The organism is Pseudonocardia broussonetiae, assembly GCF_013155125.1.
Taxonomy (GTDB): domain Bacteria; phylum Actinomycetota; class Actinomycetes; order Mycobacteriales; family Pseudonocardiaceae; genus Pseudonocardia; species Pseudonocardia broussonetiae.
Genome location: NZ_CP053564.1, coordinates 508,532 through 623,874, shown reverse-complemented (window position 1 = coordinate 623,874; position 115,343 = coordinate 508,532). Strand labels below are relative to the sequence as shown.

Below are 115,343 nucleotides of genomic sequence, written 5' to 3'. Positions count from 1 at the left end.
CGACGTGGGCGACGCCTACCACCACATCCTCATGAGCATCCTCATGGCGGCCCGCGCGCACGACAAGCAGGCCATCGACGGCCCGTTCCTGCAGATCCGCGACGTCGACGCGTTCAGCCGCGTGGCCGGCCGCTCCGCCGCGCTGGGCTTCGACGGCAAGTGGGTGCTGCACCCCGGCCAGATCGACGCCGCCAACGAGACCTTCAGCCCGCTGCAGGAGGACTACGACCACGCCGAGAACATCCTCGACGCCTACGAGTACTTCACCTCCGAGGCCGGCGGCAAGAAGGGCTCGGCCATGATCGGCGACGAGATGATCGACGAGGCCAGCCGCAAGATGGCGCTCGTGATCGCGGGCAAGGGCCGCGCCGCCGGCATGGAGCGCACCGACCGCTGGACCGCGCCGGAGTCCTGAGCGTCCGAGTCCTGACCGCCGGGAGTGGTGGGAAGGTTCACAGGCGTCGGCGCGCCGTCCGCGGCGACCGCACGGGATACTTACCAACCAGTACCCAGCGCCGGGACCTTCCCCTCCCGGCGGCCGTGACGTCAGCCAGGAGGCACCCCATGGCCCGGCTCGCCCAGACCGCCGGTCTCACCGAGATCCAGCAGGAGATCCTGTCCACGGTCAAGACGTTCGTGGACAAGGAGATCATCCCGCACGCCACCGCCCTGGAGCACGCCGACGCGTACCCGCAGGACATCGTCGACGGGATGAAGGAGATGGGCCTGTTCGGGCTCACCATCCCCGAGGAGTTCGGCGGTCTCGGCGAGTCGCTGCTGACCTACGCGCTGGTCGTCGAGCAGATCGCGCGCGGCTGGATGAGCGTCTCCGGCGTGATCAACACCCACTTCATCGTGGCGCACATGATCACCCACCACGGCACGCCGGAGCAGAAGGCGAAGTACCTGCCGCAGATGGCGCTGGGGGAGACCCGCGGCTCGTTCTCGATGTCGGAGCCCGACCTGGGCTCGGACGTCGCGGCGATCAAGACGAAGGCCGTGCAGGACGGTGACGACTTCGTCATCGACGGCGCGAAGATGTGGCTGACCAACGGCGGCACCTCGACGCTGACCGCGGTGCTGGTCAAGACCGACGAGGGGCAGCCCAAGCCCTACCAGAACCTCACCTGCTTCCTGGTGGAGAAGCCGGTCGGCTACGGCGAGGTCGCCCCCGGGCTGATCATCCCGGGCAAGATCGACAAGATGGGCTACAAGGGCGTCGACACCACCGAGATGGTGTTCAAGGGCCACCGGGTGCCCGGCGACCGCATCCTCGGCGGCAAGCGCGGCGGCGGCTTCGCGCAGATGATGGACGGCGTCGAGGTCGGCCGCGTCAACGTCGCCGCCCGCGCGTGCGGCATCTCGATCCGCGCGTTCGAGCTCGCCGTCGAGTACGCCCAGCAGCGCTCCACGTTCGGCAAGCCGATCGCCGAGCACCAGGCCATCGCGTTCAAGCTCGCGGAGATGGCCACCAAGGTCGAGGCCGCGCACCTGATGATGGTCAACGCCGCGCGCCTGAAGGACTCCGGCGAGCGGTTCGACGTCGAGTCGGGCATGGCCAAGCTGATCGCCAGCGAGTACTGCGCCGAGGTCACCCAGGAGTCGTTCCGCATCCACGGCGGCTACGGCTACTCCAAGGAGTACGAGATCGAGCGCCTCATGCGCGAGGCCCCGTTCCTGCTCATCGGCGAGGGCACGTCGGAGATCCAGAAGACGATCATCAGCCGGGGTCTGCTCAAGGAGTACAAGCTGCGCTGAGCGCCTCCTCCACGTCGCGGTTGCGCGGGAACGGGCGGGCCGCCACGCGGACCCGCCTCCCGCGCCCCACGCCGTGGCGGCAGACGTCGAACGTCCTGGCGAAGAGGTAGCCGTGCGTCCTCGGGCTGCCCTTGCAGTGCCGGGCACGGCGCGAACGGGTTGGTGTCCCTCGGTTCTCCTCACGCACCGCGACGTTCCACGGCAGGAAGATGTCGTAAGGGGTACACCGCCGTTCGGCCGAGCCGTAGGAACCCGGACAGGGCAGAGGGATGTGAGACTCACCGCCCGCCGGCACTACGGTGCAGGTCGACGCGTTGGCATGATGTGGACATTTCCCCGTCCGCACTGAGGAGGCCCCCGTGAGCACACCGTTCGGCGGGCCCGCGCGCAACGCGCCCGGCCTGCCCAACCTGCCGACCCCGCCCACCGGCTGGCCGGTCGGCTCCTACGCCACCTACGAGGAGGCGCAGCGCGCTGTCGACCACCTGGCCGACTCCGACTTCCCGGTCCGCGACGTCACGATCGTCGGGGTCGACCTGATGCTCGTCGAGCGCGTGATCGGGCGGCTGACGTGGGGCCGCGTCCTCATGTCGGGTGCCGCGTCCGGTGCCTGGTTCGGTCTGTTCGTCGGCCTGCTGCTGAGCCTGTTCAGCGGCGACGAGGGCGGCGGGTTCGGCCCGATCCTGGTCGGCCTGGCCAGCGGCATCGTGTTCGGCCTGGTCTTCGCCGCGGTCGGCTACGGCGCCACGCGCGGCCGTCGCGACTTCACCTCGGCGAGCCAGATGGTCGCCGGGCGCTACGACGTGCTGTGCCAGCCGCGCAACGCGGAGAAGGCGCGCGAGCTGCTGGCCAAGCTCGCGATGGGTCCCGCCCAGACGACGTGAACGCACTCCGACGGAGGCGCGGGGGCGGGCATCCCCACCGGGTGCCCGCCCGCCGCGTGCGGGAGGATCCGGACTCGTGAGTCCCCAGCAGCACGGCCGCATCGACGCCGGCAACGTCTCGCGGTCGTTCGACGTGCACGCGCGCACCTACGACAAGCTCGTCGGCGCCAACCCCGGCTACCACGAGCACCTGCGCCTGTCCGCCAAGCGGATGGGGCTGCCCGGCGGCGGCGCCGGGCTGCGGCTGCTCGACCTCGGCTGCGGCACCGGCGCGTCCACCGCCGCGCTGCTCGAGGTCGCCCCGCAGGCCGAGATCACGGCCGTCGACGCCTCGGTGGAGATGCTGGCGCAGGCCCGGCGCAAGAGCTGGCCGTCGACCGTGCGGTTCGTGCACGGCAACGCCGAGGAGCTCGACCCGGTCAAGTTCGCCGGCCCCTACGACGGCATCCTCGCCGCCTACCTGCTGCGCAACCTCACCGACCGCAACGCCGCCCTGCGCCGCTACCGGGAGATGCTCAAGCCCGGCGCGCCGCTCGCGGTGCACGAGTACTCGGTGGCCGACTCGCCCCGCAGCCGCGCCGTGTGGACCGCGGTGTGCTGGAGCGTGATCATCCCGATGGGCCGGATCCGCACCGGCTCCGCCGACCTGTACCGCTACCTGTGGCGCAGCGTCCTCGACTTCGACGGCGTCGAGGCCTTCACCGGCCGCATGACGGCCGTGGGCTTCGAGGACGTGCGCGTCCAGACCGTGCCGGGCTGGCAGCAGCACATCGTGCACACGTTCCTGGGCCGCAGCCCCGGCGTGCCGCTGGGCGCCGACCCCGACGCCCCCACCCCGCCCGAGGGCCTGGACCTGACGAAGTAGCCCGCCCGCCCGCCCGCCCGCCCACGCCGGCCCCCCACCCCCGCGCGCCGCCCCCCGCGCCCCGCGCCCGCCCGCCCCAGTGACAGTGGAGTGGCTTTACTAGCGCCCAGTGGCAGTAAAGCCACTCCACTGTCACGTGAAGGGGGTGGCGCGGGGGGCGGGCGCTGGGAGGCGGGCGCTGGGAGGCGGGCGCTGGGGGTGGAGCGGTGCGCTGAGAGGCGGGCGCTGGCAGCGCGGCTGGGGAGTGCGGGCGCAGGTCAGCGGGTGCGCAGGGCGTAGCGGCGCTCGGCGTAGTCGAGGTCGTCGCGCCACAGCCGCTTGGCCGCCACCGCGATCATGGGCCGCAGCGCCGCCGCGACCTTGCGGGAGTGCTCGAAGCCGGGGCGGTCGGAGTGAGCGACGACGGCCTCGATCACCGCGGTGCGGGGGAGGCCGTCCGGGCCGGGGCGCAGGGGGGTCGCGTGGGTCTCCACGACGCTGCCCGTGCCCTCGCCGTCGACGATCTCCATCGTGATCGTGCGGGGGTCGGGGCAGGTGAACGCGGCCTTGACCGGCACCCCGATGCGGCGCCCGAGCGTGAAGGTGACCTCGACGAGGAACCGGTCCTCGGCCTCGGTGCACTCCATCGGCGGCGCCGACAGCACGCGCAGGTTGGCGAACGAGTACGGGTGGAACCACGCGCCGTGCCAGGGGTCGAGCCGGTTGGCCAGCACGTCCTCGGGCTCGCAGCGCCCCACGACCGTGGCGACGGCGGGCAGGCTGCGCTCCGGGTCGGGCCGCGGGCCCAGGACCGGGGCGTCGGTGACGGCCTCGCCCGCGGCCTCCAGCCGCACCCAGGCGAGCACGCCGTCGTCGTGCGCGGGGAACGTGCGCCAGCCCGGCCGGCCCTCCGGCCCGAGCGCGAGCCCGTGCCAGCGGCAGACGACCCGGCCCTCGTGCACGGGGGTGTCGCACAGCGGGGCGCCCAGGTGCGGGCAGGCGCCCGGCCCGGCGTGCAGGATGCCGGCGTCGTCGCGCCAGAGCACCACCTCGCGCCCGTTGACGACCCGCCCGTAGGTCGTCCCGGGAGTGACCTCGCGGCTCGCGGCGACGACGAACCAGCCGCCCGAGGGCCGCGCCTGCGCCCGGGCGAGCGCGGCGCGGATGATCCCCGGCTTGGCGTCGGCCCAGGTGGGGACCTGTTCGGCCCAGGCCGGGCGGCTCAGCAGCCGCAGCGGGTTCATCTGCCGGTCGTTCACCCTGCACAGGCTAGGACGGTCGCCGCGCGGCGGCGCGGCGACCCGTCCCGCGTCACACCGGCGGTGACGCGGGGCGACGGCGCGCTACAGCCAGTGGTTGCGCCGGAACTGCCGGAACAGGTACGCGCAGATCGCGACGATCGTCAGCAGCACCGCCGGGTAGCCGATCGGCGACTGCAGCTCGGGCATGTACTCGAAGTTCATCCCGTAGATGCCGGCGATCATCGTCGGGACGGTGATGAGCGCGGCGTACGCGGTGATCTTCCGCATGTCGTTGTTCTGCTGCATCGTGATCTTCGCCAGCGAGGCGTCGACGAGGGTGGTCAGGAGCTCGTTGAAGCCCGCGACGCGCTCCACGACGGTGACGAGGTGGTCGTCGACGTCGCGGAAGTAGGAGCGCACGTCGTGCGGGATCAGCGCGCTGTAGCCCTCGGTGAGCTTGCGCAGCGGCGTGGCCAGCGGCACGACGGCGCGCCGCAGCTCCAGCACCTCGCGCTTCATGACGTAGATCTGCTCGGCGTCCATGGTCGACCGGGGCGTGAAGACCTCGGCCTCCATCTCGTCGATGTCGTTCTCGATGGCCGCGGTGACGTCGAGGTAGGAGTCGACGACGTGGTCGGCGATGGCGTGCAGGACCGCGGAGGGCCCGAGGCAGAGCTGCTCGGGGTCGGCCTCCAGCTTGCGGCGGACGTCGCGCAGGCCGGAGTGGTTGCCGTGCCGGACCGTGACGATGAAGTCGTGGCCCAGGAACGCCATGACCTCGCCGGTCTCGACGATCTCGTTGGCCGTGGTCGGCTCGGCGTGCCCGACGTAGCAGACGGTCTTGAGGACCATGAACAGCATGTCGTCGTAGCGCTCGACCTTGGGGCGCTGGTGCGCGTGCACCGCGTCCTCGACGGCGAGCTCGTGCAGGCCGAACACGTCGGCGATGCCGGTGATCTGGTCCTCGTCGGGCTCGTGCAGCCCGATCCAGACGAAGCCCTCCTCACGGCGGCGCACCTCGGCGAGGGCGCCGTCGTGGGTCCAGCGCCCGGGCAGGCGCTCGCCGTCGACGTAGACGGCGCAGTCGACGACGTAGGCGGAGACCGGGACGCGCAGCTTGGGCAGCAGCGGCTCGGAGACTCGGGTGGTGATGCGCGAGGCCGCACGGATGGCGGGGCGGATCGAGGAGAGCGGCGGCACGGGGTACCTCCTGCGGGTGTCGGAACGCACGGGAATCGCGCCCCGAACCGGGAGGGGGCCCTAGCGGGCCGGTCGGTCGGGAGCGCGGCGACTACTGCATCCGGGTGCCGTCGGCACCGCGCTCACCTCCTGACGTGTGTCGATCACGACCCGCACGGCTGCGGGCCGTTGACTAGATTACTCCTCCACGCAGTTCATCGGCTGAGGAGGCGTTGACGTTGCAGTTCGGGCGGTACTACGAGGAGTTCGAGGTCGGGGCGGTCTACAAGCACTGGCCCGGGAAGACGGTCACCGAGTACGACGACCACCTGTTCTGCCTCATCACGATGAACCACCACCCGCTGCACCTCGACGCGCACTTCGCCGAGGAGACCACCGAGTTCGGCAAGAACGTCGTGGTGGGCAACTACATCTACTCGCTGCTCCTGGGCATGAGCGTCCCGGACGTGTCGGGCAAGGCGATCGCCAACCTCGAGGTGGAGTCGCTCAAGCACACGAAGCCGACGTTCCACGGCGACACCATCTACGGCGAGACCGAGGTCCTGGACAAGACCGAGTCGAAGTCGAAGGACGACCGCGGCGTCGTGTACGTCGAGACCCGCGGCTACAAGCAGGACGGCACCGTCGTGTGCACGTTCCGGCGCAAGGTGATGATCCCCAAGAAGTCCTACGGCGACGCCCGCGGCGGCGAGCAGGCGGGCCGGCCGGTCCCGGAGGTCTGAGTCAGGCGGGCAGCGCCCCCCACGTCGCGAGCGTCTCCACGAGCCCGTCGACGAGGGGGAGCGCGGCGAGGTCGGCGGCGGCGCACCACCGGGCGTCCAGGGCGTCGTCGCCGGCGCGCAGCGTCCCGCCGACCACGGCGCAGGCGTAGTCGGCGATCGTGTACGGACCCCGCACCACTCGCCCGATCAGGCGACCCGGCTCTACGGCCAATCCGGTCTCCTCGCGCATCTCCCTGATCACGGCGGCGGTGTCGTCCTCACCGGCCTCGACGCGGCCCCCGGGGACCGACCACCGCCCCCGACCTGGATCGTTGGCCCGCAGGACGAGCAGCAGGCGCCCCGCGGCGTCGTAGGCGAGGCCGCCGACACACGGAGTCAATTCGTTACGTTCGGTCACAGATGGCCACCGTATCGGCCCGCGTGCCGGATACCCTGTGCCCCGTGGGTGCTGTAAGAATCAGGACGGAAGCGGTTTCCATCCTCGTCTCGGAACGGTGGTACGGGTGAACGTCAGGAAGATCGTCGGGCTGCTCGCGATCGCGTTGCTGATCTTCTTCGTGATCACCCAGCCGGGCAGTGCCGCGAACTCCGTGCAGAACATCGGCGGCATCCTGTCCGACGCGGCCAACTCGATCGTCACGTTCTTCACCGAGCTCGTGTAGGCGATGCTCGCCCCCCGGGAGATCGACGAGTACCTGCTCCCGACGGAGCGGCGGGTCATCCGCGTGCGCCAGCACTGGGCGGTGATGATCAGGCACCTCGCCGAGACGGCGCTGTTCCTGCTGCTGCTGGTGATCGTCCAGCTGTGGATCGAGCCCAACACCGCCGACCTGTCGCCGTCGTTCGGCTCGGTGATCGCCGACAACGTCACGTTCTACCTGGGGCTCGTCGCCGTCCTGCGGTTCACGGTGCTGACGATCCTGTGGTGGATCGAGCGCATCGTGATCACCGACAAGCGGGTGATGCTCGCCGAGGGCATCATCGTGCACAACGTCAAGATGATGCCGCTGAGCAAGGTCACGGACCTGACGTTCCAGCGCACGCTGGGCGGCCGCATGTTCGGCTACGGCACGATGATCGTCGAGTCGGCGGGCCAGATCCAGGCGCTCAACCGCATCGACTACATGCCGCGCCCCGAGGAGATCTACGAGGCGCTCTCCGAGCTCGTGTTCGGCGAGAAGGGCAAGACGCGCGCCACGGGCATGCTCGCGCGGCCGCGCTGGCGCAAGTGACCTCGGGATAGCCTCGCTGCGTGGCCCGCTCCCCCCTGATCGACCTGCACGCCCACTCCACCGCCTCGGACGGCACCGACGCACCCGCGGAGCTGGTGGCCGCGGCCGCCGCCGCAGGCGTCGACGTCCTCGCGATCACCGACCACGACACGACGGGCGGCTGGGCCGAGGCCGTCGCCGCGCTCCCGTCCGGGATGCGGCTCGTGCGCGGCGCCGAGTTCTCCTGCGTCAGCCCGACCGGGCGCCCGGACACGCCCGAGGACCCGGCCGAGGTGGCGGTCCACCTGCTCGGCTACCTGTTCGATCCCGAGCACCCGGCGATCGCGGAGGAGCAGGAGCGCCTGCGCGAGGCGCGCCACCACCGGCTCGTCGGCATGATCGGGAAGATGGTGGAGGCCGGCTACCCCGTCGACGTCGAGACGGTCTTCGCCTACCTGCCCGACGGCGCCAGCGCCGGCCGCCCGCACCTCGCCCGCGTGCTGGTGGCCGCGGGCGTGGTCGAGAGCGTGGACGAGGCCTTCGCGAAGCTGCTCTACACCGGCAGCCCGTTCTACGTCCCGAAGCAGGACACCCCGGTGGAGACGGCGGTCGAGATGATCCGGGCCGCCGGGGGAGCAGCGGTGTTCGCGCACCCGCTGGCGCGCAGGCGCGGGCGCGTCATCGAGCCGTCGGTGCTGGTGGACCTGGCAGGGAAGGGGCTCGCCGGCGTCGAGGTCGACCACCCCGACCACAGCCCCGACGACCGCGCCCTGCTGCGCGACCTGGCGGGCCACCACGGGCTGCTCACCACGGGGTCGAGCGACTACCACGGCACCAACAAGACCACCCCGATCGCGGCCGAGACCACGGCCGCCGACGCCCTCGACGCGCTCGTCGAACGGGCCGCGGGCGGGATCGAGGTCGTCGCCGGCTGACCACTACCGTGGGTCGGGTGACCGGTCAGCTGGGCTTCGACTTCGTCGCGCCCCGGCTCGTGAAGGTGACGCCGTCGCGGCTGGGCACCTGGCGCGACTGCCCGCGCCGCTACCGCCTGGGCTACCTCGACCGCACCTCCCGCGGCGGGGCGCGGGCCACGGCCACCCTCGGCGCCGTGGTGCACCTGGCGCTGCGCGCCTACTACGCGCTCCCGCCCGGGCGCCGCACCCCCGACGCCGCGGCGGCGCTCGTCGACCGCAACTGGAACGGCGAGGGCTTCCGCGACGCCGCGCAGCAGCGCGAGCACCGCGAGCGCGCCCGCGGCTGGGTCGCGGCGTACGTCGCCGAGCGGGCCGGTGACGAGCCGCTGGGCGTCGAGCAGTGGGTGTCGGTGTCGACCGACCGGATCGTGGCGGAGGGCCGGGTCGACCGCATCGACGCGCGCGGGCGCGAGGCCGTCGTCGTCGACTACAAGACGGGCCGGCGCCCCCTCACCGACGACGACGCGCGCACGTCCGAGGCCCTCGCGCTCTACGCCGTCGCCACCGCGCGCACGCTGCGCCGCCCGTGCACCCGCGTCGAGCTGCACCACCTGCCCACCGGCGGGGTGCACGCCCACGAGCACGACGAGGCGTCGCTGGCCGCGGCCGTGCGGCGGGCCGAGGAGACGGCGGCGGAGCTGGCCGCCGCCACCGACGCGCTGGCCGACGGCGGCGACCCCGAGGTGCTGTTCCCGCCCGTCGTCTCGCCCAGCTGCGGCACCTGCGAGGTGCGCCGGCACTGCCCCGAGGGACGCGCCGCGGTGCCCGAGCCCGCGCCGTGGGACGGGCTGGCGCCGTGAGGGCGGCATCGGTGCTGCGGGGGCTCTCGGGCGTCCTCGCGGGCGGGCTCGTCGTGCTGGCGGTGGCGCTGGGCGTCGCCTGGGTGGTGGCGACGCGCACCGGCTCGCCCGGCCCGGCGCCGGCGTTCCTCGCCTGGCACGCCGTGGCCGCGGTGGTGGCCGTCGTGGCCCAGGTGCGGGCCGACCGCGCCGCCGACGGCGGTCACGGGGCGGGCGCGGCGCTCGCCGTGGTCGGCGTCAGCGTGGCGGTCCTGGCTGCCCTGTGGCTCGCCTGACGCCGAGGAACGCGGCCCGCAGCGCGCCCAGCGACGCGGTGGTGACCAGCCCGGAGCCGGGCGGGCGCGGCACGCCGTAGAGCTGCTTGGCCCACGGCGGCAGCAGGCCGATCGCGACGGCGGCGACCGCGCTCCAGGCCGGGCGGGCCAGGGCGACCGACGCGGCCATCTCGCCGAGCGACCCCACCGGCACCGGCAGCGGCAGCCGCCGCGGGATCGGTGCGAACGCCAGCCGGCGGGCGGCGCGCCGCGCCACCGGGCTCGCGACGAGCTCCGGGCGGACCGCGGCGAAGTACGCGTCGACCTCGGCGCGGGAGGCGGGCAGGTCGACGGCGCCCAGCAGCGCGCCCGCGCGCACCTGCTCGGCGAGGAAGCGGTCCTCCTCCGCGGCGTCGATGAGGCCCAGGCGGCGCACGGCCGCGGAGAACGAGCTGACCTCGGTGACGTGCACCCAGCGCAGCAGGTCGGGGTCGTCGGCGGAGTAGGGGCGGCCGGTGACCGGGTCGGTGCCGCGGACGTGGCGGTGGATGCCGCGGACGCGCGCGGCGGCGCGGTCGGCCGTCGCGGTGTCGGCGAACGCGAGCGTCGTGACGTACTCGGCGGTGCGCTGCAGGCGCGGCCAGAAGTCGTCGGGGAACGACGAGTGCTGGTCGATGCCCGCCATCGCGCGCGGGTGCAGGGCCTGCAGGAACAGTGCGCTGAACCCGCCGACGAGGGCGGCCGGGTCGCCGATCACGCGGCGCGTCGCGCTGCCGGGCGGGAAGTAGCCGACATCGGTCGCGGTGCTCACCCGTCCGAGGGTAGGAGCAGTCGATCGATCCCGCGCGGCGTCCGGACGCTCCCGCTACGGCGCGGGGACCAGCGCGGTGACGGTGGCGCCGCGCTGCTCCAGCAGCACGTCCCCGTCGACGGCGAGGGTGAGGGGGGCGGCCGGGTCGGGACGGTCGACGGGCAGCAGGCGGCCGGGGCGGCCGCGCTCGGCGTCGACGACCCGCAGACCGCCGGGGACCGGCACCAGCAGCTCGACGCCGTAGCGGACCGGCGGGCCGAGCGCGTCGGGCAGCGTCCAGAGCAGGGCGAGCTGCGCGACGTCGAGCGCCACCACCGACGTGCCGGTGAACCAGTAGCGGTGGGCGTCGTCGGCGGAGGTGGGGGCGACGCCGCCGGGCGGGTCGGTGACGACCGCGTCGACCTCGCTCACCGACACCTGCGCGCCCGCCGCGTCGAACACGGCGAGGCGCGACGGGTCGGGCAGCGCGACCGCCACCTGCTCCTCCGAGACGGCGACGACCACGGCCCCGGAGCCCGGCAGGGGCACCGAGAACCGCTCCTCGGGCTTCTCGGCGCCGTCCTCGCCGTCGGAGGCGAGCACGGTGAGGCGGTCGGCGGACTCGCCGGGGCAGCGCTCGACGACGGCCACCCGGCGCCCGCCCAGCGCGGCCGAGCCGTAGGTGCAGCCGGGCCGGGGCTGGCGGCCCACCTGCTCCTGCGCGGGGACCTCGCCGTACTCGAGCGTGCGGACGAGGTCGGAGCGCCAGACCTCGAGGTGGTCGGTGCCGGTGGCCAGCACGTAGGTGTCGTCGGCGAGCAGCCGCGTGCCGGGCCGGGCGTCGGGGTTGCGGGCGCCGACCCGCTCGCCGGTGTCGCCGCGCAGCATCGTGACCTCGGAGCAGTAGGCGCCGTCGCCGCCGGCGGCGGCCGCCGGGTCCTCGTTGGCGTAGACGGCCAGCGCGCGGCCCTGCTCGATGCCGGGGAACCCGGCGCCGACGGTGCACAGCGGCAGGTCGCGGGAGTAGCTCCAGCGCTCCTCGCCTGTGCGGGCGTCGCGGCCGGTGACCGTCGACCCCTCGGCGGTGACGACGGCCGGTCCCGCCACGACGGGCCCGGCAGTGCCGGGGCTCGGCGCCTCCCAGGCCGGCACGAAGCCGACCGGGGCGCCGGACGCCGGCGGTGGTGCCTCGATCGGCGCGGTGGCCGTGGTCGAGGTGGTGCCCGCGACGTCGCTGGTGGCGGCGACCGTGACGGTCAGCGCCACCAGCAGCGCCACGACGAGGCCCGCGGCGACGAGGTCGCCGCGGCGGCGCCGCTCGGGTGGCTGCGTGCGCAGCATCGAGCGGCGCCCCTCTCCTGCGGTGCCGTGGGTCAGCTCGCGGCCGCGTCCTCGGACCCGCCGTCGACGGAGCCGCCGTCGGCGGAGCCCTCGGCCCCGCCGCTGCGGCCCCGGCCGCCGCGACGGCGACGGCGGCGCGGACGCCCGTCGGCCGACTCGGAGCGCGGGCCGGACTCGGGTCCGGACTGCGGGGCAGCGGCCTGGGGTGCGTCGGCCCGATCCGGCGCCTCGACGGGCGCGGTGGCCGTGGCGGGCGCGGTGGTGGCCGCCGCGGACGGCGCCTCGCCCCCCTCGAGCGTCACGCCGGCGCGGCTGCGGGTGCGCGACCGCGAGCGGCGCGGCTTGCGCTCGGGCAGCACCGTCTCCTCGGCGGCGCGGGGGCCGACCTTGTCGCGGCCGCGGTCGCGACGGCGGCCGCCGCCCTGGTCGCCCTCGGTGTCGACGTACTCGGCCTCCAGCCCGGCCCGGGTGCGCTGCGAGTGCGGCAGGCGGCCCTTGGCGGTGGTGGGGATCGAGAGGTCGGTGAACAGGTGCGGCGAGGTGGAGTACGTCTCCGGCGCCTCGGGCTTGTCGAGGCCCAGGTCGTCGCTGATCGTCTTCCACTTGTGCAGCTCGTCCCAGTCGACGAGCGTGACCGCGACGCCGGTCTTGCCGGCGCGGCCGGTGCGGCCGATCCGGTGGACGTAGGTCTTGGAGTCCTCGGGGCACTGGTAGTTGATGACGTGGGTGACGTCGGAGACGTCGATGCCGCGGGCGGCGACGTCGGTGGCGACCAGGACGTCGACCTTGCCGGAGCGGAACGCGCGCAGCGCCTGCTCGCGGGCGCCCTGGCCCAGGTCGCCGTGCACGGCGGCGGCGGCGAACCCGCGGTCGGCGAGGTCGTCGGCCACGCGCTGCACGGTGCGCTTGGTGCGCGCGAAGATCATCGTGAGGCCGCGGCCCTCGGCCTGCAGCACGCGCGTGAGCAGCTCGACCTTGTCCATCGCGTGCGCGCGGTAGACGTGCTGGGTGGTGTTCTCGTGCGTCGAGCCCGAGTCGGGCTCCTCCGCGCGGATGTGCGTGGGCCGGTGCAGGAACTGGCGGCTCAGCGCGATGATCGGGCCGGGCATCGTGGCCGAGAACAGCATCGTGTGGCGCTGCTCGGGGAGCATGCGCAGGATGCGCTCGACGTCGGGCAGGAAGCCCAGGTCGAGCATCTCGTCGGCCTCGTCGAGGACGAGGGCCTTGACGCGGCCGAGCACCAGGTGGCGCTGCTCGGCGAGGTCGAGCAGGCGACCGGGGGTGCCCACGACGACGTCGACGCCCTTGCGCAGCGCGGCGAGCTGGGGCTCGTAGGCGCGCCCGCCGTAGATGGCGGTGACGCGTATGCCGAGGTGCTTGCCGGCGTCGGCGAGGTCCTGCGCCACCTGCACGCACAGCTCGCGGGTGGGGACGACGACGAGCGCCTGCGGGACGTCGCGGGTGCGGTCGGCGGCCTCGCCCTCGAGCGTGGCGGCGGGCTGCTCGGACGGGGGCGTGACGCGCTGCAGCAGCGGGACGCCGAAGCCGAGCGTCTTGCCCATGCCGGTGCGGGCCTGGCCGATGACGTCCTCGCCGGCCAGGGCCAGCGGGAGCGTCAGCTCCTGGATCGCGAACGTGTGGACGATGCCGGCCTCGGAGAGGGCCTGCACGATCTCGGGGCGGACGCCGAGGGCGGCGAACGTGGGGGAATCGGGCTTCACGGGGGCGTCGCCGGTGAGCGGGTGCGCCTTCGCGGCGTCCTCGGGGGCGGCGCCGATGGGGGTGGTAGCGGTCTCGACGGACAGGGTGATCGCCTCTCTCCGCGCACAGGAGCCGGGGCCGGCTCGTCGACCACCGGCGCGCGCGCCTCGTGGGAGAGCCGACGAGGCGCTGCACGCACCAGGTCGTTGCGGCCTGACCGTCGTCGGATGCGGGCCGCGGGTAGGCGCGCACCCCGTACGGGTGCTGCGCTGGGTCGCATCCTACCCGCCGGGGAGGTGGTGGGGGAGTCCGGCGTGCCGCGACGTGTCGTGACGTGCGCCGCCCCGGACGGGTGGCGCGGCATCTAGGCTCCCGGTCACGGGCGTTCCGGCCGGGTCGACCGGGGGTGCGGACCGGCGGCGGGACGAGCGGGACGGCGAGGGCGCGACGGCGATGAGCGAGGCAGTGCGAATGGGTGGGACGGCGCTGATGGGTGGGACGGCGCGATGAGCGGGACCGTGAGCGGCACGGACGCCGGGACCGCCTCCGGGCGGGCCACGATCGATCTGCTCGGCGTGCTGGCGTACGGCGAGCTGTCCGCGTTCGACCGGCTCGCCGAGGACGCCCGCCACGCCCCGACGCTGAGCGGGCGCGCGGCGCTGTCGTCGATGGCGGCCGCGGAGATCGGCCACTTCCGCATGCTGGAGGAGCACCTGCACGGCATCGGCGTGCCGATCGAGGAGGCGATGGCGCCCTTCGTCGGCATGTGGAACGCCTACCACGCGTCGACCGCGCCCCGGAGCTGGCTGGAGTCGCTGGTCAAGGCCTACCTCGGCGACGGGCTGGGCGCCGACTTCTACCGCGAGGTCGCCGCCTGGGTGTCCGGCCCCACCGGCGAGCTGGTGCGCCACGTCCTGGCCGACACCGGGCACAGCGCGTTCGCCGAGCGGGAGGTCCGCGCCGCGTGCGAGGCCGACCGCCAGGTGCACGACCGGCTCGCCCTGTGGGGGCGGCGGCTGCTCGGGGAGGCCGTCACGCAGGCCCAGCACATCGTGGCCGAGCGCGACGAGCTGGCCGAGTTCATCGTCACGGGCTCGGGCGACCTCGCCGGCATCGGCGCCCTGCTCCGGCGCCTGCAGCTCAACCACGGCAAGCGGATGACCCGGCTCGGCCTGTCCTGAGGCCGGTCGGGCCGTTTCGCTCACGGCGGACGCCCGTCCGGGCCGCGGCGCCCCGGCTCGACTAGCCTGGACCTCGTCAGTTCCCGTTCGTCACGACCAGGAGGTCCCCCGGTGGAGGTCAAGATCGGCATCGCGGAGAGCCAGCGCGAGCTCGTGGTGTCCAGCGACCAGACCCCGGACGAGGTCGCCAAGCTCGTCGACGAGGCGCTCGCCGGCGGCGAGGGCGGCCTGCTGCGGCTGGTCGACGAGAAGGGCCGGAAGTACATCGTCCGCTCGGCCCAGATCTCCTACGTGGAGATCGCGCCCGAGGACGGCCGCCGCGTCGGCTTCGCCATCGGCTGAGCGCGCCAGGAGCACGTCGAGGGGGTTCCGGTCCGCCGGAGCCCCCTCGACGCGTTCCCGGGTGCGTTCCGCACCCGTGAGTGGATACGAGTGCGGGAGCACTCGTATCCACTCACGGGTCAGTCGTCGTCGAGCGCCGGCTCCTCGATCACGTAGGGCGGGCGGCCCACGCCGGTGACCCGGAAGCGGCCCCAGGGGTCGCGGTCGCCGATCCGGGCCTCCGAGCGCCCGCCGTCGGTGCGCAGCTCCAGGCGGCTCGACGAGGCCGTCAGGGCGCCGAGCAGGGCCGGTTCGGCGTCGCGCTCCAGGGACAGGCGGCCGAACCAGTGCAGGCGCCCGTCCTGGGGCTCGTGCCGGGCGTCCAGGACGACGCGCACGGGCACGTCCTCCCCGTCGACGGTGAGCACGGCGGGGCCGCGGTAGCCGTCCTCGTGGTCGTCGTCGTGCGTCTCGGCGTCGCTCATGTCTGCTCTCCCGTTCCGGTGGGGGGCAGCAGGCGCAGCGGCGCGTGCGGTGCGGTGCCCGCACCGTCGAGGACGCCGGCGACGCCACCCCAGATCAGCGTGGTCAGGTAGTCGGTGACGCCCGCGCGGCTCATCGTCTGCCGCTCGAGCCACCAGTCGCCCGCGCTCTGCACCATGCCGACGAGGCCGATGGCCCAGACCTCCGCGCCGCCCGGGTCGAGCCCGGCGTCCTTGAGGCGCTCGCCGATGAGCGAGGAGAGCAGGCTCGCGATGGTCTGCCGGACGTCGTCGACGACCTCCGCGCCGGGCGTGTGCTCGCCCGGGTTGTGCACGACGAACCGCCACAGCTGCGGCTCGTCCTCGACGCCGGACAGGAAGCCGTCCACGACGCCGCGGATGTGCTCCTTGGGCTCCCGGTTCTTCATCAGCTCCGGGGCGATGCGGGCCATGAGCAGCGCCGCGGCCTCGTGGCCGACGGCGCGGTGGAGGTCGGCGCGGTCGTCGAAGTGCCGGTAGAGCACGGGTTTGGTGATGCCCGCCTCGGCCGCGATGTCGGCGACCGAGACGCCGGGGCCGTGCCGGCGGACGGCGTCCATGGCGGCCTGGACCATCTCGGCCCGGCGCTGCGCGCGGCGGGCCTGGCGGTCGCCGGGCTTGACAGGAGGCTGCACTGGAGGCACGGTACCAGAGGTAACAGTTACCGCTGGTAACAGCTTCTGACACGACTGCGCCGGGAGGACCACGATGACCGCAGGGATCGCCGCCAGGGTCGGGGACCGTGAGGCCACGGCCGCACGGCTGCTCAAGTCCTCGCTCGACCACTCCTACGAGCCGAGCATCGACATCGACTGGGACGCGCCGCTCGTCGACGGCCTGTGGGGCGTCCCGGAGCACCGGGTCTCGCTCTACGGCACCGACCTGTGGGACACCCTGTCCGACGAGCAGAAGCGCACGCTCTCGATCCACGAGCTGTGCAGCATCGCCCGCATCGGGCTGTGGTTCGAGATGATCCTCATGCAGATGCTGCTGCGGTACTCCTACGACCGCGACCCGCGCAGCCAGCACATCCAGTACGCGCTGGTGGAGATCGCCGACGAGTGCCGGCACTCGATCATGTTCGCGAAGATGAACGCGCACTGCGGGGTGCCCGACTACCGCCCGCGCCGCCTGGTCCACGAGCTCGGCCGCGGCTTCAAGGCGCTCGCCTCGGGGCCGGCGATGTTCGCGGGCACGCTGTTCGTCGAGGAGATCCTCGACCAGCTCCAGCGCGAGGCGATGCGCGACGAGACCGTGCAGCCGCTCACCCGGATGGTCAACAAGATCCACGTGACGGAGGAGGCGCGGCACGTCCGCTACGCCCGCGAGGAGCTCGTGCGGATCATGCCGAAGATCAACCCGGCGCAGCGGGCGCTGGCCAACTACCTCACGGCGCGGATCGCCTACGTCGTCGCCAAGAACCTCATCCACCGCGACGTCTACGCCTCGGTCGGCATCGACCCCGCCGTCGGGTACCGGGCCGCGCAGGCCAACCCGCACCACCAGGAGATGATGCGGTGGTCGGCGCGCAAGCTGGTGCCGTTCCTGCGCGAGCAGAAGCTCATCGGCGGCCCGACGGAGGTCCTCTGGCGGAAGGCGCACCTGGTCTGATGCGCGCCTCCGACGGGGTCCCCCTGCACATCGAGGTGGAGGGACCCGAGACCGCACCCGTGACGGTCGTGCTCGCGCACGGCTGGACGCTGGACTCCACGACCTGGGCGCCGGTGTCGTCCGCGCTGGCCGGGCCGGGCGCCCGGGTCGTGCGCTACGACCACCGCGGGCACGGGCGCTCCGGCACCGCCGACCCGGCGTCGATGACGCTCGACCAGCTCGCCGACGACCTCGCCGCGGTCGTCGCCGCGACCGCCCCCACCGGCCCGCTCGTGCTCGCCGGGCACTCCATGGGCGGGATGACGCTGATGGCGCTGGCCGAGCGGCACCCCGACGTGGTGGCCCGCGCGGCCGGCATCGGGCTCGTCGCGACGGCGTCGGGCGGCCTGGCGAACACCTCGTTCGGCCTGCCGCAGCGCACCGTCCCGGTCGTGCGCGCGGTGGAGGAGCGGCTCTTCGGGTCGAAGCGGTGGGCCGCGGGCTCGCGGCTGGGCAGCCCCCGGGCGCTCACCCCCGCGGCGAAGTGGCTGCTGCTGGGGCCCGACGCCGACCGGGAGGCCCTGCGGACCACCGCACGGTCGCTGGCCGCGTGCCGCCCGTCGACGCTGTCGGGGTTCCGGCCGACGCTCGCCGCGCACGAGCGCGACGCCGCGCTGGCCGCCTTCGCCGAGATCCCGACCGTCGTGCTCGCCGGCTCCCGCGACCGGCTCACCCCGCTGCCCGCGGCCCGGCGGATCCGCGCCGCGCTGCCCTCGGCGTCGCTGACGATCTTCCCGGAGGCCGGGCACATGCTGCCGCTGGAGCGGGTGGCCGGGGTGTCCGGGCGGCTCGGCGCCCTCGTGCGGGGAGCGCTCGGCCGCCAGGCGGCCTGACCACCTGCTGCTACCGCGGGTCGGTGACGAACACGTCCGCCAGGTCCGGGTTGTAGGCGTGCACCAGGATCGCGAAGATGATCACGTCGAACGTCAGGTGCACGGTGACCACGTACGGCAGGGAGCGGGTGCGCTGGAAGATGTAGCCCTGCAGCAGGGCGAACGGGATCGTGAGCAGCGGGCCCCAGGCCCGGTACCCGAGCTCCCACAGGAACGACACGAACACGACGGCCTGCAGCAGGTTGGCCTGCCAGAACGGGAAGTGCCGCCGGAGCAGGGCGAAGACCGTGCACACGAAGAACAGCTCGTCCCACAGCCCGACGCCGTTGACGCCGACGAAGAGCCGCGCGATCTCGTTCGCCCCGGAGATCTCGGGCCAGTTCAGGTACGCCCCGGAGCCCAGGAAGTACACCGGGAGGATCAGGTACCCGCCGACGACGACCAGCGCGAGGTAGCCGAACTCGAACCGGCTCCACCTGTTCCCGGTGCCGATGGGGAAGGTGATGACGTCCTCCCGGTACACCCACCGGGAGATCGCGTAGGGCACCGCGACCGCCGCCGTCAGGGTGACGGTGAACCGCAGCATCCCGGCGTCGCTGAGGTCGGCCTCGAGCGACATCGAGCTGATGATCACCAGGCCGGCCCCGATGAGGAGCAGGTGCCGCAGCAGCGCCCGGTCGACCAGCGCGGCGACGACGAGCCCGACGACCAGCACCGCGTAGCCGGCCGGGCGCTCCTGCAGGCCGAACAGGGGGATCGCCGACGCCGACACCAGTGCCGCCGACAGCGGGCGGGCCACGTCGCGCCGCGCCGTCAGCCGGCTCCCGCCGGCGGTGTCGTCACTCACCCCGTGCCGGGGGGGTTGATCAGGGGAAAGCCGGCCAGCCCGCGCCAGGCGAGGCCCGTGGCCAGCTCGACGGCCTCGTCGCGCGGCACGACCTTGCCCGAGTCGAGCCAGTACTGCGCCGTGACCTGGCTGAGCCCGACGACGCCGACGGCGAGCAGTCGCGCCCGTGCCGCGTCGAGACCCGCGTCGGTGGTGACGGCCTCGGCGATGAGGTCGATGCAGCGGCTCGACGCCCCCTCGACGACCGCGGCCGCCTCGGGCTCGCCGCGCAGGTCGGACTCGAAGATCAGCCGGAACGAGCTGCCCTCGTCGGCGACGAAGTCGAAGTAGGCCGCCACGGACGCGCGGGCCCGGGCGTGGTTGTCGGTGTGGTGGCTCAGTGCGGTGCGGACGCGCTCGACGAGCTCGTCGGCGTAGGTCGTCAGCAGCGCCCGGTAGAGCTCCATCTTGCCGGGGAAGTGCTGGTAGAGCACCGGCTTGCTGACGCCGGCCTTCTCGGCGATGTCGTCCATCGCGGCGGAGTGGTAGCCCTGCGCGGCGAACACGTCGCGCGCGGCGACGAGGAGCTGGGCGCGGCGGGCACTGCGGGAGAGGCGTGCCCCGCGGTGCGGGGGCGCGCTGGCCTCGGTCATCGGCCCGGGAGGTCGGTCATGGGCGGAGCCTTCCGATCGCGTGCGTGCCCCGGTCGGGGGCGGAAGCACACCCTACCGGCTGGTAGCCCCGATCGGGTGCCGGTGGCGGTCCCCGTCGGGCAGCGGCAGCAGGCGCACCGCCGCGACCAGCAGCGCGACGCCGGCGGGCAGCGCTCCGGCGTTCGCGGGCGGCAGCGCCCCGGCCACCGCCGCGCCCGCCCCGAGCGCCGCCGCCCCGAGCGCGACGGCGGCGGCGAGCCCGTGCCGCCGGGTGCCGGGCGGCGGGGCCGTCGCGAGCTCCAGCCAGCCGCGCGCGACGCCGTCCCAGGCCACGCACCACACCGTCGCGCCCTGCCCGTGCGCCTGCACCGCGCCCGCGGTGGGCTCGACGCCGTGCGCGCGCAGCCAGTCCGGCGGGCCGGCGAGCGCGGCGTGGGCGACGACGACGTCGGGCGCCGCGAACTCCGAGAGCACCCCGCGCAGGCCGGTGGCGGGGTCGCCGTCGGCGTCGGAGACGCCGGGCAGCGTGCGGTGCCGGCGGCCCGCCGCGTCGGCGACGGCCCGCCCGACCGGCCCGTCGCCGCCCACGGCGGTGTGCAGGGCGCCCGCGGTGCGCAGCACGCCGGGCCCGTGGGCGGCGGCGACGACCACCCGCGGCGACGGGTCGGGGACGCGGGGGAGCACCAGCAGCGCGGCCGGGGCCCCGGCGACCAGCACCGCGGCGGCCGTCGAGAACGCCCCCACCGGGTCGCCCGCCCCGAGCCGGAACCCCAGCGCCGCCACCGCCGCGGCGGCGACGAGCGCGGCGACGGCCGCGACCGGGCGCGCGAGTCGACCGTCCGCGCCGGTGTCGCGCACCAGCAGCAGCACCGCCAGCACCGCCGCGGCGTCCAGCGCCAGCACCGGCGCCCCGGCGGGCTGGACGAGCCCGGGCGCGCCCGCGCCGCCGTCCACCAGCACCCACGCCGACCACGCCAGCGCACCCGCGGCGCCCGCGGCCGTCAGGAGCTCCGCGGTGCCGGGCCGGGCCCGGACCGACCGCAGCCCGGCCAGCACGACGGGCACGGCGAGGGCGAGCGCGATCCACTGCCAGTTGCGGAACTGCCACGGCGGCACGGCCGAGAGCACGACGACCGCCGCCGCCGCGGCCGGGCCGGGGACGCGGTGCACGTCAGCCGACGTCCACGGTGAACTCGGCGGTGCGGACGACACCGCCGTGGCGGAACTCCAGGAACAGCCGGTACCCGCCGGCCGACGGCACCTCGGCGGCGAACGCGATCCCCGGCCCGGCGCGGTCGCCCGCGGCGGGCGCCGGCGCGCCGGGGTGGGCGTGCGCGTAGGCGAGGTCGGCGCGGCGCAGCGCGACGAGGTGGCCGAACGCGCCGAGGTAGGGCTGCAGGTCGGTGACCGGGGCGCCGTCGAGGCTGACCGTCGCGAACACGGGGGACGCCTCGCCGGGCACGAGCCCGCCGTCGAGGCGCACCTGGTAGCCGTCGACCTGCGCCACCCGCGACGGGCCGAACGGGATGGGCGTGAAGTCGCCGGGCGCGAACAGGTCGGTGCCGAGGACGAGCGCGGGGCCGCCGGTCGGCGCGAGGTCGGCGTAGACGCGGTAGATCCCGCCCGCGGGCAGCGTCAGCGGGGTCCGCCAGACGCCGTCGGGGCCGACCTCGGGGTGCAGGTGCTGGAAGCCCGCGGCGTCGCGGCGCACCACGACCAGGTGCACCGGCTCCTCGTGCACGACCTCCACGTCGGTGACCGGCTCCCCGTCGGGCCCGGTCACCGTGAACGCGTACTCGCCCCGCTCACCGGGAACCAGCGTGTCGACGGCGGGCACGAGCGTGTAGCCCGCGGCGGTGGCGGAGAGGCCGTCGGCGGGGTCGGGGAGGACGGGCACGTGCTCGTCGGCCCGGTCGTCGGCCTGCTGCGCCGCCGGCACCGGCACCACCGGCGGCTCGCCCACCGCCGCCCCGACGCCGAACGCGGCGCCGAACACGAGCGCCAGCGCGGCGGCGCAGCCCGCGAGCCGGGCGACGGTGTCCATGCCCGGTACAACGCGCGACCCGCCCCGCGGTGGCGGCCCGTCGCCCTCCCGGCTGTCAACGACCCCTAGCCGAAGCGGCGCCGTTCGTGGAAGAAGTCGTCGACGACGTGCAGGGCGCCGGACCGGGAAACCTCGTCGTAGACGAACTTGCCGACCGCGAGGTCGAGCACCCCGAGCCCGAAGGGCGAGAACACCGTCGGGCGGTCCGCCGGGACCGTCGTGCGCCCGCTGATCACGTCGTCCAGCGTGCCCGCCAGGAAGTCCCGGTTGCCGGTGAGCTGCTCGACGAGGTGCGGTGAGGTGTCGGCCTTGAGGCAGTGCTCGACGTCGTCGACGATGTTGGTCGAGGCGAGCAGTACCTCCGGTGCGAGGTCGCGCAGCGACACGTGCAGCACCAGTGGACGGTGGTCGAACCACGCGGGCTCGCTGACGTGCGGCGTCCCGGCGATCGTGGCGAACACCACCAGGTCGCTGGACCGGATCAGCTGCTCCGCGCTCTCGTGCACGGTCACCCGGCCCCCGGCCCCCGCCTGCTCCAGCCGGCCGCAGAACCCCGCAGCGCTCTCGGCGGACAGGTCGTGCACGCCGATCTCGTCGAACGACCACCCGGTGGCGGCCAGGAAGGTGTGGATGTAGCGGGCGATCAGGCCGGTCCCGAAGAACCCGACGCGGGTCGGGCGCGGCCGGCCGCGGCTGAGGTGGTCGGCCGCCAGGGCGGCCGAGGCGGCCGTCCTGGTGGCGCTGATGATCGAGCTCTCCAGGCACGCGAACGGGTAGCCGGTGTCGTGGTCGTTGAGGATCAGCACGGCCGAGGCCCTCGGGATGCCCGACGCCGTGTTGCCCGGGAAGCTCGAGATCCACTTCAGGCCGTCGACCCGCACCTGCCCGCCGATCGAGGCCGGCAGCGCGATGATCCGGGACGACGGCCGGTCGGGGAACCGCAGGAAGTACGACGGCGGGTTCACCGAGTCGCCCGCGCCGTGGATCCGGTAGGTGGTCTCGACCAGCTGGACGATCTGCTCCTCGCGCCCCTGCAGCGCCTGCTGGACCTGGGCGCCCGAGATCACCGCGAACGGTGGCACGGTGAGCGGCCCGGAGGTGGTGGGCCCGGACGTGGTGGACTCGGTGGCGGTGGGATCGGTGGTGGTCATCTCCGGTCCCGGCGATCAGGCGCCGGCGCGCATCGGGTCGGCCATCGCGACCAGCACCTCGCGCGGTCCGGAGTAGGCCTCCCTGCTGTGCGCGGCGCGGATGTTGTCGACGAGCATCAGGTCACCGGCCTGCCACGGCTCGCGCACGGTGTGCGCGTCGTAGACGCCGGCGAGCAGGTCGACGACGTCGGCGCCGATCGGCTCGCCGTTGCCGAAGCGGGTGTTGAACGGGAGCCCGTCGGGGCCGTAGACGTCCACCAGGTACTCCCGCACCTCGGGCGCCATCGTCCACTCGTTGAGGAAGGCGACCTGGTTGAACCAGCAGCGCTGCCCGGTGAGCGGGTGGCGCACCACCGCGGCACGCCGCTGGCGGGTGCGCAGCCCGCCGTCGGGCTGCCACTGGAACTCGATCGCGTTCGCGCGGCAGTAGCCCTCCACGGCGGCCCGGTCCTCGGTGCCGAACGCCTCGGCGACGGTCGCGCCGATCTCGTCGTTGTAGCTGCGGGTCAGCAGCCAGCCCTCCCGTTCGAACCGGTCGACCAGCCCACGGGGCAGTGCGGCGAGGACGGTCGGTGAGTCGGCCACGGCGGTCGCCCCGCCGTCGGTCGGCGCGCCCAGGCAGGCGAACATCATCAGGCTGGGGAACTCGACGGCGTAGCTCAGCTCGTGGTGCATGCACATCGGCTGGTTCGCGGGCCACGTCGACGACGAGTACACGCCCTCGGAGTAGCTCTGGCGGGAGGCGAACGCCTCCCTCTCCGTCATCAGGGTGGTGGCCAGCCCCCGGAAGACGTCGGCGACGTCCTCCGCGTCGCGCAGCCCGAGGCCGCGGACCAGGACCGCCCCGTGCCGGACGACGGCGGCGCGCAGCGCGTCCCGGTACTCGTCCCAGCCCATGCCGCCGACGGAGTCGGCCTGCAGCACCGGCGGCCTGCCGGGTCGCAGATCCAGGTCGAGCAGGGCGGGGGACGATGCCGGGAACGAGGAGGACATGGGAGGTTCCTTTCCGTAGCCGCTCACGAGGACAACAGTTCGGTGGCGCGGAGCACGGCCTGCGCCGCCTCCTCAGGCCGGGTGCGCAGGAAGTAGTGGCCGCCGTCCGCCAGCTCGTGCAGCTCGACGCGCTCGGCCACCAGCTGCCAGTCCCGCGCGCGGTGCGGTGACTGCGCGGTGCTCGGGTCGTCGGCCGCGACGACGACGGTGACCGGGGCGGACAGCTTCACCGCCGGTGGGGCGTCGAGGAGGTCGGCGAGGTGGCGGTTGGCCGACACGTAGTCGTGCCGGTAGGCCGCGCCGACGTGCGCGGCGCGCTCGGTGTCGAGCTCACCGAGCTCGGTGTAGCCGCCGTCCCCGCTCAGCCCGGCGGCGATCTCGGCGTCGCTGCGTCCGGCCAGCTCGGTGATCCCGGCGCGACGGTCGGCGGCCGTGCCGAGCAGCTGCGCGCACAGGAACACGCCCGCGACGTCGACCCCGCGCTCCTGCAGCCGGTGGGCCGTCGCCCACGCGAACGCGGCGCCGGCGGAGTGGCCCCACAGCATGACCCCGGTCAGGCCGAGCCCGGTGATCTCGGCGACGACCTGGTCGACCACCTGCGCCAGCGGGGCGAACGGCTCGCTCCGCCCGGCGACGTCGTGACCGGGCAGCTCGACGGCGTGGACGGCGATCCCGCTGCCCCGCAGGGCCCCCGCCAACGGCCGGAAGTTCACCGCGTTGCCCCCGGCGTAGGGGAAGCACACCAGAGCGCCGGTCGGCGCGCCGTCGGTCTGCGACAGCGGCTGCAGCAGCGCGGGCTGCGACTCCGGCCGACCCTCCGACCTGCTGTCGACCAGCCCGGCCAGATCGGCGAGGACCGGGTGCCGGGTGACGTCCTTGAGCGACACCACGCGCTTCAGCGCGATCGCCAGCTTGACCGCCGAGAGCGACGTGCCGCCCCGGTCGAAGAAGTGGTCCCCGCGCCCGATCTGCTCGGCGGGCACGCCGAACAGCGCGGCCCAGGAGGCCGCCAGCCACTGCTCGGTCGGCGTGATCGGCGCGTCGTAGGGCTGCCCGACGACGTCGAGCTCCCCGGCGAGCGCCGAGAGCGCCTTCCTGTCGATCTTGCCGTTCGCGGTCAGCGGCAGCGACTCGCGGTGGTGGAAGGCCGACGGGACCATGTACGAGGGCAACGACCCGGCCAGCCGGTCGCGCAGCAGGTCGGGCTCGGCCGCCACGCCGGAGTAGAAGGCCACCAGGTGGCTGCTGCCGCCGGCGAGCTCGGCGACCACCACGGCGCCGTCGCGGACCCCGGGCACCCTCAGCAGGGTGTTCTCGATCTCGCCCATCTCGATCCGGAAGCCCCGGATCTTGATCTGGGTGTCCCGGCGCCCGAGGAACTCCAGCTTGCCGTCGGGCAGCCAGCGTCCGTGGTCGCCACTGCGGTAGAGCCGGTCGCCGTCGCGGTGCGGGTCGGCCGTGAACACCGCCCGGGTGCGCTCGGGGTCGTTGACGTAGCCGCGCCCGACGCAGACCCCGGAGAAGACGATCTCGCCCGGGGCGCCGAGCGGCACCGGCTCCAGGTGCTCGTCGACGACGTAGACGCGGACGTTGCGGACGGCGGCGCCGAGCGGGACCCGTGGCCCGTCCGGCGCCCGGTGCATGACCTCGTGGTTGGTGTCGTCCGAGGTCTCGGTCAGGCCGTAGGCGTTGGCCAGGGCGATCCCCGGCTGGGCGGCGAACCAGCGCTGCGCCAGTTCCTTCTTCAGCGCCTCGCCCGTGGTCGAGACGCAGTGCAGGTCCGGCAGGACGCGCGGGTGCTGCTCCAGGTAGGCGACCACGACGTCGAGGTAGGACGGCACGATCTGGAGCACGCCGACCCGCGCGTCGACGACCGTGTCGACGAACCGCGCGACGTCCAGGATCACCTCCTGCTCGACGAGCAGGGTCCGCCCGCCGACCAGCAGCGCGGCCACCAGCTGCCACAGCGAGATGTCGAAGCACTGGGGCGCGGTCTGGGCCAGCACCTCGCCCTCGGCCACCTCGAGGTCCTCGATCTTCGCGAGGAGGTGGTTGAGCATGCCGGCCTGCTCGCACATCACACCCTTGGGCTCGCCGGTGGAGCCGGAGGTGAAGTAGATGTACGCGAGCTGGTCGGCCGTGACGGCGATCCCGAGGTCGCCGTCGGGGTGGTCCTCCCGGTAGGCGTCCTCGACGAGCAGCGACCGGACGCCGGGCAGCGAGCCGAGTGCCTGGTCGAGCGTGGTGGTGGACCCGGGTTCGGTGAGCACCAGCGCGCACCCCGCGCGGGAGAGGGTGGTCGCGATGCGGTCGGCCGGGAAGTGCGGCTCGACGGGGAGGTAGGCGCCCCCGGCCTTGAACACCGCGAGCACGGCGGCCATCCAGTCCAGGTTGCGCTCGGTCACCACCGCGACCACGTCCTCGCGGCCCAGGCCCCGCGCCAGCAGGGCCCGGCCCAGCCGGTTGGCGCGGGTGTTGAGCTCCCGGTAGGTCCAGCTCCGGTCGCCGTGCACGGCCGCCACGGCGTCCGGATGGAGCGCCACGCGCTGTTCGAACAGCTCGTGGAAGCGGCGGTCCGGGAGATCCCGCTGCGGGCCGGCGAGGCCGTCGAGCTGGAACCGCCGCTCCTCGGCGCCCACGAGGCCGTGCCGTCGGTGATCGGCGTCCGGCTCGGCGGCGAGCCGCCCGAGCGCGGTGAGGTGGTAGCCGGCGATCCGGGCGGCGCAGTCCGCGTCGAGCACGTCGGTCCGGTGGAGCAGGCGCAGCGCGTCCCCCGTGAACCCCACGCGCAGCACGACGCCGTCGGACAGCTCGCCGTCGCCGCCGGTCGGGTCGAGCACGGTCTCGAACGACGGCCCGGCCACGCCCAGCTCGTACAGCAGCTCGTCGACGGGGAACCCCGCGTGGGCGACCAGCTCCGCCGTGGCCCGGTGGGCCTCCGCCGACAGCGCGCGCCACGACCGGGGCTCGGTCGTCAGCCGCAGGGGCAGCGGCCGCCCGCCCGCCGCGGGCACGTACCCGGTCACGACCCCCCGCTCGCCGGACAGCGCGGCGAGCACCGCGGCGTGCGCGGCCGTCACCAGGGAGGCCGGCGGCGTCCCCTGCTCATCGGCGAGCCGGCGCAGCGCCGTCAGCACCCCGTCGGGGATCCTCGCCACGTGCTCGGCGACGCCTGCGACGGGCTCCGGGGCCCACCGGGGCACGGCGGTGGACCCGCCCGCGACGAGCACCTCGCGCCAGAAGTCCCGGCCGGCCTCTGCTGGAGCTGCCATCGGCTCCTCCTCCCACTCACCGTGCCCGTGGTGTTCTCGTCGTGCGCTAGGCCGCGGCATGCGGGACCCGCCGGCCGTCGACCGTGCTGCTCGCCCGGCGGTCGTCGCGGATCGCGCCCGCCGGGTTGCCGCCCCAGCGCTCGTGCGCGGGGACCTCCTCGCCCTTCATGAGGAACGAGTCGGCGGCCAGCGCCGCGCCGTCGCCCATCGTCACGCCGTAGTGCACGAACGCGCCGACACCGAGGGTGACGCCTGCGCCGATCACCGTGAGGTCGGACTTGAAGGCGCCGTCCTCCTGCGAGTGGCACTGGACGACCGCCCCGGCGTTCAGCGTGGCGCCGTCCCCGATCGTCACGAACGTCTTCTCCGCGATGAAGACCCCGTCGTCGAAGACCCTGCGGCCGATCCGCACGCCCAGCAGGCGCCAGAGCCCGCCCTTGAAGGGAGTGCCGTTGAAGACCTGCAGATACGCCACGGCGGGCACCTTCCAGAACCGCTCGTGCCGCCAGAAGGCGCGGTCGTAGATCGAGCAGCCGTTCGGCGCCCAGGCCTGCAACCGGGACACGGCGCGCCCGACCAGCACGAACCACCCGGTGGTGAACAGCAGGGTCAGCACGGTGAACAGTGCGATCGCGGCGACCCCGAGCGACGGGTAGAGGTCCAGGGCGGCCAGGGCGATCAGGGTGATCCCGAGGACGTGGACCCAGCGCACCAGCAGGAACAGCCCCATGGTGACGAGGTTGTGCCGGTTCTTGGCCGCGAGCCGCCTGCGGAGCTCGTCGCCCTGGGCCAGGGGGTCGAACCGCGTGTCGCGCTCGACCGACCGGGGGATCTCGAAGCACGGCGACCCCAGCAGGCCGACGCCGGTCCGGACCTCCCCGTCGACCGGCACCATCACCTTCGTCCCGAGCAGGCAGTCGTCGCCCGTCCGGCCCTGCGAGGGGTAGAAGATGTTGTTGCCGAGGAAGTTGTGCGCGCCGATCGAGACCCGGGACACCCGGAACGAGGAGTTCGAGAAGTCGGCGTTGACGAAGGACAGCCCGTCGGCGATGACCGTGCCGGTGCCGACCGCGCACAGGGCCGGGACGTCATGCTTGACGGCGGAGCCGAAGTTCGAGCCGGTCTGCTGGACCCGGGAGAGGTCGTACCCGAGGAGGCGCACGAAGCCGACGACGAACGAGCTGTCGCCGAGGAGCTGCGTCAGGAACGGGCTGTTGGTGGTGCGGGCGATCACGCGCTGGATCCAGTAGTGGACGCCGTACAGGGGGTAGAGGCGGTCGGGCTCGAGCACCGGGCCCAGCACCCGGGCGACCGTGACCGCGAGGAGCAGACCGGCGAGCGCGGAACCGAGGAAGACCACGAGCGAGACGACCACGGCGTCGAGGTAGAGCGCCCAGCCGGAGGGTTCCGCCTCCGTCACCGCCGCGAGCTGCGGGAACCGCTCGAGCAGCACGACGGGGACGCTGATCACCGCCGGCAGGAGCAGCAGCATGTTGAGCAGTTGCAGGACCGAGTAGCCGACCCGGCGGACGGCGCCGCCCTCGACGGACCCGACCACGCGGTAGTCCGCGGTGGTCGGCTGGGCGGGGGACCCGTGCCAGGCCTCGCCCGCCGGCACGGCCTGACCGGGGTGCAGCGACGAGGTGTGGCCGAGCTGGGACCCGTCGCCCATCGCGGTCCCGATGTCGAGGACGGTCGCGTCGCCGACGAACACGTCCCGGCCGAGGGTGACGGCGCCGGTGTGGATCACGCCGTCGACGGCGGCGTAGCCGGTGAACGACGAGGCCCTGCTGACGACCGTGTCCGCGCCGATGGTGAGCAGATCGGTGCACACGGGCACCGTCGGGGAGAAGACCACGGCCCCGCGCCCGATCCTGGCGCCCAGTGCCCGCAGGTAGTGCACGTAGAGCGGCGAGCCGACGAACATCACCATCGGGTTCGACCGGATGAGCGCCTTGACGACCCAGAAGCGGACGTAGGCGAGGCTCCACACCCGTATCCGCTGGGGCTTCCAGCGGCCGACGACCACCCACTTCGCCGCGATCGGCAGCAGGCTCAGGCCGACGAAGGTGCCGGCGGTGACCAGGACCGACCTCAGGTACACCTCGGCCGGGCCGGGGGCGGCCGAGATCCACTCGAAGCCGCGGACCCCGATCAGCGCGGTGAGGAAGGCGTACCCGAGGATGAACAGCGCCTGCAGGGCGCCGCAGAGGACGTACCGCGGCGTGCCGACCGGTGGCGTCGTCTCCGGGGGCTCCGGGTGCGGCGACCCGGGGGCCCGGCCGGGGTCGGCCTGCGCGAGCGCCGTGGCCAGGCCCCGCATCGTCGGGTGCGCGTAGACGTCCTTGATCGACACCGGCGGCAGGTCGACCCGCTTGCGGACCCGTGCGCAGAACTGGGCCATCACCAGCGAGTCGGCTCCCAGGTCGTCGAAGAAGTGGCTCCCGACCGTGACCTCGCACCCCATGAGGCCGGCCAGCACCTCCGCGAGGCTCCGCTCCGTGGGGGTCGACCCGGTGTCGGCGAGCGCCGCCGCGAGGCTCCTGACCGTCGGGTACCGGTACACGTCCTTGATCGACACCGGCGGCAGGTCGGCGCGCTTGCGGACCCGTGCGCAGAACTGGGCCATCACCAGCGAGTCGGCGCCCAGGTCGTCGAAGAAGTTGCTCCCGACCGGCACCTCGCGCCCCACGAGCGCGGCCAGCGCCTCGGCGAGCGCGCCCTCGGTGTCGTTCGCCGGGCCGGCGGGGCCCGCGGCGACCGGCGCCGGGGGCACCGCGGGGACGGGGGGCCGCGACCCGACCCCGGTCGGCTGGATCCGGAGCTCGCGGGTCACGGCCTCCCGGTCGACCCGCCCGTGGTACTCGATCTCCCGGTCGGCGGTGACCCGGCCCAGGTCGCCGGTGCGGTAGATGCGCCCGGACGGGTTCGCCGGGATCCCCAGGAAGTCCTGGACGAACACCTCGTCGGTCAGGTCGTCGTGGTTCAGGTACCCGCAGGCGAGCCCGATCCCGGCGATGCCGATCTCGCCGACCTCGCCGTGCGGCAGCGCCCGGTACGGGTCCTCGGCGTCCAGGATGACGGTGCTGTAGGTGGGGAGCGGGACCCCGATGGTCGGAGGCCGGTCCGGGTGCAGCTCGGTCCACGCGGCCGACACCGTGGCCTCGGTGGGGCCGTAGACGCTGAGGAACCGGCGGCCGGGGCGGTGCCAGCGCGCGATCAGGTCCCGCGGGCAGTCCTTCCCGCACACCAGCAGGAACCGCAGGTCGGGCAGGTCGCCGGGGAGGGTCTCCAGCACGCCCGGGACGCAGCACAGGGCGGTGACGCGCCGGTCGCGGAGGAACTCGTGCAGGTCGGGGCCCAGCAGGTTCGGGCCGGGCGGCCGGGGCACCAGCGTCGCTCCGCAGACCCACGGCACCCAGATCTCCTCGACCGAGAAGTCGAGCGCGATCGGCAGCCCCTGGTAGACGCGGTCGCCGGACCGGATGCCGTACACCTCGGCGGCCACCTTGACGAAGTTGCAGATGCTGGCGTGGTCGATGGCCACCCCTTCCGGCCTGCCGGAGGCGGACGAGTAGCTGATGTAGGCGAGCTGGTCGTCCAGGGCGCCCCGCTCGGCGTCGATGAGCCGGCGCGGGTCCATCTCCTCGATCAGCGGCGCGGCGCGGTCGACGTACACCAGTTCGGCGCCGTTCGCGGTCAGCAGGTCGATCTGCTCCACCCGGTCGGCCACGTGCGACATCGACAGCACCGTGCGCGCCCGTGCGTCCTCGACGATGTAGGCCAGGCGGCCCGTCGGCGTGGCGACGTCCAGCGGGACGTAGGCCGCCCCGATCTTGAGCGTGGCGAGCACCGCGACGTAGGACTGGGCCGGGCGGTCGAACAGCAGGGCGATCCGGTCGCCTGCGCGGGCCCCGCGCAGGCGCAGGTACCGGGCCAGGCGGTTGGCCCGCGCGTCGAGCTCGGCGTAGGTCAGCGACATCTCGTCGGAGTCGACAGCGAGCCGGCCGGCCCGGCCGTAGCGCCGGTTCCAGTCGCAGCGCTCCTCGAAGAGGTGGTCCAGGCGCTCGTCCCGGCGGACCCGGCGGCCCTGGGCCTCGTGCTGGTCGACCAGCACCAGCTCGGACAAGGGCGCCGGCGGTCCGGTGGGGGGCTGCTCGGAGTGCTGCGTCGCCGGCACGCCGCCTCCTCGGTCCGAGCACTGCACCGTGCGTCGAATGAGATTTGCACCAGTACCGTCGGCGGTCAATGGTGCGCGGTCGATGCCGGCCCGTCGGGCGGACATCCGCCCGCGGAAATCGTTCGAGCAGTCGTGAGAATCGATCTTCTGCATGATCGCGACCCCTCCGCCGTCCGATCAAGGATGCGCCGGGGAATGCGTGCGAACCACCGTGCGGTCCCCACGGCGCGGGGGGCGGACCCGCTGATCGAGGTAGGGACAGCCCCCTCGCCGCGCCCGTCGTCGGGTCGGCTCGTGCGCGATCGGCGAAACGGTCCCGGCCGCCGCCATTCCGCCGTTCCGGGAGCGGAATGAGGCGATTCCGTGGCGGTTGCACCCGCATCCCGGGAGTTCGACGGGGATGCGCTGTTTCCTCCGGTGCGAAAGGCGCCGACCCCGCCGGTCCGGTCGCGGACCTCCACGGCCGGGGATCAGCCCGGCCCGGCCTCCGCGAGCAGGCGCTCGCAGGTCCGGACCACCACCTGCGCGGCGTCGCGCACACCCCCGGTCGAGGCCGGGTGCGCCGCCCACCACTGCCACCGGGCGAGCTCCGCCGTGGCCGCCACGCGCACCTCGTGCGCGTCGGCCCCCTCGGCGAGGCCGAGCCGGGCGCGCGGCGCGGCACCGCCCGCACCGAGCAGGCGCTCGGCCGAGCGCCGCACCTCCTCGGGCAGCGAGAGGTCGCCCGCGCGGATGGTCGCGGCGAGATCGACCTCGGCGAGCTCGTGCGCCCCCGACCGCAGGCGGTCCAGCTCGTAGCGCAGGCGGTGCGTCCGGTCCCCCTCCAGCGGTGCCGACCGGACGAGGTCCTCCAGAGCGGCCAGCGCCCGACGCACCTCGGCCACGTCCGACCGCCCCGCCCCGTCGGTGCGCCCCCCGGCGTCGAGGCGCGCGGCGAGCCCGTGGAGCGCGCCGACGCGGTCGGTGCCGCGGTAGACCTCGATGGCGTAGCGCAGGAGGTCGCGCATCCGGGCCGCCAGCGGCGTCCCGTCGCCGGTACCGGGCCGGGGCAGCCGCGTCCGGGGCAGTGGTTCCCGAGGCAGTGGTTCCCGGGGCACTGGCGCCTCTTCCTGCGGCAGCGGCAGCGACCACTCCACCGTGGTGCCCTCGCCCGGCGCCGAGCGGATCGCGATCGTCCCCCCGACCGCGGCGACGCGCGCGGTGACGTTGCGCAGGCCGCGCCCCGCCCGCACGGCGGAGCCCGGGACGGCGCCGGGGTCGAACCCGGGGCCCGAGTCGCGCACGGCCATCCGCAGGCTCCCGCCGACCTCGGACACCCGGACGGTCACCGGTACGCCCGGAGCGTGCTTGCGCGCGTTGTTCACCGCCTCGAGGCAGCAGTAGTAGGCGGTGTCACCGATCTCGGCGGGGAGCCGCGCCGCCGGGGCGCCGGTGCAGTCGAGGGTGACGGGTGGGTGCGCTCCGGCCAGAGCGGCCGACAGCGCCGCCGCGAGGCCCTGCTCGGACAGCACGACCGACGAGACCCCGGTGGCGGTCTCGGCCAGCACCGTCTCGGCGTCGTCGACCTGCACCAGGAGCCTGACCAGCCGCTCCCGTGCCTCGTCGAGCTGCCCCGTCGCGACCTGGTGGTCGACCAGCCCGAGCGTGAGACCCAGGGTCACGAGGTGGTGCTGCGCGCCGTCGTGCAGGTCGCGCTCGATGCGGCGCCGCTCGCTGTCCATCTCGGCGACCGCCTCGCGCCGGGCCACCGCGATCGCCTCGCCGTGCGCCAGCGCGGCCCGGAGCTGGCGCTCCAGCTCGATGCCCGACCGGCTCGCCTGCAGCACCACCCGCAGGCTGTCGGCGACGTCGTCGAGGAGGTGCCGGCGCTGCGTGTGCAGGCCCGCGACGGCGGCGCGGTCGACCGCGATCTCCCCGAGCTGCTCCTCGCCCTGCGAGATGGGCACCGCCACGAGGTCGCCGGGGTCGGTCTGCTCGGCCCCGGCGGGCCACGCGTACGTCCGGTCGCGCAACCCGGGCCGCCGCACCGTCAGCCGGCAGACGCCGGCGCCGAGCGCACGGGCGACGCCCTCGGCGACGCGGGCGAGGTCCGGGGCGTCGCCCGCCGTGGTGTGCGACAGCGCCGCCACCTCGGCCAGCACGCTGTAGGGCGTCGGCCGGGTCCCGTAGAGCAGCCGGTCGACCAGGTTCTCGACGGACAGGTACAGCGGCAGGAACACCAGCGCGACCGGTACCGCCGCGAGCGCGGCCTGCCCCAGCGCCGCCGCCCCGGTCGGCGACGGGTCGCCCCCGGCCGCGCGCACCACCGTGAACGCACCTCCGGCCACCGCGGCCACGAGCGTCGCGGCCAGTCCCCGGCTGAACAGCTGCTCCGCCGTGCCCAGCCGGGCGCCGACGGTCGCGAGCAGGACCGCGGTCGCGATGGCCGCCGATGCGAGCCGGGAGAACCAGAACAGCAGCGCGGTGGGCAGGCCCTGGCCCTGGTCCACGTGCGCCGTCGGGTCGTACAGCGTCAGGCCGGGCTCGCCGAGCCCGGCGAGGACCAGGGTGACGACCGCCAGCACCGCCGCGGTCGCGAACGCGGCCGCCAGCACGCTCAGCAGCAGCCGCGCCTGGGTGCGCTGCTCGCTCGTGGCGCCCCGCCGGACGCGCGCGGGCAGCACGACGAGACCCGCGACCGGGACGAGGAAGCCGAAGAAGAGGATGCAGCTGTAGGTGTGGGGGAGCAGGGCCGTCCCGAACCCCACGACGAGCAGGCTCGCGACCCCGACGGCGACCAGCAGGTTCCCGGCGGGTCCGCGCCACAGCCTCGCCGACCACGACACGGTCGGGAAGACCAGCAGCGCGAGGACGTAGGCGGTGCTCGCGACACCGTGCAGCACGATCTGGTGCAGCTGGCCGACCGACCACCCCGTGGCGATCTGCACGGCCACCGCGGCGGCGTGGGCCTGCAGGTTGAACGCCCCGGCCGAGCCGACCATCGCGATCACGAGCAGCCGCAGCGACCACGAGCGCCTCGCGTGGCGCAGCAGCACCGCCGCGATGACCAGGTTCAGGGCGCTGAACGCGTAGTCGAGCACGGCCTGGTCGAGCGGCTCGCTGCGCGGGGCGGCCTCCGAGACGCCCCGGGCCCACCCGCTGCCCCCGGCCGCCGCCGTCCGGGCGGCGTCGAGCGCCCCCGGCCAGTACCGCGCCACGGCGACGACCAGGCCGACGGCGAGCCAACCGACGGCGACCGCCGTGCAGACGGTCAGCAGCGCGACGTAGCCGCCCACGGCGAACCGCCTGCGCGCGGCCGCGGATCCGCTGCTCACCGCACCCCCTCGCCACGCGGGGCCGACAGGTCGACCAGCGGTTCGAGCCGGTCCGGGAGCCACGCGTGCAGGACCGTCCCCGCTTCGCCGCGCACGAGCTCGAGCTCCCCGCCCAGTGCGGCCAGCCGCTCGGTGTCGATCGTCAGCGCCGCCCGCAGGTCGTCGGGCTCCGCGCCGGGCGCCGGGTCCTCGATGCGGATCGACAGCCGCCCGCCGCCGTGCACCAGCTGCACGCGCAGCTCCGGGGCGTCCGACCGGAGCGCCAGGTGCTGCAGCGCCGACGCGGTGACGTAGTAGATGCCCGACTCGATCTCCCAGCCCAGGCGCGGGCTCAGGTCGGCCTCCAGCCGCACGGACCGGGGCAGGTCGGCCACCAGCTCCTCCAGCGCCGCCACCGGCCCCTGGTCGCGCAGCACCGCCGGGTACACGCCCCGGGCGATCGACCGGAACCGCTCCAGCAGCGCGTCGAGCCCGGAACGGGCCCGGCCCAGCGCCTGCCGCACCGGGTCGGTCGGGGCGCCGGGTGCGGCGAGCCCCTCCGCGGCGCGCTCGAGCTCCGCGCGCAGTGCCGCCAGGGGTTCGGTGGTGGCGTGGGAGAGCTCGGCGACCAGGCGCCGCCGTTCGACGTCGCGAGCCCGCCCCAGTCGCTGCCGCGACCGCTGGAGCTCGACGGCCAGGTCGGCCGCCCGGCGCACCCGCTCCTCGAGCTCCGCGCCCTGCTGCACCTCGCGGAGCAACGACCCCGCCCCGTTCGCGACGTCCCGCATGAGCTGCTGGTCGCCGGGGGTGATCGGGGCACCGGGTTTCCCGATCGCCAGCACCGCGCGCAGGACCACCCCGTCGAGCACGGGTACGACGTGATCGGTGTCCGGGCGCGCGAGCAGGACCGCGAGGTTCGGCGCGGTGGCCGGGGCGCCCTCCTCGGGCGGGTGGGTCGCGGCGCTCACCAGCCTGTCCTCGACCACGAGCCACAGGGCCGCCCGCTGCGCGCCGGTGCCGTCGGCGAGGACCTGGGCGAGCCCCGGCAGCGCGGCCTGCAGCGAGCCCGCGCGGATCCGGTCGGCCGCCGCCGCGAGCGTCGAGTAGGGCGTGCTCGTGCGGTGGTGGGTCAGGCTCCGCACCCAGTGGTCGAGGCGCGGCAGCACCGCCCCCAGACCCGCCGTCGCCGCCGCGGCGGCCAGGAACGGCAGGAGCACCGCGGCCCGATCGGGTCCCAGCACGGGGGTGAGGCCGCCGACCAGCGCGGCGAACACCGCGGTCGCGCCGGACGCGACGACGAGCAGGCGCAGCAACCGTGCCGCGACCGTCCGGTCCATCCGCACCACCCGCTTCCGGGTCAGGGCAGGTGAACGCTAAACGGCGAGGCCGCCGTCGCCAAGCCTCCGCTCATCCACCGTTGTCCTGGGAGCGCAGGTAGGTCAGCACCGCGAGCACCCGCCGGTGGTGCTCGGAGGTGTCGGTGTGCAGCCCGAGCTTGCCGAAGATGTTGGCGATGTGCTTCTCCACCGCCTTCGCGCTGACGTAGAGCTGGCCCGCGATCCCGTTGTTCGAGCGGCCCTCCGCCATGAGCCGCAGCACGTCGAGCTCGCGCTCGGACAGTGCGGCGACGGCGTCCTTCTTCTCCCCGCGGGGCCGCTCCACGAGCCGCTTCGCCAGCACCGGCTCGATGACGATCTCGCCGTCGCGGATCCGGGTCAGGGTGTCGGTCAGCACGTCGACGCTGCCCACCTTCTCCTTGAGCCGGTAGCCGATCGCGTCGGTCCCGATCTGCAGGATGCGCATCAGGTAGTGGGTCTCGGCGTAGTGCGACAGGAACAGGAGCCCCATCTCGGGATGCGCCGCGCGCAGCCGTTCGGCCGTCACGAGGCCGCCGTCGGGCTCGGGTGGCATCCGGATGTCCAGGATGGCCACGTCGGGGGCGTCGTGCGCGAGCATGGCCACCAGCTCGTCACCGCCCGCCGCCCACCCGACCACGTCGTGCCCCGCCGCCTTCAGCAGCATGATGAGGCCCTCACGGAACAGGGCACCGTCCTCGGCCAGCGCTACTCGCACGGGAACCTCGCAATGATCGTGGCGGTGCCGGGGCGGTCCCCCGCCACGACCTCGGTGGTGCCGCCCAGCGGCCGGACGCCGTCGCGGAGGTGCCGGGCGCCCCTGCCGTCCACCCCGGCGAGGTGCACCACCAGGGCGTCGTCGGCGCGCGTCACCGACACCTCGACCGTGCTCCCGCCGGGCGGCAGGCCCGTGAGGGCCGCCACCACCGCGAAGTACGCCGCGCCCTCCAGGGCCGGGCCGAACCGCTCGTCCGACGCCGTGACCACGACGTTCGCGTCCAGCCGGCCGGCCTGCTCGCGCAGCGCCGGGCCGAGGCCGGCCTCGTCGAGCAGCGGCGGGTAGAGCTCGCTCGCCACCTCGCGCAGCTCCTGGAGGACGGCCTGCAGCTCGTGCTCGAAGCCGTCGATCGACTCGTGCAGGTCCCGGTCGACGGCGGGGACCCGGTGCCGCAGCAGCCCGAGCTGGAGGGTGAGTGCCGAGATCCGCAGGGCGGCGCCGTCGTGCAGCCGGCGTTCGAGGCGCCTGCGCCGCGTCCACCGCTGCCGTTCCACGCGGCGGGTCTCGGCCCTGCCGCCGGACGACCCCGCGCCACCGTCGGCGCACTGCGCGGACCCGGACACCATCCTCGAACCCTGGCCCCCGGCGCCGCCGACGGGAAGGGGGGCGTCCCTCCGGCCGGGTAGGGTTCTCTCCCCCCCGCGCGCCCGGCCGCACCGCTCCGGCAGGCCGTGGCGCCTCCGCGTCAGGCGGCGATGGCGGCGAAGGCGCCGGTGTCGTCGGTGTCGGCGGTGAGGTCGCCGTAGAGGTCCTCGACCCAGTGGGACTGGTAGATGGTGTCCATGTAGCGCTCGCCCAGGTCGGGGGCGATGGCGACGGCGGTCGTGCCGGGGGTGGCGTGCTCGGCCAGCCAGGCTTCGGCGGCCGTGACGACGGTGCCGGTGGAGCCGCCGAAGAGGAACCCGGTGCGGGCGAGGCGGTGGCAGGTGCGGATGGTGTCGGCCTCCTCGACGTGGACGACCTCGTCGATGACGGTCTGGTCGAGTAGCGGCGGCCGCACCGCCATGCCCAGGCCGGGGATCATGCGGCGGGCGGCGGGGGTGCCGAAGCTGACCGAGCCGACGCTGTCCACGGCGACGATGCGCACGTGCGGGTGGTGGTCGGCGAAGTAGCGGGCGGTGCCCATCAGAGTGCCGGTGGTGCCGGCGCCGATGAAGATCACGTCGACGTCGGGGAACTGGGCGGCGATCTGGGGGCCGGTGGTGTCGTAGTGGGCCTTCCAGCTGTTGGGGTTGGTGTACTGGTTGAGCCACACGTGGCGGTCGTCGGAGGCGAGCAGGTCGCGGACGTGGTCGAGACGGGCGCCGAGCAGGCCGTGCTCGGGGTCCGGCTCGGTGATGACGTGGACCTCCGCGCCCAGGGACTCCATGAGGCGGCGGGTGGCGAGGTTGCAGCGGGAGTCGGTGACGCAGACGAACCCGTAGCCCTTGGCAGCGGCGATCATGCTCAGTGCGATGCCGAGGTTGCCCGAGGACGACTCGACGAGGATCGCGCCCGGCCGCAGGGTGCCGTCGGCCTCGGCGGCCTCGACCATGGCCGAGGCGGCCTTGAGCTTCACCGAGCCGGCGAAGTTGAGGCCCTCGACCTTGAGGAACAGGGTGTTGCCGACGACGGGCTCCAGGTCGACGTACAGGTCGTCGGTGTTGAAGTCCTGGGGGCTGGTGATGATGGTCATGTCGTCCGCCTCGGGTCGCTGTCTGCGTTGAGGTAGACGGTCGTCCTCCCGCGCCGTCGAACACATGGTGCGGCCACCCGGACGGGCCGAGCCGACCCCCCGGTTCGAGTAGGGACAACCCCAGTTCGCCGAGTCCGGGCGAAGACGTTTCCGGTCAAAGACGTCGCCGAGGAATCACACCGCCGGGTGTGATCCTCGTTACCATGGGAGCCCGATCGGAGGGGGTGCGCCGTGCCCTACAGCCTGGGTGTCGACCTCGGGACGACGTTCGTCGCCGCGGCGGTCGCTCGTGCCTCGCAGGTGGAGATGTTCACCCTCGGCGACCGCAGCGTCGTCTCGCCCGCCGTGGTCTACGCCCGCGACGACGGCAGCCTGGTCTGCGGCGACGCGGCCGGGCGGCGCGCGGTCAGCCGCCCCGACCGCATCGGCCGGGAGTTCAAGCGCCGGCTGGGGGACCCCACGCCGATCATGCTCGGCGGTGCGGCCTACGCCGTCACCGCCCTGCTCGCGACGCTGCTGCGCGACGTCGTCGAGCGGGTGGTCGAGACCGAGGGCGGGCCTCCCGAACGCGTCGTGCTGACCCACCCCGCCAACTGGGGCCCGTTCCGCCGTGAGCTGTTCGACGAGGTGCCCCCGCTCGCCGGGCTCGCCGCGCACCCGGTCGCCCCGCGCATGGTCACGGAGCCCGAGGCCGCCGCCGCGCACTACGCGGCCTCCCACCAGCTCGTGGACGGCGACGTCGTGGCCGTCTACGACCTCGGCGGAGGCACCTTCGACGCCACGGTCCTGCGCAAGCTGCGCGACGGGATCGAGATACTGGGCACCCCGGAGGGCGTCGAGCGCCTCGGCGGTGTCGACTTCGACGAGGCCATCCTGTCCTACGTCAACTACGCCTCCGGCGGGGCGCTCACCGACCTCGACATGAGCGACCAGCAGACGTCCGTGGCGATGGCCCGGCTGCGGCAGGACTGCATCCTGGCCAAGGAGGCCCTGTCCATCGACACCGAGACCGTCATCCCGGTGTTCCTGCCCCACCGCCACTTCGACATCCACCTCACCAGCACCGACTTCGAGGACATGATCAGGGCCCAGGTCGAGTCGACGATCGGGGCGTTCACCCGCACCCTGCGCTCCGCACAGGTCGAGCCCGACGAGCTCACCGCGGTGCTCCTGGTCGGCGGCTCCTCGCGCATACCCCTGGTCGCCCGCATGATCTCCGCCGAGCTCGACCGCCCCATCGTCGTCGACACCCACCCCAAGTACGCCGTCGCGCTCGGAGCCGCCGAGCTGGCCCGGGTCGGTTCCGGCGAGGTCACGGTGGCCGCCGGGGCGCCGGCGGTCTCGTACTCGCTCCCGGCCCCCGCCCCCACCGAGCGCAACGGGTCCGACGGCCACGGCGCCCTCCGCAAGGCCGCCGCGCCGGACGGCTCGCCGCACGCGGGGGCGGCCACGACGCTGGTCCAGAGCGCCGCCCCCGTGGTCGCCGCCCCGTTGCGACCGGGACGGCCCCCGCTCGACGCACCGCGCCCTGTGGTGGAGGGGCCGCCGGCCGATGCCGGCGCGCAGATCCCCGCTCCGCGCCCGGCCGGGGCGGTCGGGGCCGCGCTGCGGCCCGGGCGGCCGCCCGGCCCGGGCGGGGCCGGTCCCGGCTCGAGCTCCCACCCGCCGGGCGCAGCGGCGTCGCCGGCCGCCTCCGGTCCGGCGGCCGCCGAGCCGCCGCTCCCGCCTCCGCCCCTGCGTCCGCCGTCGGGCGGCGGGCACCGCCGACGCCCGCTGATCGCCGTCGCCGCGGTGGTGGCGGTGCTCGTACTGGCGGGTCTCGTGTACGCCGTGACGGGCGGCGCTCTCGGGCCCGCGGCCGGCGGCGCCACCGCGCAGCCGGCGCCGGTCCCGCCCGCCGGCGGGCCGGTCGTGCCGGGCCCGCAGGCCCCGTCGGAGGTCCAGAGCGTCCCGATCCCGACCCTCGGCACGTCGATCCCGGCCGGGCCGACGTCGGGCTTCGTCGCGGTGTCCCCGAACGGCAGGCTCGCCTACGTGGCCAACCGCGCGGCCGGCGTCGTCACCGTCATCGACACCGCGATCAACCGGACGACCGCCACGATCGCCATCCCGGCAGGGCCGCCGCAGTACCTGGCGTTCTCGCCCGACGGGCGCCGGGTCTACGTGAGCGTCTTCAACGAGGAGCGCACGATCGCCGCGGTCGCCGTGCTGGACACCACGACCAACGCGGTCGTCGCGACCACGCCCGTCCGCACCCGCCCCTACGCGCTGGCCGTCACGCCGGACGGGAGCCGGGTCTACGTGCCCAACCACGACTCGGGCACCGTCTCCGTGATCGACACGGCGTCGAACGCCGTGTCCGCGGAGATCGACGTGGCGCCCAACCCGCACTGGATCGCCTTCTCGGCCGACGGGACCCGGGCCTACGCCGCCAACCACGAGTCGAACCTGATCACCGTGCTGGACCCGGCGACCGACTCCGTCCTCGCGGAGGTGCCGGTCGGCACGAGCCCGCACAGCGTCGCGGTGAACCCCGCCCGGCCGCTGGTGGCCAACGTGAACTACGACGGCGGCACGGTCTCGATGACCGACACCGACACGCGGGAGGTGGTCGCGACGGTGGTCGTCGGCAAGAACCCCCAGGCCATCGCCTGGTCGGCGGACGGGCGCTACGCCTACGTGGTCAACGTCAGCGACGACACGCTGTCCGTGATCAGTGCCGAGACCTTCGCGGTGACCGCCACGATCCCGACCGAGGACGGCCCCACCAGCGTCGCGGTGCTGCCGAACGGGCGGCAGGCCTACGTCACCAACCTCAACAGCGGGACGCTGACGGTCCTCGACCTGGCCGGCTGATCTCCGGCCGGCCGTCGAGGAGGGCGACCGGCGCCACCCGGACTGGCCGGGCGGCCGGTCGCCGGGTGATGCTCGGGGGGTGAGCACACAGGTATCGGCCGAGCGCGGCCACCAGGGGCCGTGGCCCGGCCGGGAGGTCACCTCGGGCGGCGTCACGCTGCACGTCCGCGAGACGCCCGGGCCCGACGGCATCCCCGCCGTCTACGTCCACGGCCTGTCCGGCTCGGCGACGAACTGGACCGACCTCGCCGGGCTGCTGTCCGACCGGGCCGCGGGCACGGCCGTCGACCTGCCGGGGTTCGGGCACTCCCGCCCGCTCGCGACGCCGGACTGGTCGCCCGACGCCCACGCCGACGCCGTCCTGTGCTTCCTCGCCGGGCGCGGCGAGCGCGTGCACCTGCTCGGCAACTCCCTCGGCGGCGCCATCGCGATCAGCGTCGCCGCCCGGCGCCCGGAGCTCGTGGAGACGCTCACGCTCGTCTCGCCCGCGATGCCCGACCGCCGGCCCGACCCGCGCCGCATCGCCGACCCGCGGCTGCTGCTCTCGCTCGTCCCCGTCATCGGGGCGCGGGCGAAGGCGCAGATGGCCGCGCTGACGCCGGTCGAGCGCGCGCAGCAGACCATCGACCTGTGCTTCGGCGACCCCGGCCGCGCCCCGCCCGAGCGGCTGGCCGAGGCCGCGGAGGAGATCGCGCGCCGCGGCCGGGTGGCGTGGGCGCGCGAGGCCGTCCTCGGCACGGCGGGCGCGATGATCTCCAGCTGGGCCCTGGGCGGGCTGTGGCGCCAGGCCGCGCGCGTGCAGGCGCCCACGCTGGTGGTGTGGGGCGACCGCGACCGGCTCGTCTCGCCCCGCCACGCGGCCCGCACCGCCGCGACGATCCCGGGCGCGCGGCTGCTGATGCTGCCGGGCGTGGGGCACGTCGCCCAGATGGAGGTGCCGGAGCGGGTGGCGCAGGCCGTCGGCGAGCTCTGGGAAGATCCCGCGCGGGGCTGACGTTGCCGCAAGCAGACCGAACTACGTGACACCGAGGAGCATGTCCCATGGCGCTACCGCCGCTCGTGGAGCCGGCCGCCGAGCTGACGAAGGACGAGGTGGCGCGCTACAGCCGCCACCTGATCATCCCGGACGTGGGGATGGCGGGCCAGAAGCGCCTCAAGAACGCGAAGGTGCTCGTCGTGGGCGCCGGCGGTCTGGGCAGCCCGGCACTGCTCTACCTGGCCGCCGCCGGGGTGGGCACGCTCGGGATCGTCGAGTTCGACGAGGTCGACGAGTCCAACCTGCACCGCCAGGTCATCCACGGGCAGTCCGACATCGGGCGGCCCAAGGGCGAGTCGGCGCGCGACTCCATCAAGGAGATCAACCCGTTCGTCGAGGTGAAGCTGTACCCCGTGCGGCTGGACTCGTCGAACGTCATGGACATCTTCCGCGACTACGACCTGATCCTCGACGGCACCGACAACTTCGCCACGCGCTACCTGGTGAACGACGCCGCCGTGCTGTCGGGCAAGCCGTACGTGTGGGGCTCGATCTTCCGGTTCGAGGGCCAGGCGTCGGTGTTCTGGGAGGACGCGCCCAACGGCAAGGGCCTCAACTACCGCGACCTCTACCCCGAGCCGCCGCCGCCCGGGATGGTCCCCTCCTGCGCCGAGGGCGGCGTGCTGGGCGTGCTCTGCGCGTCCATCGGCTCGATCATGGTGAACGAGGCGATCAAGCTGATCACCGGCATCGGCGAGCCGCTGCTGGGCCGGCTGATGGTCTACGACGCGCTGGAGATGAGCTACCGCACGATCAACATCCGCAAGGACCCGGACACGAAGCCGATCACCGAGCTGATCGACTACGACGCGTTCTGCGGTGTGGTGTCCGACGACGCGCAGGCCGCGGCCGCCGGCCACACGATCACGGCCACCGAGCTCAAGGAGATGATCGACGCGGGCAAGGACTTCGCGCTGATCGACGTCCGCGAGCCGCACGAGTACGAGATCGTCAGCATCCCCGGGGCGGTGCTGATCCCCAAGGACCGCATCCTCTCCGGCGAGGCGCTCGCGGAGATCCCGCAGGACAAGCCGGTCGTGCTGCACTGCAAGTCCGGTGCGCGCTCGGCCGACGCGCTCGCCGCGCTGCACCAGGCGGGCTTCCGCGACGCCGTGCACGTCGGCGGCGGGGTGCTCGCGTGGGCCAAGCAGGTCGACCCGAGCCTGCCGACGTACTGACGCTCCACGCACCACGCACTTCCCCTTCTCGCGCGAACGGCACGTTCACCCAGTCTCATCGGGTGAACGTGCCGTTCGCGTTTCCGGGCCGGCGCGCGACGGAGTGTGAAGATCGCACCGCCCTGTACGCAGCGTCACTCTGACCTGCGGTTACGTCCCAGTTGGAGCAGTGACAAGTTCGGCACTGCGGGGTACCTTCGCCACTCGGAAGATCAAGTTGTGGCACGGCGACGGGCGGTGGGGCGCCCGCCTCCGGCAGGGGGGCGTGGGCGATGAGCGAGAGCGTGCGGCGGTGCGCCCTGCCGGGCTGCGGCGAGAGCATCGAGGACCTCCCCGGCCGCCCGCCGCGGCGCTACTGCACCGCCGCCCACCGCTCCGCCGCCCGGCAGGCCCGCCGCGCCGCGGTGCAGGCGGGGGGCGACGCGCAGCTCGCCGCGACGCTGCCGTGGTTGGCGGAGCCCGCACCCCCCGAGCCGACGCCGGCCGCGGCAGCCCCGGCCCCGGCAGCTCCGGCCGCGGCGGCTCCGGCCGCGGCCGCTCCGACCCCGCCGGACGTGGCGCCGCAGGTGCCGCCCCACCGCGCCCAGCGCCGCCGCAGCGCCGCGCTCGCCCGCCGCGCCGAGCCCCCGCCCGGGCGCCGGACCCGCGGGCTCGGCGCCCCCGTCCCGCGCCGGCGGCGGGCTCTGGCCGTGCTCGGCGCCGCCGGGATCCTCGCGGGCGGCTACGCCGTCACCGCGTCGGAGCCGCAGGCCGCCCCGGCGGTCGCCGCCGCGTCGGAGGAGGAGTGGGCCCGCGACGCGCGGGTCGTGCTGGCCTCGGTCAACCGCCAGCTCGACACCATCGCGCAGGTCGAGGCCGAGTGGATGCGGCTGCCCGAGGAGCGGCGCGCCGCGAGCCCGGCCGAGCCCGTCGAGGCGCTGGAGGAGCGGCGCGAGCTGCTGGAGAACCGGCGCGCCACCCTGCTCTCGCAGCTCGACTCGTTCGAGGCGCTCGACGACGCCCGCGCCGAGCTCGCCGAGGCCGAGCGGAGCCTGGCCGAGCTGGAGGCCGCGCTCGCCGCGGCGCCCCCGCCGTCCCGGCGCACGCCCGAGCAGGCCGCGGCGCTCTCCGCGCTCGACGAGCAGCGCGACCTGCGGCTGCGGCAGCGCGACGCCCGCCGCGACGAGCTCCTGGCGCTGGAGGGCGGCGTCGAGGACGCGGCGGCCCGGCCGCTGCCCGACGACGTGCAGGAGACGGTGCTGGTCGGCGAGGAGGTCCGCCAGGTCATCCGCGGGGAGGACGTGCCCGCCCCGACGCCGACCAGCCCGGTCCCGCCCCGGCCCGACGTCGTCGGGGGGCGGGACGAGCCGGACGGCGCACCCCGCCAGGACGTCGACACCAGTGGGCCGCCGGACCCGCGCGGGCCCGGTGACGACACGCCCTCTCCGTCCACGCCCCCGGATGCTGCGCTCGCCGCGCCCGCTGCCCCTGCCGAGGGTCCGGTCGACCAGGTGGCCGAGGGCGTCGACGGGGCGGTCGGTGGCACGGTCGACGCGGTCGGGGACGCCGCCGGTGGGGGAGCGCGCGACCGTGACCGGGACCGGTCGGCGGGGCGGCCGGATCCCTCGTCTGCACCGGCCGAGTCGGCACCCGCTCCGGCTGCTCCCGCTGCTCCCGCTGCTCCCGCTGCTCCCGCTGCTCCCGCTGCTCCCGCTGCTCCCGCTGCTCCCGCTGCTCCCGCTGCTCCCGCTGCTCCCGCTGCTCCCGCTGCTCCCGCTGCTCCGGATGCGGAGTCGGGGCCGGTGGGGGCCGTGGTGGACACGGTGGAGGAGGTGGCGGACGGGCCCGCTCCCGCTCCCGAGGCTCCTGCTCCCGAGGCTCCGGCTCCTGCCTCCGAGGCTCCGGCCGACGGGGCTCCTGCCTCCGAGGCTCCGGCCGACGGGGAGGGTCCGGTCGAGGAGGTCGTCGACACGGTCGGCGACGTCGTGGAGGGCCCCGAGCAGCCCGCGCAGCAGCCCGCCGACCAGCCGGCCGACGAGGTCCGGGAGCGCGACCGCCGTGCCGACGCCGACGCGGAGCGCTCGGAGGAGCGGGCCGAACCGCCGCCCGCCTCCGGGTCCGCGTCCGCGGAGTCCGCCGGGCCCGCGGCCCTCGACGGGGCGCCGGCCGCGGTGGTGTCGCCGGTGTCCGACGCGGTGGGCGGCGGTGCGGGCGCGCCGCCCGTCGTCGACGACCGCTACCCCGACACCGCCGCCCCGGCCGCCGAGCAGAAGTCCGCGCCGGTGCGGGAGGCCGACGCGGGCCGGTCCGCCCCGCCGCCCGTCGACGCAGCACCGGCCGACGGACCGCCGGTCGAGACCCTGCCCGCCCCCGTCGACGGGGTGGGCCGGCCGGAGGACGCGGCGCTCGCGGTCGACGTCGTCCGCAGCACCCCGGGCGCGGCCTGGACCGCGCCGCTGGTGGAGGCGGCGATGGAGGAGGAGGCGGCGCGGCAGGAGACGCCGCCGACCACCTCTGCCGCCCCGTCCGCCGCCCCGTCCACGGGCTCGTCCGCGACGAGCAGCGAGGAGGCCGTCGCGGCCGCCGCGCTGGCGGCGTGGGGCCTGGACGACGAGCAGGTCGACGCGCTCAACGAGATGGCCGCCTCGTCGGAGGAGCCGGCGTCGCAGGAGGTGCCGCAGCCGGTGTCCCAGCCGGCGTCGCAGCAGGTGTCGCAGCAGGAGGCCTACGAGCAGGCGGTGTACGAGGCGTACGGCGTGTCGCCGGACGGCGGCGGTGACTCGGACGGCGACTCCGCGACCACGGACTCCGCGACCACGGACTCCGCGACCACGGACCCCGCGACCACCGACGCCGCGACCACCGAGCCCGCCACCACCTACTCCGGCAGCAGCGGCACGGACAGCGGCACCGACGACGTCGAGGACGGTGGCAGCACGGACGGCGGCTCCGACAGCAGTGACCCGAGCAGCAGTGGCGTGAGCAGCAGTGGCTCGGGTAGCAGCGACTCGACCAGCGGCGACCCGAGCAGCGACGACCCGAGCAGCGACGACCCCGGCGACGACCAGGACGTCAGCGACCCGAGCAGCGACGAGCCGGCCGGGGACGACACGTCGGGCAGTGACTCCCTCGGCGCCGAGGCCGACCTCGTCGACAGCTACTCCGGGGAAGGGGCGGAGGAGCCGGCAGACGACTCCGCGGACGACTCCGGGGACGGGGCCGAGGACGCCGACGAGGGCGGGTCCGAGGCCGGGGAGAGCGGCTCGGACGAGGGCGAGCCCGAGGACTGACCACCCCGCGGGGGACCGACCTGCAGGATCCCGGGCACCCCACCCGCGTGGCGACGTTGATCGCGGACCCTCCGCAGGTAGCGTGCCCGTTCGTGACCGCAGCTCCCGTCCTCCCGAGCGGACCCACGGGGATCACCCTGCCGCCGCACGTCCGCACCGCGTTCGGCGTCCAGGACACCGAGCCGCGCCCCGTCGTGTGGGCGGGCCGGCGCGCCTGGCACTGCGGCGACGTCCTCGTCCGTCCTGTGCCCGACAACGCCGTGGCCGCGTGGTCCGCGGGCGTCCTCGACGGCCTGCAGGTCGAGGGCCTGCGCCTGGCGCACCCGGTGCGCTCGTCGGACGGCCGCTGGGTCGTCGCCGGCTGGGCCGCGAGCCGCTACGTCCCGGGCACGCTCGAACCCCGCTACGACGCGGTGATCGAGGCGGCCAACCGCCTGCACGCCGCCACCGCCGAGCTCACCCGCCCGCGCGTCCTCGACGGCCGCGACGACCTGCTCGCCCGCTCCGCCGCCGTGGCGTGGGGCGAGCGGCGGATCAGCCTCGACCCGGCCACCGGCGGGACCCTCTACGCCGAGCTGGCCGCGTACCGCACGCCCGTGCAGGTCACGCCGCAGGTGGTGCACGCCGAGCTGTTCGGCGCCGTCCTGTTCGACGACGACGTGCCCGCGCTGGTCGACCTCGTGCCCGCGTGGCGGCCGCCGGAGTGGGCGGCCGCGGTCGTCGTCGTCGACGCCCTGGCCTGGGGCGGGGCCGACGACGGGCTGCCGCACCGCTGGTCGCACCTCGACGAGTGGCCGCAGATGCTCCTGCGGGCCGCGCTGTACCGCCTGGCCCTGCACGCCCAGCACCCCGAGGCTTCGGCGCGCACCCTGCCGGGGCTGGAGCGGGCCGCCGGCATCGTCACGGCCCTGCTCTGACCTCACACCTGCCGGTCGGCGAGGTGAGAACCGGTTATCGCGGGTGACACGTGAACCGGACGAGCCCGTAACGGGACGTGCCTAATTTCTGCGTCGACCCACCCGACGACGGAGAAGAGGCCCCGGCGTGACGACGACGGACCAGGAACAGCCCCCGGCACGGTCAGCGCTGGCCGGACGCTGGATCGACCACTGGGAGCCCGAGGACCCGTCGTTCTGGGAGCGCACGGGCGCCCGGGTCGCCAACCGGAACCTGTGGTTCTCGATCCTGTCCGAGCACATCGGGTTCTCGATCTGGACCATGTGGTCGGTCCTGGTGCTGTTCATGGGCCCCGAGTACGGCATCGACGCGGCGGGCAAGTTCTTCCTGGTCGCGGTGCCCACGCTGGTCGGGGCGATCCTGCGACTGCCCTACACGTTCGCGGTGGCGCGCTTCGGCGGGCGCAACTGGACGATCGTGTCCGCGCTGCTGCTGCTGGTCCCGACGATCCTGGCCGCGATCGTCATCCAGCCGGGCACGCCGTACTGGGTGTTCATCGCGGTCGCGGCCGTCGGCGGGCTCGGCGGCGGCAACTTCGCGTCGTCGATGACGAACATCAACGCCTTCTTCCCGGAGCGCAAGAAGGGCTGGGCGCTCGGGCTGAACGCGGGCGGCGGCAACATCGGCGTCCCGGTGATCCAGCTGATCGGCCTGCTCGTCATCGCCACCGCCGGCACCGGCGCACCGCGGATCCTGCTCGGCGTCTACATCCCGCTGATCGTGGTCGCGGCCGTGTTCGCCGCCGTCAAGATGGACAACCTGACGTCGGTGAAGAACGACACCGGCGCCTTCCGCGAGTCGCTCCAGGAGAGCCAGACCTGGGTCATGTCGTTCCTCTACATCGGCACCTTCGGCTCGTTCATCGGCTACAGCTTCGCGTTCGGCCTCGTCCTGCAGAACCAGTTCGGGCGCACGCCGCTGGAGGCCGCGGCCGTCACGTTCATCGGCCCGCTGCTCGGGTCGCTGATCCGCCCGGTCGGCGGCACGCTCGCCGACCGCCTCGGCGGCGCCCGCGTCACGTTCTGGAACTTCCTGGCCATGGTCGCGGCCACCGCGGTGATCATCGCCGCCTCGGCGAGCGACTCGCTGGGCCTGTTCACCGCCGGGTTCGTCCTGCTGTTCGTGCTGACGGGACTGGGCAACGGCTCGACCTACAAGATGATCCCGGCGATCTTCCGCGGCCAGGCGCGGGTCGCCATCGCGGGCGGCGCCGAGGAGGCCGCCGCGTACCTGCGGGCCCGCCGCATCTCCGGCGCCGTCATCGGCATCGCGGGGGCGGTCGGGGCGCTGGGCGGGCTGTTCATCAACCTCGCTTTCCGCCAGTCGTTCCTGACGACCCAGTCCGGCGACACCGCCTACTGGTCCTTCCTCGTCTTCTACGTGGTGTGCGCGGTGGTCAGCTACGTCGTCTACCTGCGGCCCGCCCCGGCGGACGCGACCGCCCCGCGCGCGGCGTACGCGGGCGTGTGACCAGCGTCCCCAGCCACTGCCCGTACTGCGCGCTGCAGTGCGGGCAGTGGATCGACGGCGACGGCGGCGTCGACGCGCGGGAGTTCCCGACGAACCGCGGGGGCCTGTGCCAGAAGGGCTGGACGTCCGGCGCGCTGCTCGACCACCCCGGCCGCCTCACGACCCCGCTGCTGCGCACCTCGCGGGACACCCCGCTGGAGCCGGTGAGCTGGGACCACGCGCTGTCGTACGTGGCCGCGAGGCTGCGTGCGCTGCGGGCCGAGCACGGCGCCGACGCCGTCGCCGTGTTCGGCGCCGGTGGGCTGACGAACGAGAAGTCGTACCTGCTCGGCAAGTTCGCGCGGGTCGCGCTCGGGACGTCGCAGATCGACTACAACGGCCGGTTCTGCATGTCGTCGGCGGCCGCGGCGGGCAACCGCGCGTTCGGCGTCGACCGGGGCCTGCCGTTCCCGGTCACCGACCTGGACGACGCCGAGGTGGTCGTCCTGGCCGGCGCCAACGTCGCGGAGACGATGCCCCCGCTGATGGGTCACCTCACCGGCCGGCTCGTCGTGATCGACCCCCGCCGGACGCCCACCGCGGAGCGCGCGATCGCCTCGGGCGGGCTGCACCTCGCGCCCGTGCCGGGCACCGACCTGGTGCTGGCGCTGGGAATGCTGCACGCCGCGGTCGTCGACGGCCACGTCGACGCCGACTACCTGGCCGAGCGCACCACCGGCTTCGACGACGCCTGGGCGCTCGCCGCGCAGTGGTGGCCCGAGCGCGCCGAGCGCGTGTGCGGGGTGGCGGCGGCCGACATGCGCACGGTCGTCGGCTGGCTGGCGCGGGCGCAGCGGCGCTACGTCCTCACCGCCCGCGGGGCCGAGCAGCACGCGCACGGCGTCGACACGGTGTCGGCGTGGATCAACCTGTCCCTCGCGCTCGGGCTCCCCGGGCGCGAGGGGTCGGGCTTCGGGACGATCACCGGCCAGGGCAACGGGCAGGGCGGCCGCGAGCACGGTCAGAAGGCCGACCAGCTGCCCGGCTACCGGATGATCACCGACCCCGCGGCCCGTGCGCACGTCGCCGGGGTGTGGGGCGTCGACCCGGACGACCTGCCCGGCCCCGGCCGCTCGGCCACGGAGCTCCTCGCCGCGCTCGGCCGTGACGACGGGCCGCGCGCGATGCTGGTGTTCGGGTCGAACGTGCTGGTCTCGGCGCCGGACGCCCGGTCGGTCGCGGAACGGCTCGCCGCGCTCGACCTGCTCGTCGTCGCCGACTTCCTGCCCGGCGAGACCGCGATGGCCGCCGACGTCGTCCTGCCCGTCGCCCAGTGGGCCGAGGAGGAGGGCACGATGACGAACCTCGAGGGCCGGGTGCTGCGGCGGCGCCGCGCGATGACGCCACCGTCAGGGGTGCGCACGGACCTGGAGGTCATCTCCGGGCTCGCCGATCTCCTCGACGTCAAGGGCTTCCCGAGCGACGCCGAGGAGGTCTTCGAGGAGCTGCGCCTGGCCTCGGCGGGCGGCCCGGCCGACTACTCCGGCGTCACCTACGCCCGGATCGACGCGGGCGAGGCGCTGCACTGGCCGGTGCCCGGCGAGGGCCACCCCGGCACGCCGCGCCTGTTCACCGACCGCTTCGCCCACGCCGACGGGCGGGCGCGGCTCATCGCGGTCGACCACACCGAGGCCGCGGAGCTCCCCGATGCCGGCTTTCCCCTGCGCGCGACGACCGGGCGCGTGCTCGTGCACTACCAGTCCGGGGCGCAGACGCGGCGGGTCGCGGAACTGGCCGGGATCTCGCCGGAGGCGTTCGTGGAGGTGCACCCCGACACGGCCGTGCGGGCCGGCCTGGTCGACGGCGACCGCGCCCGGGTCGTCTCCCGCCGGGGCTCCACACTCGCGCGGGTCCGGTGCGTGGGGTCGCTGCGGCCGGACACGGTGTTCCTGCCGTTCCACTTCGGTGGGGAGGAGGCGGCCAACAACCTGACGATCGCCGCGCTCGACCCGATCAGCCGGATGCCGGAGTTCAAGGTGTGCGCGGTGCGGTTGGAGCGGGTCTGACGTTCACTACTGCACACGATTTTCGGGGTTTGCTCTGCGTAGTTTTCTGACGCTGAGTGATCGGGACTTCTGGAGCTTTTCGGGCTTTCCGGACCTGGTCCAGTTGGTCGCGGCGCGGCTTTCCGGTGGCGGTCGCCGGCGGTTCGGTTGTCACCGCGGGCGGTTCGTTTCCAGCGGGCGGTTCCGGTGAGCTGTCGCGGGCGGTGGTGCCGGGCTCCCGGTCCGACCGCTCGCCATGCGGCCCAGTGCCGCTCACCCCGCGCTCTCTGCCCTTGATCGGCGGGAGTGTGACGTGGCGGTCGTCGGGAGGGCGGTGGTGGTGCGGTTTCGACGATCACTCGGGCTCGGGAGGCGATGATCGTCAGGAGTGCGACGCCAGGGTCGTCGGGAGGGCCGTGGGGGTGCTGTCTTGGTGATCACTGGAGGGGTGGCCGCCGGGCCGGGCCTCCTCCGGTCTGGCGAAGCTCCGGACTCCCGGCCCTGCACCTTCCCGGCCTCGCGACTCCTCGGGCCGCTGACTCCCCGGGCCGCTGACTTCTCGGGCCGCCGACTTCTCGGGCCGCCGGCTTCTCGGGCCGCCGGCTTCTCGGGCCGCCGGCTTCTCGGGCCGCCGGCTTCTCGGGCCGCCGGCTTCTCGGGCCGCCGGCTTCTCGGGCCGCCGGCTTCTCGGGCCGCCGGCTTCTCGGGCCGCCGGCTTCTCGGGCCGCCGGCTTCTCGGGCCGACTCCTCGGGCCGCCGACTCCTCAGGCCCTCCGCCTCCTCGCCCGGGGCCCGCCGCCTCCCTCCGGCCCGCCGCCTATCCGAAGCCCCGACGGTCAACCCGGCATTGCCACCACCGCAGCCGCCGCCATCTGCCCTTGATCGCCGGAACCGTGACGTGGGGGTCGTTGGGAGGGTTGTGATGGCGCGGTTTCGGCGATCATGCGGGCTGCGCCGGCCTTGATCGCCGGGACCGTGCCGTCAGGGTCGTCGGGCGGGCAGTGGTGGTGCGGTTTCCGCGATCATGGGGCCGGCAGTGCCGGTGATCGTCGGAAGTGTGACGTGGCGGTCGTTCGGAGGGCCGTGGCGGCGCGGTCCCGGTGATCACCGCGCGACGGCCGCCCGGCCGCCCACCAGCTCGGCTCATCGCCCGGCCCGGCCGCCGCCGGCTCAGCTCCCTCGCCCGGCCAGTCCGCCGCCGGCTCGGCTCCTCGCCCGGCCAGTCCGCCGCCGGCTCGGCTCCTCGCCCGGCCAGTCCGCCGCCGGCTCGGCTCCTCGCCCGGCCAGTCCGCCGCCGGCTCGGCTCCTCGCCCGGCCAGTCCGCCGCCGGCTCGGCTCCTCGCCCGACCAGTCCGCCGCCGGCTCGGCCCGTCGCCCCGGCCCGACCGTCACCGGCTCAGCCGCCGCCCGGCCCCGACCCCCGGCTCGGTCCGTCCGACCGTCGGCCTCGGCCCGGGCGCCGGAGCAACCGGCGCCCGACGCCGAACACGGGGCCGCAGGCCCTGATCGCGGGGGTGCGCCGCGGCGGCCCCCCACGACCACCACGCCGCACCCGAAAGGAACAGCTAGTTCAGCGGCTGCGTCCCCTCCGGCAGCGCCCCGCCGGCGAGGAGGTCGCGGGTGAGGCCGGCGAGGTGGGTCAGCACCGACCGCTGGCTCCACGGCCCGAACGACACCCGCGCGACCCCCAGCTCGGCCATCCGCGCCTGCGGCACCGACCCGGGCACGTGGATGAGGCTGACCTTCCGCTCCCCGATGCCCTCGACGAGCGCCGTGATCGTGGCCTCGTCGAACTTGCCGGGCACGAACACGCAGGTCGCGCCGGCGTCGAGGAACGCGCGGCCGCGCTCGACGGCGTCGGTCAGGACCTCGGCGCGGTCGCGGTCGCCCGCCTTGAGGAACGCGTCGGTGCGGGCGTTGAGGACGAAGTCGACGCCCTCGGCCTCGCCCGCCTTCACCGCAGCGGTGACGGCGGCGACGGAGTCGGCGAGGGGCTGCATCCTGTCCTCGAGGTTGGCCCCGACGATCCCGACGCCGATCGCGCGGCGGACGGTCTCGCCGGCGTCGCCGTAGCCGCTCTCGAGGTCGGCGCTCACGGGGAGGTCCACGGCGGCGGCGATGCGCCCCACCATGTCGATCATCAGGTCGCGCGGGATCTGCTCCCCGTCGGGGTAGCCCAGGGTCGCGGCGATGGAGTGGCTGGCGGTGGCGAGGGCTGTGCTGCCCTGGTCGGCCACCACCTTCGCGCTGATGGCGTCCCAGACGTTGACGACGACGAGCAGTTCGGGAGCGGAGTGCAGGCGCCGGAGTCCGGCGGCCTTCTCGGAGAGGGTCACGGGGGCAGGCTAGGGGCTCACCGCCCCCACCCGCCGATGTGCGAGCCGTGTAACCCCTGTGTCACCGGGAGCCGCACGTCCGTAACGGCCGCTCCTTACCGTCGCCCGCATGAGTCGCCGGGTGGTCGTGGTCGGGAACGGGATGGTGGGTGCCCGTCTGTGCGACGAGGTGCGCCGCCGCGACCCCGACGGGCGCCGCGTCCGCCTCACCGTCCTCGGCGCCGAGCCGCGCCCGGCCTACAACCGCGTGCTGCTCTCGACCGTCCTCGCGGGCGGGCTCACGCCGCGCGCGGTCGAGCTGTACCCGGGCGGCTGGGCCGCGCGGCGGCGGATCGACCTCCGCCTCGGCGTCGCCGCCGTCAAGATCGACCGCAGTCGCCGGGTCGTTCTCGCCGATGACGGCACCGAGGAGCCCTACGACGAGCTCGTGCTGGCCACGGGCAGCCGCGCGCACGTCCCCGCGGGGCCGGGGTTCGAGCACGCCACCGCATTCCGGGACCTCGACGACTGCGCGGCGATCCTGGACCGCGCCCGCCCCGGCACGCGGTTCGCGGTGCTCGGCGGGGGCCTGCTGGGCTGCGAGGCCGCGCGCGGGCTCGCCGGCCGCGGCACGCGCGTCACGCTGCTGCACCGCGGGCCGCACCTCATGGAGCGCCAGGTCGACGCCGGCGCGGGCCACGTGCTCGCGGCGACGCTGGAGCGGCTCGGCGTGGAGGTCCGCACCGGGGTGCGCGCGCTCGGGTGGGAGCCCGGGGCCGGGCTGCGCCTGGACGGCGGTGAGCTGCTCGACGCCGACGCGCTCGTCGTCGCCACCGGGGTGCGGGCCGAGACCGGCCTGGCCCACGACGCCGGGATCGCGACCGACGCCGGTGTGCTCGTCGACGACCGCCTCGCCACCTCCGACGACCGCGTGCACGCCGTCGGCGACTGCGCCCAGCACGCGGGGGCCGTCGCCGGGGTGGTGCAGCCCGGCTGGGAGCAGGCCGCGGTGCTCGCCGACCTGCTCACCGGCACCGACCCCGCCGCCCGCTACCGCGGCACCCGCACCGTCACCCGGCTCAAGGCGCGCGACGTCGACCTGGCCACGGTCGGCGACCCGGCGCTCCTCGACGCCTCGTCGCTGCGCTTCTCCGACCCCGCCTCGGGCCGCTACGCCGCGCTGGCGTTCCGCGACGAGCGGGTCGTCGCGGGCGCGGTGCTGGGCCTGCCCGACGCCGCGGCGACCGTCGTCCAGTTCTTCGACGGCGCGCTGCCGGTGGCCGAGGGCGACCGGCTCGCGCTGCTGCTGGGCCGCGCGCTGCCCGGCGCGGCCGAGACCGCCGACCCCGGCCGCCTGCCGTCGTCGGCGGTGGTGTGCCGCTGCAACACCGTCACCAAGGGCGCGCTGATCACGGCCTGGCGCGCCGGCGCGACCGACCCGCCCGCGCTCGCGCGGGCCACGCGCGCCACCACCGGCTGCGGGAGCTGCGGCGACACCGTCCGCGGCATCTGCTCGTGGCTGGCCCAGAGCGATCCGATCGAGTCCGATCCACCGGTGCTCAGCGCCGTGCGGGAGGGAGCGGCATGAGGGAACTCGTCGTCATCGGCAACGGGATGGTCGGGCACCGCCTGGTCCAGGCCCTGTGCGACCGCGACCGGTCCGGGGAGTGGCGCATCACCGTCCTCGGGGAGGAGGCGCGGCCGGCCTACGACCGGGTCGCGCTGTCGTCCTACGTCGACGGGGCCAGCGCCGAGGACCTGACGCTGGCCGAGCTCACCGACGCCGTCGACCTGCACCTGGGCGACCCGGTCGTCACGATCGACCGCGACGACCGCCGCGTCACCACGGCGTCCGGCCGGGTCCTGCCCTACGACGCGCTCGTGCTGGCCACCGGCTCGGTGCCGTTCGTGCCGCCGGTGCCGGGCCGCGACCTGCCCGGCTGCTTCGTCTACCGCACCCTCGACGACCTCGACGCGATCAAGGCCGCCGCGGCCGCCGCCGTCGCCCGGCCCGGACCGGGTCGGCGCTCGGCCGTCGTGGTCGGGGGCGGGCTGCTCGGTCTGGAGGCGGCGCGGGCGCTGCGCTCGCTGGGGCTCTCGCCGCAGGTCGTGGAGATCGCGCCGCGGCTGATGCCGGTGCAGGTCGACGAGGGCGGTGGGGCGCTGCTGCGGCGCATCATCGAGTCCGAGGACCTCGCGGTGCGCTGCGGCGTCTCCGTCAACGGGATCGCCGAGGACCGGGGCCGGCTGGTCGCCACCCTGTCCGACGGTGTGGAGCTCGACGCCGACCTCGTCGTCTTCTCCGCCGGCATCCGCCCCGCCGACGCCCTGGCCCGCGCGGCCGGGCTGCGGCTGGGGGAGCGCGGCGGCGTGTTCGTCGACGACCGCTGCCGCACCTCCGACGAGCACGTGTGGGCGATCGGCGAGGTCGCGGCGCTGGAGGGGCGCACCTACGGGCTCGTGGCGCCGGGGTACGCGATGGCCGAGGTCGTCGCCGACCGCCTGCTCGGCGGGCCCGCCACGATGACGCCCGCGGAGCTCGACATGTCGACGCAGCTGAAGATGCTCGGCGTCGACGTCGCCAGCTTCGGCGACGCGCAGGGGAGCACGCCGGGCGCGCTGGAGGTCGTCGTCAACGACCCGGTGGCGGGCACGTACGCGAAGCTCGTGGTGTCCGACGACGCCCGCACGCTGCTGGGCGGCGTGCTCGTCGGCGACGCGTCGAAGTACGCGACGCTGCGCCCGCTCGTCGGGTCGCCGCTGCCGGCCGACCCGGTCGCGATGATCGCGCCCGGCGGGGTCGAGCTGGGGGCCGACGCGCTGCCCGACTCCGCGCAGATCTGCTCGTGCAACGCCGTCACCAAGGGCGCGATCGTGCACGCGATCCACGACGGCGCCGCCACCGTGCCGGAGCTGAAGAGCTGCACGCGGGCCGGCACGAGCTGCGGGTCGTGCGTGCCGCTGCTCAAGAAGCTGCTCGTGGACTCCGGCGTCGAGGTGTCCAAGGCGCTGTGCGAGCACTTCGCGCAGTCGCGGGCCGAGCTGTTCGAGATCGTCAGGGGGTCCGGGATCCGGACCTTCTCCGAGCTGGTCGCGCGCCACGGCACCGGCCGCGGCTGCGACATCTGCAAGCCCGCCGTCGCGTCGATCCTGGCGTCGACCGGGCCCGGTCACGTCCACGACGGCGAGCGCGCCACCCTGCAGGACACCAACGACCACTTCCTGGCGAACCTGCAGCGCAACGGCACGTACTCGGTGGTGCCGCGGCTCGCGGGCGGGGAGGTCACGCCCGAGGGGCTGATCGTCATCGGCGAGGTGGCGCGCGACTTCGGGCTCTACACGAAGATCACCGGCGGACAGCGGATCGACATGTTCGGCGCCCGCGTCGAGCAGCTGCCCGCGATCTGGCGCCGGCTCGTCGACGCCGGGTTCGAGTCCGGGCACGCGTACGGGAAGTCGCTGCGCACGGTGAAGTCGTGCGTCGGGACGACGTGGTGCCGCTACGGCGTGCAGGACTCCGTCGGGCTCGCCGTCGCCCTCGAGCTGCGCTACCGCGGGCTGCGCAGCCCGCACAAGCTCAAGTCCGGGGTGTCGGGCTGCGCGCGCGAGTGCGCGGAGGCCCGCAGCAAGGACTTCGGGATCATCGCGACGGAGGAGGGCTGGAACCTCTACGTCGGCGGCAACGGCGGGTTCACCCCGCGCCACGCCGAGCTGCTCGCCTCCGACCTCGACACGGAGACGCTGGTGAAGCTCATCGACCGCTACCTCATGTTCTACATCCGCACCGCCGACCGGCTGCAGCGCACCGCCCCGTGGATCGAGTCGCTCGAGGGCGGGCTGGAGCACCTGCGCGCGGTCGTCGTCGACGACTCCCTGGGGATCTGCGCCGACCTGGAGGCCGCCATGGACGAGCACGTGGGCAACTACGCCGACGAGTGGCGCGGCGTGCTGGAGGACGAGGAGAAGCTCGCGCGCTTCGTGTCCTTCGTCAACGCGCCGGACACGCCCGACCCGCTGGTGCAGGTCCGCGAGGAGCGCGGGCAGCCGGTGCCGGTCGCGCTGGGGATGCCGGTGGTGGGCGCGTGACCGCCGTGGAGAACCCCTCGTGCGCGGAAACCGTGGCCGGGGCGACGGACGCCGCTCACGGGCGGTGGGAGCGCGTCTGCCCGCTGGAGCGGCTGATGCCGGAGCGGGGGGTGGCGGCGCTGTTCGGCGACGTCCAGGTCGCGCTGTTCCGCACCCACGACGGCGCGGTGCACGCGGTCGGCAACGTCGACCCGTTCTCCGGCGCCGCGGTCGTGTCGCGCGGGATCGTCGGCGACCGCGCCGGTGTGCCGACCGTTGCGTCGCCGGTCTACAAGCAGGCGTTCAGCCTCCTCGACGGGCGCTGCCTCGACGACCCGGACGTGTCCTTGCCCTCTTATCCGGTGCGGGTCGAGGACGGGCACGTGCACGTCGGGCTACCGTGGTAGCCGCCGTGACCACCACCACCGCACCCTCGCCGCTGACCGACGTCCCGCCTCTGGCCGGGTTCACCGTCGGCGTCACCGCCGCGCGCCGGGCCGAGGAGCTGGGCACGATGCTGGCGCGGCGCGGGGCGTGCGTCGTGCACGGCCCGGCGCTGCGGATCGTCCCCGTCGCCGACGACACCGAGCTGCTCGCCGCCACCCGCGACCTCATCGCCGACCCGCCCGACATCACCGTCGCCACCACCGGCATCGGCTACCGCGGCTGGGTCGAGGCGGCCGACGGCTGGGGCCTGGGCGAGGACCTGCTCCGCGCGCTGGGCTCCGGCACGCTGCTCGCCCGTGGCCCCAAGGCCCGCGGCGCGATCCGGGCGTCCGGCCTGGTCGACGCGTGGTCGCCGCCGTCGGAGTCCTCGGCCGAGGTGCTGGAGTACCTGCTCGCCGGCCCGCCGCTCGACGGGAAGCGCATCGCGGTGCAGCTGCACGGCGAGCCGCTGCCCGACGTCGTCGAGGCGCTGGAGATCGCGGGCGCGTCCGTCGTCCAGATCCCGGTGTACCGCTGGCTGCCGCCCGCCGACCTCGGCCCGCTCGACCGCCTGCTCGACGCCGTCCTCTCCGGCGGCATCGACGCCCTCGCCTTCACCAGCGCGCCCGCCGCCGCCGGCCTGCTCGCCCGCGCCGCCGAGCGCGGGGTGCGCGAGCAGTTGGTCGACGCCCTGCGCGGGCCGGTGCTGTCGCTGTGCGTCGGGCCGGTCACCGCGGCGCCGCTGGAGGCGCTCGACGTCTGCACGGTGCAGCCGCAGCGCTCGCGCCTGGGCGCGATGGTGCGCTGCCTGGAGGCCGAGATGCCCGACCGCGCCCGGCGGCTGCCGGTGGCCGGGCACCGGGTGGAGCTGCGGGGGCAGGCCGTGCTGGTCGACGGGGCGCTGCGCGCCGTGCCGCCCGCCGGGATGGCGCTGCTCCGCGCGCTGGCCCGGCGTCCCGGACGGGTCGTCGGCCGCGCCGACCTGCTGCGCGCCCTGCCCGGCGGGGGCGACGACGAGCACGCCGTCGAGACCGCGATGGCCCGGCTGCGCAGCGCGCTCGGCGAGCCGAAGCTCGTGCAGACCGTCGTCAAGCGCGGCTACCGCCTCGCGCTCGACCCCGCGAGCGGCACCGACCTGGGCGGGCACTGCGTGCACGGGGACGCCCCGTGAGCCTGCTGCTCGTCGCCCACGGCACCCGCCACCCCGGCGGCGCGGTCGTCACCGAGGAGGTGGCCGAGCGCGCCCGCCACGCGCTGGGCGTGCCGGTGGAGGCCTGCTACGTCGACGTCCGGCGGCCCACTCCCGCCGACGCGCTCGCGCTGCTGCCCGGTCCCTGCGTCGCCGTCCCGATGTTCCTGGCCGCGGGCTACCACGTGCGCGTCGACGTGCCGGAGCAGATCCGCGCCACCGGCCGCACCGACGTCCTCGTCGGCGACACGTTCGGCCCCGACCCCGCGCTCGTCGGGGTGGCCGCCGACCGCCTGCACGCCGCCGGGCTGCGTCCCGGTGACGCCGTGGTGCTCGCCGTCGCCGGGTCGTCGGACCCGTACGCCCAGGCCGACGGCGCACTGGCCGCCCGCCGCCTCGGCCACCGCCTCGGCCGCCCGGTCAGCCTGGCCACGATCGCGACCGGGGGGCCGCGGGTGCCCGAGACGGTCGCCGCCCTGCGCGCCGAGGGGGCCGAGCGGGTGGCGGTGGCGTCCTGGCTGCTGGCCCCGGGCCTGTTCCAGCAGGGCCTCGACGACGCGGGCGCCGACGTGGTGGCCGCGCCGCTGGCGGCCCACGACGCGGTGATCGGGCTGGTGGTGGCGCGGTACGAGGCGGCCCTGGCCGCCGGGGTGGTGCAGACGGCCTGAGGCCGCCGCCCGCCTAGCCCGCTGCCCAGCTCGCCCGCCCAGCCCGTCGCCCGCCAGCCCGCCGCCCGCCAGCCCGCGCAGCCCGCCGCCCGCGCAGCCCGCCGCCCGCGCAGCCCGCCGCCCGCGCAGCCCGCCGCTCCCAGTGCGCCCGCCGCCCCGCCCCTCTAGTGACAGTGGAGTGGCTTTACTGGCGCCCAGTGGCAGTAAAGCCACTTCACTGTCACTTGGGGCGGGAGCGGGGGCGGGGAGGGGCGCGGGGCGCGGGGCTGGGGCGGGGCTGGGCGCGTCAGCCCTTGCGCCGGGGGAGCCGGCCGTCCACCAGCAGCACCCCCTCCACCCGCAACCGCGCCGCCTGCTCCCGGGCGATCTGCGGCGCGCAGGTGCCGTCGGCCCGCAGGACGCGGTGCCAGGGCAGGTCGTGGCCGTCCTCGGCGAGGATCCGGCCGACCAGGCGGGCGCGGCCGGGCAGGCCCGCGCGGGCGGCGACCTCGCCGTAGCTCGACGTCGTGCCCGGCGGGATCGCGCGGACGACCTCCCGCACGCGCTCGAGCGTCTCCTCGTCCATCTAACCGCCCAGGAACGCGGACACGTGCGCGGCGACCTCGGCCGTGCGCTCCAGGAACACCATGTGCCTGGCGTCGACGGGGGCGACGGTGAGGTCGTCGCCCAGCGCGGTGCGGCAGGCGTCGACCCAGGACGGTGCGACGAAGTCGGCCCGCGTGGCGGGTACCAGCAGCGTCGGCACCGCCGGGACGACGGCCGGGCGGGCCATCTCGCCCCACGCCGCGACGACGGCGGCGCGGGAGTAGCGGTAGCGCAGCCGGTCCCCGTCGGGGACGAGGTGGGCGGCGAGCTCGGCGTCGACGAGTGCCGCGTCGATGCCCTCCCAGCGCTGCGCGCGGTCGGCGCGGGCGGTGGCGAGGTCGGGGTAGGACTCGTCGGCGCGGGTGTCCTCGGCGGCCGCGAGCATGTCGTCGGCGTCGAGCCCGATGGCCGGGTCGAGCAGCACGACCCGCTCCACCCGCTCGGGCGCCGTGCGGGACAGGTGCACCGCGATCGCGCCGCCGAAGGAGTGCCCGATCACCGGGACGCGGTCGAGGCCCCCGGCATCGAGGACGGCGAGGACGTCGGCGACGTGCTGCTCGAGGCCCCACGGCGGGGTCCAGGGGGAGCGGCCGTGCCCGCGGAGGTCGACGCCGAGCACCTCGTGCCCGGGCAGCGCGTCGGCGAGGACCTGCCAGCGCTCCCCGTGACCGGTGACGCCGTGCAGGGCGAGGACGGGGGTGCCGACGCCGAGCCGGTGGAGGTGCAGGGGCACGGCGAGATCGTCGCACGGCGGTGCGGGTGGGGGTCGGACGTGCCGCTCCGAGGGTCAGGAAAGCCACGTTCCCGCCATCTGGTTGCGGGAACGTGGCTTTCCTGCAACTCGGGACGGGGGGACGCGCACCCCCACCGCCCGGGCGGGCCGCGGGACTGTCGGGGCCCCGTGGTTGCATCGTTCCCGTGACTCGGACCCTCGCTCCCGCACGGGTGGCGCCCGGCCTGGTGCGCGCCCCGCGCCCCGGCCTGGTCGCGCCCGAGTGGGACGCCGCGGGGCAGCGGGTGCTCGCGCACACCGCGGGCCCGCTGCGGGTCGTCGGCGGGCCGGGCACGGGCAAGACCACGCTGCTGCTGGCGGCCATCGCGGGGCGGCTGGCCGCGGGCGAGGACCCCGCGCGCACGCTCCTGCTGGTCGGGAGCAGGCGCGCGGCGGAGGAGTTCCGGGAGCGGTTGGCCGATCTCGCCCTCGACGACGAGCGCACGCTGCGCGAGCCGCTGGTCCGCACGGTCCACTCGTACGCGTTCGGCGTGCTGCGGCTGCACGCCGCCCGCCACGGCGACCCGCCACCGCGGCTGCTCGCGAGCGCCGAGCAGGACGCCGTGGTGCGCGATCTGCTGGCCGGGGAGCTGTTCGGTGACGTCCCCGGCTCCGGCTGGTCCGAGCGCCTGCACCCGGCGCTCGGCGTGCCCGGGTTCGCCGCGGAGCTGCGCGAGCTGATCCTGCGCGCCGCCGAGCGCGGGCTGGGCCCCGACGAGCTGGCTGAGCTGGGCGAGCGCCACGACGTGCCGGCCTGGAGCGCCGCGGGGCGCTTCTTCCGCACCTACGAGCAGGTCACGCTGCTGCGCGGCGCCGCGGGCCGGGGCGCCCCGCAGGCCACCGCGCCCGCCCTCGACGCCGCGGAGCTGGTCTCGGCGGCGCTCGACGCGCTGGCGTCCGACCCCGACCTGCTCGCGGCCGAGCGCCACCGCGTGCGCCACCTGCTCGTCGACGACGCCCAGGACCTCGACCCCCAGCAGATGGAGCTCGTGCGGGCGCTGGGCTCCACCGCGCGCACGGTGCTGCTGGCCGGCGATCCCGACCAGGCGGTGCTGGCCTTCCGCGGCGCCGACCCCGACGGCATGAACGCGATCGACGCCGAGACCGTCGTGCTCCGCACCGACCACCGCGGTTCCCCGGTCGTCCGCGCGGCCGGCTCGCGGCTCGCGGCGCGCCTGCCCGGCGCGGGGGCGGGTCGCACGCGCGTCGGGGCGGCGGGGGAGGACCCCGACGCGGGCTCCGTCGACGTCCGGATCTTCGCCTCCGCCGCGCAGGAGGCCGGCTGGGTCGCCGACCGGCTGCGCCGCGCCCACCTCACCGACGGCGTGCCGTGGTCGCGGATGGCCGTGCTCGCCCGGTCCACCCGCCGCTCGCTGCCCACGCTGCGGCGTGCGCTGCTCGCCGCGGGCGTCCCGATCGCCGCGCCGCCCGACGAGCTGCCGATCGCCCGTCAGCCCGCGGTCGTCCCGCTGCTCATGGTGCTGCGCTTCGCCGCGCGGCCCGCGGAGCTCGACGCCGACGCGGCCACCGCGCTGCTCACCTCGCCGCTCGGCTCGGCCGACCCGATGCGGATGCGCCGCCTGCGCCGCGGCCTGCTGCGCCTGCACGCCGGGGGCCCGGACGCCGGGCCGGACGCCGCCTCCGAGGGCTCCGATCCGCTGCTCGTCGAGGCCCTGCAGGCCGCGGCGCGCGGGCGTCCCGACCCGCTGGCCGCCCTGCCGCCGAGCGAGACCGCGCCGCTCCGCCGCGTCGGGGCGCTGCTCGCGCTGGCCGGCGACGCCGTGCGCGACGGCGAGAGCGCCGAGGAGGTGCTGTGGCGGGTGTGGCAGCGCTGCGGCCTCGGGCAGCGCTGGAGCGAGGCGAGCGCGCGGGGCGGCCCCGCCGGTGCCGCCGCCGACCGCGACCTCGACGCCGTCCTCGCCCTCTTCGACGCCGCCGCCCGCCACACCGACCGGCTGCCCGGGGCGGGGGTCGTCGGCTTCACCGAGTACCTCACCGAGCAGCACCTGCCCACCGACACCCTCGCCGCCCGCGCGCCCCGCGGCGACGCCGTCGTCCTGCTCACCGCGCACGCCGCCCGCGGGCGCGAGTGGGACGTCGTCGCGGTGCCCGGTGTGCAGGAGGGCGCCTGGCCCGACCTGCGGCTGCGCGGCAGCCTGCTCGGCAACGAGCGGCTCGTCGACCTCGTCGCGGGGGTCGCGGCGCCCCAGGAGACGGTCTCGCGGATGGCGCCGCTGCTGGCCGAGGAGCGGCGGCTGTTCTACTCCGCGTGCACCCGCGCCCGGCACGCGCTGCTGGTCAGCGCGGTGTCCACCGGCCCCGGCAAGGGCGACGACGAGCAGCCCTCCCGCTTCCTCGACGAGCTCGACCCGCTGCCCGCAGAGAAGGCCGAGCGCCCGGTGCACCGGCCGGGCCGCGCGCTGGTCCTCGCCGAGCTGGTGGGGGAGCTGCGCCGAGCCGTCTGCGACCCCGGCGCCGATCCCGCCCGCCACCGGCGCGCCGCTGCCGCGCTGGCCCGCCTGGCCGAGGCGGGAGTGCCCGGCGCCCACCCCGACCAGTGGTACGGGCTGGCCCCGCTGTCGTCGCAGGCGCCACTGCGCGAGCCCGGCGAGGTCGTGCCGGTGAGCCCGTCCGACGTCGAGAAGATCCTGCGCTGCCCGCTGCGGTGGGCGCTGGAGCGCCACGGCGGCGGCGACGGCGGCGCGCTGGCGGCGATCACCGGGTCGCTGGTGCACGCGCTGGTCCAGGCCGCGGCGGCGGGAGCGGAGCCCGGCGAGCTGGAGGGGGCGCTGCAGTCGGCGTGGTCGAGGCTCGACGCCGGCGCGCCCTGGTTCGGCCGCCGCGAGCTCACCCGCGTGCGCGGGATGCTGGCGGCGTTCGACGAGTGGGTGCGCGCCAGCCGCGCCGAGGGGCTGCGGCTGGTCGCCGTCGAGCAGGCGGTGCAGCTCGACCTGCCGCCCGACGAGGTGGAGGTCGGCACCGCCGGTCCGTGGCTGCGGCTCAAGGGCCGGGTCGACCGCCTGGAGGCCGACGCGCAGGGCCGCCCGGTCGTCATCGACGTGAAGACCGGCAAGACGGCGGTGAGCGCGCGGGCCGCCGCGGAGCACCCGCAGCTCGCGGTCTACCAGCTCGCCGCCGCGCTGGGGGCGTTCGGCGACCTCGTCGACGCCGCCGCGGGCCCCGGCGGCGCGCGCCTGGTCTACGTCGCCGACCGCAAGGCGAGCGGCGAGGCGAAGGAGCCCGTGCAACCCCCGCTCGACGCCGACGCCGTGCAGCACTGGCGGGCCGTGGTGCGCGATGCGGGCGAGCAGTCGTCGGGCTCGGTGTTCGTCGCCCGCGTCGGCCCCGACTGCGACCGCTGCCCGGTCCGCACCAGCTGCCCCGCCCACGGGTCCGGCCGCCCCGTCACGGAGGCGTAGCCGTGCTGCTCACGCCCCGCGCCCTGGCCACGGCCCTCGGCGTCGACCCGCCCACCGAGGAGCAGGCCGCCGTGATCTCGGCGCCGCCGCGCCCCGCGCTCGTCGTCGCGGGTGCGGGCGCGGGCAAGACCGAGACGATGGCCGCGCGCGTGGTCTGGCTCGTCGCCACCGGTGAGGTGCTGCCCGAGCAGGTGCTCGGCCTCACGTTCACGCGCAAGGCGGCGCAGCAGCTCGGCACGCGGGTGCGGTCGCGGCTGCGGCGCCTGGCCGGCTCCCGGCTGCTCGACGAGCTCGACCCGAGCGGGCAGCGCCGCGCGGCGGTCCTGGCCGGCGAGCCGACGGTGTCCACCTACCACGCCTACGCCGGGCGCCTCGTCGCCGAGCACGCCCTGCGCCTGCCCGCCGAGCCCGCGGCCCGCCTGCTCAGCGAGACGGCGGCGTGGCAGCTCGCGCACCGGGTCGTCAGCACCTGGGCCCACGACCTCGACATCGACCGCGTGCCCGCCACCGTCACCGGCTACCTCCTCTCCCTCGCCGGCGAGCTCGGCGAGCACCTCGTCGGCACCGACGCGGTCCGCGTGCACGCCGAGCGGCTGGCCACGGCGCTGTCGGAGGCGCCGCGGGGCAAGGGGCAGCGGGCCGAGCCGTCGCAGACCTACAAGCGCTGGATCGACGCCCAGCGCATGCGCACCGAGCTGCTGCCGCTGGTGGAGGCGTTCGCGGCGCGCAAGCGCGCGGAGCGGGCCGTCGACTTCTCCGACCAGCTCGCCATCGCCGCCCGCGTCGCCGAGAGCCACCCCGAGGTCGGCGAGACCGAGCGCGCCACCTACCGCGCGGTGCTGCTCGACGAGTACCAGGACACCGGCCACGCCCAGCGCGTGCTGCTGCGCGCGCTGTTCGGCACCGTGCCGGGCGAGCCGGTGCGCCCCGACGGGCCCTCGGTCACGGCCGTCGGCGACCCCTGCCAGTCGATCTACGGCTGGCGCGGCGCGAGCGCGGGCAACCTCGTGCGCTTCCGCTCGGACTTCCCCGCCGGGCCGGACGAGCCCGCCGACGAGTTCGGCCTGCTCACCAGCTTCCGCAACCCGGCCGAGGTGCTGGCGCTGGCCAACGCCGTGTCCGAGCCGCTGCGCACCGCGCCCGGCGCGGTCGGGGTCGGCGAGCTGCGCGCCGGGTCGGGCGAGGTGCGGGGCGACGTGCGGGTGGCGCTGCTGCCCGACGTCGCCACGGAGGTGGGCTGGCTGGCCGACGCCGTCGCCGAGCAGTGGACCGACGGGCGCACGCCCAGCTCCGCGGTGCTCGTGCGGCGCCGCGCCGACATGGATGCCGTCGCCGACGCCCTGCGCGCCCGCGGGCTGCCGGTGGAGGTCGTCGGGCTGGGTGGGCTGCTCGACACGCCGGAGGTCCGCGACCTGGTCAGCGCGCTGAAGCTGGTGTCCGACCCGCTCGCCGGGCCGTCGGCGGTCCGCCTGCTCACCGGGGCCCGCTGGCGCCTGGGCGTCGCCGACCTCGCCGCCCTGTGGGCCCGCGCCCGCGAGCTCGTGCCCGCGCTGCCCAGCCGCCGCGGCCCGCTCACCGCCGCCGAGCTGGCGATGGGCGCGCTGCCCGCGGAGCAGGCCGAGCAGGCGGGCCTGGTCGACGCGCTCGACGACCCGGGCGAGGCCTCCCGCTACACCGCGGCCGGGCACCAGCGGATCGTGCGGCTGGGGCGCGAGCTGAGCTGGCTGCGGGCGCGGGCGTCGGCGCCGCTCACCGACCTCGTCGCCGACGCCGAGCGGCTCCTGCTCCTCGACGCCGAGTCGGCCGCCCGCCCCGGCCCGGTCGGCCGCACGCACCTCGACGCGTTCGCCGACGTCGTCGCCGAGTTCGCGTCCGGCGCCGAGGTCGCCACGCTGCCCGCGCTGCTCGACTACCTCGACACCGCCGAGCAGGCCGAGGACGGGCTCACGCCGGGCGACGTCGAGGTCGCCGACGACCGCGTCCAGGTGCTCACGGTGCACGCGGCCAAGGGCCTGGAGTGGCAGGTCGTGGCCGTGCCGCACCTCGTCACCCAGGTCTTCCCGGGCCGCAAGATCGGCGGGACGTGGCTGACCGACCCGTCGGAGCTGCCGGTGGCGCTGCGCGGCGACGCGATCGACCTGCCCCTGCTCGACCTGCCCGCCGACGGCGACCGCAAGCAGCTCGAGAACGCGGTCAAGGCCCACTCCGAGGCCCTCGACGAGCGCCGGCTCACCGAGGAGCGGCGGCTGTTCTACGTCGCGCTCACCCGCAGCGAGCGGGTGCTGCTGGTGTCCGGGCACCGCTGGCCCGCGGCGGGGGAGAAGCCCAAGGAGCCCTCGGAGTTCCTGGTGCAGATCGCGCAGGCGGTGCCCGAAGCCGTCGAGCAGTGGGCCGAGCCGCCGGAGGACGGCGCGCACAACCCCGCCGTCGTCGACGGTCCCGGGGTGCCGTGGCCGCTCGACCCCCTGGGCGCCCGGTCGGCCGACGTGCACGCCGGCGCCGAGCGGGTCCGGGCCGCGCTCGCCGGGCTCGACGCGGCCCGGGCCGCTCGCGCCGACGCCGCCGATCCGGGCTCCCAGCTGGAGCTGCTCGACGTGCCCGTCGCCGCTCCGGAGCTGGTCACCAGCCCGGATCCCGACGACCCCGGGCCCGCGGAGCCCGACGACCCGGACGAGGACGGGATCGTCGAGGAGGACCCCGAGGGCTGGGCCGCCGACGTCGAGATCCTGCTGGCCGAGCGCGCCGCCGCCCGCGCCCGCCCGACGGTCGCGCTGCCCGCGCAGCTCACCGTCAGCCAGCTCGTCGAGCTCGCCGCCGACCCGGCCGTGCTCGCCGCCCGGCTGCGCCGCCCGCTGCCGCTCCCGCCCAACCCGCACACCCGCCGCGGCACCGCGTTCCACGCCTGGCTGGAGCAGCGCTTCGGCGCCGCCCAGCTGCTCGACCTCGACGAGCTTCCCGGTGCGGCCGACGAGGGCGCCGCCGACGACGACGCGCTCGCCGAGCTGCAGGAGGCCTACCTGCGCAGCGAGTGGGCCGAGCGGCGGCCGGTCGAGGTGGAGGTGCCGTTCGAGACGATCGTCGCCGGGGTCGGTGTGCGCGGGCGGATGGACGCGGTGTTCACCGACCCGGACGGCGGCTGGACCGTCGTCGACTGGAAGACCGGCGCGCTCCCCGACGACGCGCGGCTCCCGGCGCTGTCGGTGCAGCTCGCGGCGTACCGGCTGGCGTGGGCGGCGCTGGCCGGGTGCGACCCCGAGCAGGTGCGGGCGGCGTTCCACTACGTCCGCGCCGACGTCACGCTCCGCCCCGCCGACCTCCTCGACGCCGCCGGGCTGCGGGCGCTGCTGGAGTCGGTGCCGGCAGCGGCGGCTCCAGCGGGCGGCGACGGCCACGCCCAGGCGCTTCCCGCGCGCTGACCCGGTTCCCGCGCGCCGAACACGTTCCCGCGCGTCGCCGGGGGCGCGCAGGAACCGGGAACGCGCGCGGCAGCCGTGAACGCGCGCGGGACCTACCGCGCGTCGCGGCGCACCTTGAGCGCCCACAGCACCAGCGGGACCTGCAGCGGCAGGCGCCCCCACGCGATCGCCTGCTCGGCGGCCGAGCGGTCCGACCAGTCCAGCGCCATCTTCACGTTCGCCGGGAACACCGCCACGAACAGGGCGACGGCGGCGAGCGCTCCCAGGGGACGGGTGCGGGGGGCCGCCACCGCCGCGGCGACGCCCAGCTCGGCGACCCCGGAGGCGTGCGTCCAGAACCGCGGGGTGCCGGGCAGCGGCGGGGCCGGGACGATCGCGTCGAAGAAGCCGGGGACCGCGAAGTGCGCCACGCCCCCGGCGGTGAGGAGGCCGGCGAGGGCGAGGGCGGCGCGCGAGGTCACGCCGGTGATCGTCGCACGGTCGCGCCGGGCTACCCTCCCCGCGTGAGGAGCGACCGGCGCCGCCGACCGATCGCCGATCCGACGCTGGTCGGGCCGGTGCGCATGCCCGACTCCACGGTCACGCCGCTGGTGTCGCTGCTGCGCCGGCTCGCGATCGCGCTGGGTGCGCTCGTCGCCACCGCGCTGATCGTGTACTTCGGGCGCGACGGCTACATCGACAACAACGCCGAGGGCAGCCCGATCAGCCTGCTCGACGCGTTCTACTACTCGACGGTGTCGGTCTCCACCACCGGCTACGGCGACATCGTGCCGGTGAGCGACACGGCCCGGCTGTGGACCACGATCGTCGTCACGCCCCTGCGGTTGATCTTCCTCATCACGTTCGTCGGGACCACGGTGGAGCTGCTCACCGAACGGTCCCGCCAGTCCTTCCGGATCGAGCGCTGGAGGTCCAGGTTGCGCGACCACACCATCGTCGTCGGCTACGGCACGAAGGGGCGCGCCGCCGTGGAGACCCTCCTCGGCGACGACAAGAGCCCCGACGACATCGTCGTCGTCGACACCGACCGGGCGCAGCTCGACGCGGCGTCCGCGCTCGGGCTGGTCACCATCACCGGCAACGCGACGCGCTCGAGCGTGCTGCGCATCGCGGGCGTGGCGCAGGCGTCGGCGCTCATCGTCGCCACCAACCGTGACGACACCGCGGTCCTGGTGACGCTCACGGCGCGCGAGCTGGCCCCGAAGCTGCGGATCGTCGCGGCGGTGCGGGAGTCGGAGAACGTGCACCTGCTGCGCCAGTCCGGCGCCAACTCGGTGATCGTGTCGGCGGAGACGGCGGGCCGCCTGCTCGGTGCGGCGACGACGAGCCCGAACGTCGTCGAGGTCGTCGAGGACCTGCTGACGCCCGACGCGGGCTTCGCGATCAGCGAGCGGGAGGTCGAGGACTCCGAGCTCGGTGGCTCGCCCCGGCACCTCGCCGACATCGTCCTGGCCGTGGTCCGCGGCGACGGCCTGTTCCGCGTCGACTCGTCGAAGGTCGACTCGCTGGAGCGCGGCGACCGGCTGCTCTACGTCCGCAAGGCCACCCCGCCCGACGAGGACGACTGACCCACCCCCCACCCGCGAGTTCGCCGTAGCCGCCCGGCGAGTTTGCCGCGGCCGCCCGGCACACTCGCCGACCGGATCGGCAAACTCGCCGACCGGATCGGCAAACTCGCCGGAGGGGCGGGGTCAGGCCGGGAGCGTCAGGACGAAGGTCGCGCCCGGGCCCGCCGTGTCGGCCAGCCGCAGCTCGCCCCCGTGCGCCCGGGCGATCCCGCGGGCGATCGCCAGGCCCAGGCCCGCGCCCCCGTCGTGGGCGGTGCGGGCCTCGTCCAGGCGCACCAGCCGGTCGAAGATCCGCTCGCGCTCGGCGGGCGGGACGCCGGGGCCGGTGTCGGCCACCTCGACGCGCGCTCCGGGCCCCACCCGCACGGCGACCGCCGCGCCCGCGGGGGCGTAGCGGTGGGCGTTGTCGAGCAGGTTGGCGAGCACCTGGGCGAGGCGGACGGGGTCGCCCGTGACCGTCACCGGCTCACCGGACACCGTGATCTCCCGGTCCGGCGCCCGCATCCGCAGGCGCTCGACCTCGGTCCCGGCGAGCGCCAGCAGCTCGACCGGCTCGCGGCGCAGCTCCAGGCCGGCGTCGAGGCGCGCGAGGACGAGCAGGTCGTCGACGAGGCGCCCCGCGCGGTGGGACTCCCGCAGCAGCAGCAGGTGCAGCCGGTCGCGCTCCTCCGCGCCGAGACCGGGCGCGGCGGCCGCCTCGGCCACCGCCCGGACCCCGGCCAGCGGCGTGCGCAGCTCGTGCGCGGCGTCGGCGACGAACCGCCGCGTCCGCGCCTCGGACTCACGGGCCTGGCGCTCGGCGCCCTCCAGCTCGTCGAGCATGGCGTCGAACGCGGCCGCCGTGCGGCCGAGCTCGGTGTCGGTGCGGACCGGGGCGAGGCGCCGCCCGCGGTCGCCGCGGGTGATGGAGCGGGCCAGCGCGGTCATGCCGTCGAGCGGGGCGAGCGCGACGCGGGTCGTCAGCATCGTCACGACCCCGGCGACCGCGAGCCCGGCCAGGCCGAGCAGGAACAGCGTGCGGCGCAGGCGCTGCTGGGCGGCGGTGACGCCGTCGTCGACGGCGACCAGGGTGAGCTGCGACCCGTCGGCCAGGGGCTGCTGCAGCACGCCGTCGGCCGATCGGCCGGGCCGCGGGCGGCGCGGGCCGTCGCCGTAGACCCGGCCGTCGGGGGAGACGAGCACCGCGCGGATCCCCGGCGCCTCGACCTGCCGCGCGATCTCCGCGGTGTCGAGCCCGCGCGCGACGAGCTCCCCGGCGAGCGCCGCGCGCACCGCCAGCTGGCTGCGCAGGTCGGCGCGGCCCTGCGCGGCGAACACCACGTCGGTCAGGGCGCCGACGGCGAGCAGGACCGCGGCCAGCACGACCAGGCTCAGCGCGGTGACGCGCGCGCGCAGCGACCAGCGGCTCACGGATCGGCCCGCAGCACGTACCCGAGCCCGCGCACGGTGTGCAGCAGCCTCGGCTCGCCGAGCTTGCGGCGCAGCGCGGACACGTGGACCTCGACGAGGTTCGGGTCGTACTCGGTGTAGCCCCAGACGCGCGTGAGGATCTGCCCCTTGCCGACGACGCGCCCGCGCTGCGTGGCGAGGTAGTCGAGCAGCCGCAGCTCGGTGGCCGTCAGCTCGATCGGGACGCCGGCGCGGGAGACGGCGCCCGCGGCGGCGTCGACGAGCAGGTCGCCGACCTCCACCGTCGACGGCGTGCGGCCCATCCGCCGCAGCACCGCCGTGACCCGCGCGACGAGCTCGGCCAGCGCGAACGGCTTCACGACGTAGTCGTCGGCGCCGCCGTGCAGGCCGCGCAGGCGGTCGTCGACGCCGTCGCGCGCGGTCAGCACGACCACCCCGGCGTCGCTGTGGCGGCGCACGACCTCCAGCAGGGCGAAGCCGTCGCGGCCCGGGAGCATGACGTCGAGGACGACCAGGTCGGGGCGGAACGCCTCCAGGTCGTGCTCCAGGCCGGAGCCGTCGGCGCGCCCGGCCGCGTCGAAGCCGGCGCCCGTCAGACCGGCGAGCACGGCCGTCCGGATCGCCTCGGCGTCCTCGACGACCAGCACCCGCGCTCCCACGCCGCCATCCTGCCCGCCCGCGGCTGAAGATCGGCTGAAGGAGCCCGGACCTTCAGGGTCCGGTCAGGTTCGCGCGGCAGCCTCGGTGACCCCGACACGAGGAGATGCACGATGACCGGACCCACCACGACCACCCGCCGCTGGCGCCGACCCCGAGGGCGCGTGCTGGTGATCGGCGCCGTCGTCCTGGCGGCGCTGGTCGTCGCCGGCGTCGTGGCCGCTCTGCTGGTCCCCGGCGGCGGCCCGGGTCGCGGCGACGACCGGCGCGGCGTCCCCGGGATCGGCCTGACCGGGGAGTACGACGAGCTGGACGGCGGCCCGGGCCTCGGCGGCCCAGTTGACGGGCCCGGCCGCGGCGACCGCGGCCCCCGCGGGGAGGGGCTCGGCGACGACGCCGTGCTCGTCGGCACCGTCGTCTCGACGTCCGAGGGCACGCTGGTCGTCACGCCCGACGGGGCCGCCCAGCGCTCCCTGCGCACCACCGACGACACCCGCGTCCGCGGCTCGGGCAACGCCGCGCTCGGCGACCTGGCACCGGGCGAGCGCGTGGTCGTCCGCGTCGACGGCACCGGCGACGCCGCCACCGCCGTGTCGGTCACGGCTCCGCAGGCGCGCGTCACCGGCACCGTCACCGCGCTCACCGGGACGAGCGCGACCGTGGTGGCCGTGGACGGGCGCACCGTGACCGTCGACGTCGGCGGGCTCGGTCAGCAGCCCGCCGTCGGCGACGTCGTGGTGCTCACCGGGACGATCACCGACGGGGCGACGCTCACCGCCGACGGCGTGCGGATCCTGCCGCGCGCGTCGTGACCTAGGGGGCGCGCAGCCGCTCCCGCACCACCGACGCGGCGGCCGCCCGCAGCGCCCCGCCCGCACCGAGGGCGGACGGGCGGACCGCCACGTCGGAGCGGTGCACGACGCGCTCGACCAGCCGGGCGTGCACGTCGTCGCCGAAGGCCGGGCCGAACCGCGCGTAGATGCCGCCGAGGACGACGACCGGCACGTCGAGCAGGTTGACCGCCCCCGCCAGCGCGACGCCGAGCGCGCGGGCGGCGCCGTCGAGGACGTGCGGGGGCAGCGCGTCGAGGTCGTCGGCGCCGGCCGCGCGCAGCAGCGCCTCCTGGCCCGCGACCTGCTCCAGGCAGCCGCGGCCCCCGCAGCGGCACGGCGGCCCGTCGGGGTCGACGACGACGTGCCCCAGCTCGCCCGCGCGGCCGCCGGCCCCGCGGAACAGCTGCCCGCCCAGCACGATCCCGGCGCCGACGCCGATGCCGCCGGAGACGTAGAGGGCGTCGGGCGGACCGTCGGCGAACCACAGCTCGGCGAGCGCGGCGAGGTCGGCCTCGTTGGCCGTGGTCACCGGGAGCCCGCCGAGCAGCGGCGAGAGCTCCGGGCCCAGGTGCGCGCCCGACCAGCGCGGCAGGTTCGGCGCGCGCACCACGACCCCGTCGGCGCCCACGACGCCGGGCACCGCCACCGCCGCCCCGGCGACGGCCAGTCCGGACTCCGCGGCCACCGACAGCCCCAGCTCGGCGGCCCGGGCCAGCGCGCGGCGCGGGTCGTCGTCGCGGTGGTCGGAGGCGACCCGGCGGACGGCGCGGACCTCCCCGGTGAGGTCGACGACGCACGCCGCGACGTGGTCGACCTCGATCTCCAGGCCGAGTCCCGCGGGGCCGGCCCGGTTGAGCTGCAACGGGTTCGCCGGCCGGCCGGGCCCGCCGCGCTCGGCGGCGAGCTCGGCGAGCAGGCCGGCGTCGAGGAGCTCCTCGACGAGCGAGGAGACCGTCGCGCGGGTGAGGCCGGTGCGGCCGGCGATCGCCGCGCGCGACACCGGCCCGGCGTCGACGACCTCGCCGAGCACGAGCGCGAGGTTGTGCCGCCGGACGTCGCTCCCGGCGGCCCGCGACCCCGACCCGCGCACGACGAGACCCCGACTCGCGCGCACTCAGACCCCGACTCGCGGGACCGTCAGCTCGCGCGCCTCCGCGTACCTCGACCGCACCTGCGGCGTCGGCGACGCCTCGAACGACTCCGTGTCGGCCGCCGCCCACTCCGGCGGGGCGTCGGCGCCCGAGAGCACCCACGCCGCCTGCCGGGCCGCCCCGTCGGCGACGTACTCGCCCGGCGTCGGCCGCAGCACCGGCCGCCCGAACACCGCGGGGGCGATCCGGGCCACCGCGTCGGACCGGGCACCGCCACCGACGAGGAACACCCGCCGCACGTCGACCCCGGCCGCCACCAGCGCGTCGAGGGCGTCGGCGAGCCCGCAGAGCAGGCCCTCCACCGCCGCGCGGGCGAGGTGCGCGGGGTTCGACGTGCCGAGTGTGAGCCCGTGCAGCGCCCCCGTCGAGTCCGGCTTGTTGGGCGTGCGCTCGCCCTCCAGGTACGGCACGAGCACCAGCCCGCCCGCCCCGGCCGGCGCCTCCAGCGCGAGCCGCGACAGCTCCGCGTGGTCGACGCCGAGCAGCGCGCACGCGGCGTCGAGCACCCGCGCGGCGTTGAGCGTGCACACCAGCGGCAGGTGCTCGCCCGTCGCCGAGGCGAAGCCCGCGATGATCCCGGTCGGGTCGGCGGTGCGGACCCCGCTGACCGCCGAGACGACGCCGGAGGTCCCCAGCGACACGACGACGTCACCGGGCGCCGCGCCCAGCCCGAGCGCGGCACCGGCGTTGTCGCCCGTGCCCGGCCCGAGCAGCAGGCCCGGACCGGCGACGCCCTCGGCGGGCCCGAGCACACGCGGCAGGACGACGTCGGAGCGCCCCAGCGCGCGTTCGAGCAGGTCGGGGCGGTAGCCGTCGTCGGACCAGTAGCCGGTGCCCGAGGCGTCGGAGCGGTCCGTGACCAGGTCGTCGAGGACGCCCGTGCCGCGCAGCCGCCAGGTGAGCCAGTCGTGCGGCAGGCACACCGCGGCGGTGGCGGCGGCGTGCTCCGGCTCGTGCGCGGCGAGCCAGCGCAGCTTGGTGACGGTGATCGAGGCGACGGGCAGGCTGCCGGTCGCGTCGGCCCACGCCTGCGCGCCGAGCTCGTCGACGAGGTCGCTCGCCGCGCCGGCCGAGCGCGTGTCGTTCCACAGCAGTGCCGGCCGCACGACCTCGCCCGACGCGGACAGGCAGACCATCCCGTGCTGCTGCCCCGCGACGGCGAGCGCGTCGACGTCGTCGAGCCCGCCCGCCTTCGCGAGCGCCTCCTGCAGCGCCGACCACCAGGCCTCGGGGTCGACCTCCGTGCCGGGCGGGTGCGGCGCCCGGCCCTCGCGGACCAGGGCGCCGGTGTCGGCGTCGCGGATGACGACGGTGCAGGACTGCGTGGAGGAGTCGACGCCGGCGACGAGGCTCACGAGCACCCCCTCGTGAGTGGCGATCGTGCCCCTGGGCACGATCGCCACTCACAGGTCATCGGGCACCCAGCAGGTGCTCCAGCGCCAGCTGCGCGAGCCGCACGAAGCCGTAGCCCCGCTCCGCGGCCTTGTCGGCGTCGAAGTCGGCGTCGTCGGCGCGCAGGTCGGCCACCGTCTCGCCCGGGTTCAGCGTCGGCTTCCCCAGCTCCGCGACGCCCGACACCGCGAGCGCCTCGGCCACCTCCGGGTCGGCCCGGAACGCCGCCGCGCGCTCCTTGAGCAGCAGGTAGGTGCTCATGTTCGCGGCCGCCGACGCCCATACGCCGTCGAGGTCCTCGGTGCGCAGCGGCTTGTAGTCGAAGTGCCGCGGGCCGTCGTACGCCGGGCCGCCGCCGGGCGCGCCGTTCTCGATGAGGTCCACGAGCGAGAACGCGTTGATCAGGTCGCCGTGGCCGAACACGAGGTCCTGGTCGTACTTGATGCCGCGCTGGCCGTTGAGGTCGAGGTGGAACAGCTTCCCGGCCCACAGCGCCTGCGCGATGCCGGAGGTGTAGTTGAGCCCCGCCATCTGCTCGTGGCCGACCTCGGGGTTGATGCCGACGATGTCGCCGTGCTCGAGCTCGGCGATGAACGCGAGCGCGTGCCCGAGCGTGGGCAGCAGGATGTCGCCGCGGGGCTCGTTGGGCTTGGGCTCGATCGCGAAGCGGATGCCGTAGCCCTGCTCCTTGACGTAGGCGGCGAGCAGGTCGATGCCCTCGCGGTAGCGGTCGAGCGCGGCGCGGATGTCCTTGGCCTGGTCGACCTCGGCGCCCTCGCGCCCGCCCCAGAACACGTAGGTGGTGGCGCCGAGCTCGGCGGCGAGGTCGAGGTTGCGCAGCACCTTGCGCAGCGCGAACCGGCGCACCGCGCGGTCGTTGCTGGTGAAGGCGCCGTCCTTGAACACGGGGTGCGTGAACAGGTTGGTGGTCATCATCGGGACCACGAGGCCGGTCTCGTCGAGCGCGCCGCGGAAGCGGGAGACGATCCGGTCGCGCTCGGCGTCGGACGAGCCGAAGGGGATGAGGTCGTCGTCGTGGAACGTGACGCCGTACGCGCCCAGGTCCGACAGCCGGTGCACGGACTCGACGGGGTCGAGCGCGGGGCGCGTCGCGTCGCCGAAGGGGTCCCGGGCCGGCCAGCCGACGGTCCACAGCCCGAAGCTGAAGCGGTCCTCGCGGGTGGGCTGCACCATGTCTCGACTCCTTTGTTCGGTCGTTGAACAAACTCCTCCGACGGTAGCGTGCGGACCGTGCGTCTGGCTACGTGGAACGTGAACTCCGCCCTGTCCCGCCTTCCCCGGCTCCTGCCCTGGCTCGACGAGCGCGCGCCCGACGTGGTGTGCCTGCAGGAGACGAAGCTGTCCGACGAGGCCTTCGCCGAGCACTTCGACGCCCCGCTCAAGGAGCGCGGCTACGAGGTCGCGCACGTGGGGGAGGGGCGCTGGAACGGCGTCGCGCTGCTCTCGCGCGTCGGCCTGGAGGACGTGCGCCGCGCCCTGCCCGCGGTGCCGGCGTTCCAGGAGGCCGTCGAGGCCCGCGCCGTCACCGCGACCTGCGGCGGGCTGCGCGTCACGTCGGTCTACGTCCCCAACGGCCGCACTCCCGGCGACCCGCACTACGCCTACAAGCTCGAGTGGCTCGCCGCGCTGGCCGCCTCCGTCGACGACCCGGCCACGACCGTCATCGCGGGCGACGTCAACATCGCCCCGACCGACGACGACGTCTGGGACCCCGCGCTGTTCGTCGACTCCACCCACGTGACGCCGGCCGAGCGCGGCGCCCTGACGACGCTGCGCGACCTCGGCCTGCACGACGTCGTCCGCGACCGCTGGCCGTCCGAGCGGTTCTTCAGCTACTGGGACTACCGCGCCGGCCGCTTCCACCAGGACCAGGGCATGCGCATCGACCTCGTGCTCGCCGGCGCCGACCCGGCCGGGCGCGTCGCCGCCGCGTGGGTGGACCGCCTGGCGCGCAAGGGGACCGGGCCCAGCGACCACGCGCCGGTGATCGTCGACCTCGACACGGCGCCCGACGGCGACATCGGCCCGGTCGTGCCGCCGCCGTCGAACCCGAAGGGCCGCAAGCGCCGCTAGGCGGCCCGCCCGGCGACCACGGCACCCAGCGCGGCCAGCCCGACGAGCACCGCCACCAGCACCGGCAGCGCGACGGCGGGCGACACGAGCAGCGCCAGCAGCGCGCCGCCCAGCCCGATCATCAGCGCGGTCGTGAGCTGGTCGGCGATCTGCGCGGCCGAGCTGTGGAAGCCGACCGCCTCCGGCTCGGACTTCTGCAGCAGCAGGAACGACACCGACGAGAACCCGAGCCCCATCCCGACGCCCGCGAGCGCCCAGAACGGCAGCGCCAGCCACGGCAGCCCCCACGCCGGGGCCACGAGCAGCATGCCCGCCGTCCCGGCGCCGAGCGCGCAGAAGCCGATCCGCAGCAGCCGGGCGCGCGGGAGGTCGGGGCGCCGCCCCTGCCACGCCGCCGCGCTCGACCAGCCCAGCGACCCGACGATCAGCGGCAGCCCGGCCGCGGCGAGCGTCCAGCCGTGGGTGCCGTTGAGCATCAGCGGCAGGTAGGAGTTGACGGTGAAGAACACCCCGGCGAGCAGCCCGCGGGCGACGACGACGGTCGGCACGCCGCGCCCGGAGCGGAACACCCCGCGCGGCAGCAGCCGCGGCACCGCCGGCACCAGCAGCAGCACCGCCACCGCGGCGACGACGGCGCCCGCGGCGCCCTCCTGCTGCGCGGCCCAGCTCAGCCCCGACACACCCACCGCCGCGGCCGCCGCGGCGGGCACGAGCCCGGGGCGCGCCTGCGCGGCGGCGCGCCCGGGGTCGGGCGGCCCCAGCCGTCGCACGGCCGGGACGACCAGTGCCACCGCGAGCACCACGAACGGCACCAGCCCCAGGAACACCCAGTGCCACGACACCGCCTCGGTGACGACGCCCGACACCGGCGGCCCGATCAGCGACGGCAGCACCCACGCCGAGCTGATCAGCCCGAACACCGCGGGCCGCGCGCGCTCGGGGTAGACCAGCGCGATGAGGACGTAGACGCCGACGCCCAGCGCGCCCGCCCCGAGCCCCTGGAAGAGCCGCCCCACCAGCAGCTGCGGCATCGTGGCCGCGGTGCCCGCGACGAGCAGGCCCAGCCCGAACAGCACCGGCGCGACGACGAGCGGCACGCGCGGCCCGGCCCGGTCGCACCACCGCCCGCCCAGCACCGTGCCGAAGACCGACGCCGCCATGAACGCCACGAACGGCCACGCGTACATCGACACGGCCCCGAGGTCGGCGACCAGCGCGGGCATCGCCGTCCCGACCCCCATCGCCTCGAACGCGACCAGGCTGATCAGCAGGACCAGCCCGACGGTGGTCGAGCGGCGGTCGGGCCCGAACAGCTCGGTGCGGACGGGGGTGGGAGCGGTCATGCGTCGATCGTGCTCCCTGAACCCGGGTGGAGGTCAACGCGATTGGTCCGCGGCCCGTGTCGCCGGGGTCTCACCCCATCGGGGGGATTGATCCACTCCGTCCGGCGGTGCGACGCCGCCCGGGCCACCCTCCGGGCGTCCGTTCCCCGCTCCCCGGAGGTCCGCACGATGACCCGCACCACGATCCGCACGACCGGCACGGTGCTCGCCGCGCTCGCCCTCGCCACCGTCGCGGCCTGCTCGTCGCCGGAGCCCGCCGCCCCCGCTCCGGCCGCACCCGCCCCGGCGGCCCCGGCCCCGGCCGCCGCGTCCACGGGCGTCGGTGAGCAGGGCGCCGCGCTGGGCCAGGCCCTCACCGCCGCGACGGGCCTCGCCGCGCTCGGCGGGCTGGGCCAGGACCAGGGCACGGGCGACCAGGTCCGCGGCCTCGGCGGGCAGCTCTCCTCCGACGCCGAGTCGCTGACCGAGCAGCTCCGCGCGCTCGCGGAGGGGCAGGGCGTCGCCGTCACCGACGCGCTCACCCCCGAGCAGCAGGCGCAGCTCGCCGACCTCGGCGCCCGCACCGGGCAGCCCTTCGACCAGGCCTGGCTGCGCGCCGCCGGCGAGGCGATCGCGCAGGCCCGCAGCGCCGCGGAGGCCGTGCTCGCCTCGCCCGACGCGTCGCCGGAGGCGAAGGCCGCCGCCGAGCAGGCCCTCGCCCGGCTCGACGCCCTCGCCGCCGGGCTGGCCGGCGCCTCCACCGCGGCCGGGGCCGACGCGCCCACCGCGGTCGAGGCCGGCAGCGGCGGCCAGGCCTCCGACGACGGCACGCTGCTCGCGGTCGGCCTGCTCGGCGGCGGGGTCGTGCTGCTCGGTGGGGCCGCGCTGGCGGGTGGCGCGGTGCGCCGCCGCCAGGACTCCTGACTGCCCGGCCCTCCGTGCGCCGGCCCTCCCTGCGCCGGCCTTCGCTGCGCCGGCCCTTCCTGCGCCGGTGGCCGGTCCTCCTGGCCGCCGGCGCGGGTCTCGCGTGCCTGGTGGCCGGTTCCGCGCTGCTGCTGTCCGGGTCGGGTGCGGCGGACGTGGGGGTGGTGCCGCCGGTCGTGGTCTCCGCCCTGCCCGCGACTCCGGGCACCACCCCGGTGACCGTGGAGATCCCGGGCCGCGCGGTCCGGGCCCCTGTCGTGCCGGTCGGCACCGCGCCGACGGGCGCGATGGAGCTGCCCGCCGACCCGCGGACGGTCGGCTGGTGGTCGCCCGGCCCGCTCGTCGGCGGGCGGGGGTCCGCGGTGCTGGCCGGGCACGTGGACACCGCGGAGGCCGGGCTCGGGGCTCTGGCCGTGCTGCGCGAGGTCGAGCCGGGGGAGGAGGTCGTCGTGCGGGGTGCCGACGGGCGGGAGCTGCGCTACGCGGTCACCGCGCGTCGGGAGTACCCCAAGGCCGACCTGCCCGCCGACCTGTTCACCGGCGACGGCCCGCCCGGCCTCGTCCTGATCACCTGCGGCGGGGACTTCGACCGGGCGACCGGGCACTACGAGGACAACGTGGTCGTGCACGCCGTTCCGGCCTGAACCGCCGCCCCACCCCCGCCGAACCCCGCCCCGCCCGAGCCCCACGCCCACCCGCCGGACCGGCGTGGCAACCTCTCCGGTGTGAGCAGCAGCGTCGACACCCCCACCGGGACTCCCGGGAACGCCGGAACCCCCGAGACCCCCGAGCACACCGCCGTCCGCGAGGCCGCCCTCCGCGCCGCCGCCGCGGCCCCGGGCGTGCGGGCCGCGGGCGGGGCCGCCGTCGACGCCGCCCTCCGCACGGCCGCCGAGCTGCTGCGCGAGCGCTCCCGCGACCTCCTCGAGGCCAACCACGCCGACGTCACCGCCGCCGAGCAGAACGGCATGGCCGCCGGCCTCCTCGACCGCCTGCGCCTCACCCCCGAGCGCATCGCGGAGATGGCCACCCAGCTCGACGTCCTCGCCGACACCCCCGAGCCCCCGCTGCAGCGCGAGGTCCGCACGCTGCCCACGGGGGAGCGGGTGTTCGAGCGGCGCGTGCCCGTCGGCGTCATCGGGGCGGTGTTCGAGGCGCGTCCCAACGTCACCGTCGACGTCGCCTCCCAGGTCCTCAAGGCCCGCAGCGCCGCCGTCCTGCGCACCGGGGCGGCCGCGCTGGGCAGCGCGACGGCGCTGGTCGAGCTCGTCCTCGCCCCGGCCCTGGAGCGCCACGGCGTGCCCGCCGACGCCGTGCAGCTCGTGCCGACCCCCGGCCACGCCGGCGCCGACGCGCTCGTCGGGCTGCCCGACCTCGTGCCGCTCGTGGTCGTCCGCGGCAGCGGTGACATCACGCGCCGGCTCTCCGCGCTCGGCGCCGCGGCGGGCACCCGCGTGCTCGCCCACGCCGACGGCGGCGGGGTGCTCTACCTGCACGGCAGCGCCGACGAGGACGACGTCACGCGGCTGGTCACCGAGTCGACCGACCGCCTCGGCGTCTGCAACCGCCTCAACCTCCTGCTCATCGACGCCGACGCCTACGAGCGGCTCTGGCCCGTCGCCGAGGAGGCGCTGGCCGACCGCGACATCGTCCCCAGCCTCGCCCCGCACGACCACCCGCTCGGCCACGAGTGGGCGCTCGACTCCGGCTCCGAGGCCCACGTGACGGTCGCGACCGTCGACGGCCCGCTCGACGCCGCACTCACCGCCGCCCGCGAGACGTCCGGGCTGGCCGCGTCGGTCTGCGCCACCGACGAGGACGCCGCGACCGCGTTCATCGACGCCTACACCGGCACCGGCGTCTTCTGGAACACCACGACGCGCCTGCTCGACGGCTACAAGCTCCTCGGCCTGCCCGAGACCGGCATCAACGTCGACCACACCCCGGGCCCGCGCGGCCCGGTCACCTACGTCGACCTGTCGCTGCGCCAGTTCGTCGTGCTCCCCGCCTGACGCACCTCGCGCGCGGTGCTCCCGAACCGCGCGCGGAACGCCCGGCTGAAGTGCGAGGCGTCGACGAAGCCCCAGGACAGGGCGAGGTCGCCGATCGTGCGGTGGCGCAGCGCGGGGTCGCAGAGGTCGGCGCGCACGGCGTCGAGGCGCTGGGCCCGGATCCACTCCGCGATCGAGCACGGCTCCCCGGCGAACGCCCGGTGCAGCGTGCTCACCGACGCGTGCAGCTGCCCGGCGATCATCGCGACCGACAGGTCGGGGTCGCGCAGCCGGGCCCGCGCGACCGCCCGCACCTGCTCCCGGCGCGCCTCCAGCGACGGCTCGGGCGCCTCGCCGCCCAGCGAGCTCAGCCCGGCCACCACGATGTGCCCGACGCTCTGCGCCACCGCGGCCGCGGCGGCGGGTTCGAGCACGGCGATGTCGGCGGCCAGCGTCCGGATCATCTCGATCATCAGGTGCCCGGCGCCGCGGGAGCCCCGCACGCTCCGCGCGGTCAGGTCGGTCGCGTCGCGCAGCTGGGAGCGCAGCGTCGGCCCGGGCAGCATGAGGACGTACTGCTGGAACGGGCCGTCGAAGTCGAGGCGGTAGGGGCGCGTGGAGTCGTAGAGCGCGAAGTCGCCCGCGTGCAGCACGGCCGTGCGGTCGTCCTGGCTGATCCGCCCGACGCCCGAGGTCTGGATGCTCACCAGGAACCGGTCCTCGGCCGCCCGCGCGATCAGCGACGGCGTGCGGTGCACGTGCTGCGCCGTCGCCGTGACGCGGGAGAGCTCCAGCGTGGCCAGCGAGTCGATCCGGATGTCGCCGACGACGTCGTCACCGGGCGCGTCGCAGGCGAGCTGCACGTAGGCGTCGGAGACGGCGTCGTTCCAGAAGGCCAGCCGGTCGCGCGCGTCCACCTCGTCGGTGGTGAGCAGGCGGGCCATGGACCGACGGTAGGGACGGCGACCCCGCCCGGCAAGGCCCTGACCCGCAGAGTCAACGAGGTCGACACGCAGGGTCCACCGCGGGGGCCGCCGCGTCGCCAGGCTCGTCGGCCATGAGCACCCACCCGCAGTTCCGCGCCGCCGCCGTGCAGGCCGCGCCCGCCTTCCTCGACCTCGACGCCGGCGTCGACAGGACGGTGGCGCTGATCGCCGAGGCCGCCGCCCACGGGGCCGAGCTGATCGGCTTCCCGGAGACCTGGCTGCCCGGCTACCCGTGGTTCATCTGGCTCGACTCCCCGGCCTGGGGCATGCAGTTCGTCCAGCGCTACTTCGACAACTCGCTGGTCTACGGCTCGCCGCAGGCCGACCGCATCGCCGCCGCCGCGCGGGAGCACTCCATCACCGTCTCGCTGGGGCTGTCCGAGCGCCGCGGCGGCAGCCTCTACATCGCGCAGTGGACGATCGGCCCGGACGGGGAGACGATCGCGCGGCGCCGCAAGCTCAAGCCCACCCACGTCGAGCGGACGGTCTTCGGCGAGGGCGACGGCTCCGACCTCTCGGTGCACGCGACGCCGCTGGGCCGCCTGGGCGGGCTGTGCTGCTGGGAGCACCTGCAGCCGCTGTCGAAGTACGCGATGTACGCCCAGGACGAGCAGGTGCACGTCGGCGCGTGGCCCAGCTTCTCGCTCTACGTCGGCGGGGCGTACGCGCTCGGCCCGGAGGTCAACACGTCCGCGAGCCGCGTCTACGCCGTCGAGGGCGGGTGCTTCGTGCTCGCGCCGTGTGCCACGGTCTCGCCGGAGATGATCGAGCTGCTCTGCACCGACGACACCAAGCGCGCCCTGCTCCAGCCCGGCGGCGGGCACGCGCGGATCTTCGCCCCCGACGGGCAGGAGATCGCCGAGCGCCTCGCGCCCGACGCCGAGGGCCTGCTCTACGCCGACATCGACCTGGGCATGATCTCCCTGGCCAAGGCCGCGGCCGACCCGGCGGGTCACTACTCGCGCCCCGACGTCACCCGGCTGCTGCTCAACAGGACGCCCGGCGACCGCGTGGTCCCGTTCACCGCGCCCGGCGTCGAGATCGGCGGGGACGTGGAGCCCGAGCCGGCGCTGCGCGCGGAGGTGCCGGCGTGATCGAGTCCGCGATCCCCGACCACCTCGTCACCACCCGCACCCGCCACCGCCGGGTCCCCGACGACTACGCGCCGCCCTACCCGTCCTACGTGGCGCGCTCGGCGACGTCGGTGCGCCAGGTCGTCATGGCCTACCTCGGCCTGCAGCACGACGGCGACGACCCGCCGCCCGGCCTGCTCGCCCCGATCGACGCGGCGCTGGCCGCCGCCGACGGGCCCGGACACCACGACCGGGCGCGGGGCGACGGCGAGACCGTGTCGATCGCCTACTGGGACGACCCGGAGCAGTTCGACCGCTGGTGGGACGCGCACCGCGACTCCTGGCTGGGCGACGGCGTGCGCGACGGCAACGGGCGCTGGGCCGAGGTCCTGCGCCCCACCGTCGAGGAGCACGAGACGCTGTTCTCCTCGACCGGGCGGCCCGAGGGCGTCGCCGTGCTGGCCGAGGGGCTGTCGGGCGAGGTCCAGGAGCACGGCTACTGGGGCGGCATGCGCGACCGCATCCCGCTCTCGCAGACCGACGCGATGGCCCCGGTCGGGGAGCCCGTCGTCGAGCGCGACGGCGGCCGCGTGCGGGTGCGTCCGCAGCACGCCGCCTGCCTCATCCGCTCCGGCCAGGACTGGACCGACACCGACGGCGCCGAGCGCGTGATGTACCTCGAGGAGGTCGAGCCGGTGCTGCGCGCGGGCATGGACTTCCTGCGCGACGAGGGGAGCGCGGTCGGCTGCCGCACCAACCGCTACCTCACCGTCGTCGAGGACGCCCGGCCCGTCGACCGCACCTTCGGCATGAGCTGGTGGCGCAGCCTCGACGCGCTGGAGCGCTGGTCGGAGTCGCACCCGACGCACGTCGCGATCTTCGGGGCGGCCATGAGGTACCTGACGACGACGGGTCCCTCGGCGCGGCTGCGGCTCTACCACGAGGTGTCGGTCGCGGCCGCCGACGAGCAGTACTTCGAGTACGTCGACTGCCGCCCGGGAACGGGGTTGTCCGGCAACGGCTAGATTCGGGGCGTGCTGCATCGAACGACCCTGCCCAACGGGCTGCGGGTCCTGCTCGTCCCCGATCCCGCCACCCCCGTCGTCGGCGTCGCCGTGCACGTCGACGTCGGGTTCCGGTCCGAGCCGCAGGGGCGCACCGGGTTCGCGCACCTGTTCGAGCACCTCATGTTCCAGGGCAGCGAGAGCCTGGAGAAGCTCGCGCACTTCCGGCACGTGCAGAGCTCGGGCGGGGTGTTCAACGGCTCGACCCACCAGGACTACACCGACTACTTCGAGGTGCTGCCCGCAGCGGCCCTGGAGCGGGCGCTGTTCCTGGAGGCCGACCGCCTGCGCGCGCCCCTGCTCACGGTCGAGAACCTGCGCAACCAGGTCGACGTCGTGAAGGAGGAGATCCGCCTCAACGTCCTCAACCGGCCCTACGGCGGCTTCCCCTGGATCCTGCTGCCGCCGGTCCTCTACGACACCTTCCCCAACGCGCACAACGGCTACGGCGACTTCTCCGAGCTCGAGCAGGCCTCCCTCGACGACGCCGCCGCGTTCTTCGACACCTACTACGCGCCGGGCAACGCGCAGGTCACCGTCGCCGGGTTCATCAACGTCGACGAGACGCTCGCGCTGGTGGAGAAGCACTTCGGCGACATCCCCGCCCGCCCGACGCCGGTGCGCCCGAGCTTCGCCGAGCCGGTGCCCGGCGCCGAGCGCCGCCAGGTCGTCCCCGACGCCCACGCGCCGCTGCCCGCGCTCGCGATGGGCTTCCGGCTCCCCGACCCGGCCGCCGACCTCGACGGCTACCTCGCCCACATGCTGCTGGCGTCGGTGCTCGGCGACGGCGAGGCCGCGCGCCTGCAGCGCCGGCTCGTGCACGCCGACGGGATCGTCACCGACGTCTCCGCCTCGGCCGGGCTCATGGGCTCGCTCGACGCCCGCGACCCCGACACGTTCACCGTCACCGCGGTGCACCCGGCCGCGGTCGACCCCGACCGCGTGCTCGGCGCCGTCGACGAGGAGCTGGAGAAGCTGGCCGCGCAGGGCCCGAGCGCCGACGAGCTGGCCCGCCAGGTCGCGCGCTGGTCGGCCGGCGCGCACCAGGAGAACGACCGCGTCATGTACCGCATGCTCGGCCTCGGGGCGCGCGAGCTGCTCTACGGCCGCGCCGAGATCACCGACGAGCTGCCCGGGCGCCTCGCCGCCGTCACCCCCGACCAGGTGCGGGACGCCGCGGCGTCCCTGCGCGGGGCCGGGCGGGGCGTGCTGCTGGTGGAGCCCGCCGCCGCTCAGGAGGAGAGCGCATGACCACCGCGACCCACCGCTCCGCGGAGCAGATCGGCCGCACGCCCGCCGGTCCCCGGCCGCTGCCCGCGCTCGGCGTCACGCGGGAGGTGCCGCTGCCCGACGTCACCGGGACGACGCTGGCCAACGGCCTGCGCGTGCTCGTCGCGCGCCGCGCCAGCGTCCCGATGGTGGAGCTGCGCCTGCGCGTCCCGTTCGCCGACCCGGCGCCCGGCAGCGGGCACCCGGCGATCGCGGAGCTGCTGTCGGAGACCCTGCTGACGGCCACCGCCACGCGCGACCGCGTCGCCATCGACGACGAGCTGGCCGCCGTCGGCGCCGACCTCGGCGCGAGCGTCGACCCGGAGCGCCTGCTGATCGCGGGCTCGGGCCTCGCCGACGGGCTGGCGACGATCCTCGACGTGCTCGCCGACGTCCTCACCGGCGCCACCCACCCCGACCACGAGGTGGCGCGCGAGCGGGAGCGGCTCGTCGAGCGCATCGCGGTGGCCCGCGCGCAGCCGCGCACGATCGCGCGCGAGGCGCTGCAGCGCGTCCGCTTCGGCGACCACCCGATCACCGCCGAGATGCCCACGGCCGAGGCCGTCACCGCGGTCACGGCGGAGCGGGTGCGGGCCACGCACGCGGCGTCGCTGGTGCCGCGGGGGTCGACGCTCACGCTCGTCGGCGACGTCGACCCGGCCGCCGCGGTCGCGGCCGTCGAGCGGGCCCTGGGGTCCTGGACCTCCGACCGCACCGCGCTCGAGCTCTCCGCGCCGCCGTACCCGGTGCCCGGCGAGCTGGTCCTGGTGCACCGGCCCGGGTCGGTGCAGTCGCAGCTGCGGCTCTCGGGTCCCGCCGTGCCGCGCGACGACCCCGCCTACGCCGCCCTGCAGCTGGCCAACCTGGTGTTCGGCGGCTACTTCTCCTCGCGCTGGATGGAGAACATCCGCGAGGACAAGGGCTACACCTACGGCGCGCACTCCGGGCCGGAGTTCATCCCCGGCGGCGCGGTGCTGGGCGTCGACACCGACGTGGCCAGCGACGTCACCGCGGCCGCGCTGCTGGAGACCCGCTACGAGCTGGGCCGGCTCTGCGCGGTGCCGCCCACGGCCGAGGAGATCGACGCGGCCCGCAGCTACGCGGTCGGCTCGCTGCTGATCTCGCTCGACAACCAGGGCGGCCTCGCGTCGACCATCGCCGGGCTGGCGTCGGTCGGGCTCGACCTCGACTGGCTGCGCGGGCACCCCGCACGGCTGGCCGCGGTCACCGTCGACGAGGTGGCCGACGCCGCGCTGCGGTTCTTCGCGCCCACCGGGTTCTCCGGGGTGGTCGTCGGCGACGCCGAGGTCATCGGGCCGCGGGTGCGGGCGCTGGGCGGGATCGCCCCGTGATCGACTTCGACCTGCTCGCCCCGCCCGTCCTGTCCCGCTCGGGCGTCCTGCGCGACGAGCCGCTGCGCACCGACACCGCCCGCCAGGTGGCCGGCTGGCCGTCGGCGCGGCTCGTCGTCGTCGACCCGGAGGGGCGCACGCCGGTCGAGTGGGACGCCGCCCCCCAGGGCGGCTTCCGCGCCGCCGACGCCGGGAGCTGGGACGTCGCCGCGGGCGGGGCCCGGCTCAAGACCCGGGCGACGTCGGGCGACGCCCCCACCCCCGACGCCGTGCTGCTCGGCGAGCGCGACCACATCGCCTACTGGGCGGTGCGCGGCAAGCCCGACCTGCTCGCGGGCGACGACCCGAGCGAGTGGGTCGACCTGCGGATGACCGGGGCCGTGCTCGACGCGCTGGGCGCGGGCCTGTTCACCACCGCGGTCGCCGCACTGAACTGGCACGACTCCGCGCGCTTCTGCTCGCGCGACGGCTCGCCGACCCACCCGGCGAACGCCGGCTGGCACCGGCACTGCGAGGCGGCCGGGCACGAGGAGTACCCGCGCACCGACCCCGCCGTCATCTGCCTGGTGCACGACGGCGGCACCGGCCCGGACGCGCGGGTGCTGCTCGCGCGGCAGCCGGTGTGGCCGGCGCGGCGCTACTCGGTGCTCGCCGGGTTCGTCGAGGCGGGGGAGTCGCTGGAGGCGTGCGTGCTCCGGGAGATCCACGAGGAGGTCGGCGCCACCGTCTCCGACGTCCGGTACCTGGGCAGCCAGTCGTGGCCCTTCCCGCGGAGCCTGATGGTCGGTTTCCACGCCGTCGCCGACCCCTCGGTCACCCTGGTCCCGGCCGACGGCGAGATCGCGGAGGCGTTCTGGGCCACGCGGGCCGACGTCCGCGCGGCGCTGGGGGAGGGCGACTGGTCGGCGAGCGGCGAGGCCCCCTTCCTCCTCCCGGGCAGCGTGAGCATCGCCCGCAGCATGATCGAGGCCTGGGCCGCGCTCTAACCACCGGGCTCGCACACAGGCTCCGGGGCTCGCACACAGGTCCGGACCTGTGTGCGCCCCCCGGGAGGTGTGTGCGAGCCGCTGGGTTGTCCACATCGCGCGGCGGTTGTCCCCAGGAATCCTGCGCCCCTGTCGCCGCGGCTCCCGCCCGCCGAGCATTCGGGGCATGACGTCCACGGCGCCCGCGGTGCACCTCCGGACCGGCCTGCGGGCCGCCGGGTACTCCGACGACGAGGTCCGGCAGCGCGTCCGGGCGGGGGAGCTGGGGGTCGTGCGGCGCGGCGCCTACGTCGACGGCCCGCTGCCCGACGACCACGCCACCCGGCACCTCACCGCGGTGCGGGCGGCGTCGGAGCAGCTGTGCGCCGACGCGGTCTTCAGCCACGCCTCGGCGGCCCTCCTGCACGGCTGGCCGGTCTGGGGCCTGCCGCTCGGGGCGGTGCACGCCACGCGGTCGCGGCGCACGGGTGGGCGGGTCGACCCGGCCGTGCACGTCCACGCGGCCCGCCTGCGCGACGACGAGGTCACCTGGCTCGACGGCGTCCTGGTCACCGACGCGCCGCGGACGGTCGCCGACGTCGCGCGCACGGCGCCGTTCACGCAGGCCGTGGTCGTCGCCGACGCCGCGCTGGCGAGCGGCACCGTCGACGCCGATTCCCTGGCGCGGGCGATCGCCCGGCAGAAGGGGTGGCCGGGGGCGCCGCGGGCCCGCCGCGTCCTGGCGTTCGCGGACGGCGGAAGCCGCAGTGTCGGCGAGTCGCGCAGCCGCGTCGCGATCGCGCAGGCGGGGCTCCCGGCGCCGGAGCTGCAGCACGAGTTCGTCGACCGGGGCGGCGCGCACGTCGGCACCGTCGACTTCTGGTGGCCGCGCAAGCGCGTCCTCGGCGAGTTCGACGGCCTCGTCAAGTACGGGCGCCTCGTGCCGCCCGGCCGGACCGCGGCCGACGTCCTGGTGGCCGAGAAGGCCCGCGAGGACGCCCTGCGCGACCTCGACCTGCGCGTCCTGCGCTGGCTCTGGAGCGACCTGACCGACTTCCGCGCGACGGCGGCTCGCCTGCGCGAACGCCTCTCCTGACCGGCTCGCACACAGGCTCCGGGGCTCGCACACAGGGCAGAACCTGTGTGCGAGCCCCGGGAGGTGTGTGCCAGCCGGCTAGGCGGCGAGCTTGGCCTTCACCTGCGCCAGGCTCGGGTTCGTGGCGGTCGTCTCGTCCGGGAACAGGATCACCGGGACGGTCTGGTTGCCGCCGTTCACGCCCTCCACGAACCGGGCCGCGTCGGCGTTGCGCTCGATGTCGATCTCCGTGTACGGGATCCCGGCCTGGTCGAGCTGCAGCTTGAGGCGCCGGCAGTAGCCGCACCACGTCGTCGAGTACATCGTCACCTGGGACATGCCCCCTTCAACCGTGCGGCGGGCGCACCTCTTCCCGGCGCGGGTGCCAGGATGGTCCCGTGCGTGATTCGGGTCTGGACGACGAGCAGCGGGCCGCGGTCACCGCCCCCCGGGGACCCGTCTGCGTCCTGGCGGGCGCGGGCACCGGCAAGACCCGCACGATCACCCGCCGCATCGCCCACCTGGTGAGCACGGGGCACGTCGCGCCGGGGCAGGTCCTCGCGGTGACGTTCACGGCGCGCGCCGCGGGGGAGATGCGCACGCGCCTGCGGAGCCTGGGCGTGTCCGGCGTGCAGGCCCGCACGTTCCACGCCGCGAGCCTGCGCCAGCTGCGCTACTTCTGGCCGCGGGTCGTCGGCGGCGACCAGTGGCAGATCCTCGAGGGCAAGCTGCGCATCGTCGGGCAGGCCGCCGCGCGCCTCAAGGTCGGCACCGACGCCGCCTCGCTGCGCGACTTCGCCGGCGAGATCGAGTGGGCCAAGGCCTCGCTGATCACGCCCGGCGACTACGCCGCGGAGGTGGCGAAGCGCAGCCGTGACATCCCCGGCCCGGCCGAGCAGGTCGCCGCCGTCTACGCCGGGTACGAGGCGCTGAAGAACCGCGCCGAGCTGCTCGACTTCGACGACCTGCTGCTGCACACCGCCGCCGCGCTCGAGGAGAACGCCGACGTGGCGGAGGAGTTCCGCGACCGCTACCGCTGCTTCGTCGTCGACGAGTACCAGGACGTCACGGCGCTGCAGCAGCGCGTCCTCGACGCCTGGCTGGGCGACCGCGACGACCTCACCGTCGTCGGCGACGCCAACCAGACGATCTACACCTTCGCCGGCGCCACCCCGAAGCACCTGCTCGACTTCCCGCGCCGCTTCCCCGAGGCCGTCGTCGTGCGGCTGCAGCGCGACTACCGCTCCACGCCGCAGGTCGTGGCGTGCGCCAACACGCTGATCGGCGCCGCCCGCGGCCGCGCGGCCGGCAGCAGACTCGCGCTCATCGGCCAGCTCCCGCCCGGCCCGGAGCCCGACTTCACCGAGTACGACGACGAGCCCGCCGAGGCCGCCGCCGTCGCCGCGCAGATCCGCCGGCTCGTCGACGAGGAGGGCGTGCAGGCCGGTGAGATCGCCGTCCTGTTCCGGATCAACGCGCAGTCCGAGGCGTACGAGCAGGCGCTCACCGCGGCGGGCGTCCCGTTCCAGGTGCGCGGGGGCGAGCGGTTCTTCTCCCGCCCCGAGGTGCGCAAGGCGATGAGCGTGCTGCGGATGGCGAGCGGGCGCACCGACCCGCTGGTCGACGCCGTGCGCGACGTGCTGGCCCCCGTCGGGCTGTCGGCCGAGCCGCCCGGCGGTGCGGCGCAGCGGGCGCAGTGGGAGTCGCTGCTGGCCATCGTCGAGCTGGCCGAGCAGCTCGTCGCCGACGAGCCGGACGCCGACGTGCGCCGCTTCTGCGCCGAGCTCGACATCCGCGCCGACGCCGCCCACCCGCCCGCCGTGCAGGGCGTCACGCTGGCGTCGCTGCACGCGGCGAAGGGCCTGGAGTGGGACGTCGTGTTCCTCGTCGGCCTCGCCGACGGCACGCTCCCGATCCAGCACGCCGACGGTGACGAGGCCGCGATCGAGGAGGAGCGCCGCCTGCTCTACGTCGGCGTGACGCGCGCCCGGCGCCGCCTCGCGCTGTCCTGGGCCCTCTCGCGCCAGCCCGGCGGGGCCCGCAAGCGCCGCCGCAGCCGCTTCCTGCACGGCCTCATCCCCGACGCGCACCCCGCCTCGCGCATCGCCGCGCCGACCGCGGCGGGCAGCAAGCCGCGCTGCCGGGTGTGCGGGTCGCCGCTGCTGGGCGTCGACGCGCTGAAGATGCGCCGCTGCTCCGACTGCCCGTCCGACGTGGACACCGAGCTGCTCGACCGCCTCCGCGGCTGGCGGGCCGAGGAGGCCCGGGAGCAGCAGGTGCCGGCCTACGTGGTGTTCACCGACGCCACCCTCACCGCGATCGCCGAGCACCGCCCCGCCGACAGCGCCGCGCTGGTGTCGATCCCCGGCATCGGCGCCCGCAAGCTCGACCGCTACGGACCCGCCGTCCTCGCGCTGGTCAGCGACCTCTGAGCCGCGCGTCCGGCGAGTTCCGGACTCCGTCGGAGAAAGTTTCCGTAAATAGGTTGCCCACCCCGGCGGGGTATCCCTAACGTAACTCCCCGACGGACTGCACCGGCCCGTCCCGCGCCACGACCATCCACTGAGGAGGTGCCCACGATGATCACGATGACGACCACCCTCGTCCCGGTCCACGGCACCCGTCTGTGGACCGAGGCCGGCTTCGCGCAGGCGTCCGCGTACGTCCGCGGGCGCAAGCCGCGTCCGGCCGTGATCACGGCCGCAGGGATCGATCTCGACAACAGCACAGGTGTGTCCGCGGTGAGGTGTCGCAAGTAGACGCCGACACTCACCGGCAGCAGTCGAAGCCGCGGACCCGACAGGGTTCGCGGCTTTTTTGTTCTCCGGTTCGAGTATCAGGAGGTAGTGCGGTGCTAGTCCGATCAGTTCCGTTGGACGGCGGAGCGATCAACCCCGACCAGATGGGTGGCGACACCGCCTCTCCTCTGGGGTCCCTGCTCGACGCGGCACCCCGCGCCGGCCTCGACCTGCCCTGTCGCTCCGGCGACGCCGACCTGTGGTTCGCCGAGGCTCCCCGCGAGCTGGAGCAGGCCAAGGCGCTGTGCGGGGCGTGCCCGATCCGGGCCGAGTGCCTGGCCGGCGCGCTCGCGCGCGAGGAGCCGTGGGGGGTGTGGGGCGGCGAGATCTTCGAGCGCGGCGCCGTCATCCCCCGCAAGCGGCCCCGGGGCCGTCCCAGCAAGGCCGACCTGGCCCGCGACCGCGCGTACGCCGCGGCCTCGGCCTGACCACCCCAGCACGACCGACCCCTCAGGAGCCCGCCATGACCCTCATCAGCACCGCCACCCCGTACCCGTCCGGCGCCGTCCGCGACCGCGAGGCCCGACTCACCCGAGGACACGGAATGTTGCTCATGAACGAAGCCCTGGCCCGATCCCGACAGCAGGAGGCCGAACAGGCCGCACGCGACCACGCCCTGGCCCGCCAGTTCGTGGCGGGCCGCACCTGGGCCCGCCTGGCGGCCTTCGCGCAGCGGCGCGCCGACCGCGCGCGGCGCGCGGTGCGGTGATCCACGGCGCACTGATCGACGGCGCGCCGACCGACGGCGCGCTGATCGACACAGCATCCTGACCCGACCTGCGGCGCCCTCTGCGCGGCGCCGCCCCGAACCCGACGGCGCCCCGGTCCTCCCGCGACCGGGGCGCCGTCGGCGTGCGCGGGGCGGGGTGCGGGACTCAGCCCGACGCGGGGGAGTCCTCGAAGATCCACGGGTTCCACTGCTGGACGATGCCCCGCAGCGGCACGTCGGCGTCGAGCTGGCAGAGGACCCCGATCGTGCCCATCGTGACGCGGTGCACGAGCAGGTACTGGGCCGGCAGGTTGAGCTCCCGGCCGGTGTTGAACTGCGGGCTGCGCAGGTCGCCGACGCGCTCGGCCTGCTTCTGCAGCCAGGCGCGGTCGAACCGGAACGACTCGGTGTGCATCGGCTCGGTGAACGGCGCGAGGTAGGCCATCGCCTCGTCGGCCGTCATCTGCGAGCCCGCCCGGACGAACCCCTCGCGGCGCAGGTGCGCCAGCAGGTCGACGGGCCGCTCGGCCAGCGCGAGCCGCAGCATCTCCGACAGCGGCCGCGGCATGCCGTCGGGCAGCCGCGCCACGGCGCCGAAGTCGATCACCATCAGGCGACCGTCGTCGAGCAGCAGGAAGTTGCCCGGGTGCGGGTCGGCGTGCAGCAGCCCGACCCGCTCGGGCGAGGCGTAGAGGAACTCCGAGAGCTGCAGCGCGGCGTGGTCGCGCTCCTCCTGCGTGCCGCGGGCGATGACGTCGGACAGCTTCCGTCCGGTGACCCACTCGCTGACCATCGCCTTCGGCGCCGACGCGACGACCTTCGGCACCAGCACCTGGGGGTCGCCGTCGTAGGCCGCGGCGAACGCGCGCTGGTTGTCGGCCTCGTCGCGGTAGTCGAGCTCCTCGGCCATCCGGTCCTGCAGCTCGCTGATCAGCGGCTTGATGTCCAGGCCGGGCAGGAACGGCTGCATGAGCCGGCTCATCCGGGACAGCTGGCGCAGGTCGGACAGCAACGCCTGCTCCGCGCCCGGGTACTGCACCTTGACCGCGACCTCGCGCCCGTCGCGCCACACCGCGCGGTGCACCTGGCCGATGCTCGCGGCCGCGGCCGGGGTGTCGTCGAACTCGGTGAACCGGCCGCGCCAGCCGCGGCCGAACTGCTCGGAGAGCATGCGGTCGACGTCGCGCGGCGGCATCGGCGGAGCCGCCGACTGCAGCTTGACCAGCGACTCGCGGAACGGCGCCGCGTACTCCTCGGGCACGGCCGCCTCGAACACGCTCAGCGCCTGGCCGAACTTCATGGCGCCGCCCTTGAGCTCGCCGAGCACCGCGAACAGCTGCTCGGCGCTCTTCTGCATCATCTGCGCGGAGATCTCGTCGCCGTCGCCCCCGGCGAGGCGGCGTCCCCAGCCGGCGGCGGCCCGGCCCGCCGCCCCCAGGGGGAGGCTGGCGAGCTTGGCGGTGCGGGCGGCGGTGCGCCGTGGGATGTCCGTCACGACTCCAGTCTCCCCCGAGGTGGACCACCCCCGCATGTCGCCCGAGCGTGGCGCGCCCCACCGCAGGGGCACCGCGGATGGCGCGACCAGTGGCGGGTGACCAGCGTCGCGGCGGCCACGTCGAGCTCCAGCACGGCGTCGAGGACGGGCGGGCGAGCGCTGGCGTCGAGCGCGGCGAGGGCCTGGGCGGTGCCCAGCGCGGCGGTGGCGACGACGCAGGCGGGGTCTGCCCGCCCCGGACGTCCGGCGAGCTGCGCGGCCACGCCGGGCCAGCCGGGGTCGCGGTCGGCGCGGTGCAGGTCGAGGCAGCGCAGGCACGCCGTGCGGCCGGGCAGGACGAGCGGCCCGACGACGCCCACGCCGTCGCGCAGCCGGACGGGCAGGTGCGCGACGCCGTCGTCGAGGAGCCGGTCGACCAGCCGCGCCGGCGGCGCCTGGGCGTCGGCGAGCACCACCAGGTCGGGCGAGAGCCGCTGCGGCGGGGGCGTGACGACGGCGTCCGGCACGAGCCGCGCCGCCGCCCGCGCAACGGCCTTGCCGCGGCGCGCGCCCCGGTCGGCGTCGAGGAGGCCGGTGCCGAGGTCGGCGCCCCCGACCACCCCGTCGGCGGCGAGGTGCACGGTGCCCACGCGCCCGTCGGCACCGCCCGGGTGCGCCTCGCCGACCGGCCCGACCGGCCCGGCCCCGACCAGCCCCGCCCCGACCAGCCCCGTGACGACGCCCGCCGCCAGCGGCCCGTCGCCGACGACGAGCACGACGTGGTGCGCCCGCCGCGCGGCCACCCGCCGCACCGCGGACGCGTCGACGACCGCGCCCGCGTCGAGCAGGGAGCCCAGCAGCGCCCGCGCCGCCGACGGGTCGGCCCCGCGCGCCGCCGCCCGCTCGACGAGCGGCCCGGGCGCGACCACCGAGCCCAGCTCGTCGAGCATCAGCGCCAGCGGCGGGTCGAGGTCGTCGGCGAGCAGCCCCGCGTCGGGGCACAGCCCGATCCGGCGGGTGCGCGCCCCGACGGGCAGCAGCGTGCGGTGCGGGGCGAGGGAGAGCAGGGGCGGCAGGTCCATGCGGCGATGGTCGCCGGATCCGCGCCCCGGCGTGCCGCCCGTCCACAGTTGATGCCCACGGCCTGTGGACAACTCGCACCGGCCCGCCCGCGGTGACCTGCGGGGACTACCCTCGGTGGCATGGCGTGGCCCACGGCCGTCGAGGTCCGGCGCAGCGACCGTCGCAAGCGGATGGTCAGCGCCCGGCGCGAGGGCGACACCGTGATCGTGTTCATCCCGGGGTGGATGAGCGAGAGCGAGGAGCGCCGCTGGGTCGACGAGATGGTGGCCCGCCTGGAGCGCAGCGAGGCCCGCCGCCGCTCGCCGGGCCGCACCGGTGACGACGCGCTGCGGCGCCGCTGCCTCGACCTCAACCGCCGCCACCTCGACGGGCTCGCCGTGCCCGCCACCGTCCGCTGGGTGCCCACGATGCGCACCCGCTGGGCCTCCTGCACGCCCGCCGACCGCACGATCCGGATCAGCGAGCGGCTCCGCGACGCGCCGGGCTGGGTCGTCGACTACGTCCTGGTCCACGAGCTCGCGCACCTGCTCGAGCCCGGCCACGACGACGCGTTCTGGGCCTGGGTGCGGCGCTACCCCCGCACCGAGCGCGCGATGGGCTACCTCGAGGGGCTGTCCGCGGCTGCCGGGCTGGGCCTGGTCGGCACCGACGGCGACGAGCCCGACACCCCGCCGGACACAGACACCGGGCCGGACACAGACACCGGGCCCACGACGCTGACCGGGCCCGACCTCGCGGCCGGGCCCGGCTGACGGCGCCTGGAGGCGGACTACGCCTCGGGGTCCTTCTTCTCGTCCTCGGCGCCGGGGTTCTCCGGGTCGGGTGCGGCGTCGGTGCCCGCGAGCTTCTCGAGCTCCGCGATCGGGTCGCCCACCTCGTCGCGCGCGACGAACGCCGCCGGGTCGTCGAGGTCGTCGGCCGACGGGATGAGGTCCGGGTGGGCCCACAGCGCGTCGCGCCCGGCGGCACCGCGCTGCTCGCCGAGCAGGCGCCACAGCTCCGCGGCCGCCCGCAGGCGCCGGGGCCGCAGCTCCAGCCCGACGACCGTGGCGAACGTCTGCTCGGCCGGCCCGCCGGACGCGCGACGGCGCCGCAGCGTCTCGCGCATCGCCTCGGCACCGGGCAGGCGGTCGCCGACGGCCTCGGCCACCACGGCGTCGACCCAGCCCTCGATGAGCGCGAGCAGCGTCTCCAGCCGCGCGAGCGCGGCCTTCTGCTCCGGCGTGGTCTCGGGCTCGAACATGCCCGAGCCCATGGCCTCCTGGATGGCCTCGGGGTTCGACGGGTCGATGCCCCGCGCCATCTCCTCGATCTTCGAGGTGTCGATCGTGATGCCCTGCGCGTACTCCTCGACGGTGCGCAGCAGCCGCTCCCTGAGCCACCCGACGTGGGCGAACAGGCGCTGGTGGGCGGCCTCGCGCGCGGCGAGGAACAGCAGGACCTCGCTGGCCGGGCGGTCGAGGTCGCGCGTCAGCTTCTCGACGTTCTCCGGCAGCAGCGCCGCGACGCGGTCGGGGCCGACCGGGATGCCGATGTCGGTGGAGGTGAGCACCTCGGCGGCGAGCTGCGCCAGGCCCTGCCCGAGCTGGCTGCCGAACGCGAGCCCGCCCATCTGGCCGAGCATCGCCATCATCGGGCCGGCCGCGGCGCGCGCCTCCTCGGGCAGCGCGTCGGTCCAGGCCGTGGACATGCGGCGCGCCACCGGGTCGCACAGGCGCTTCCACGTGGGCATGCTCGCGGTGACCCACTCGCTCGCCGACCACGCCTTCGTCGACGTGGCGCCGGCCGGGAACTCGGTGGCGGCGTCGAGCCACAGCTCGGCCAGCTTCACCGCGTCGGACACGGCGGCGCGCTGCGCCCCCGTCAGCGACGAGGTGGTGGCGGCGAGCTGCTGCGTGGCCATCTGCGCGGCGAGGTCGTAGTTGACGGGGCCGTCGCCGGTGTTCTGCGCCTGGCTGAGCATCTGCCCGAGCTGGGTGAGCATCTGGCCGAGCTGGTTGACGTCGAAACCACCGGGGCCGCCCATGCCCGGCAGGCCACCCATCCCGGGCAGCCCGCCCGGCGGCATGCCCGGCAGGTTGCCGAAGCCGAAGGGGTCGGCCGGGCCGTCACCGCGGCCGGGTTCGTCGTCGCGGCCCCGGTCGGGGTCGTTGCGGTCGGAGGGTCCGAAACCGAACGGCGGCTTGTCGCTCATGCCGACCACGGTACGCGCGCCGACCACCGTACGAGGCCCGCACACCGGGCCGAATAGGGTTCGCCCGTGAGCCGTCGCCCGCTGACCGCCGTGGCCGCCGCCCTGCTGGCGGTGTCCCTCGGCGTCATCGGCGCGACCCTGCCCGTGCCGTTCGTCGCGCTGGGCCCCGGTCCCACCCACGACACCCTCGGCGACTACGAGGGCACGCAGATCGTGCGCGTCGAGGGGCTGCCGCAGTACCCGACGACGGGGCACCTCAACATGACGACGGTGTCGGTCACCGACCGGCTGTCGCTGTTCACGACGCTGTGGTTCTGGGCGTCGGGGGAGCGGCGGGTGATCCCGCGCGAGTCGGTGTTCCCCTCCGACCGCACCGACCAGGAGATCCAGGACGAGAACGCCGCGCAGTTCGCGTCGTCGGAGTCCAACGCGGAGGCCGCCGCCGTCACCGAGCTGGGGCTGCCCGCGCGCGTGCTGGTGGCGGGCGTCGTCGCCGACTCCCCGGCGGCGGGCGTGCTGGAGGCGGGCGACGAGATCGTGTCCGTGGCGGGGCAGCCGGTGGCGTCGGCGGCGGAGGTGTCCGACCGGCTCACCGACGCGCGGCCCGGCGACACGGTCGCCATCGACTACCGGCGCGAGGGCACCGAGCAGCAGGTCGACGTCGTGCTGGGCGCGAGCCCGGACCGCGCGCAGGGCTTCCTCGGGGTGCGGCCCACCGTCGAGGCCCGCGACGGCGCCATCGACATCTCGCTGGACGGCATCGGCGGCCCGTCGGCCGGGCTGATGTTCTCCCTGGCCGTCGTCGACCGCCTCACCCCCGGTGAGCTGACGGGCGGCCGCTTCATCGCGGGCACCGGCTCGATCGACCCGAGCGGCGCGGTCGGCGCCATCGACGGCGTGCCGTTCAAGATGGCGAAGGCGAGCGAGGTGGGCGCGGAGGTGTTCCTCGTGCCCGACGCCAACTGCGCGGAGGCGGTGTCGACGGCCCCGGACGGGCTCGACCTCATCCGCGTCACGACCCTGGACGACGCCATCGACCAGCTCGACGCGTTGCGCGCAGGTCGCCCCACGGCACCGTGTTGATCACGGTCTGAGCAAAACGGACACGCCCCACGGGAACCCCACACGGTCTCCGTAGAGTTGGGACAGCAGGGCGCGCAGGCGGGCCCGCACACTGTCAAGACCCTGGAGCGTGTCTCGTGGCCATGCGGCCCCCGGTGGGAGCCCCGACGCTGACCCGCCGCACCCGGATCCTGCTCGCCGTGGCGGGCGTGCTCGTGCTGCTGCTGCTCGGCGGCTCCCGGCTGATCAACTTCTACATCGACTGGCTGTGGTTCGGCGAGGTCGGGTTCCGGGGCGTGTTCACCACGATCCTGTTCACCCGGATCGTGCAGTTCCTCGTCGGCGGCCTGCTGATCGGCGGGCTCGTCGCGCTGTCGCTGTGGATCGCCTACCGGTCCCGGCCGGTGTTCGTGCCGCTCTCGGGTCCCGAGGACCCCATCGCCCGCTACCGCACCGTGATCATCCAGCGGCTGCGCCTGTTCGCGATCGGCATCCCGGTGGCCGTCGGCGTCGTCGCCGGCCTGGCCGCGCAGGGCGACTGGCAGGTCGTGCAGCAGTTCATCAACTCCACGCCGTTCGGCATCCCCGACCCGGAGTTCGGCCTCGACGTCAGCTTCTACGTCTTCCAGCTCCCGTTCTGGCGGCTGCTGCTGAACTGGCTGTTCGTCGGCGTCGCGATCAGCTTCGTCGTCGCGCTCGTCACGCACTACATCTTCGGCGGCATCCGGCTCACCGGCCGCGGCGGCCAGGTCTCCGGCGCGGCGCGCGCCCAGCTCGCCGTGCTGGCCGGCGTGTTCGTGCTCCTCAAGGCCGTCGCCTACTGGCTCGACCGCTACGAGCTGCTGTTCTCCCAGCGCAACCCGCTGTTCAACGGCGCCACCTACACCGACCTCAACGCGGTGATGCCGGCCAAGCTGATCCTGCTGTTCATCTCGCTGATCTGCGCGGCCGCGTTCTTCGTCGCGGTGTTCCGCAACAACCTGCAGCTGCCGGCGATCGCCACCGTGCTGCTCGTGCTGTCCAGCGTGCTGGTCGGGGCGGCGTGGCCCGCGATCCTGCAGCAGTTCGTCGTCGCCCCGAACGCGCAGGCGCGCGAGGCGCAGTCGATCGAGCGAAACATCGCGGCCACCCGCGACGCCTACGGCCTCACCGACGCCACCGTCACCGAGGTGCCCTACAGCGGCGAGTCCGAGGCCACCCCGGCCGAGGTGCGCGCCGAGACCGCGACGATCCCCAACATCCGGATCCTCGACCCGGCGCAGCTCACCGACACGTTCACCCAGCTCCAGCAGCGCCGCACGTTCTACGGCTTCCCCGAGGCGCTCGACATCGACCGCTACGAGGGCGCCGACGGCACCGTCCAGGACTACGTGCTCGGCCTGCGAGAGCTCAACACCGCGGGCCTCGCGGGCAACCAGACGGACTGGATCAACCAGCAGCTCGTCTACACCCACGGCAACGGCCTCGTGGTGGCCCCGGCCAACCAGGTCAACGCGGCGCTCGACGACGCCGGCGGCGAGGGCGGCCTGCCCCGCTTCACCAGCATCGACACCACCAACTCGACGAGCGAGGCGCTGCCGGAGAGCCTGCGCGTGCAGGAGCCCCGCACGTACTACGGCGAGCTGATCCGCGGCTACTCGATCGTCGGCGCTCCCGAGGGCGCCCCGCCGGTCGAGTACGACTCGGACACCCAGCAGTACACCTACACCGGCCGGGGCGGCGTGCCGCTCGACAACATCGTCAACCGGCTGGCCTTCGCCGCGTACTACGGCGAGCGCAACATCCTGTTCAACAACTCGATCAACGAGAACTCGAAGATCATGTACGTCCGCGACCCGGCCGACCGCGTCGAGCTGGTCGCGCCGTGGCTGACCGTCGACGGCGACCCGTACCCGTCGGTCGTCGACGGGCGGATCACCTGGATCGTCGACGGCTACACCACGCTGGACAACTACCCCTACGCCGAGCGCACGCAGCTCGGTGAGGCCACCGCCGACACGCTCGCCGGCGGCCCGGGGGTGCGCCCGGAGCTCGACCGCGAGGTCAGCTACCTGCGCAACTCGGTGAAGGCCACCGTCGACGCCTACGACGGCACGGTCACGCTGTACGCGTTCGACGAGGCCGACCCCGTGCTGCAGACCTGGATGAAGACCTTCCCGGACACGGTGCAGCCCGCCTCGGCGATCACGCCGAGCCTGCGCGACCACCTGCGCTACCCGGAGGACCAGTTCAAGGTCCAGCGCGACCTGCTCACCAGCTACCACGTCGACAACCCCGGCGAGTTCTTCTCGAACGTCTCGTTCTGGGAGGTCCCCTCGGACCCGACGCCGGCCGGTGGCGGGGCGGGCGGGCTCGCCCAGCCGCCGTACTACCTGCTGGCCGGGCAGCCGGGCGGACAGGCGTCGGGCGACCCGTCGTTCCAGCTCACCAGCGCGCTGGTGTTCCAGAACCGCGACATCCTCTCGGCGTACATGTCGGCGAGCTCCGATCCGGAGACCTACGGCCAGATCACGCTGCTGCAGCTGCCACCGGACACCCAGGAGTTGGGCCCGCAGCAGGTGCAGAGCCGGTTCGTCGGCACGCCGCAGGTCAGCCAGGAGCTCGGCCTGCTCGCCCGCAACGGGCAGAGCTCGGTCATCAACGGCAACCTGCTGACGCTGCCGGTCGCCGGCGGCCTGCTCTACGTCGAGCCGGTCTACATCCAGCGCGCCAACGAGGACTCCAGCTACCCGCAGCTGGCCCGCGTCCTCGTGAGCTACAACGGGCGGGTCGGCTTCGCGCCCGACCTGGCGGGCGCGCTCGACCAGGTCTTCGGCGCCGGCGCCGCGGCCGACGTGCCGACCACCCCGGGCACCGCGCCGCCGGAGCCGGGCACCGCCGCCCCGAGCACGGGCGCCGGGGCCACCCCGGAGCTGGCGGCCGCCGCCCAGGCCATCCAGGCCGCGCTGGCCAACCTGCGCGCGGCGCAGACGAGCGGCGACTTCGCGGCCCAGGGCCAGGCCCTGGCCGCCCTGGACGCCGCGGCCCAGCAGTTCCAGGCGGCGCAGGCCGCCGCGGGCGGCTGACGCCCCGCTGAGACGCAGGTCTCGATCACGCCGCGACCCCCGCCGACCACCCGGTCGACGGGGGTCGCGGCGTCGGTGGGCCCCTGACCTGCGGCGACGTGTACCGCACCCCCGCTGCGAACACGTGTCGGGGACGTGTACAGTCGTAGACACAAGAGAACAACAGCGGCGCGGGGTGGAGCAGCTCGGTAGCTCGCTGGGCTCATAACCCAGAGGTCGTAGGTTCGAATCCTACCCCCGCTACTAGACGCAACGGCCCTCCAGGAGATCTCCTGGAGGGCCGTTCCCGTGTTCGTGCTCGCCGTGCGGCCTGCACCCCCGGACCAATTCCCTGCACTCCGCGACGTATCCGAGCCTGCCGCACCCTCGACAGGATCAGGTCACTCGCCCGGCTCGTCCGGAGCCCGGCTGCCTCGTCGACGACGAACAGGGAGCGACCGTGCGGAAGAACGTGGAGTTCGGCACCGAGGACGGAACGGTCCTGCGGGGATGGTGGTACGCGGGAGAGGGCTCGGACTCCCGCCCGGGCATCGTCATGGCCCACGGGTTCTCGGCCACCAAGGAGATGTTCCTCGACGACTTCGCCGAGCTGTTCCACGGGGCCGGGTTCGACGTCCTGGTCTACGACAACCGCAACCTCGGGGAGTCCGACTCGCCGCTGCCGGGCGAGATCGACCCGTGGCAGCAGGTGCACGACTACCGCGACGCGATCACCTGGTTCTCCCAGCAGGGCGGGGTCGACGCCGACCGCATCGGCGTCTGGGGGTCCAGCTACTCGGGCGCCCACGTCCTCGTCGTCGCCGCGATCGACCGGCGGGTCCGCTGCGTCGTCTCGCAGGTCCCGCTGGTCACCGGGCTGGAGAACGCCCGCAGGCTCGTCCGCTCCGACCACTGGGACGGGCTCCGCGCGGCGTTCGACGCCGACCGCCGCGCACGCCTGGCGGGCGAGCCGCCGGCGATGATCCCGGTCGCGTTCGAGAACACGCCGGACGAGCCGTGCGCGCTGCCCACCCAGGACACCCACGACTTCTTCTTCGGGCCGATCCGGGAACGCGCCACGACCTGGCGCAACGAGGTCACGCTGCGCTCGGTCGAGCTGTTCACCGAGTACGAGCCGCAGGCCTACGTACCGCGGATCAGCCCGACCCCGCTGTTCATGGTCGTCGCGACCGGCGACGTGCTGACGCCGTGCGACCTCGCCCTCTCCGCCTACGAGAAGGCCCTGGAGCCCAAGCGGCTCCTCACGCTCCCGGGCGGCCACTTCGACGCCTACGTCGACGAGGCGTTCGCGGTCAGCGGCCCGGCCCAGCTGCAGTGGTTCACCGAGCACCTGCTGAAGTAGGTACGGCAGTCGGCGGCTCGTCTCCCCGCCGCGGCTCGAGTACGTTGCGGGACGTCCGGCGGGCGGCCCGAGCCCTCCCGGGAGGAGCGCGATGACGCAGCGGATCGAGGAAGCCCCCACGTCCGGCTCGTCGTCCTCCGAGCAGTGGGCCGACATCGTCAGCCGGTGGCACGACGGCTGGCGGGTCCACCCCGACGGCGCGTGGGAGAGCGGGTACCTCGGCTCCTACCGGCTCGGCGAGGTCACCGTCGTCGGATGCCGTACGGGGCGCTGCACGGGCTTCCGGGTCGCCGACCGCGACGGGACCGAGCGGGGCAGCACCGACGTGGGGGTGCTCGTCCTGCACTCGGGCCGCGAGAGCGTCGAGTGCGGCGGGCGCAGCCTGCTGCTCTCCGCGGGCGAGGCCGTCATCTGGGACACCCGGGCGAGCGGCCGGTTCGCCGTGGACGAGCACGTCGACAAGAGCACCGTGTTCCTCCCCAGGGCCGTCGTGGAGTCCTGGGTGCCGAACCTGGAGCACCTGCTCAACCGGGGGCCGGTCCCCGCCGCGTCGACGACGGTGCTGCGGGGGCTGCTCCGGGGCCTCGCGGAGACCCCGGACGCCGCGCTGCAGCGCCACAGCGCGGGCGTGCTGGCCTCGGCGCTGAAGGAGACGGCGTTCCTGACCTTCAGCGGCCTCGTCCCCGACCACACGCAGGTCGCCGGGCGGCTCTGGCACGCGCTGACCCGCTCCGTCGAGGACCGGCTGCCGGCAGCGCCGACCGCGGAGGAGCTGGCGGCGGAGCTGTCGGTGTCCGTGCGCACCGTGTACCAGGTCTTCGCCGACAACGGCACCACGGTGCGTTCCTACGTCCGGCAACGGCGGCTCGCCCGTGCCCGCGAGGAACTGCTCGACCGCCGCCGTGACGACACCGTCGCCACGACGGCCCGGCGGTGGGGCTTCGTCGACCAGTCGACGTTCACGAAGGCGTTCCGGCGCCAGTTCGGACGCACCCCGAGCGACGTGAAGAGATCGTCCGCATCCGCCTGAGTCCGCCCGCACAGGCCTCCCACCTGCACCGGAGTGGCTGCTACGCCGTTGTCGCACACCGGGTGCGGCGCCTACGGTCCGGGCGGGCCCCGCGATCGCGCGGTGCACCGCACCGCGGGAGGGCGTCATGACGGACCCGGGCGAGCACGGGCACGGCCACGGGCACGGCCACGACCACGGCCACGACCACGGCCACGGCCACGGACGCGGCAGGGAGCGCCGGAGCCTGCTGGCGGCTCTGCGGCACGCCGTCGTCCCGCACTCGCACGACGCGAGCGAGGCGATCCAGTCCGCGGAGCAGGCGCGCGGCCACGGGATCCGGGCCGCGTGGATCGGGCTGGCCGGGATGCTGGCCACCGCGGCCGTGCAGATGGTCATCGTGGCCGCGTCGGGCTCGGTCGCGCTGCTCGCCGACACGCTGCACAACCTCGGGCACGCCGTCACCACCATCCCCCTGGTGATCGCGTTCCGGGTGGGGCGCCGCGCGGCCACCGAGCAGTTCAGCTACGGCTACCGGCGGGCGGAGGACCTCGTCGGGCTGTTGATCGGGCTGGTCATCGCGCTGTCGGCCGTCCTGATCATCTGGCAGTCGGTGAGGTCGCTCGTGGACCCGCAGCCGTTGACGAACCTGGGCTGGGTGCTCGCCGCCGGGGTGGTCGGGTTCCTGGGCAACGAGGCGGTGGCGGTCTACCGGATCGCCGCGGGCCGGCGGATCGGTTCGGCCGCGCTCGTCGCCGAGGGGCAGCACGCGCGCGTCGACGGGATCACCTCGATCGCCGTCGTCGCCGGGGTGCTCGGGGTGTGGCTGGGGTTCCCGCAGGCCGACGCGGTGGTGGGTCTGCTGATCGGCGTGGTCGTCGTCGGGATCCTGGTCAGCTCGATGCGCACGGTGGGCAGGCGGTTGATGGACGGCGTCGAGCCCGGGCTGGTCGCGGCGATGACCGCGGTGGCGGCCGCGCAGGACGGGGTGCGCGGGGTGGACCAGGTGCGGGTGCGCTGGGTGGGGCACCGGCTGGAGGGCGACGCCGACATCGCGGTGGACGGCGATCTCACGGTGGCGCAGGGCCACGTGGTCGCCGAGCGCGTCGAGCACGCCCTGCTGCACGGCACGGCGCACCTGGAGGCGATGTCGGTGCACCTGCACCCCGCCGTCGGGAGCGGGTCGCTCGGCGACCTGCACGAGCTGACCGGCCACCACGCCACCGAGGAGGCGCGGCAGGAGTACCTGCGCCGCGTGCACGCGGCGGGCTGACACCGGCCCGCGCTCAGGGAGGACCCAGCCGGCGCCCGAGGCCGCGGGCCGCGACCTGCAGGACCTCCAGGAAGCGGCGGCGGTGCCGGCCGACCCCGGGGTCGACGATCCCGAGGGCGGCCACGACGTCGGGGGTCCCGTCGGCCGGCGCACGGCTGACGGGGACGGCGACCGACGACATGCCCAGGACCAGCTCCTCGTGGGTGGTGGCGTGGCCCTGCTCGCGGACGCGGCGCAGCTGGTCGCGCAGCCGTCCGGGGTGGACCACGGTGTGCGGCGTCCAGCGCTGCAGGTGACCGCCGAGCACCCGCTCCTGCACGCCGTCGGGGGCGTGGGCCAGCAGGACCTTGCCCGCCCCCGTGGCGTGCAGGGGCAGCAGGCTGCCGGCCCGGCTGACGACCGGCAGCGCCGTGTGGCCCGACACCCGCTCCAGGTACAGGGCGTCGGTGTCCTGCCGCACGACGAGGTGCACGGTGGCCCGGGTGGTGGCGTGGACGTCGTGCAGGAACGGTGCCGCGACGTCCCGCAGCCCGGTCTGCACCGGGGCGAGCAGCCCGAGCGACCAGATCCTCCCGCCGACGCCCCACCGGTCGCCGCGGCGGGCGACGACGTCGTGGTCGGCGAGCTCGACGAGCAGCCGGTGCGTCGTGGACAGCGGCAGGTCGGCCCGGCGCGCGATCTGCGAGGCGGTCAGCTCCCTGTGGGCCTGGTCGAAGGCGCCCAGGACGGCGACCGCGCGCGACAGGACCGACCGGCCCGCCTCGTGCGCCCCACCCGCCACCGGAACGGCCTCCCACTCAGTGAGAGGACAGCGTGGACCGTCGGGTGCGGCGCTGTCTACGTTCCCGGCCATGACCACGCCCGCCGCAGCGCCCGCACCGACGACCGAGGGGGCGCCGTCGCCCGGCCGGGGACGGCAGCTGCCGCAGCACGTCCGGATCGGGTCGGTGTGGGTCAGCCTGATGGAGCCCGAGGACGGCCACGACGCGGCGTTCAACCGCTGGTACGGCGACGACCACTTCTACGCGGGCGGGATGAGTCTGGCGTGGATCTTCGCCGGGCGGCGGTGGGTGTGCACCCGGGAGCTGCAGGATCTGCGGTACGCCCGGGAGGGGACGTCGTTCCGGCCGGTCGACGCCGGGCGGTTCCTGCACCTGAACTTCTTCAGCGAGGGCCACGTCGACGAGGCGGCACCGGTGCTGGGGGAGACCATCGCCCGGCTGGCCGGTGAGGGGCGCATGTACGTCGACTCCATCCCGCGCCGGCACGTGTTCAGCCGCCTGCAGCCCTACGCCGGTGTCGTGTACGACGACCCGGACGGCGACGGGCCGCTGGACGTCCACGCCCTCGACTTCCCGTTCACGGGGGTGGTCGTGCAGGTGCTGCAGACGCGTGAGGGGCACGACCGGGACGAGCTCGTCCGGTGGCTCCGGGAGGACTTCGTCCCCGCGCGGCTGCCCGCGGCCCGGGCGGCGATGTGCCTGATCAGCCTGGACGCCGACCTGCCCGACTCGGTGGCGCAGAAGACGTCGCGGGTGCCCAGCGCGTACGGCGACGCGGCCGCCCGGCGGCTGACCCTGCTGTGGTTCGTGGCCGACGACGTGCGCGAGGGCTGGCAGGACCGATTCGCCCCGCACGCCGACGCACTGGCCGCGGGAGGCCTGGGTGACCTGGAGTTCGCCGGCCCGTTCGTCCCGCTGGAGCCCGGCACGAACCGGTACGTCGACGACCTGCGGTAGTCGGGTTCACCGAGCGTTCACTTGCCGCCTCGTTCGACCGCGATCAAGATAGACAGGTGTCGAACCAAGAGGTGCAGTTGTGCTCGTCGGTGCGGACGCGCGCGCCGCTGACCGCCGACGAGGCGGGGGAGCTGGCGTCGGCGTTCAAGGCGCTGGGCGACCCGGTGCGGCTGCGGCTGCTGTCGCTGATCGCCGCGCACGAGGGCGGCGAGGCGTGCGTGTGCGACCTGACCGGCTCCTTCGAGCTGACCGGCCCGACCATCAGCCACCACCTCAAGGTCCTGCGCGAGGCCGGGCTGGTCGTCGGTGAGCGGCGCGCCACGTGGATCTACTACCGGGTCGTGCCCGACCGCATCCGGCTGCTCTCCGACGTCCTCGTCCCGTCCGGCGCCGGGGTGACCGCGTGACCGCCGCTCCCGAGGCCGACGCCCCGGTCGTCGCCCGGCTCTCCACGCTCGACCGGTTCCTGCCGGTCTGGATCGTCGCCGCGATGGTCGTCGGCCTCGTCGCGGGGCGGCTGGTGCCCGGCCTGGGTGCCGCGCTGGGTGCGGTCGCGATCGAGGGCGTCTCGCTGCCGATCGCGGTCGGGCTGCTGGTGATGATGTACCCGGTGCTGGCCAAGGTCCGCTACGACCGCCTCGACACCGTCACCGGCGACCGCCGCCTGCTCGGCGCGTCCCTGGTCCTGAACTGGGTGCTCGGCCCGGCCCTGATGTTCGCCCTGGCCTGGCTGATGCTGCCCGACCTGCCCGAGTACCGCACCGGCCTGATCATCGTGGGGCTCGCCCGCTGCATCGCGATGGTGATCATCTGGAACGACCTGGCGTGCGGCGACCGCGAGGCCGCTGCGGTGCTGGTCGCGATCAACTCCGTGTTCCAGGTGTTCGCCTTCGCGGTGCTCGGCTGGTTCTACCTGACGGTCCTGCCCGGGTGGCTGGGCCTGCCCCAGGCCGATCTGGACGTCTCGCCCTGGCAGATCGCGGTGTCGGTGCTGATCTTCCTGGGCGTGCCGCTCGTGGCCGGCTACCTGAGTCGACGGCTGGGGGAGCGGGCGAAGGGCCGGGACTGGTACGAGTCGCGGTTCCTGCCCGTGATCGGCCCGTTCGCGCTCTACGGGCTGCTGTTCACCATCGTCGTGCTGTTCGCGCTGCAGGGCGACGCCATCACCTCGCGCCCGCTCGACGTCGCCCGGATCGCGCTGCCGCTGCTGGTCTACTTCGCCGTCATGTGGGCCGGGTCCTACGCCCTCGGGAAGGCGATCGGGCTGGGCTACGAGCGCACGACGACGCTCGCGTTCACCGCGGCGGGCAACAACTTCGAGCTCGCCATCGCGGTCGCGATCGCCACGTTCGGCGTCACCTCGGGCCAGGCGCTGGCCGGGGTGGTGGGGCCGCTGATCGAGGTGCCCGTCCTCGTCGGCCTGGTCTACGTCTCCCTGGCGCTGCGCCGCCGCTGGCGCACCGGCGCCGCCCACTCCACGAACGGAGCGTCCCGATGACCGACGAGCCGACGACCGTCCCCGAGGTGCTGTTCGTCTGCGTGCACAACGCCGGCCGCTCCCAGATGGCCGCCGCGCTGCTCGCGCACCACGCCGCCGGCGCCGTCCGGGTCTCCTCCGCCGGGTCCGCGCCCGCGGACACGATCAACCCGGCCGTGCGGGAGGTGATGGCCGAGATCGGGCTGGACCTGTCGCGGGAGGTCCCGAAGAAGCTGTCGACCGACGCCGTCGAGGCCGCCGACGTCGTGATCACCATGGGTTGCGGCGACGCCTGCCCGGTCTTCCCCGGCAAGCGCTACCTGGACTGGGAGCTCACCGACCCCGCCGGGAAGGCCCTCGAGGACGTCCGCCCGATCCGCGACGACATCGACGCCCGGGTGCGGAACCTGCTGCGCGAGCTCGTTCCGCCGGGGGAGTAGGCGGCGGTCAGGCCGCGGCCCGCGGGACGCTCCCCGCGGCGAGGACGGCCGCCGCGGCGGCGACGACGGCGAGCAGGGCGAACAGCGGCGGGTAGCCCCCCAGCGCGGTGGCCAGGAGGGCCCCGGCCCAGGGGGACAGCGCGGTCGCGACCATCGCCGGCGCGGTGAGGAGGCCGCCGAGCCGGCCGTAGTGGGCCGACCCCCAGCGGTCGCTGATCGCGGTGGCCTGCAGGAGCGTGAAGACCCCGCGCGCCGCTCCGGCGAGCACCGCCACGGCGACGAGGGCGGCGGTCGGGCCCGGCAGCGCGCCCAGCAGGGCGGTGGCGGCGGCGGTCGTCGCGAGGACCGCGACGCCGCGGGTGCGGACACCGGTCGTGCGGTCGAGCAGCCGGTAGCCGAGGCGGCCGAGCACCTGTCCGGCGCCGCCCAGGCCCAGCGCCCAGGCCGCGGTGGTGGTGGAGAGCCCGCGTTCGACGAGCAGCGGCACCTGGTTGACCACCACGGCGAACGAGGCGAAGGAGCCGAGCCCGATCGCGACCACGAGGAGCACGAACGGGCGGCTGCGGGCGATCGCGCCGGGACCGGCGTGGTGCTCCTCCGCAGCGGGGGGCTCCGGCCAGCGGCCGCGCAGCCCGAACAGGTGCGCGGGGATCGTGACCACGCCGAGGACGACGGCGAGGACCAGGTAGGTGCGCCGCCAGTCGGACGCCTCGGCCAGCGCGGCGGTGACCGGGGCGAAGATCGTGCTGGCGAAGCCGGCGACCAGGGTGAGACCGGTCAGGGCCGCCACCCGCCGGGGCCCCCACCAGCGGGTCAGCGCCGCGAACGCCGGCTGGTAGAGCACGCCGGCCATCGCCACGCCGGCCAGCGCCCAGGACGCGACGAACCACGCGGCCGTGGGCGCCGTCGCGATCCCGACCACGGCGGGCACGGCCAGGACCGACCCGCCGGTCATGACCGGCCGCGGCCCCCACCGGTCCAGCCACCGCCCCGCGGGGACGCCGGCGACGGCGGAGACGACCAGGCCGAGGGAGAAGGCCCCGGTGACGGTGCTGATCGACCAGCCGGTGTCCGCGGCGATGCCGGGCGCCAGCACCGGGAGCGCGTAGTACAGCACCCCCCAGCTGGTCACCTCCGTGATGCACAGGACGACCAGCACGCGGCGGAGCCCGGCCTCCGACAGCACGCCGGGCCCCGTCGCCTCGGTGCTCGTGGACGGCACCGGTCCGTCAGCCGCCGGCACCGGGGCGGGACCCGGTCGACACCGGCTCGGCGGGCCCGCAGCAGCCGGCCGCGCCGGCGTCGGCGGGCGCGTCGACGAGGCCGGCCCCTCCGCAGACCCCCGTCTCGGGCAGTGCCAGCTCCACGCGATCGGCCGCCTCCCGGTCGCCGGCGATCGCGGCGACCACCGACCGGGTCTGCTCGTAGCCGGTCAGGGCGAGGAACGTCGGCGCGCGGCCGTAGCTCTTCATCCCGACGAGGTACAGGCCGGGCTCGGGCTGGGCCAGCTCGCGGGCACCGTGCGGGTACACGGTGCCGCAGGAGTGGACGTTCGGGTCGATCAGCGGGGCGAGCTCGCGCGGCGCCTGCAGCACCGGGTCGAGGTCGAGGCGCGCCTCGGCGAGCCAGCCCAGGTCCGGGCGGAAGCCGGTGAGGGCGACGACCTCGTCGACGGGGTCGAGGCCACGGCCGTCGAAGGACCCCAGCAGGAGGCGCCCGTCGTCGGAGACGTCGACGGAGGCGGTGCGGAACCCGGTGACGACCGAGACGCTTCCGGCCCGGACGGCCTCGGCCGCGCGCAGGCCCAGCGCGCCGCGGGCGGGGAGCTGGTCGGCCTCGCCGCCGCCGAAGGCGTTGCCGATGGCGCCGCGGCGCAGCAGCCACTGCACGTGCGTGCCCGGGTGCTGCTCGGCGAGCCCGGCGAACGCGACGAGCGCGGTCAGCGCCGAGTGCCCGCTGCCCGCGAGCGCGATCCGCCGGCCCGCGTACCGGGTGCGCACGGCCGGGTCGGTCAGGTCGGGGACGCGGTAGGCGATGCGGTCGGCCGCGGTCCCCTCGCCCAGCGCCGGGAGGCCGTCGCCGCCGAGCGGGCCGGGCGCGGACCAGGTACCGGAGGCGTCGACCACGGCTCGCGCCCCGATGCGCTCCTCGCCCCGCGCGGTCTCGACGCGGACGCTGAGGGGCTCGGTGTTGCGGGCCTGGTCGACGAGCCGGTCCCAGCCACGGCGCGACACCCCGACCACGCGGGCGCCGTAGCGCACCCGGTCGCCGAGCGCGTCGGCCAGGGGCTGCAGGTAGGACTCCGCCCACTCCGCGCCGGTCGGGTGCGCCTCCGCGTCGGGGAACCGCCACCCCGTGGGCGCCAGCAGCTTCTCCGCCGCCGGTGCCACCAGCTCGGCCCACCGGGAGAACAGCCGCACGTGGTGCCACTCCCGCACACCCGTGCCCGCCGACGGCCCGGCCTCGAGCACGACCACGGGCAGGCCCCGGTCGACCGCCTGCGCGGCCGCGGCCAACCCGGCCGGTCCGGCCCCGACGACGACCACGGGCAGCTCGTCCACGTCCATGCCGACTCCTTCATCGATGACTCTCGATCCAGTGCGGCGGACTGTATCGACGCGGATCGATTGACGCAACCATCGATCGTGGCCGATACTCGAGGCATGACGACGACGACGGTCCGGTCGGGCGGCAGCGCGGCACGGGGCGTGCGCGGGGAGGCGCCGGACGGCGCGGGTGCCGTCCAGCTGGCCCCGGCCGACGCGAGCACCTACGCGGAGTGGTTCGCGTGCCTGGCCGAGCCGATGCGCGTGCGGCTGCTGCACGCCGTGGCCGTCGCGGGCCGGGCGGTCACGGTGGGGGAGCTGACCGAGCGGCTCGGCGTCAGCCAGTCGACGTGCTCGCACCACGTGCGCAAGCTCGCCGACGTCGGCTTCGTGCACCTGCGCAAGGACCGCACCGCGACGCTGGTGACGATCAACCCGGCCTGCTGCACCGGCCTGCCCCACGCCGCCGACGCCGTCATGGGGATGCTCGCGCCGCGCCCCTGCTGCCCCGAGGACCTCCCCGTCGACGTCACCGTGCGGGCGCTCGGACCCGACGACTGGGACGCGGTCCGCCGCGTCTACGCCGAGGGCATCGCCACCGGCGACGCGACCTTCGAGACCGAGGTGCCCGATCACCGCGTCCTCGATGAGGGCTGGCTGCCCGGGCACCGGTGGGTCGCGGAGATCGACGGCCGGGTCGTGGGCTTCGCCGCCGCGCGGGCCGTCTCCGCCCGGCCCGTCTACTCCGGCGTGGCGGAGACGTCGGTCTACGTGGGCGACGGCGTCCGCGGCCGCGGCGTCGGCAAGGCGCTCGTCCACCGGCAGGTCACCGCCGCCGACGACGCCGGGCTCTGGACGCTGCAGACCAGCATCTTCCCCGAGAACCGCGCCAGCCTCGCCCTGCACCACTCCGCCGGCTTCCGCACCCTCGGCCTACGCGAGCGCATCGGCCGCCACCACGGGGTGTGGCGCGACACGGTGTACCTCGAGCGGCGCCGCGCCGACGACTAGCGACCGTCGATGGCCCCGTCCCCGTCCTGCCAGGTCGGCAGCGCGAGGACGTCGTCCATGCGGCGCAGCTCGTTGCGGTGCAGCGCGCTGAGCCGGCCCAGGATCCGCTCGCCCTCGCCACTGAGCAGCACCCGCACCGAGCGGGCGTCGTCGGGGTGCGGTGAGCGCTCCACGAGCCCCTGGCCCTGCGCCCGGTCGACGAGCTCGACGACGCTGTGGTGGCGCAGCTGGAGACGCTCGGCCAGCTCCCGCACCGTCGCCCAGTCGCGCCCGGGGAAGCCCTTGAGCGCGAGCATCAGCTGGTAGTGCTGCGGGGTCACGCCGTGGCTGCGCACCGTCTCCTCGCTGAAGCGCAGGTAGCGGCGGATGCCGAAGCGGAACCGGGCCAGCGCCTCGAAGTCGCGCTTGGTCAGCTCTCCCTCGGCCACCCCTGGACCCTATCGCGATGCGATGTATCGCGTTACGATAGGAATTCGCCGCCCGGTCCGGTGCGGGCGGACGGGTCGCCCCCCAGGAGGTGCGCCGTGCTCAGCGACCGCGAGTGGAAGACGCTGCGTGACGTCGAACGCCGGATGCTGACCGACGATCCGGAGTTCGCCCGGTCGTTCGCCACGTCCGCGGAGGAGCTCGGGCGCGGGCACCTCGACGGGCTGGGCCTGCAGATCCTCCTGGTCTGCGGAGCGCTGGTCGGCGCGCTGCTGCTGGTCGCCGGCTCGCTCGCGGGGGCGCTGGGCACCGCCGCCGCCACCGGCTCGATCTGGTGGGCGTGGCGGTCCTCGGCCACCCGCCCGCGCCGGTCATGAGGCCGGACCGGGCCCCCGTCGTCGTCGGGATCGGCGGCGCGGGCACCTCCGACCCGGCCGTGGAGTGGGCGAGCGCCGAGGCGGCGTCCCGCGGGTGCCCGCTGCACCTCGTGCACGCCTACCAGCCGCCGCTGTGCGCCGACCCCTGCGGCGTCCTGCCACCGGTCGACGGCCTCGTGGCCGCCCGCGAGGAGGCGGAGGAGGCGCTGGCGGGGGCCGTGGCGCGCGCCCGTGCCGTGGCGTCGGACGGGGAGGTGTCGACGGCGCTGCTGCTCGGCGCGCCGGCGCGGGCCCTGCTCGACGCGGCCCGCGGGGCCTGCCTGCTCGTCCTGGGCCGCCCGGGACCGGGCGGCCTGCGGGGCCTGCTCGGCCGGTCGGTCCCGGTGCGGGTGTCCGTGCAGGCGCGGTGCCCGGTGGTCGTCATCGGAGCGCCGCGCGGCGAGGGCGTCCCCGACCCGTCCCCGCCCCGCGTCGTCGTGGGCGTCGACGCGTCGGAGTCGTCCGCGGCCGCGGTCGGGTTCGGCTTCCGGGCCGCCCGCCGGCGCGGCGTGCCGCTGTTCGCCGTGCACGCCTGGACGCCGGACCCGCCCGCCGACCTGGAGGGCGTCGCCGCCCCCCGCTCGACGGCCGAGGCGCTGGCGCGCGGCACCCTGGAGCGCGCGCTCGACCGCTGGGAGCCCGCGTTCCCCGACGTCCCGGTGCACGGTGCGCTGGTCTGCGGCGACCCCGAGCACGCCCTCGTCAGCCGGTCGCGCGGGGCGGCCCTGCTCGTCGTCGGGACCAGCGGACGGGGACGCCTGCTCGGGACGGCGCTCGGCCCCGTCGGCCGGGCCGCCCTGCACCGCGGCGACTGCCCGATCGCGATCATCCGCCACGACCACCCGCGGATCGCCTGGTCGCCCGCCGCGCCGGGGCGGGAGCACGGCGGGTCCGGGAGGTGGAGCACGCCGTGGCCGACGTGACCGCGGCTCACGCGTCCCAGGTGACCGGGAGGCGCGTGACCCCGTAGATGTCGGCGGTCTCCGGGCGGAGCACCACCTCGTCGGCCGGGACGGCCAGGCGCAGGGTGGGGAAGCGGTCGAGCAGCGCGGGCAGGGCGACCCGCAGCTCCACCCGGGCCAGCTGCTGGCCCAGGCACTGCTGGATGCCGTGCCCGAAGGCCACGTGCCCGGTGTAGGGCCGCCGCACGTCGAGCACGTGGGGGTCGTCGAAGCGCTCCGGGTCCCGGTTCGCGGTGTGGTGGGAGAGGATCACCGTACTGCCGGCCGCGATCGTCCGACCGCCCAGCTCGACGTCCTCCAGCGCCGTCCGCAGGAACGTCTTCGCGACGCTGAGGTAGCGCAGCAGCTCCTCCACGGCGCCGTCGACGAGCCCGGGGTCGGCGCGCAGCGCGGCCAGCTGGTCCGGGTGGCTCAGCAGCGCGAACGTGCCCAGGCTCAGCATGTTCGCCGTGGTGTCGAGCCCGGCGGCCAGCAGGATCAGGGCGACGCCGCGCAGCTCCTCGTCGGTGAGGTCGGTGCCCGTCAGCTCGCTCAGCACGTCGTCGGTGGGGTGCGCGCGCTTGGTCCGCACCAGCTCCGCGAGGTAGTCCTGCGTGGCGGTGTAGGCCGCGAGCAGGTCCTCGTCGTCGGTCTCCCCGTTCATGAACGCGTCGATCTGCTCCTGGAACGACCCGCGGTCCTCGTACGGCACCCCCAGCAGCTCGCAGATCACGACCGCGGGGACGGGCCGCGCGAACGCGCTCACGAGGTCGGTGGGCGGTCCGGCCGCCTCCATGGCGTCCAGGTGCTCCGTGGTGATCTGCTCGACGCGCTCGGCGAGCAGGCGCATCCGCCGCACGGTGAACCGGCCGACCAGGGGCTTGCGGTAGCGCCCGTGCTGCGGCTCGTCCATGAGCAGGAACTCGCCGGGCGGCGCCGGCGGGACCTCGATGTCGCCGTAGTCGATGGTCGGGTGGCGCATGAGCTCGCGGCGCGAGCTGAACCGCGGGTCGGCGAGGACGGCCCGGACCAGGTCGTAGCCGGTGACCAGCCAGCCGGGCTTCCCACCGGGGAAGGTGTACGGGCTGATCGGGCCGTGCTCCCGGGCCCGGAGCAGC

At 75.4% G+C, this 115,343-nt stretch carries 98 protein-coding genes and 1 tRNA gene (2 of these 99 running past the window's edge); 58 read left to right on the top strand and 41 right to left on the bottom strand.

Annotated elements, in window-relative coordinates; all coding sequences use genetic code 11:
* From HOP40_RS03010 to HOP40_RS02995, 4 genes are all read left to right on the top strand, one after another.
* Positions 1 to 415, top strand: the 3' portion of a protein-coding gene (locus tag HOP40_RS03010; RefSeq protein WP_172154408.1) for an HpcH/HpaI aldolase/citrate lyase family protein. It extends 548 nt beyond the left edge of the window; 415 of the gene's 963 nt are visible here — the last part of the coding sequence; its start codon lies off the left edge, out of view; the stop codon is at positions 413 to 415.
* 149 nt (positions 416 to 564) lie between these two features.
* Entirely contained in the window at positions 565 to 1,758 is a 1,194-nt protein-coding gene (locus HOP40_RS03005) for an acyl-CoA dehydrogenase family protein (RefSeq protein WP_172154406.1), read from the top strand.
* 359 nt (positions 1,759 to 2,117) lie between these two features.
* Positions 2,118 to 2,642, top strand: a complete 525-nt coding sequence (locus HOP40_RS03000; protein ID WP_172154404.1) for a YflT domain-containing protein — start codon at positions 2,118 to 2,120, stop codon at positions 2,640 to 2,642.
* A 76-nt stretch (positions 2,643 to 2,718) separates the two neighbouring features.
* Positions 2,719 to 3,507, top strand: coding sequence for a class I SAM-dependent methyltransferase (locus HOP40_RS02995; RefSeq protein WP_205347062.1), 789 nt, complete (start codon positions 2,719 to 2,721; stop codon positions 3,505 to 3,507).
* 257 nt (positions 3,508 to 3,764) lie between these two features.
* Here HOP40_RS02995 and HOP40_RS02990 read toward each other — a convergent pair whose 3' ends face one another.
* Together HOP40_RS02990 and corA are read right to left on the bottom strand one after the other, a co-directional pair.
* Positions 3,765 to 4,730 (bottom strand): Rieske (2Fe-2S) protein, encoded by a 966-nt coding sequence (locus HOP40_RS02990; RefSeq protein WP_172167742.1) that lies wholly within the window; start codon positions 4,728 to 4,730, stop codon positions 3,765 to 3,767.
* Between the two features lie 99 nt (positions 4,731 to 4,829).
* Entirely contained in the window at positions 4,830 to 5,879 is a 1,050-nt protein-coding gene (corA, locus tag HOP40_RS02985) for a magnesium/cobalt transporter CorA (protein WP_240157742.1), read from the bottom strand.
* A gap of 260 nt (positions 5,880 to 6,139) precedes the next feature.
* On the opposite strand from corA, the gene HOP40_RS02980 reads away from it, so the two are divergent.
* The gene (locus HOP40_RS02980; RefSeq protein WP_338053047.1) at positions 6,140 to 6,649 is read left to right on the top strand and encodes a MaoC family dehydratase; all 510 of its coding nucleotides are present in this window, start codon (positions 6,140 to 6,142) and stop codon (positions 6,647 to 6,649) included.
* Between the two features lies 1 nt (position 6,650).
* On the opposite strand, the gene HOP40_RS02975 is transcribed toward HOP40_RS02980, so the two are convergent.
* Complete coding sequence (locus HOP40_RS02975) at positions 6,651 to 7,046, bottom strand: NUDIX hydrolase (RefSeq protein ID WP_172154400.1); 396 nt, start codon at positions 7,044 to 7,046, stop codon at positions 6,651 to 6,653.
* 106 nt (positions 7,047 to 7,152) lie between these two features.
* On the opposite strand from HOP40_RS02975, the gene HOP40_RS02970 reads away from it, so the two are divergent.
* The 5 genes from HOP40_RS02970 to HOP40_RS02950 are packed head-to-tail and all read left to right on the top strand — an operon-like array spanning position 7,153 to position 9,912.
* Positions 7,153 to 7,311 (top strand): hypothetical protein, encoded by a 159-nt coding sequence (locus tag HOP40_RS02970; protein WP_172154398.1) that lies wholly within the window; start codon positions 7,153 to 7,155, stop codon positions 7,309 to 7,311.
* Between the two features lie 3 nt (positions 7,312 to 7,314).
* The gene (locus tag HOP40_RS02965) at positions 7,315 to 7,881 is read left to right on the top strand and encodes a PH domain-containing protein (protein WP_172154396.1); all 567 of its coding nucleotides are present in this window, start codon (positions 7,315 to 7,317) and stop codon (positions 7,879 to 7,881) included.
* 20 nt (positions 7,882 to 7,901) lie between these two features.
* Complete coding sequence (locus HOP40_RS02960; RefSeq protein ID WP_240157481.1) at positions 7,902 to 8,795, top strand: PHP domain-containing protein; 894 nt, start codon at positions 7,902 to 7,904, stop codon at positions 8,793 to 8,795.
* Positions 8,796 to 8,812: 17 nt separating this feature from the next.
* Positions 8,813 to 9,637, top strand: a complete 825-nt coding sequence (locus HOP40_RS02955) for a RecB family exonuclease (RefSeq protein WP_172154394.1) — start codon at positions 8,813 to 8,815, stop codon at positions 9,635 to 9,637.
* Positions 9,634 to 9,912: a hypothetical protein gene (locus HOP40_RS02950; protein ID WP_172154392.1), complete on the top strand. Its 279-nt coding sequence runs from the start codon at positions 9,634 to 9,636 to the stop codon at positions 9,910 to 9,912. The genes HOP40_RS02955 and HOP40_RS02950 overlap by 4 nt, the downstream gene beginning before the upstream one ends.
* On the opposite strand, the gene HOP40_RS02945 is transcribed toward HOP40_RS02950, so the two are convergent.
* The 3 genes from HOP40_RS02945 to HOP40_RS02935 are packed head-to-tail and all read right to left on the bottom strand — an operon-like array spanning position 9,875 to position 13,743.
* Positions 9,875 to 10,702: an oxygenase MpaB family protein gene (locus HOP40_RS02945; RefSeq protein WP_172154390.1), complete on the bottom strand. Its 828-nt coding sequence runs from the start codon at positions 10,700 to 10,702 to the stop codon at positions 9,875 to 9,877. The genes HOP40_RS02950 and HOP40_RS02945 overlap by 38 nt on opposite strands.
* Positions 10,703 to 10,756: 54 nt before the next feature.
* Positions 10,757 to 12,022 (bottom strand): Rv3212 family protein, encoded by a 1,266-nt coding sequence (locus HOP40_RS02940; RefSeq protein ID WP_172154388.1) that lies wholly within the window; start codon positions 12,020 to 12,022, stop codon positions 10,757 to 10,759.
* 32 nt (positions 12,023 to 12,054) lie between these two features.
* Positions 12,055 to 13,743, bottom strand: a complete 1,689-nt coding sequence (locus HOP40_RS02935) for a DEAD/DEAH box helicase (protein ID WP_172154386.1) — start codon at positions 13,741 to 13,743, stop codon at positions 12,055 to 12,057.
* 486 nt (positions 13,744 to 14,229) lie between these two features.
* Between HOP40_RS02935 and HOP40_RS02930 the strand changes: the two genes are divergently transcribed.
* Together HOP40_RS02930 and HOP40_RS02925 are read left to right on the top strand one after the other, a co-directional pair.
* Positions 14,230 to 14,904: a ferritin-like fold-containing protein gene (locus HOP40_RS02930; protein ID WP_172154384.1), complete on the top strand. Its 675-nt coding sequence runs from the start codon at positions 14,230 to 14,232 to the stop codon at positions 14,902 to 14,904.
* 111 nt (positions 14,905 to 15,015) lie between these two features.
* On the top strand, positions 15,016 to 15,246 hold the full coding sequence (locus tag HOP40_RS02925) for a DUF3107 domain-containing protein (RefSeq protein ID WP_172154382.1): 231 nt from the start codon (positions 15,016 to 15,018) through the stop codon (positions 15,244 to 15,246).
* Between the two features lie 119 nt (positions 15,247 to 15,365).
* On the opposite strand, the gene HOP40_RS02920 is transcribed toward HOP40_RS02925, so the two are convergent.
* Together HOP40_RS02920 and HOP40_RS02915 are read right to left on the bottom strand one after the other, a co-directional pair.
* The gene (locus tag HOP40_RS02920; RefSeq protein ID WP_172154380.1) at positions 15,366 to 15,710 is read right to left on the bottom strand and encodes a DUF4873 domain-containing protein; all 345 of its coding nucleotides are present in this window, start codon (positions 15,708 to 15,710) and stop codon (positions 15,366 to 15,368) included.
* Positions 15,707 to 16,381, bottom strand: a complete 675-nt coding sequence (locus HOP40_RS02915; protein ID WP_240157480.1) for a TetR/AcrR family transcriptional regulator — start codon at positions 16,379 to 16,381, stop codon at positions 15,707 to 15,709. The genes HOP40_RS02920 and HOP40_RS02915 overlap by 4 nt, the downstream gene beginning before the upstream one ends.
* A 73-nt stretch (positions 16,382 to 16,454) precedes the next feature.
* Between HOP40_RS02915 and HOP40_RS02910 the strand changes: the two genes are divergently transcribed.
* Together HOP40_RS02910 and HOP40_RS02905 are read left to right on the top strand one after the other, a co-directional pair.
* Positions 16,455 to 17,357: an AurF N-oxygenase family protein gene (locus HOP40_RS02910; RefSeq protein ID WP_172154378.1), complete on the top strand. Its 903-nt coding sequence runs from the start codon at positions 16,455 to 16,457 to the stop codon at positions 17,355 to 17,357.
* Positions 17,357 to 18,229, top strand: coding sequence for an alpha/beta fold hydrolase (locus HOP40_RS02905; RefSeq protein ID WP_172154376.1), 873 nt, complete (start codon positions 17,357 to 17,359; stop codon positions 18,227 to 18,229). The genes HOP40_RS02910 and HOP40_RS02905 overlap by 1 nt, the downstream gene beginning before the upstream one ends.
* Positions 18,230 to 18,239: 10 nt before the next feature.
* On the opposite strand, the gene HOP40_RS02900 is transcribed toward HOP40_RS02905, so the two are convergent.
* The 13 genes from HOP40_RS02900 to sbnA form a co-directional block, all read right to left on the bottom strand.
* Positions 18,240 to 19,076, bottom strand: coding sequence for a CPBP family intramembrane glutamic endopeptidase (locus HOP40_RS02900; protein ID WP_172154374.1), 837 nt, complete (start codon positions 19,074 to 19,076; stop codon positions 18,240 to 18,242).
* Complete coding sequence (locus tag HOP40_RS02895; protein WP_172154372.1) at positions 19,073 to 19,708, bottom strand: TetR/AcrR family transcriptional regulator; 636 nt, start codon at positions 19,706 to 19,708, stop codon at positions 19,073 to 19,075. Before HOP40_RS02895 ends, HOP40_RS02900 begins: the two co-directional genes overlap by 4 nt.
* Before the next feature lie 72 nt (positions 19,709 to 19,780).
* Positions 19,781 to 20,878, bottom strand: a complete 1,098-nt coding sequence (locus HOP40_RS02890; protein ID WP_172154370.1) for a hypothetical protein — start codon at positions 20,876 to 20,878, stop codon at positions 19,781 to 19,783.
* Between the two features lies 1 nt (position 20,879).
* Positions 20,880 to 21,752 (bottom strand): hypothetical protein, encoded by an 873-nt coding sequence (locus HOP40_RS02885; RefSeq protein WP_172154368.1) that lies wholly within the window; start codon positions 21,750 to 21,752, stop codon positions 20,880 to 20,882.
* A 65-nt stretch (positions 21,753 to 21,817) separates the two neighbouring features.
* A complete protein-coding gene (gene sbnB, locus HOP40_RS02880; RefSeq protein WP_172154366.1) occupies positions 21,818 to 22,903 on the bottom strand; it encodes a 2,3-diaminopropionate biosynthesis protein SbnB in 1,086 nt (361 codons plus the stop codon).
* Between the two features lie 15 nt (positions 22,904 to 22,918).
* A complete protein-coding gene (locus HOP40_RS02875; protein ID WP_172154364.1) occupies positions 22,919 to 23,896 on the bottom strand; it encodes a TauD/TfdA family dioxygenase in 978 nt (325 codons plus the stop codon).
* 23 nt (positions 23,897 to 23,919) lie between these two features.
* Positions 23,920 to 27,168: a non-ribosomal peptide synthetase gene (locus HOP40_RS02870; protein ID WP_172154362.1), complete on the bottom strand. Its 3,249-nt coding sequence runs from the start codon at positions 27,166 to 27,168 to the stop codon at positions 23,920 to 23,922.
* A gap of 46 nt (positions 27,169 to 27,214) precedes the next feature.
* Positions 27,215 to 31,348, bottom strand: a complete 4,134-nt coding sequence (locus HOP40_RS02865) for a Pls/PosA family non-ribosomal peptide synthetase (RefSeq protein WP_205347061.1) — start codon at positions 31,346 to 31,348, stop codon at positions 27,215 to 27,217.
* A 470-nt stretch (positions 31,349 to 31,818) separates the two neighbouring features.
* A complete protein-coding gene (locus HOP40_RS02860; protein ID WP_172154360.1) occupies positions 31,819 to 34,662 on the bottom strand; it encodes an ATP-binding protein in 2,844 nt (947 codons plus the stop codon).
* Positions 34,659 to 35,978, bottom strand: coding sequence for a hypothetical protein (locus tag HOP40_RS02855; protein WP_172154358.1), 1,320 nt, complete (start codon positions 35,976 to 35,978; stop codon positions 34,659 to 34,661). The genes HOP40_RS02860 and HOP40_RS02855 overlap by 4 nt, the downstream gene beginning before the upstream one ends.
* A gap of 70 nt (positions 35,979 to 36,048) precedes the next feature.
* Positions 36,049 to 36,714 carry a response regulator transcription factor gene (locus tag HOP40_RS02850; RefSeq protein ID WP_172154356.1) on the bottom strand — a complete coding sequence of 222 codons (666 nt, stop codon included), beginning with the start codon at positions 36,712 to 36,714 and terminating at the stop codon, positions 36,049 to 36,051.
* Positions 36,705 to 37,340 carry a sensor histidine kinase gene (locus HOP40_RS02845; protein WP_172154354.1) on the bottom strand — a complete coding sequence of 212 codons (636 nt, stop codon included), beginning with the start codon at positions 37,338 to 37,340 and terminating at the stop codon, positions 36,705 to 36,707. Before HOP40_RS02845 ends, HOP40_RS02850 begins: the two co-directional genes overlap by 10 nt.
* 119 nt (positions 37,341 to 37,459) lie before the next feature.
* Entirely contained in the window at positions 37,460 to 38,449 is a 990-nt protein-coding gene (gene sbnA / locus HOP40_RS02840) for a 2,3-diaminopropionate biosynthesis protein SbnA (RefSeq protein ID WP_172154352.1), read from the bottom strand.
* Positions 38,450 to 38,680: 231 nt separating this feature from the next.
* Between sbnA and HOP40_RS02835 the strand changes: the two genes are divergently transcribed.
* The 7 genes from HOP40_RS02835 (at position 38,681) to HOP40_RS02805 (ending at position 51,260) form a co-directional block, all read left to right on the top strand.
* Positions 38,681 to 41,305, top strand: a complete 2,625-nt coding sequence (locus HOP40_RS02835) for an Hsp70 family protein (RefSeq protein ID WP_172154350.1) — start codon at positions 38,681 to 38,683, stop codon at positions 41,303 to 41,305.
* A 79-nt stretch (positions 41,306 to 41,384) separates the two neighbouring features.
* Positions 41,385 to 42,299: an alpha/beta fold hydrolase gene (locus tag HOP40_RS02830; RefSeq protein ID WP_172154348.1), complete on the top strand. Its 915-nt coding sequence runs from the start codon at positions 41,385 to 41,387 to the stop codon at positions 42,297 to 42,299.
* A gap of 47 nt (positions 42,300 to 42,346) precedes the next feature.
* Positions 42,347 to 43,519, top strand: coding sequence for an adenylyltransferase/sulfurtransferase MoeZ (gene moeZ, locus HOP40_RS02825; protein ID WP_172154346.1), 1,173 nt, complete (start codon positions 42,347 to 42,349; stop codon positions 43,517 to 43,519).
* 272 nt (positions 43,520 to 43,791) lie between these two features.
* Positions 43,792 to 46,788 carry a hypothetical protein gene (locus HOP40_RS02820; RefSeq protein ID WP_172154344.1) on the top strand — a complete coding sequence of 999 codons (2,997 nt, stop codon included), beginning with the start codon at positions 43,792 to 43,794 and terminating at the stop codon, positions 46,786 to 46,788.
* A 92-nt stretch (positions 46,789 to 46,880) separates the two neighbouring features.
* Complete coding sequence (locus HOP40_RS02815; protein ID WP_240157479.1) at positions 46,881 to 47,705, top strand: TIGR02569 family protein; 825 nt, start codon at positions 46,881 to 46,883, stop codon at positions 47,703 to 47,705.
* Between the two features lie 127 nt (positions 47,706 to 47,832).
* Positions 47,833 to 49,215 (top strand): nitrate/nitrite transporter, encoded by a 1,383-nt coding sequence (locus HOP40_RS02810; protein WP_240157478.1) that lies wholly within the window; start codon positions 47,833 to 47,835, stop codon positions 49,213 to 49,215.
* Entirely contained in the window at positions 49,212 to 51,260 is a 2,049-nt protein-coding gene (locus HOP40_RS02805) for a molybdopterin oxidoreductase family protein (protein WP_172154342.1), read from the top strand. The genes HOP40_RS02810 and HOP40_RS02805 overlap by 4 nt, the downstream gene beginning before the upstream one ends.
* A 1,544-nt stretch (positions 51,261 to 52,804) precedes the next feature.
* On the opposite strand, the gene HOP40_RS02800 is transcribed toward HOP40_RS02805, so the two are convergent.
* A complete protein-coding gene (locus HOP40_RS02800; protein ID WP_172154340.1) occupies positions 52,805 to 53,575 on the bottom strand; it encodes an isocitrate lyase/PEP mutase family protein in 771 nt (256 codons plus the stop codon).
* 109 nt (positions 53,576 to 53,684) lie between these two features.
* On the opposite strand from HOP40_RS02800, the gene HOP40_RS02795 reads away from it, so the two are divergent.
* Genes HOP40_RS02795 through HOP40_RS02775 form a run of 5 tightly spaced genes read left to right on the top strand, consistent with a single transcriptional unit; the run spans position 53,685 to position 59,902 of the window.
* Positions 53,685 to 55,142, top strand: coding sequence for an FAD-dependent oxidoreductase (locus HOP40_RS02795; RefSeq protein ID WP_172154338.1), 1,458 nt, complete (start codon positions 53,685 to 53,687; stop codon positions 55,140 to 55,142).
* Positions 55,139 to 57,640, top strand: coding sequence for a nitrite reductase large subunit NirB (gene nirB, locus HOP40_RS02790; RefSeq protein ID WP_172154336.1), 2,502 nt, complete (start codon positions 55,139 to 55,141; stop codon positions 57,638 to 57,640). The genes HOP40_RS02795 and nirB overlap by 4 nt, the downstream gene beginning before the upstream one ends.
* The gene (gene nirD / locus HOP40_RS02785; protein WP_420821783.1) at positions 57,637 to 58,026 is read left to right on the top strand and encodes a nitrite reductase small subunit NirD; all 390 of its coding nucleotides are present in this window, start codon (positions 57,637 to 57,639) and stop codon (positions 58,024 to 58,026) included. The genes nirB and nirD overlap by 4 nt, the downstream gene beginning before the upstream one ends.
* A 32-nt stretch (positions 58,027 to 58,058) precedes the next feature.
* Positions 58,059 to 59,216, top strand: coding sequence for a uroporphyrinogen-III synthase (locus tag HOP40_RS02780; protein ID WP_205347236.1), 1,158 nt, complete (start codon positions 58,059 to 58,061; stop codon positions 59,214 to 59,216).
* Positions 59,213 to 59,902, top strand: a complete 690-nt coding sequence (locus HOP40_RS02775) for a sirohydrochlorin chelatase (protein WP_240157477.1) — start codon at positions 59,213 to 59,215, stop codon at positions 59,900 to 59,902. Before HOP40_RS02780 ends, HOP40_RS02775 begins: the two co-directional genes overlap by 4 nt.
* Positions 59,903 to 60,188: 286 nt before the next feature.
* Here the strand turns inward: HOP40_RS02775 and HOP40_RS02770 are convergent, their stop codons facing one another.
* Together HOP40_RS02770 and HOP40_RS02765 are read right to left on the bottom strand one after the other, a co-directional pair.
* Entirely contained in the window at positions 60,189 to 60,467 is a 279-nt protein-coding gene (locus tag HOP40_RS02770) for an MGMT family protein (RefSeq protein ID WP_172154332.1), read from the bottom strand.
* Positions 60,468 to 61,220 (bottom strand): alpha/beta fold hydrolase, encoded by a 753-nt coding sequence (locus tag HOP40_RS02765; protein WP_172154331.1) that lies wholly within the window; start codon positions 61,218 to 61,220, stop codon positions 60,468 to 60,470.
* Between the two features lie 185 nt (positions 61,221 to 61,405).
* Between HOP40_RS02765 and HOP40_RS02760 the strand changes: the two genes are divergently transcribed.
* Both HOP40_RS02760 and HOP40_RS02755 read left to right on the top strand, forming a co-directional pair.
* Positions 61,406 to 64,678: an ATP-dependent helicase gene (locus HOP40_RS02760; RefSeq protein WP_240157476.1), complete on the top strand. Its 3,273-nt coding sequence runs from the start codon at positions 61,406 to 61,408 to the stop codon at positions 64,676 to 64,678.
* Between the two features lie 2 nt (positions 64,679 to 64,680).
* Positions 64,681 to 68,094, top strand: coding sequence for an ATP-dependent DNA helicase (locus tag HOP40_RS02755; protein ID WP_240157475.1), 3,414 nt, complete (start codon positions 64,681 to 64,683; stop codon positions 68,092 to 68,094).
* A 92-nt stretch (positions 68,095 to 68,186) separates the two neighbouring features.
* Here HOP40_RS02755 and HOP40_RS02750 read toward each other — a convergent pair whose 3' ends face one another.
* A complete protein-coding gene (locus HOP40_RS02750) occupies positions 68,187 to 68,555 on the bottom strand; it encodes a DoxX family protein (RefSeq protein WP_172154330.1) in 369 nt (122 codons plus the stop codon).
* Positions 68,556 to 68,657: 102 nt separating this feature from the next.
* Here HOP40_RS02750 and HOP40_RS02745 point away from each other — a divergent pair, with 102 nt between their 5' ends.
* On the top strand, positions 68,658 to 69,662 hold the full coding sequence (locus HOP40_RS02745; RefSeq protein WP_172167718.1) for a potassium channel family protein: 1,005 nt from the start codon (positions 68,658 to 68,660) through the stop codon (positions 69,660 to 69,662).
* 123 nt (positions 69,663 to 69,785) lie between these two features.
* On the opposite strand, the gene HOP40_RS02740 is transcribed toward HOP40_RS02745, so the two are convergent.
* Positions 69,786 to 71,072: a HAMP domain-containing sensor histidine kinase gene (locus HOP40_RS02740; RefSeq protein ID WP_172154329.1), complete on the bottom strand. Its 1,287-nt coding sequence runs from the start codon at positions 71,070 to 71,072 to the stop codon at positions 69,786 to 69,788.
* The gene (locus tag HOP40_RS02735; RefSeq protein WP_172154328.1) at positions 71,069 to 71,731 is read right to left on the bottom strand and encodes a response regulator transcription factor; all 663 of its coding nucleotides are present in this window, start codon (positions 71,729 to 71,731) and stop codon (positions 71,069 to 71,071) included. The genes HOP40_RS02740 and HOP40_RS02735 overlap by 4 nt, the downstream gene beginning before the upstream one ends.
* Positions 71,732 to 71,842: 111 nt before the next feature.
* On the opposite strand from HOP40_RS02735, the gene HOP40_RS02730 reads away from it, so the two are divergent.
* On the top strand, positions 71,843 to 72,541 hold the full coding sequence (locus HOP40_RS02730) for a hypothetical protein (protein WP_172154327.1): 699 nt from the start codon (positions 71,843 to 71,845) through the stop codon (positions 72,539 to 72,541).
* A 1-nt stretch (position 72,542) separates the two neighbouring features.
* Here the strand turns inward: HOP40_RS02730 and HOP40_RS02725 are convergent, their stop codons facing one another.
* Genes HOP40_RS02725 through xylA form a run of 3 tightly spaced genes read right to left on the bottom strand, consistent with a single transcriptional unit; the run spans position 72,543 to position 76,299 of the window.
* A complete protein-coding gene (locus tag HOP40_RS02725; RefSeq protein ID WP_205347060.1) occupies positions 72,543 to 73,652 on the bottom strand; it encodes an ROK family transcriptional regulator in 1,110 nt (369 codons plus the stop codon).
* Between the two features lie 24 nt (positions 73,653 to 73,676).
* The gene (locus HOP40_RS02720) at positions 73,677 to 75,068 is read right to left on the bottom strand and encodes a xylulokinase (protein WP_172154326.1); all 1,392 of its coding nucleotides are present in this window, start codon (positions 75,066 to 75,068) and stop codon (positions 73,677 to 73,679) included.
* 55 nt (positions 75,069 to 75,123) lie between these two features.
* Positions 75,124 to 76,299, bottom strand: a complete 1,176-nt coding sequence (gene xylA, locus HOP40_RS02715) for a xylose isomerase (RefSeq protein ID WP_172154325.1) — start codon at positions 76,297 to 76,299, stop codon at positions 75,124 to 75,126.
* Positions 76,300 to 76,356: 57 nt separating this feature from the next.
* Here xylA and HOP40_RS02710 point away from each other — a divergent pair, with 57 nt between their 5' ends.
* The gene (locus HOP40_RS02710; RefSeq protein WP_172154324.1) at positions 76,357 to 77,199 is read left to right on the top strand and encodes an exodeoxyribonuclease III; all 843 of its coding nucleotides are present in this window, start codon (positions 76,357 to 76,359) and stop codon (positions 77,197 to 77,199) included.
* Here the strand turns inward: HOP40_RS02710 and HOP40_RS02705 are convergent.
* Positions 77,196 to 78,542, bottom strand: coding sequence for an MFS transporter (locus tag HOP40_RS02705; RefSeq protein WP_172154322.1), 1,347 nt, complete (start codon positions 78,540 to 78,542; stop codon positions 77,196 to 77,198). The genes HOP40_RS02710 and HOP40_RS02705 overlap by 4 nt on opposite strands.
* A gap of 168 nt (positions 78,543 to 78,710) precedes the next feature.
* Between HOP40_RS02705 and HOP40_RS02700 the strand changes: the two genes are divergently transcribed.
* From HOP40_RS02700 to HOP40_RS02690, 3 genes are all read left to right on the top strand, one after another.
* A complete protein-coding gene (locus tag HOP40_RS02700; RefSeq protein ID WP_172154320.1) occupies positions 78,711 to 79,445 on the top strand; it encodes a DUF4142 domain-containing protein in 735 nt (244 codons plus the stop codon).
* Positions 79,446 to 79,459: 14 nt separating this feature from the next.
* Positions 79,460 to 80,089 carry a class F sortase gene (locus HOP40_RS02695; protein WP_172154318.1) on the top strand — a complete coding sequence of 210 codons (630 nt, stop codon included), beginning with the start codon at positions 79,460 to 79,462 and terminating at the stop codon, positions 80,087 to 80,089.
* Between the two features lie 81 nt (positions 80,090 to 80,170).
* Positions 80,171 to 81,457 (top strand): aldehyde dehydrogenase family protein, encoded by a 1,287-nt coding sequence (locus HOP40_RS02690; protein ID WP_172154316.1) that lies wholly within the window; start codon positions 80,171 to 80,173, stop codon positions 81,455 to 81,457.
* Here HOP40_RS02690 and HOP40_RS02685 read toward each other — a convergent pair.
* Positions 81,412 to 82,380 carry an AraC-like ligand-binding domain-containing protein gene (locus HOP40_RS02685; RefSeq protein WP_172154314.1) on the bottom strand — a complete coding sequence of 323 codons (969 nt, stop codon included), beginning with the start codon at positions 82,378 to 82,380 and terminating at the stop codon, positions 81,412 to 81,414. The genes HOP40_RS02690 and HOP40_RS02685 overlap by 46 nt on opposite strands.
* 113 nt (positions 82,381 to 82,493) lie before the next feature.
* On the opposite strand from HOP40_RS02685, the gene HOP40_RS02680 reads away from it, so the two are divergent.
* From HOP40_RS02680 to HOP40_RS02655, 6 genes are all read left to right on the top strand, one after another.
* Entirely contained in the window at positions 82,494 to 83,516 is a 1,023-nt protein-coding gene (locus HOP40_RS02680) for a carbon-nitrogen hydrolase family protein (protein WP_172154312.1), read from the top strand.
* Positions 83,513 to 84,520, top strand: a complete 1,008-nt coding sequence (locus HOP40_RS02675) for a phenylacetaldoxime dehydratase family protein (protein WP_205347059.1) — start codon at positions 83,513 to 83,515, stop codon at positions 84,518 to 84,520. Before HOP40_RS02680 ends, HOP40_RS02675 begins: the two co-directional genes overlap by 4 nt.
* Before the next feature lie 9 nt (positions 84,521 to 84,529).
* Positions 84,530 to 85,810: a M16 family metallopeptidase gene (locus tag HOP40_RS02670; protein WP_420821782.1), complete on the top strand. Its 1,281-nt coding sequence runs from the start codon at positions 84,530 to 84,532 to the stop codon at positions 85,808 to 85,810.
* Positions 85,807 to 87,180 carry a M16 family metallopeptidase gene (locus HOP40_RS02665; RefSeq protein WP_172154310.1) on the top strand — a complete coding sequence of 458 codons (1,374 nt, stop codon included), beginning with the start codon at positions 85,807 to 85,809 and terminating at the stop codon, positions 87,178 to 87,180. Before HOP40_RS02670 ends, HOP40_RS02665 begins: the two co-directional genes overlap by 4 nt.
* On the top strand, positions 87,180 to 88,166 hold the full coding sequence (gene nudC / locus HOP40_RS02660) for an NAD(+) diphosphatase (protein ID WP_205347232.1): 987 nt from the start codon (positions 87,180 to 87,182) through the stop codon (positions 88,164 to 88,166). Before HOP40_RS02665 ends, nudC begins: the two co-directional genes overlap by 1 nt.
* 166 nt (positions 88,167 to 88,332) lie before the next feature.
* Positions 88,333 to 89,241, top strand: coding sequence for a hypothetical protein (locus HOP40_RS02655; protein WP_172154306.1), 909 nt, complete (start codon positions 88,333 to 88,335; stop codon positions 89,239 to 89,241).
* Between the two features lie 78 nt (positions 89,242 to 89,319).
* Here HOP40_RS02655 and HOP40_RS02650 read toward each other — a convergent pair whose 3' ends face one another.
* Positions 89,320 to 89,559, bottom strand: coding sequence for a mycoredoxin (locus tag HOP40_RS02650; RefSeq protein WP_172154304.1), 240 nt, complete (start codon positions 89,557 to 89,559; stop codon positions 89,320 to 89,322).
* A gap of 59 nt (positions 89,560 to 89,618) precedes the next feature.
* Here HOP40_RS02650 and HOP40_RS02645 point away from each other — a divergent pair, with 59 nt between their 5' ends.
* The 4 genes from HOP40_RS02645 (at position 89,619) to HOP40_RS02630 (ending at position 92,727) form a co-directional block, all read left to right on the top strand.
* The gene (locus HOP40_RS02645; RefSeq protein WP_172154302.1) at positions 89,619 to 91,652 is read left to right on the top strand and encodes an ATP-dependent DNA helicase UvrD2; all 2,034 of its coding nucleotides are present in this window, start codon (positions 89,619 to 89,621) and stop codon (positions 91,650 to 91,652) included.
* A gap of 156 nt (positions 91,653 to 91,808) precedes the next feature.
* On the top strand, positions 91,809 to 91,979 hold the full coding sequence (locus HOP40_RS02640) for a hypothetical protein (RefSeq protein ID WP_172154300.1): 171 nt from the start codon (positions 91,809 to 91,811) through the stop codon (positions 91,977 to 91,979).
* Positions 91,980 to 92,071: 92 nt separating this feature from the next.
* A complete protein-coding gene (locus HOP40_RS02635; protein ID WP_420821781.1) occupies positions 92,072 to 92,446 on the top strand; it encodes a WhiB family transcriptional regulator in 375 nt (124 codons plus the stop codon).
* Positions 92,447 to 92,481: 35 nt separating this feature from the next.
* Positions 92,482 to 92,727 (top strand): hypothetical protein, encoded by a 246-nt coding sequence (locus tag HOP40_RS02630; protein ID WP_172153778.1) that lies wholly within the window; start codon positions 92,482 to 92,484, stop codon positions 92,725 to 92,727.
* A gap of 166 nt (positions 92,728 to 92,893) precedes the next feature.
* On the opposite strand, the gene HOP40_RS02625 is transcribed toward HOP40_RS02630, so the two are convergent.
* Both HOP40_RS02625 and HOP40_RS02620 read right to left on the bottom strand, forming a co-directional pair.
* Positions 92,894 to 94,222 carry an ABC1 kinase family protein gene (locus HOP40_RS02625; protein WP_240157473.1) on the bottom strand — a complete coding sequence of 443 codons (1,329 nt, stop codon included), beginning with the start codon at positions 94,220 to 94,222 and terminating at the stop codon, positions 92,894 to 92,896.
* Positions 94,219 to 95,283: a TOMM precursor leader peptide-binding protein gene (locus HOP40_RS02620; protein ID WP_172154296.1), complete on the bottom strand. Its 1,065-nt coding sequence runs from the start codon at positions 95,281 to 95,283 to the stop codon at positions 94,219 to 94,221. The genes HOP40_RS02625 and HOP40_RS02620 overlap by 4 nt, the downstream gene beginning before the upstream one ends.
* Before the next feature lie 120 nt (positions 95,284 to 95,403).
* Here HOP40_RS02620 and HOP40_RS02615 point away from each other — a divergent pair, with 120 nt between their 5' ends.
* Entirely contained in the window at positions 95,404 to 96,036 is a 633-nt protein-coding gene (locus HOP40_RS02615; RefSeq protein WP_172154294.1) for a M48 metallopeptidase family protein, read from the top strand.
* A gap of 17 nt (positions 96,037 to 96,053) precedes the next feature.
* On the opposite strand, the gene HOP40_RS02610 is transcribed toward HOP40_RS02615, so the two are convergent.
* On the bottom strand, positions 96,054 to 97,478 hold the full coding sequence (locus tag HOP40_RS02610; RefSeq protein WP_172154292.1) for a zinc-dependent metalloprotease: 1,425 nt from the start codon (positions 97,476 to 97,478) through the stop codon (positions 96,054 to 96,056).
* A 66-nt stretch (positions 97,479 to 97,544) separates the two neighbouring features.
* Here HOP40_RS02610 and HOP40_RS02605 point away from each other — a divergent pair, with 66 nt between their 5' ends.
* The 6 genes from HOP40_RS02605 to HOP40_RS02580 all read left to right on the top strand — a co-directional run bounded on the left by HOP40_RS02605 (position 97,545) and on the right by HOP40_RS02580 (position 105,229).
* Complete coding sequence (locus HOP40_RS02605) at positions 97,545 to 98,561, top strand: YlbL family protein (protein WP_172154290.1); 1,017 nt, start codon at positions 97,545 to 97,547, stop codon at positions 98,559 to 98,561.
* 122 nt (positions 98,562 to 98,683) lie between these two features.
* Complete coding sequence (locus HOP40_RS02600) at positions 98,684 to 101,605, top strand: UPF0182 family protein (protein WP_172167708.1); 2,922 nt, start codon at positions 98,684 to 98,686, stop codon at positions 101,603 to 101,605.
* 169 nt (positions 101,606 to 101,774) lie between these two features.
* Positions 101,775 to 101,848: transfer RNA gene (locus HOP40_RS02595), tRNA-Met, on the top strand.
* Positions 101,849 to 102,044: 196 nt separating this feature from the next.
* Complete coding sequence (locus tag HOP40_RS02590; RefSeq protein WP_172154288.1) at positions 102,045 to 102,947, top strand: alpha/beta hydrolase; 903 nt, start codon at positions 102,045 to 102,047, stop codon at positions 102,945 to 102,947.
* Between the two features lie 91 nt (positions 102,948 to 103,038).
* The gene (locus HOP40_RS02585; protein WP_172154286.1) at positions 103,039 to 103,977 is read left to right on the top strand and encodes an AraC family transcriptional regulator; all 939 of its coding nucleotides are present in this window, start codon (positions 103,039 to 103,041) and stop codon (positions 103,975 to 103,977) included.
* A gap of 127 nt (positions 103,978 to 104,104) precedes the next feature.
* Positions 104,105 to 105,229 (top strand): cation diffusion facilitator family transporter, encoded by a 1,125-nt coding sequence (locus HOP40_RS02580; protein ID WP_172154284.1) that lies wholly within the window; start codon positions 104,105 to 104,107, stop codon positions 105,227 to 105,229.
* A gap of 13 nt (positions 105,230 to 105,242) precedes the next feature.
* On the opposite strand, the gene HOP40_RS02575 is transcribed toward HOP40_RS02580, so the two are convergent.
* Complete coding sequence (locus HOP40_RS02575; RefSeq protein WP_172154282.1) at positions 105,243 to 106,010, bottom strand: IclR family transcriptional regulator; 768 nt, start codon at positions 106,008 to 106,010, stop codon at positions 105,243 to 105,245.
* Positions 106,011 to 106,080: 70 nt separating this feature from the next.
* Between HOP40_RS02575 and HOP40_RS02570 the strand changes: the two genes are divergently transcribed.
* From HOP40_RS02570 to HOP40_RS02555, 4 genes are read left to right on the top strand one after another with little or no spacing between them, the layout of a single operon-like run.
* Entirely contained in the window at positions 106,081 to 106,968 is an 888-nt protein-coding gene (locus HOP40_RS02570) for a hypothetical protein (protein WP_172154280.1), read from the top strand.
* Between the two features lie 56 nt (positions 106,969 to 107,024).
* Positions 107,025 to 107,375, top strand: coding sequence for an ArsR/SmtB family transcription factor (locus HOP40_RS02565; protein ID WP_172154278.1), 351 nt, complete (start codon positions 107,025 to 107,027; stop codon positions 107,373 to 107,375).
* Positions 107,372 to 108,466: an ACR3 family arsenite efflux transporter gene (gene arsB / locus HOP40_RS02560; RefSeq protein ID WP_172154276.1), complete on the top strand. Its 1,095-nt coding sequence runs from the start codon at positions 107,372 to 107,374 to the stop codon at positions 108,464 to 108,466. Before HOP40_RS02565 ends, arsB begins: the two co-directional genes overlap by 4 nt.
* Positions 108,463 to 108,885, top strand: a complete 423-nt coding sequence (locus tag HOP40_RS02555) for an arsenate reductase ArsC (RefSeq protein WP_172154274.1) — start codon at positions 108,463 to 108,465, stop codon at positions 108,883 to 108,885. Before arsB ends, HOP40_RS02555 begins: the two co-directional genes overlap by 4 nt.
* 7 nt (positions 108,886 to 108,892) lie before the next feature.
* On the opposite strand, the gene HOP40_RS02550 is transcribed toward HOP40_RS02555, so the two are convergent.
* The gene (locus tag HOP40_RS02550; RefSeq protein WP_240157472.1) at positions 108,893 to 110,107 is read right to left on the bottom strand and encodes an MFS transporter; all 1,215 of its coding nucleotides are present in this window, start codon (positions 110,105 to 110,107) and stop codon (positions 108,893 to 108,895) included.
* 7 nt (positions 110,108 to 110,114) lie between these two features.
* Positions 110,115 to 111,446, bottom strand: coding sequence for an NAD(P)-binding domain-containing protein (locus tag HOP40_RS02545; protein WP_205347231.1), 1,332 nt, complete (start codon positions 111,444 to 111,446; stop codon positions 110,115 to 110,117).
* Between the two features lie 102 nt (positions 111,447 to 111,548).
* Between HOP40_RS02545 and HOP40_RS02540 the strand changes: the two genes are divergently transcribed.
* Positions 111,549 to 112,442, top strand: coding sequence for a helix-turn-helix domain-containing GNAT family N-acetyltransferase (locus HOP40_RS02540; protein ID WP_172154270.1), 894 nt, complete (start codon positions 111,549 to 111,551; stop codon positions 112,440 to 112,442).
* Here HOP40_RS02540 and HOP40_RS02535 read toward each other — a convergent pair.
* On the bottom strand, positions 112,439 to 112,870 hold the full coding sequence (locus tag HOP40_RS02535) for a MarR family winged helix-turn-helix transcriptional regulator (RefSeq protein ID WP_172154268.1): 432 nt from the start codon (positions 112,868 to 112,870) through the stop codon (positions 112,439 to 112,441). The two genes, HOP40_RS02540 and HOP40_RS02535, sit on opposite strands and share 4 nt — an antisense overlap.
* A 96-nt stretch (positions 112,871 to 112,966) precedes the next feature.
* Between HOP40_RS02535 and HOP40_RS02530 the strand changes: the two genes are divergently transcribed.
* Both HOP40_RS02530 and HOP40_RS02525 read left to right on the top strand, forming a co-directional pair.
* Positions 112,967 to 113,245, top strand: a complete 279-nt coding sequence (locus tag HOP40_RS02530; protein WP_172154266.1) for a DUF3040 domain-containing protein — start codon at positions 112,967 to 112,969, stop codon at positions 113,243 to 113,245.
* Positions 113,242 to 114,207, top strand: a complete 966-nt coding sequence (locus HOP40_RS02525; protein WP_172154264.1) for a universal stress protein — start codon at positions 113,242 to 113,244, stop codon at positions 114,205 to 114,207. Before HOP40_RS02530 ends, HOP40_RS02525 begins: the two co-directional genes overlap by 4 nt.
* 7 nt (positions 114,208 to 114,214) lie before the next feature.
* Here the strand turns inward: HOP40_RS02525 and HOP40_RS02520 are convergent, their stop codons facing one another.
* A protein-coding gene (locus tag HOP40_RS02520; protein ID WP_172167704.1) for a cytochrome P450 crosses the window boundary here: on the bottom strand, positions 114,215 to 115,343 show its 3' portion. 47 nt of this gene lie beyond the right edge of the window; 1,129 of the gene's 1,176 nt are visible here — the last part of the coding sequence; the start codon falls outside the window, past its right edge; its stop codon occupies positions 114,215 to 114,217.

Bases quoted from the DNA above. Each gene is read 5' to 3' on its own strand.
- HOP40_RS02585 (WP_172154286.1), top strand. From the start codon at position 103,039: ATGACGCAGCGGATCGAGGAAGCCCCCACGTCCGGCTCGTCGTCCTCC.
- nirB (WP_172154336.1), top strand. From the start codon at position 55,139: ATGAGGGAACTCGTCGTCATCGGCAACGGGATGGTCGGGCACCGCCTG.
- HOP40_RS02640 (WP_172154300.1), top strand. From the start codon at position 91,809: ATGACGACCACCCTCGTCCCGGTCCACGGCACCCGTCTGTGGACCGAG.
- HOP40_RS02895 (WP_172154372.1), bottom strand. From the start codon at position 19,708: ATGACCGAGGCCAGCGCGCCCCCGCACCGCGGGGCACGCCTCTCCCGC.
- HOP40_RS02905 (WP_172154376.1), top strand. From the start codon at position 17,357: ATGCGCGCCTCCGACGGGGTCCCCCTGCACATCGAGGTGGAGGGACCC.
- HOP40_RS03005 (WP_172154406.1), top strand. From the start codon at position 565: ATGGCCCGGCTCGCCCAGACCGCCGGTCTCACCGAGATCCAGCAGGAG.
- HOP40_RS02820 (WP_172154344.1), top strand. From the start codon at position 43,792: ATGAGCGAGAGCGTGCGGCGGTGCGCCCTGCCGGGCTGCGGCGAGAGC.
- HOP40_RS02845 (WP_172154354.1), bottom strand. From the start codon at position 37,340: ATGGTGTCCGGGTCCGCGCAGTGCGCCGACGGTGGCGCGGGGTCGTCC.
- HOP40_RS02770 (WP_172154332.1), bottom strand. From the start codon at position 60,467: ATGGACGAGGAGACGCTCGAGCGCGTGCGGGAGGTCGTCCGCGCGATC.
- HOP40_RS02555 (WP_172154274.1), top strand. From the start codon at position 108,463: ATGACCGACGAGCCGACGACCGTCCCCGAGGTGCTGTTCGTCTGCGTG.
- HOP40_RS02940 (WP_172154388.1), bottom strand. From the start codon at position 12,022: ATGCTGCGCACGCAGCCACCCGAGCGGCGCCGCCGCGGCGACCTCGTC.
- HOP40_RS02705 (WP_172154322.1), bottom strand. From the start codon at position 78,542: ATGACCGCTCCCACCCCCGTCCGCACCGAGCTGTTCGGGCCCGACCGC.
- HOP40_RS02610 (WP_172154292.1), bottom strand. From the start codon at position 97,478: ATGAGCGACAAGCCGCCGTTCGGTTTCGGACCCTCCGACCGCAACGAC.
- HOP40_RS02885 (WP_172154368.1), bottom strand. From the start codon at position 21,752: ATGGACACCGTCGCCCGGCTCGCGGGCTGCGCCGCCGCGCTGGCGCTC.
- HOP40_RS02630 (WP_172153778.1), top strand. From the start codon at position 92,482: ATGACCCTCATCAGCACCGCCACCCCGTACCCGTCCGGCGCCGTCCGC.
- HOP40_RS02685 (WP_172154314.1), bottom strand. From the start codon at position 82,380: ATGGCCCGCCTGCTCACCACCGACGAGGTGGACGCGCGCGACCGGCTG.
- HOP40_RS02870 (WP_172154362.1), bottom strand. From the start codon at position 27,168: ATGGCAGCTCCAGCAGAGGCCGGCCGGGACTTCTGGCGCGAGGTGCTC.
- sbnB (WP_172154366.1), bottom strand. From the start codon at position 22,903: ATGACCACCACCGATCCCACCGCCACCGAGTCCACCACGTCCGGGCCC.
- HOP40_RS02525 (WP_172154264.1), top strand. From the start codon at position 113,242: ATGAGGCCGGACCGGGCCCCCGTCGTCGTCGGGATCGGCGGCGCGGGC.
- HOP40_RS02700 (WP_172154320.1), top strand. From the start codon at position 78,711: ATGACCCGCACCACGATCCGCACGACCGGCACGGTGCTCGCCGCGCTC.
- HOP40_RS02795 (WP_172154338.1), top strand. From the start codon at position 53,685: ATGAGTCGCCGGGTGGTCGTGGTCGGGAACGGGATGGTGGGTGCCCGT.
- HOP40_RS02855 (WP_172154358.1), bottom strand. From the start codon at position 35,978: ATGGACCGGACGGTCGCGGCACGGTTGCTGCGCCTGCTCGTCGTCGCG.
- HOP40_RS02680 (WP_172154312.1), top strand. From the start codon at position 82,494: ATGAGCACCCACCCGCAGTTCCGCGCCGCCGCCGTGCAGGCCGCGCCC.
- HOP40_RS02650 (WP_172154304.1), bottom strand. From the start codon at position 89,559: ATGTCCCAGGTGACGATGTACTCGACGACGTGGTGCGGCTACTGCCGG.
- HOP40_RS02655 (WP_172154306.1), top strand. From the start codon at position 88,333: ATGACGTCCACGGCGCCCGCGGTGCACCTCCGGACCGGCCTGCGGGCC.
- HOP40_RS02920 (WP_172154380.1), bottom strand. From the start codon at position 15,710: ATGAGCGACGCCGAGACGCACGACGACGACCACGAGGACGGCTACCGC.
- sbnA (WP_172154352.1), bottom strand. From the start codon at position 38,449: ATGACCATCATCACCAGCCCCCAGGACTTCAACACCGACGACCTGTAC.
- HOP40_RS02665 (WP_172154310.1), top strand. From the start codon at position 85,807: ATGACCACCGCGACCCACCGCTCCGCGGAGCAGATCGGCCGCACGCCC.
- HOP40_RS02730 (WP_172154327.1), top strand. From the start codon at position 71,843: ATGACCGGACCCACCACGACCACCCGCCGCTGGCGCCGACCCCGAGGG.
- HOP40_RS02990 (WP_172167742.1), bottom strand. From the start codon at position 4,730: ATGAACCCGCTGCGGCTGCTGAGCCGCCCGGCCTGGGCCGAACAGGTC.
- HOP40_RS02620 (WP_172154296.1), bottom strand. From the start codon at position 95,283: ATGGACCTGCCGCCCCTGCTCTCCCTCGCCCCGCACCGCACGCTGCTG.
- HOP40_RS02540 (WP_172154270.1), top strand. From the start codon at position 111,549: ATGACGACGACGACGGTCCGGTCGGGCGGCAGCGCGGCACGGGGCGTG.
- HOP40_RS02930 (WP_172154384.1), top strand. From the start codon at position 14,230: ATGAGCGGGACCGTGAGCGGCACGGACGCCGGGACCGCCTCCGGGCGG.
- HOP40_RS02875 (WP_172154364.1), bottom strand. From the start codon at position 23,896: ATGTCCTCCTCGTTCCCGGCATCGTCCCCCGCCCTGCTCGACCTGGAT.
- HOP40_RS02570 (WP_172154280.1), top strand. From the start codon at position 106,081: ATGACCACGCCCGCCGCAGCGCCCGCACCGACGACCGAGGGGGCGCCG.
- HOP40_RS02965 (WP_172154396.1), top strand. From the start codon at position 7,315: ATGCTCGCCCCCCGGGAGATCGACGAGTACCTGCTCCCGACGGAGCGG.
- xylA (WP_172154325.1), bottom strand. From the start codon at position 76,299: ATGGTGCAGCCCACCCGCGAGGACCGCTTCAGCTTCGGGCTGTGGACC.
- HOP40_RS02745 (WP_172167718.1), top strand. From the start codon at position 68,658: ATGCCCGACTCCACGGTCACGCCGCTGGTGTCGCTGCTGCGCCGGCTC.
- HOP40_RS02580 (WP_172154284.1), top strand. From the start codon at position 104,105: ATGACGGACCCGGGCGAGCACGGGCACGGCCACGGGCACGGCCACGAC.
- HOP40_RS02910 (WP_172154378.1), top strand. From the start codon at position 16,455: ATGACCGCAGGGATCGCCGCCAGGGTCGGGGACCGTGAGGCCACGGCC.
- HOP40_RS02600 (WP_172167708.1), top strand. From the start codon at position 98,684: ATGCGGCCCCCGGTGGGAGCCCCGACGCTGACCCGCCGCACCCGGATC.
- moeZ (WP_172154346.1), top strand. From the start codon at position 42,347: ATGGCGCTACCGCCGCTCGTGGAGCCGGCCGCCGAGCTGACGAAGGAC.
- HOP40_RS02615 (WP_172154294.1), top strand. From the start codon at position 95,404: ATGGCGTGGCCCACGGCCGTCGAGGTCCGGCGCAGCGACCGTCGCAAG.